Source organism: Cyclobacterium sp. SOCE241, assembly GCF_056867545.1.
This window is the reverse complement of record NZ_CP149779.1, coordinates 980,415-1,095,757: the sequence shown is the minus strand read 5'-3', so window position 1 is coordinate 1,095,757 and position 115,343 is coordinate 980,415. Positions and strand designations below refer to the sequence as shown.

The 115,343-nt window shown below is 37.7% G+C and carries 100 protein-coding genes and 12 pseudogenes (1 of these 112 only partly in view); 49 read left to right on the top strand and 63 right to left on the bottom strand.

The genetic code is table 11. The features are described from left to right. The 9 genes from WG932_RS05185 to WG932_RS05145 all read right to left on the bottom strand — a co-directional run. Positions 1-258 carry the start of a hypothetical protein gene (locus WG932_RS05185; protein WP_483087210.1) on the bottom strand. It extends 267 nt beyond the left edge of the window, so the window shows 258 of its 525 coding nt (coding positions 1-258); its start codon is at positions 256-258; its stop codon lies beyond the left edge, outside the window. A 5-nt stretch (positions 259-263) separates the two neighbouring features. Beyond that, positions 264-644, bottom strand: coding sequence for a hypothetical protein (locus tag WG932_RS05180; RefSeq protein WP_483087209.1), 381 nt, complete (start codon positions 642-644; stop codon positions 264-266). 7 nt (positions 645-651) lie between these two features. Beyond that, entirely contained in the window at positions 652-1,878 is a 1,227-nt protein-coding gene (locus WG932_RS05175) for a tyrosine-type recombinase/integrase (RefSeq protein WP_483087208.1), read from the bottom strand. A 26-nt stretch (positions 1,879-1,904) separates the two neighbouring features. Further along, positions 1,905-2,267: a helix-turn-helix transcriptional regulator gene (locus tag WG932_RS05170; protein WP_483087207.1), complete on the bottom strand. Its 363-nt coding sequence runs from the start codon at positions 2,265-2,267 to the stop codon at positions 1,905-1,907. A gap of 258 nt (positions 2,268-2,525) precedes the next feature. Further along, a complete protein-coding gene (gene mnmE / locus WG932_RS05165) occupies positions 2,526-3,908 on the bottom strand; it encodes a tRNA uridine-5-carboxymethylaminomethyl(34) synthesis GTPase MnmE (protein WP_483087206.1) in 1,383 nt (460 codons plus the stop codon). Continuing rightward, positions 3,908-4,054 (bottom strand): hypothetical protein, encoded by a 147-nt coding sequence (locus WG932_RS05160; protein ID WP_483087205.1) that lies wholly within the window; start codon positions 4,052-4,054, stop codon positions 3,908-3,910. Before WG932_RS05160 ends, mnmE begins: the two co-directional genes overlap by 1 nt. Then, complete coding sequence (locus tag WG932_RS05155; protein WP_483087204.1) at positions 4,039-4,359, bottom strand: thioredoxin family protein; 321 nt, start codon at positions 4,357-4,359, stop codon at positions 4,039-4,041. Before WG932_RS05155 ends, WG932_RS05160 begins: the two co-directional genes overlap by 16 nt. A 159-nt stretch (positions 4,360-4,518) precedes the next feature. After that, on the bottom strand, positions 4,519-5,190 hold the full coding sequence (locus WG932_RS05150) for a metal-dependent transcriptional regulator (protein ID WP_483087203.1): 672 nt from the start codon (positions 5,188-5,190) through the stop codon (positions 4,519-4,521). 251 nt (positions 5,191-5,441) lie between these two features. Further along, the gene (locus WG932_RS05145; protein WP_483087202.1) at positions 5,442-6,314 is read right to left on the bottom strand and encodes a glycosyltransferase; all 873 of its coding nucleotides are present in this window, start codon (positions 6,312-6,314) and stop codon (positions 5,442-5,444) included. 290 nt (positions 6,315-6,604) lie between these two features. Here WG932_RS05145 and WG932_RS05140 point away from each other — a divergent pair, with 290 nt between their 5' ends. Continuing rightward, on the top strand, positions 6,605-7,420 hold the full coding sequence (locus tag WG932_RS05140; RefSeq protein WP_483087201.1) for a 2,3,4,5-tetrahydropyridine-2,6-dicarboxylate N-succinyltransferase: 816 nt from the start codon (positions 6,605-6,607) through the stop codon (positions 7,418-7,420). Positions 7,421-7,434: 14 nt separating this feature from the next. Beyond that, positions 7,435-8,037: a tetratricopeptide repeat protein gene (locus WG932_RS05135; RefSeq protein WP_483087200.1), complete on the top strand. Its 603-nt coding sequence runs from the start codon at positions 7,435-7,437 to the stop codon at positions 8,035-8,037. 1,117 nt (positions 8,038-9,154) lie between these two features. Here WG932_RS05135 and WG932_RS05130 read toward each other — a convergent pair. Continuing rightward, positions 9,155-9,562 carry a hypothetical protein gene (locus tag WG932_RS05130; protein ID WP_483087199.1) on the bottom strand — a complete coding sequence of 136 codons (408 nt, stop codon included), beginning with the start codon at positions 9,560-9,562 and terminating at the stop codon, positions 9,155-9,157. Between the two features lie 44 nt (positions 9,563-9,606). After that, positions 9,607-9,852 (bottom strand): hypothetical protein, encoded by a 246-nt coding sequence (locus tag WG932_RS05125; protein WP_483087198.1) that lies wholly within the window; start codon positions 9,850-9,852, stop codon positions 9,607-9,609. 740 nt (positions 9,853-10,592) lie between these two features. Here WG932_RS05125 and WG932_RS05120 point away from each other — a divergent pair. The 5 genes and pseudogenes from WG932_RS05120 to WG932_RS05100 all read left to right on the top strand — a co-directional run bounded on the left by WG932_RS05120 (position 10,593) and on the right by WG932_RS05100 (position 14,974). Next, positions 10,593-11,045 (top strand): DUF937 domain-containing protein, encoded by a 453-nt coding sequence (locus tag WG932_RS05120; RefSeq protein ID WP_014022269.1) that lies wholly within the window; start codon positions 10,593-10,595, stop codon positions 11,043-11,045. Between the two features lie 32 nt (positions 11,046-11,077). Further along, on the top strand, positions 11,078-11,485 hold the full coding sequence (locus WG932_RS05115; RefSeq protein WP_014022268.1) for a DUF4332 domain-containing protein: 408 nt from the start codon (positions 11,078-11,080) through the stop codon (positions 11,483-11,485). A gap of 211 nt (positions 11,486-11,696) precedes the next feature. Continuing rightward, a pseudogene (locus WG932_RS05110) lies at positions 11,697-13,227 on the top strand (helicase HerA-like domain-containing protein). Then, positions 13,214-14,469: pseudogene (locus WG932_RS05105) on the top strand (BaiN/RdsA family NAD(P)/FAD-dependent oxidoreductase). Before WG932_RS05110 ends, WG932_RS05105 begins: the two co-directional pseudogenes overlap by 14 nt. Before the next feature lie 154 nt (positions 14,470-14,623). Further along, on the top strand, positions 14,624-14,974 hold the full coding sequence (locus WG932_RS05100; protein WP_483087197.1) for a hypothetical protein: 351 nt from the start codon (positions 14,624-14,626) through the stop codon (positions 14,972-14,974). A gap of 454 nt (positions 14,975-15,428) precedes the next feature. Here WG932_RS05100 and lhgO read toward each other — a convergent pair whose 3' ends face one another. Further along, complete coding sequence (lhgO, locus tag WG932_RS05095) at positions 15,429-16,628, bottom strand: L-2-hydroxyglutarate oxidase (RefSeq protein ID WP_149393291.1); 1,200 nt, start codon at positions 16,626-16,628, stop codon at positions 15,429-15,431. A gap of 230 nt (positions 16,629-16,858) precedes the next feature. Further along, a complete protein-coding gene (locus WG932_RS05090) occupies positions 16,859-17,422 on the bottom strand; it encodes a hypothetical protein (RefSeq protein ID WP_483087196.1) in 564 nt (187 codons plus the stop codon). A gap of 232 nt (positions 17,423-17,654) precedes the next feature. Here WG932_RS05090 and WG932_RS05085 point away from each other — a divergent pair. Both WG932_RS05085 and WG932_RS05080 read left to right on the top strand, forming a co-directional pair. After that, positions 17,655-18,846: pseudogene (locus WG932_RS05085) on the top strand (Gfo/Idh/MocA family protein). 196 nt (positions 18,847-19,042) lie between these two features. Next, a pseudogene (locus tag WG932_RS05080) lies at positions 19,043-21,198 on the top strand (DUF5916 domain-containing protein). A 12-nt stretch (positions 21,199-21,210) separates the two neighbouring features. Here WG932_RS05080 and WG932_RS05075 read toward each other — a convergent pair. Continuing rightward, a complete protein-coding gene (locus WG932_RS05075) occupies positions 21,211-22,155 on the bottom strand; it encodes a phytanoyl-CoA dioxygenase family protein (RefSeq protein ID WP_483087195.1) in 945 nt (314 codons plus the stop codon). A 267-nt stretch (positions 22,156-22,422) separates the two neighbouring features. On the opposite strand from WG932_RS05075, the gene WG932_RS05070 reads away from it, so the two are divergent. The 3 genes and pseudogenes from WG932_RS05070 (at position 22,423) to WG932_RS05060 (ending at position 26,738) form a co-directional block, all read left to right on the top strand. Continuing rightward, entirely contained in the window at positions 22,423-23,022 is a 600-nt protein-coding gene (locus WG932_RS05070; protein ID WP_483087194.1) for a PIG-L family deacetylase, read from the top strand. Positions 23,023-23,035: 13 nt separating this feature from the next. Further along, positions 23,036-24,913, top strand: a complete 1,878-nt coding sequence (locus WG932_RS05065; protein ID WP_483087193.1) for a PIG-L family deacetylase — start codon at positions 23,036-23,038, stop codon at positions 24,911-24,913. Positions 24,914-25,009: 96 nt separating this feature from the next. Further along, positions 25,010-26,738 (top strand): annotated as a pseudogene (locus WG932_RS05060) (sodium:solute symporter family protein). Positions 26,739-27,176: 438 nt separating this feature from the next. On the opposite strand, the pseudogene WG932_RS05055 reads toward WG932_RS05060, so the two are convergent. Further along, positions 27,177-27,946: pseudogene (locus WG932_RS05055) on the bottom strand (DUF2911 domain-containing protein). Between the two features lie 310 nt (positions 27,947-28,256). On the opposite strand from WG932_RS05055, the gene WG932_RS05050 reads away from it, so the two are divergent. Together WG932_RS05050 and WG932_RS05045 are read left to right on the top strand one after the other, a co-directional pair. Next, a complete protein-coding gene (locus tag WG932_RS05050; RefSeq protein WP_483087192.1) occupies positions 28,257-29,183 on the top strand; it encodes a 2-hydroxyacid dehydrogenase in 927 nt (308 codons plus the stop codon). A gap of 21 nt (positions 29,184-29,204) precedes the next feature. Beyond that, the gene (locus WG932_RS05045) at positions 29,205-30,041 is read left to right on the top strand and encodes a universal stress protein (protein WP_149393285.1); all 837 of its coding nucleotides are present in this window, start codon (positions 29,205-29,207) and stop codon (positions 30,039-30,041) included. A gap of 141 nt (positions 30,042-30,182) precedes the next feature. Here the strand turns inward: WG932_RS05045 and WG932_RS05040 are convergent, their stop codons facing one another. Then, the gene (locus WG932_RS05040) at positions 30,183-30,734 is read right to left on the bottom strand and encodes a tetratricopeptide repeat protein (RefSeq protein ID WP_483087191.1); all 552 of its coding nucleotides are present in this window, start codon (positions 30,732-30,734) and stop codon (positions 30,183-30,185) included. Between the two features lie 121 nt (positions 30,735-30,855). Between WG932_RS05040 and holA the strand changes: the two genes are divergently transcribed. From holA to trmB, 12 genes are all read left to right on the top strand, one after another. Then, positions 30,856-31,881, top strand: coding sequence for a DNA polymerase III subunit delta (gene holA, locus WG932_RS05035; protein WP_014022253.1), 1,026 nt, complete (start codon positions 30,856-30,858; stop codon positions 31,879-31,881). Positions 31,882-31,895: 14 nt separating this feature from the next. Then, positions 31,896-34,898 (top strand): tetratricopeptide repeat protein, encoded by a 3,003-nt coding sequence (locus WG932_RS05030; RefSeq protein ID WP_483087190.1) that lies wholly within the window; start codon positions 31,896-31,898, stop codon positions 34,896-34,898. Further along, positions 34,898-35,527, top strand: a complete 630-nt coding sequence (locus WG932_RS05025) for a hypothetical protein (protein ID WP_483087189.1) — start codon at positions 34,898-34,900, stop codon at positions 35,525-35,527. Before WG932_RS05030 ends, WG932_RS05025 begins: the two co-directional genes overlap by 1 nt. Position 35,528: 1 nt before the next feature. Beyond that, positions 35,529-36,575, top strand: a complete 1,047-nt coding sequence (locus WG932_RS05020) for a TonB-dependent receptor (RefSeq protein ID WP_483087188.1) — start codon at positions 35,529-35,531, stop codon at positions 36,573-36,575. 137 nt (positions 36,576-36,712) lie between these two features. Continuing rightward, the gene (locus tag WG932_RS05015; protein ID WP_483087187.1) at positions 36,713-37,369 is read left to right on the top strand and encodes an SPOR domain-containing protein; all 657 of its coding nucleotides are present in this window, start codon (positions 36,713-36,715) and stop codon (positions 37,367-37,369) included. 1 nt (position 37,370) lies between these two features. Further along, positions 37,371-38,072: a MotA/TolQ/ExbB proton channel family protein gene (locus WG932_RS05010; protein WP_149393280.1), complete on the top strand. Its 702-nt coding sequence runs from the start codon at positions 37,371-37,373 to the stop codon at positions 38,070-38,072. Position 38,073: 1 nt separating this feature from the next. Then, a complete protein-coding gene (locus tag WG932_RS05005; protein ID WP_014022247.1) occupies positions 38,074-38,466 on the top strand; it encodes an ExbD/TolR family protein in 393 nt (130 codons plus the stop codon). A gap of 3 nt (positions 38,467-38,469) precedes the next feature. Next, positions 38,470-38,868 carry a hypothetical protein gene (locus tag WG932_RS05000; protein WP_483087186.1) on the top strand — a complete coding sequence of 133 codons (399 nt, stop codon included), beginning with the start codon at positions 38,470-38,472 and terminating at the stop codon, positions 38,866-38,868. 86 nt (positions 38,869-38,954) lie between these two features. After that, a complete protein-coding gene (locus tag WG932_RS04995; RefSeq protein WP_483087185.1) occupies positions 38,955-39,422 on the top strand; it encodes a hypothetical protein in 468 nt (155 codons plus the stop codon). Between the two features lie 9 nt (positions 39,423-39,431). Next, entirely contained in the window at positions 39,432-40,157 is a 726-nt protein-coding gene (locus WG932_RS04990; protein ID WP_483087184.1) for a bifunctional folylpolyglutamate synthase/dihydrofolate synthase, read from the top strand. A gap of 91 nt (positions 40,158-40,248) precedes the next feature. Continuing rightward, complete coding sequence (locus tag WG932_RS04985; RefSeq protein WP_483087183.1) at positions 40,249-40,686, top strand: glutamate ligase domain-containing protein; 438 nt, start codon at positions 40,249-40,251, stop codon at positions 40,684-40,686. Positions 40,687-40,738: 52 nt separating this feature from the next. Beyond that, a complete protein-coding gene (gene trmB, locus WG932_RS04980; protein WP_014022244.1) occupies positions 40,739-41,404 on the top strand; it encodes a tRNA (guanosine(46)-N7)-methyltransferase TrmB in 666 nt (221 codons plus the stop codon). Here trmB and WG932_RS04975 read toward each other — a convergent pair. Beyond that, a complete protein-coding gene (locus WG932_RS04975) occupies positions 41,401-42,030 on the bottom strand; it encodes a beta/alpha barrel domain-containing protein (RefSeq protein WP_149393277.1) in 630 nt (209 codons plus the stop codon). The genes trmB and WG932_RS04975 overlap by 4 nt on opposite strands. Positions 42,031-42,082: 52 nt before the next feature. Between WG932_RS04975 and WG932_RS04970 the strand changes: the two genes are divergently transcribed. From WG932_RS04970 to WG932_RS04930, 9 genes and pseudogenes are all read left to right on the top strand, one after another. Beyond that, positions 42,083-42,772, top strand: coding sequence for a hypothetical protein (locus WG932_RS04970; RefSeq protein WP_483087182.1), 690 nt, complete (start codon positions 42,083-42,085; stop codon positions 42,770-42,772). After that, positions 42,759-43,277, top strand: coding sequence for a hypothetical protein (locus WG932_RS04965; RefSeq protein WP_483087181.1), 519 nt, complete (start codon positions 42,759-42,761; stop codon positions 43,275-43,277). The genes WG932_RS04970 and WG932_RS04965 overlap by 14 nt, the downstream gene beginning before the upstream one ends. Positions 43,278-43,293: 16 nt before the next feature. After that, positions 43,294-44,382: a S8 family peptidase gene (locus WG932_RS04960; protein ID WP_483087180.1), complete on the top strand. Its 1,089-nt coding sequence runs from the start codon at positions 43,294-43,296 to the stop codon at positions 44,380-44,382. Between the two features lie 69 nt (positions 44,383-44,451). Beyond that, entirely contained in the window at positions 44,452-45,105 is a 654-nt protein-coding gene (gene rpe, locus WG932_RS04955; RefSeq protein WP_014022240.1) for a ribulose-phosphate 3-epimerase, read from the top strand. Between the two features lie 119 nt (positions 45,106-45,224). Beyond that, positions 45,225-45,755, top strand: coding sequence for a hypothetical protein (locus WG932_RS04950; RefSeq protein WP_483087179.1), 531 nt, complete (start codon positions 45,225-45,227; stop codon positions 45,753-45,755). A 76-nt stretch (positions 45,756-45,831) separates the two neighbouring features. After that, a complete protein-coding gene (locus WG932_RS04945) occupies positions 45,832-46,059 on the top strand; it encodes a hypothetical protein (protein WP_483087178.1) in 228 nt (75 codons plus the stop codon). After that, a complete protein-coding gene (locus WG932_RS04940) occupies positions 46,056-46,679 on the top strand; it encodes a hypothetical protein (protein WP_483087177.1) in 624 nt (207 codons plus the stop codon). Before WG932_RS04945 ends, WG932_RS04940 begins: the two co-directional genes overlap by 4 nt. Before the next feature lie 314 nt (positions 46,680-46,993). Beyond that, positions 46,994-49,545 (top strand): annotated as a pseudogene (gyrA, locus tag WG932_RS04935) (DNA gyrase subunit A). A 33-nt stretch (positions 49,546-49,578) separates the two neighbouring features. After that, positions 49,579-50,789, top strand: a pseudogene (locus WG932_RS04930) (tetratricopeptide repeat protein). A gap of 448 nt (positions 50,790-51,237) precedes the next feature. On the opposite strand, the pseudogene WG932_RS04925 reads toward WG932_RS04930, so the two are convergent. Further along, positions 51,238-52,697: pseudogene (locus tag WG932_RS04925) on the bottom strand (SLC13 family permease). A 287-nt stretch (positions 52,698-52,984) separates the two neighbouring features. Between WG932_RS04925 and WG932_RS04920 the strand changes: the two are divergent. Continuing rightward, positions 52,985-56,176, top strand: a complete 3,192-nt coding sequence (locus WG932_RS04920) for a PVC-type heme-binding CxxCH protein (RefSeq protein WP_483087176.1) — start codon at positions 52,985-52,987, stop codon at positions 56,174-56,176. A 710-nt stretch (positions 56,177-56,886) separates the two neighbouring features. Here WG932_RS04920 and WG932_RS04915 read toward each other — a convergent pair. From WG932_RS04915 to WG932_RS04870, 10 genes and pseudogenes are all read right to left on the bottom strand, one after another. Further along, positions 56,887-57,546: a LytR/AlgR family response regulator transcription factor gene (locus WG932_RS04915; protein ID WP_483087175.1), complete on the bottom strand. Its 660-nt coding sequence runs from the start codon at positions 57,544-57,546 to the stop codon at positions 56,887-56,889. Positions 57,547-57,577: 31 nt separating this feature from the next. Beyond that, positions 57,578-58,993: a sensor histidine kinase gene (locus tag WG932_RS04910; protein ID WP_483087174.1), complete on the bottom strand. Its 1,416-nt coding sequence runs from the start codon at positions 58,991-58,993 to the stop codon at positions 57,578-57,580. A 1,128-nt stretch (positions 58,994-60,121) separates the two neighbouring features. Then, entirely contained in the window at positions 60,122-61,156 is a 1,035-nt protein-coding gene (locus WG932_RS04905) for a purple acid phosphatase family protein (RefSeq protein WP_483087173.1), read from the bottom strand. A 329-nt stretch (positions 61,157-61,485) separates the two neighbouring features. Further along, a pseudogene (locus WG932_RS04900) lies at positions 61,486-62,049 on the bottom strand (type I restriction endonuclease). Then, complete coding sequence (locus WG932_RS04895) at positions 62,030-62,920, bottom strand: DUF3800 domain-containing protein (protein WP_483087172.1); 891 nt, start codon at positions 62,918-62,920, stop codon at positions 62,030-62,032. The pseudogene WG932_RS04900 and the gene WG932_RS04895 overlap by 20 nt, the downstream one beginning before the upstream one ends. A gap of 1,024 nt (positions 62,921-63,944) precedes the next feature. Beyond that, positions 63,945-64,121, bottom strand: a complete 177-nt coding sequence (locus tag WG932_RS04890) for an SRPBCC family protein (protein ID WP_157466837.1) — start codon at positions 64,119-64,121, stop codon at positions 63,945-63,947. Between the two features lie 277 nt (positions 64,122-64,398). Further along, on the bottom strand, positions 64,399-64,617 hold the full coding sequence (locus WG932_RS04885; protein WP_483087171.1) for a hypothetical protein: 219 nt from the start codon (positions 64,615-64,617) through the stop codon (positions 64,399-64,401). A 69-nt stretch (positions 64,618-64,686) separates the two neighbouring features. Beyond that, positions 64,687-65,322 (bottom strand): hypothetical protein, encoded by a 636-nt coding sequence (locus WG932_RS04880; RefSeq protein WP_483087170.1) that lies wholly within the window; start codon positions 65,320-65,322, stop codon positions 64,687-64,689. Between the two features lie 168 nt (positions 65,323-65,490). Next, positions 65,491-66,204 carry a CPBP family intramembrane glutamic endopeptidase gene (locus WG932_RS04875; RefSeq protein ID WP_483087169.1) on the bottom strand — a complete coding sequence of 238 codons (714 nt, stop codon included), beginning with the start codon at positions 66,202-66,204 and terminating at the stop codon, positions 65,491-65,493. Between the two features lie 48 nt (positions 66,205-66,252). Continuing rightward, the gene (locus WG932_RS04870; protein WP_483087168.1) at positions 66,253-67,395 is read right to left on the bottom strand and encodes a serine hydrolase domain-containing protein; all 1,143 of its coding nucleotides are present in this window, start codon (positions 67,393-67,395) and stop codon (positions 66,253-66,255) included. Positions 67,396-67,669: 274 nt separating this feature from the next. On the opposite strand from WG932_RS04870, the gene WG932_RS04865 reads away from it, so the two are divergent. After that, positions 67,670-68,587: a serine hydrolase domain-containing protein gene (locus WG932_RS04865; RefSeq protein WP_483087167.1), complete on the top strand. Its 918-nt coding sequence runs from the start codon at positions 67,670-67,672 to the stop codon at positions 68,585-68,587. 412 nt (positions 68,588-68,999) lie between these two features. On the opposite strand, the gene WG932_RS04860 is transcribed toward WG932_RS04865, so the two are convergent. After that, positions 69,000-70,238, bottom strand: a complete 1,239-nt coding sequence (locus tag WG932_RS04860) for an alpha/beta hydrolase family protein (RefSeq protein ID WP_483087166.1) — start codon at positions 70,236-70,238, stop codon at positions 69,000-69,002. 44 nt (positions 70,239-70,282) lie between these two features. Further along, positions 70,283-71,602, bottom strand: coding sequence for a hypothetical protein (locus tag WG932_RS04855; RefSeq protein ID WP_483087165.1), 1,320 nt, complete (start codon positions 71,600-71,602; stop codon positions 70,283-70,285). Positions 71,603-72,343: 741 nt separating this feature from the next. On the opposite strand from WG932_RS04855, the gene WG932_RS04850 reads away from it, so the two are divergent. The 6 genes from WG932_RS04850 (at position 72,344) to WG932_RS04825 (ending at position 76,483) form a co-directional block, all read left to right on the top strand. Beyond that, positions 72,344-73,597, top strand: a complete 1,254-nt coding sequence (locus WG932_RS04850) for a lamin tail domain-containing protein (protein WP_483087164.1) — start codon at positions 72,344-72,346, stop codon at positions 73,595-73,597. Between the two features lie 11 nt (positions 73,598-73,608). Beyond that, positions 73,609-73,785: a hypothetical protein gene (locus tag WG932_RS04845; protein WP_483087163.1), complete on the top strand. Its 177-nt coding sequence runs from the start codon at positions 73,609-73,611 to the stop codon at positions 73,783-73,785. Then, positions 73,770-74,279 (top strand): DUF4956 domain-containing protein, encoded by a 510-nt coding sequence (locus WG932_RS04840; protein WP_483087162.1) that lies wholly within the window; start codon positions 73,770-73,772, stop codon positions 74,277-74,279. The genes WG932_RS04845 and WG932_RS04840 overlap by 16 nt, the downstream gene beginning before the upstream one ends. Then, entirely contained in the window at positions 74,276-75,262 is a 987-nt protein-coding gene (locus tag WG932_RS04835) for an HlyD family secretion protein (RefSeq protein WP_149393260.1), read from the top strand. Before WG932_RS04840 ends, WG932_RS04835 begins: the two co-directional genes overlap by 4 nt. Before the next feature lie 169 nt (positions 75,263-75,431). Further along, complete coding sequence (locus WG932_RS04830; protein ID WP_483087161.1) at positions 75,432-76,079, top strand: hypothetical protein; 648 nt, start codon at positions 75,432-75,434, stop codon at positions 76,077-76,079. Beyond that, on the top strand, positions 76,013-76,483 hold the full coding sequence (locus WG932_RS04825; RefSeq protein WP_483087160.1) for a hypothetical protein: 471 nt from the start codon (positions 76,013-76,015) through the stop codon (positions 76,481-76,483). Before WG932_RS04830 ends, WG932_RS04825 begins: the two co-directional genes overlap by 67 nt. Before the next feature lie 196 nt (positions 76,484-76,679). Here the strand turns inward: WG932_RS04825 and WG932_RS04820 are convergent, their stop codons facing one another. Together WG932_RS04820 and WG932_RS04815 are read right to left on the bottom strand one after the other, a co-directional pair. Next, the gene (locus tag WG932_RS04820) at positions 76,680-77,555 is read right to left on the bottom strand and encodes a 3'(2'),5'-bisphosphate nucleotidase CysQ family protein (RefSeq protein WP_483087159.1); all 876 of its coding nucleotides are present in this window, start codon (positions 77,553-77,555) and stop codon (positions 76,680-76,682) included. Further along, on the bottom strand, positions 77,556-78,527 hold the full coding sequence (locus WG932_RS04815) for a phosphotransferase (RefSeq protein ID WP_483087158.1): 972 nt from the start codon (positions 78,525-78,527) through the stop codon (positions 77,556-77,558). It abuts the gene before it with no gap. A gap of 543 nt (positions 78,528-79,070) precedes the next feature. Between WG932_RS04815 and WG932_RS04810 the strand changes: the two genes are divergently transcribed. Both WG932_RS04810 and WG932_RS04805 read left to right on the top strand, forming a co-directional pair. Next, on the top strand, positions 79,071-80,873 hold the full coding sequence (locus tag WG932_RS04810; RefSeq protein ID WP_483087157.1) for a PQQ-dependent sugar dehydrogenase: 1,803 nt from the start codon (positions 79,071-79,073) through the stop codon (positions 80,871-80,873). Positions 80,874-80,937: 64 nt separating this feature from the next. Further along, positions 80,938-83,136 (top strand): outer membrane protein assembly factor BamB family protein, encoded by a 2,199-nt coding sequence (locus tag WG932_RS04805; RefSeq protein ID WP_483087156.1) that lies wholly within the window; start codon positions 80,938-80,940, stop codon positions 83,134-83,136. A 390-nt stretch (positions 83,137-83,526) separates the two neighbouring features. Here WG932_RS04805 and WG932_RS04800 read toward each other — a convergent pair whose 3' ends face one another. The 10 genes and pseudogenes from WG932_RS04800 to WG932_RS04755 form a co-directional block, all read right to left on the bottom strand. Continuing rightward, positions 83,527-83,859: a DUF2149 domain-containing protein gene (locus WG932_RS04800; protein WP_483087155.1), complete on the bottom strand. Its 333-nt coding sequence runs from the start codon at positions 83,857-83,859 to the stop codon at positions 83,527-83,529. Beyond that, complete coding sequence (locus WG932_RS04795) at positions 83,840-84,439, bottom strand: MotA/TolQ/ExbB proton channel family protein (protein ID WP_339676877.1); 600 nt, start codon at positions 84,437-84,439, stop codon at positions 83,840-83,842. Before WG932_RS04795 ends, WG932_RS04800 begins: the two co-directional genes overlap by 20 nt. Continuing rightward, entirely contained in the window at positions 84,427-85,119 is a 693-nt protein-coding gene (locus WG932_RS04790; RefSeq protein WP_483087154.1) for a hypothetical protein, read from the bottom strand. The genes WG932_RS04795 and WG932_RS04790 overlap by 13 nt, the downstream gene beginning before the upstream one ends. Position 85,120: 1 nt before the next feature. Next, a complete protein-coding gene (locus WG932_RS04785) occupies positions 85,121-87,526 on the bottom strand; it encodes a cobaltochelatase subunit CobN (RefSeq protein WP_483087153.1) in 2,406 nt (801 codons plus the stop codon). After that, positions 87,523-89,832 carry a cobaltochelatase subunit CobN gene (locus WG932_RS04780; RefSeq protein WP_483087152.1) on the bottom strand — a complete coding sequence of 770 codons (2,310 nt, stop codon included), beginning with the start codon at positions 89,830-89,832 and terminating at the stop codon, positions 87,523-87,525. Before WG932_RS04780 ends, WG932_RS04785 begins: the two co-directional genes overlap by 4 nt. A gap of 62 nt (positions 89,833-89,894) precedes the next feature. Beyond that, complete coding sequence (locus tag WG932_RS04775; protein ID WP_483087151.1) at positions 89,895-90,968, bottom strand: HmuY family protein; 1,074 nt, start codon at positions 90,966-90,968, stop codon at positions 89,895-89,897. 4 nt (positions 90,969-90,972) lie between these two features. Continuing rightward, positions 90,973-91,200: a hypothetical protein gene (locus WG932_RS04770; protein ID WP_483087150.1), complete on the bottom strand. Its 228-nt coding sequence runs from the start codon at positions 91,198-91,200 to the stop codon at positions 90,973-90,975. Continuing rightward, positions 91,194-93,293 (bottom strand): TonB-dependent receptor, encoded by a 2,100-nt coding sequence (locus tag WG932_RS04765; protein WP_483087149.1) that lies wholly within the window; start codon positions 93,291-93,293, stop codon positions 91,194-91,196. The genes WG932_RS04770 and WG932_RS04765 overlap by 7 nt, the downstream gene beginning before the upstream one ends. Before the next feature lie 84 nt (positions 93,294-93,377). Beyond that, a pseudogene (locus WG932_RS04760) lies at positions 93,378-94,603 on the bottom strand (GTP-binding protein). Positions 94,604-95,101: 498 nt separating this feature from the next. Then, a complete protein-coding gene (locus WG932_RS04755; RefSeq protein ID WP_041934797.1) occupies positions 95,102-95,413 on the bottom strand; it encodes a hypothetical protein in 312 nt (103 codons plus the stop codon). Between the two features lie 196 nt (positions 95,414-95,609). Here WG932_RS04755 and WG932_RS04750 point away from each other — a divergent pair, with 196 nt between their 5' ends. Next, positions 95,610-96,161 (top strand): DUF2911 domain-containing protein, encoded by a 552-nt coding sequence (locus WG932_RS04750; RefSeq protein WP_014022202.1) that lies wholly within the window; start codon positions 95,610-95,612, stop codon positions 96,159-96,161. Between the two features lie 2 nt (positions 96,162-96,163). Then, positions 96,164-97,294, top strand: coding sequence for an amidohydrolase family protein (locus WG932_RS04745; protein ID WP_483087148.1), 1,131 nt, complete (start codon positions 96,164-96,166; stop codon positions 97,292-97,294). A gap of 722 nt (positions 97,295-98,016) precedes the next feature. Here the strand turns inward: WG932_RS04745 and WG932_RS04740 are convergent. The 8 genes from WG932_RS04740 to WG932_RS04705 are packed head-to-tail and all read right to left on the bottom strand — an operon-like array spanning position 98,017 to position 104,314. Further along, positions 98,017-98,754 (bottom strand): LytR/AlgR family response regulator transcription factor, encoded by a 738-nt coding sequence (locus WG932_RS04740; protein ID WP_014022200.1) that lies wholly within the window; start codon positions 98,752-98,754, stop codon positions 98,017-98,019. Between the two features lie 5 nt (positions 98,755-98,759). Continuing rightward, positions 98,760-99,254 (bottom strand): sensor histidine kinase, encoded by a 495-nt coding sequence (locus tag WG932_RS04735; protein WP_483087147.1) that lies wholly within the window; start codon positions 99,252-99,254, stop codon positions 98,760-98,762. 17 nt (positions 99,255-99,271) lie between these two features. After that, a complete protein-coding gene (locus WG932_RS04730; protein ID WP_483087146.1) occupies positions 99,272-99,796 on the bottom strand; it encodes a hypothetical protein in 525 nt (174 codons plus the stop codon). Between the two features lie 5 nt (positions 99,797-99,801). Further along, complete coding sequence (locus tag WG932_RS04725) at positions 99,802-100,635, bottom strand: ABC transporter permease (RefSeq protein WP_483088581.1); 834 nt, start codon at positions 100,633-100,635, stop codon at positions 99,802-99,804. Positions 100,636-100,688: 53 nt separating this feature from the next. Beyond that, a complete protein-coding gene (locus WG932_RS04720; protein WP_483087145.1) occupies positions 100,689-101,021 on the bottom strand; it encodes an ABC transporter permease in 333 nt (110 codons plus the stop codon). Between the two features lie 2 nt (positions 101,022-101,023). Continuing rightward, positions 101,024-101,767, bottom strand: coding sequence for an ABC transporter ATP-binding protein (locus WG932_RS04715; protein WP_339676896.1), 744 nt, complete (start codon positions 101,765-101,767; stop codon positions 101,024-101,026). Positions 101,768-101,774: 7 nt separating this feature from the next. Next, positions 101,775-102,977: an efflux RND transporter periplasmic adaptor subunit gene (locus WG932_RS04710; protein WP_483087144.1), complete on the bottom strand. Its 1,203-nt coding sequence runs from the start codon at positions 102,975-102,977 to the stop codon at positions 101,775-101,777. An 11-nt stretch (positions 102,978-102,988) separates the two neighbouring features. Continuing rightward, positions 102,989-104,314, bottom strand: a complete 1,326-nt coding sequence (locus WG932_RS04705; RefSeq protein ID WP_483087143.1) for a TolC family protein — start codon at positions 104,312-104,314, stop codon at positions 102,989-102,991. A gap of 195 nt (positions 104,315-104,509) precedes the next feature. Between WG932_RS04705 and WG932_RS04700 the strand changes: the two genes are divergently transcribed. After that, on the top strand, positions 104,510-104,755 hold the full coding sequence (locus WG932_RS04700; protein WP_483087142.1) for a MarC family protein: 246 nt from the start codon (positions 104,510-104,512) through the stop codon (positions 104,753-104,755). Beyond that, the gene (locus WG932_RS04695; RefSeq protein WP_483088580.1) at positions 104,755-105,183 is read left to right on the top strand and encodes a MarC family protein; all 429 of its coding nucleotides are present in this window, start codon (positions 104,755-104,757) and stop codon (positions 105,181-105,183) included. Before WG932_RS04700 ends, WG932_RS04695 begins: the two co-directional genes overlap by 1 nt. Positions 105,184-105,277: 94 nt before the next feature. Here the strand turns inward: WG932_RS04695 and WG932_RS04690 are convergent, their stop codons facing one another. The 13 genes and pseudogenes from WG932_RS04690 to WG932_RS04630 form a co-directional block, all read right to left on the bottom strand. Then, on the bottom strand, positions 105,278-105,403 hold the full coding sequence (locus WG932_RS04690; protein WP_483087141.1) for a hypothetical protein: 126 nt from the start codon (positions 105,401-105,403) through the stop codon (positions 105,278-105,280). 405 nt (positions 105,404-105,808) lie between these two features. Beyond that, positions 105,809-106,360, bottom strand: coding sequence for a CotH kinase family protein (locus tag WG932_RS04685; RefSeq protein WP_483087140.1), 552 nt, complete (start codon positions 106,358-106,360; stop codon positions 105,809-105,811). Then, complete coding sequence (locus WG932_RS04680) at positions 106,270-107,244, bottom strand: CotH kinase family protein (protein WP_483087139.1); 975 nt, start codon at positions 107,242-107,244, stop codon at positions 106,270-106,272. Before WG932_RS04680 ends, WG932_RS04685 begins: the two co-directional genes overlap by 91 nt. Before the next feature lie 101 nt (positions 107,245-107,345). Beyond that, positions 107,346-107,672: a hypothetical protein gene (locus WG932_RS04675; protein ID WP_483087138.1), complete on the bottom strand. Its 327-nt coding sequence runs from the start codon at positions 107,670-107,672 to the stop codon at positions 107,346-107,348. 537 nt (positions 107,673-108,209) lie between these two features. Then, a complete protein-coding gene (locus WG932_RS04670; RefSeq protein ID WP_483087137.1) occupies positions 108,210-109,262 on the bottom strand; it encodes an efflux RND transporter permease subunit in 1,053 nt (350 codons plus the stop codon). Positions 109,263-109,288: 26 nt separating this feature from the next. Then, the gene (locus tag WG932_RS04665) at positions 109,289-109,645 is read right to left on the bottom strand and encodes a hypothetical protein (RefSeq protein WP_483087136.1); all 357 of its coding nucleotides are present in this window, start codon (positions 109,643-109,645) and stop codon (positions 109,289-109,291) included. After that, a complete protein-coding gene (locus tag WG932_RS04660) occupies positions 109,630-111,318 on the bottom strand; it encodes an efflux RND transporter permease subunit (protein WP_483087135.1) in 1,689 nt (562 codons plus the stop codon). Before WG932_RS04660 ends, WG932_RS04665 begins: the two co-directional genes overlap by 16 nt. 10 nt (positions 111,319-111,328) lie before the next feature. Further along, a complete protein-coding gene (locus WG932_RS04655) occupies positions 111,329-111,529 on the bottom strand; it encodes a permuted SH3 domain-containing protein (RefSeq protein WP_483087134.1) in 201 nt (66 codons plus the stop codon). A 14-nt stretch (positions 111,530-111,543) separates the two neighbouring features. Then, a complete protein-coding gene (locus tag WG932_RS04650) occupies positions 111,544-112,491 on the bottom strand; it encodes an efflux RND transporter periplasmic adaptor subunit (protein ID WP_483087133.1) in 948 nt (315 codons plus the stop codon). Next, positions 112,403-113,539, bottom strand: a pseudogene (locus WG932_RS04645) (TolC family protein); the annotation flags it as partial. The gene WG932_RS04650 and the pseudogene WG932_RS04645, both read right to left, overlap by 89 nt. Positions 113,540-113,639: 100 nt before the next feature. Next, positions 113,640-113,954 carry a hypothetical protein gene (locus WG932_RS04640; protein ID WP_483087132.1) on the bottom strand — a complete coding sequence of 105 codons (315 nt, stop codon included), beginning with the start codon at positions 113,952-113,954 and terminating at the stop codon, positions 113,640-113,642. A gap of 262 nt (positions 113,955-114,216) precedes the next feature. Beyond that, the gene (locus tag WG932_RS04635; protein ID WP_483088579.1) at positions 114,217-114,603 is read right to left on the bottom strand and encodes a phospholipase A; all 387 of its coding nucleotides are present in this window, start codon (positions 114,601-114,603) and stop codon (positions 114,217-114,219) included. 5 nt (positions 114,604-114,608) lie between these two features. Continuing rightward, positions 114,609-115,004 carry a phospholipase A gene (locus WG932_RS04630; RefSeq protein WP_483087131.1) on the bottom strand — a complete coding sequence of 132 codons (396 nt, stop codon included), beginning with the start codon at positions 115,002-115,004 and terminating at the stop codon, positions 114,609-114,611. Positions 115,005-115,343 lie beyond the last annotated feature (339 nt).

The following is a 115,343-nucleotide window of genomic DNA, read 5'->3' as shown; positions in this document are numbered from 1 at the left end:
AAGGGCATAGTGTTCAGATTTATATTTTCGGGGTTTTTCAATATCAGTATTTTCATTAATACTTTGAAGTTTTATCTTGTACTGTTTTAGTAATTCAGGTATTTGCTTAATCAAATCAACCCTGTTTTTCAAATCGTAATAATCAAAACCTTCAGGAATAGGATCTTTTATAAGGTGCTTTTTTAAAGATTCAGGCAAGGTATTTTCAAAATTAATAAGGTTATTTTTTAATGAAATGGCACTTTTAATAATATCCAAGTTTCTTAATTGTTCATCAAAAAATCTCTATTCATACTTATTGGTACATTTTTTCCATCAATGATTATTTGAAATGGATAGTTTGTTTTCTCGATATCTATTTTTGTCTTATTCCCGTGTTCATCAACTCCAAATATTTGATTTATATCAACAAATTCAATTTTACCCTGTTCGTTTTTTAAGGGAACAATACCGCCATAAACCTTTGATTTATACAAATCAATCCATTGATTAATAACCTGCTCAAGTTTCTCAACTATGTCTCTATTGTAATTATAATTTAATTCAATAAGGTTCAAATAATAGTTATACCAATCGCTTATTGGTAAGACAAAGGATCTAACTACAATTTCTTGATAATCGGTTGATAAAAGTCTTTTTCCCATTTGTTCTTTATGCTTTATCGGTTGGTAAACTTGTAAGTTGGATCTTGTTCGCTGCTTCCTGTTTCAGCTTGCTTGCAATCTTTGCATACACTTGCGTAGTTTTCAAATCTTTGTGCCCCAGCATCTTTGAAACGGTGTAAATATCAGTTCCATAAAACAGTTGCAGGGTGGCGTATGTATGCCTGAAGCAATGGAAAGTAATTTTCTTTGTAATGCCTGCTGAACCAATCCATTGGGCAAGGTGTGTATTTTGATAGGCTGAATAAGTAAGCCCCTCAAATACCCTGCTGCTGAATTCACCCCTTTCACCTAACAAGTTGTAAGCCTGTTCAGAAATTGGGTGGTTTTCAACCCCTTCAGTTTTTTGCTGCTGGAAGTTCAGAAAGTACCCTTGCCCTGAAACTTCCTGTACTTCACACCAAGTAAGTTTCTGAATATCCGAAAACCGTAAACCTGTAAGGGCTGAAAATAAGGCTGCACGCTTAAGCATCGGATCATTACAAGGTTTCTTTACAAGTTCGTTCAGTTCTTCAATTGAAAGGAATTCACGCCTTGTTTCTGCTGCTTTGATAGGTTCAATCTTTGCATTCAAATCAGTTTGCAGTATTTTATCCTTGTACGCTTGTTTCAAGGCTGCTTTAACCTTGTTGAAGTATGAAACCGCTGAATTGGTTGATATTTTGGTTTTCCTTTTGTTGTCAGTTGTGGTCTGTAAATAATCCTTGAAATCTTCAAGAACAGATTCATTTAAATCTGCGAACAGCAAAGTTCCTTTGGCAAACTTTTCAAGATAATTCAGGGCTGAAATCCAATTGTCATGGTTTGAAGCTTTACGCTTTTTTGCAAGCTTCCTGAAGTATTCAACAAAGTTCTGCTTTCCTGCTTCCTGAATTCTTAAGCGTTCCTTTTCGAACTCTGTATAAATTTCAGGCTTGTTCAGCTGGTTTTCTCGCTTCAAACGGATCTGTTCAGCCGTTGCAAAAGTTTTGCTGTTTTCCTGTTCAATGGTTTGGTTCAGTATTGGGTTATCAGAATAAACAGGTATCTGCTTTACCGTGCCATTAGGCATGGTTCTTTTCTTGTACTTGATAGGTTCGTGAACATACATTTTAAGGAATTCACGCCTTGTAAGTTCACCTGTTTCAGAATTGAATACAGCAGGGTAAAAATCAAGATACAGGCTTGATCTTCCTTTTGAAATCGCTTTTTGTCTAAGTTTTACTTTGATAGCCATTTGTTCTTTATGCTTCAGGTTTCACGTCAATTTTTCTGTTCCATTATTTTATTGAGTTCTGATCGCTTAACCCTTGTAAGCCTTTCAGATAGGTTTACAGCGTTGATCTTTCCCTTATCAATCAGCCTGTAAGCTGTACGGGTTGAACAGCCAAGCAGCAGGGCAATATCTTTCACGCTTAAAAATTCCTTTGCTTTAAGTTCTTCAATAGGCTTGTTCTTCACCTTCAAGGTTGCTGTATTTGATTCTTTAATCTTTTCTGCTCTTTTCCTTGCTTTGTATGCACGCTTTGCGCAAGCATCAGAACAGAACTTGGTTACTGTTGTGCGTGCCGTGAATTCCTTGCTGCAATGCTCGCAAATACGCTGAATAAAAATGTTTGAACTCATTTCAAGAATATTAAGAGTACTTAAGGGTATTTAAGGGTACTTAAGGGGAAATAAGTGTAATTAAGTGCCATAATTTCGCCCTAAATAGGGTTGAAGTTTGTACCTCAACCCTTCAGGTACAATAAAGGTACAAAAAGGTACAAGAAAAACAATAAACAAATAGAAATAAACCATAAACAAGAAAGCATAAAAATAAGCCCTTAAATAGGGCTTATTCAATGTTTTATGTATGTTTTTATATTGCTTTGTTTGTGGTGGTTACTTTCCAATACAAAACTTACTAAAAATATTTGCAAGTAAATCGTCGGTGGTGATCTCGCCGGTGATCTCCCCAAGGAAATGTAGGGAACGACGGATGTCCATGGCCAGAAAATCGTTTGTAACTTCTTCGTCCAGACCGGTCAATACATCCAGCAAGGATTGCCGGGTTCTTGTCAACGAATCGTAGTGGCGGATATTGGTAACGATGGTGTTTCCGGTTCTGAATTTGTCCAGGTTTACCAATTCAAGTATCCGGCTCGTTAAAGTTTCCAGGTTTTCTTTCTTACCTGCAGAAATAAAAATTGTGTCGGGATAGGACTTGGTTAATTCATTGATAAATAATGGATTGGCCTTGTCTACCTTATTGGCTACTTTAAGGAAAGGGATTCCTAGATTTTCTAATTTATTAATGTCTTTGCTGATTTCCACCATGTCCGTATCTCCCAAATCAAATAGATAGAGGATCAGTGATGCGGCCTTCATTTTCTCATGGGTTCTACTAACACCCATGGCTTCGAGCACATCAGTGGTTTCTCTAATCCCTGCAGTATCGGTAAACCTAAAAATTACACCTCCAATATTGATTTCATCCTCTATAAAGTCACGGGTGGTTCCGGCAATATCTGAAACGATGGCTTTTTCCTCTTTGAGTAAAGCGTTGAGTAGGGTGGACTTGCCCGCATTTGGTTTTCCGGCAATTACGGTTGGTACCCCATTTTTAATCACATTGCCCAAGTCAAAGCTACTGATCAATTGCTCCACAACACGGAGTAATTTTTCTACAAGAATTCTCAAATCATCTCTGCTGGCAAACTCTACATCCTCCTCTGTGAAGTCCAGTTCCAATTCTATCATGGAAGCAAAATGAATCAACTCCGTACGAAGGCTGGCAATTTCACCAGAAAATCCACCACGCATTTGATTCATGGCAGCTTGGTGAGAAGCTTCGGAATCACTGTGAATTAAATCTGCCACCGCTTCTGCCTGGGCCAGGTCAAACTGTCCATTTAAAAAAGCCCTTTGCGTAAATTCACCGGGTAGGGCAGGGCGGGCTCCTTTGCTTACCAGTAATTTAATTACTTGATTGATAATATAAGAAGAGCCATGGGTGGATATTTCCACTACATTTTCCTTGGTAAAAGATTTTGGCGCAATAAATAAAGATACGAGCACTTCATCGATTACCCGCTTTTCATCGCGAATCGTTCCAAAATGAATCGTGTGACTTTCCTGCTTCTCCAGGTCCTTGCCATAAAAAACCTGATTGGCCAGTTTTATGGCATTGTTTCCGGAGAGCCGGATTACGGCGATTGCACCTACACCTTGAGGTGTGGCCAAAGCGATGATGGTATCTTCTTTTTGACTGAAATGTAAAGCCATTAATGGTCGAAATTTTCAAGTAAAGATTTTAAAGCACTGACAAAATTTTCCGGTTCCCTGTAGCCGGGAAGTTGGGTGATGTTTTCCATGGATGCATCCATGATAATAAAATTGGGAAAAGACCTTACCCTCATATTTCGAGCCATCGATTGTTCGGAATACTCCTTGCCTTTAAATTCAAACTTCTTTTTTTGTTTTCGGCATTTAGTTTGACAGCGTAAAAATTATTATTAACATATTCAATTACCTTGGGATCGGTAAAAGTATTTCTATCCATTTTTTTACACCACCCACACCAGTCGGTATACACATCTACAAGAATCATTTTTGGGTTGGCAGCTGTTTTTTCTATTACCTCCTCAAAACTATGCCAGTTAATCGACTCTTTTTGAGCGAAGGAAAATTGTTGAATAAAAACCAGCATCACTATAAGTCCAACTACTTTTTTCATGGCTTTTAAGTTTCTTTTTTATTACCCTTACAAATTCGGTATTCAAATTATATTTCTCATGGCCTATGAAATTTCAATAAGTCATAGATATTATATTAACGTACATTTTTTATGCTAAGGTTTTATGAAACCCAATATTGGTCGAAACGGTTCCCTTTATTAATTGGGGTGAAGCATCACTTGAATATTAGTGGCCACTTCTTTGGAAACAAAAACCTTTTTTTGGTTGTCAATAAATAATTCTTGTGAACCATCATATTCTATTTTTTCAAGCACCAGTACCTTGGCACCTATATAAATGCCTACCTTATCCAAATACTTTAAAAAATTAGCACTTGTATCACTGACGGAAACAATTTTCCCACTTTGGCCCACAGGGACTTCTTGTAGTGTGATTCTGGGTTTGTCACTGAGTTCACCAAATTCATCCGGGATGGGATCTCCATGGGGATCAAATTTGGGAAAACCCAAATATTCATCCAAGCGACGGACGAGTAGGGGAGCCTTTACATGTTCCAATTCTTCTGCAATTGCATTCACTTCATCCCAACTGAATTTTAATTTATCCACCAAAAACACCTCCCAGAGACGGTACCTTCTGATGATGAATAGTGCAGTTTTTCTACCTTCTTCTGTAAGACTAACTCCATAATATTTTTTATAGTCAATCAATTCTTTTTCTGCCAACTTTTTAAGCATGTCACTAACAGATGCTGCTTTGGTATTGACAGAAGCAGCGATCTCATTCGTTGAAACTTTTTCTATGCCTTCAGTAACCAACTTATAAATGGTCCTTAAATAATTCTCCTCTGCAGCGCTTAAACTTTTCATGACTTTAATTTTCACAAATATATATTTTAGTCTTGTCTAAAAAAATATTTAATTTTTACCTAAATCACCTGTGGATAACTGTGTTCTTATCTTTTCTTCAATTTTAGATATCTATATAAAATAATTTAGACACGTCTAAAAATAACATAACACATTGATTTACAATGGTTAATACGGTTCAATTTTTTAAATCAGAAGATAGTTAGCCTTAAATGTGGAACTTGGAAAAGTACAATTTGAGTCTTTTTCCCTTAGTTAGGGGAAGTAATATTTATCAGTAGCTGTTGAAATTTTCTTTTCTCAGCCTCCCAAAACAGGTCTTCATCAGGTTGTAGTTGGTAATAATCAAGGTTTAACAGACTTTTCCACACTGAACTCACCTCCTCGGTTGCTAAAAAATCAATGCATATTCCTGCCGGATACTTATCCACAATGGTTTTCCACAATGGATTTTGACTCATAAGGATAACCTTTTGAAGGGCTATTCCCTCATAGAGTTTAGTGGGTATTTTATCTTTGATGCTTGGTAGTAAAAGGTAAGGTAACATCAATATATCTGCCTCCAATACTTTATTTCTAATATGTCCTATTGGTAGGGGGTGATCGGAAAGTTCAAGATGTATACCTTCTTCTAAACCATAATTTTTTGTCAGTTCCTGATAAAAACTAGTAAGTGGACAATGACCGACAAGGGTTAGTTTAGCATTTGGAAGCGCTTCTTTAAGCTTTAAAAACCACTCAATAGCAGGAATAACACCATAAACCGGGGTGATGGTGCCACAAATAATGAAATGGGGAGAAATAGGGTTAGGTAGTCGAAATGAGGGCTTAAATGGACTCGAAATAGCCGCTTTATTCTCTATGACTGTATAACTATTGATGCTCGGCATTTCCGTAACATAACATTGCTCGGCAAATATATAGTGATCAATGGCGGTTTTGCCAAGCCTTTCTGATAATCTAACGAGCGATTTGGCCACAACCCGAAGAAAAGCGGGCATGGTTTGGTTGTAGGTTATGTTTTTGCCGTAGTTTTCCTGAACATCATAGATGAGTTTATAAGAAAGAAAAGGTTTTGCTAAGGTGGCTATAGGAAGCAGTTCAAAAGTGGTAACAATTACCACAGCGGGCCTTATTTTAATTAGTTGACGAAGGAATTTAAAATGGACAAATATCCTTGAAAGGTTTGTTCTAGGGCCGGAAAAAATTTCTATCAGTCGAATATTTTCAACCTTTGGCGTTTTTTTGATGAAAACCCTATGATGTTAAGGTCGTATTTATTTGTTTCACGAATTGAAAATCCCAGCTTGTATAACATCCTGGAATCATCTACCGGTTTAAGGACTGAAGCAACTATTATAGGGGGTTTTTGAGGCATAAAATTGAAAAATCAAACTAAGCTAATATTAAATTTATGGAATTACAGCATATTATTGAAAAAGCCTGGGACAACAGGGATCTATTGAATGAAAAAGATGTTCAAATCGCCATCAAAACGGTGATAGCAGACTTGGACAATGGTAAAATTAGGGTGGCAGAACCTACATCAGACGGTTCTTGGAAGGTAAACGACTGGGTAAAGAAAGCTGTAATTCTGTATTTCCCTATCCAAAAGATGAGAACCATAGAGGTTGGTCCTTTTGAATTTCATGATAAAATGGCCCTTAAAACCAATTATGCAAAGCAAGGAATTAGAGTAGTTCCTCATGCAGTTGCAAGATATGGCGCGTTTCTTGCTAGCGGAGTGGTGATGATGCCTTCTTATGTAAATATTGGTGCTTATGTGGATAGTGGAACCATGGTGGATACCTGGGCTACTGTTGGATCATGTGCACAAATAGGAAAAAACGTCCACCTAAGTGGTGGAGTTGGTATAGGAGGTGTTTTGGAACCTATTCAAGCTGCACCTGTCATTATTGAGGATGGTGCTTTTATAGGGTCCAGAGCCATTATTGTAGAAGGGGTAAGAATCGGTAAAGAAGCTGTTATTGGTGCAGGGGTAACCCTCACAGCAAGTTCTAAGATCATTGATGTAACAGGTGTTGAACCTGTAGAGCACAAAGGATATGTCCCTGAAAGATCGGTTGTTATACCCGGAACATTAAATAAAAAGTTTAATGCCGGTGAGTTTCAGGTTCCTTGTGCCCTAATCATCGGGAAAAGAAAGGCCTCCACTGATTTAAAAACTTCTCTCAATGATGCACTCAGAGATAACAGTGTAGCCGTATAATTTTATTTTAATTTATGATTTCGATTAAAAACCTATTAAGCATTATATTATTGACCGGGGTTTTGGTGGCCTGTGGTAATAGCGCATCAAATAAAGGTGATGCCTTTTATAATGATGGCCAATACCAGGAAGCCATTGCCGCTTATACCAGTTATTTAGAGACTAAACCAAACAATGTACAGGTGTTGTACAACAAAGGTAGGGCTCATGAAGAGCTGGATGATTTCAAAAAAGCTGAAGATAGTTTCAAGCGCGCGTTGAAACAAGAGCCTAAAAACACACAAATACTGCTAAGTCTTTCCAACTTGTATCATAACAATGATAAACCGGAATTGGCATTAATGTATGCAGACCATGCTGTATCTGTTTCAGGTGCTCCTTCAATGGCTTATTTTCTAAAGGCCAGATCCATGCACAAATTGGGTAATGTAAAGGAGGCAATTAGAGAATACAATACTGCCATAAAAATGAGCCCTAAAAATGGTCAGGCTTATTATTACAGAGGCTTGCTATATGTGGCCACTGATCAAACAGCTAATGCTTGTAAGGATTTTAAAGCAGCAGTAACCAATAACTATGTTCCTGCAAAGGAATCTGTAAAAAAGTATTGTAGATAATTTATCCCCTTATTAATAATTCCAAAGGCCTGATTTTTCAGGCCTTTTTTTGGATAGTTTCAATTATGACTTTTTTTGAATAGTATTTAACATAATTGAACAAACGTAAATTACTGATTATAAGGAGTATATATAGATTTACATTATCAAAAGTTTAGTAAAAATTATTAGCTAAATTGAAAATAGATTTTCTATTTATTGTTTTGAGAAGTGCTTTTATTGAATTGTATTTAAATCAATTAAACGGTGTTTAAATTTTATAATCATGTATTATTCAATATGTTATGTTTAAATGCATTGGTTCGCTCTGTGGTTTTTTGATCATATGGATTATAAAGTTGAGAGCTTGTGTGCAGTGACTCTACCAAAATAGCGATTAAATAAGGTTCAATTAAATTGACCTTTAATTAAAATAGTTTAAAGAATTGGTAATCAAATGATTAAGCTGGTGAGATAAATCCAAATGATAAATACCGAAGTAGGGGATTCTATATTTGCTTTAACAAATAACAATTGGTTTTATTTACCAGCGTTTCTAAAAGGGATTAACGTTTGGTGCTTTATGATTTAGAAATGGCTTAGGAGTCATGTACCTTTATGCTTTTAGACGTATATAAGATAATATGGAATAGATGGTTTCCCATTCCATAATTAATTTTATAAGGGTTTTAATTCAATTAGGTGAAATGCGTTATGTTAAAGGTTAAAACTACTTTAAACCGACATTTGCCCTTGACAACAATCTTTTGTAGCATAATACCATTAGGTCTCTGGGGTTTACATCTCAATTTGAATGCTGTTGTGGTATTGATTGAAGTTTTCTCAGCGAGCTAATTGGGTGGATGGTGCTTGTTCAAAAGTTTCGGATGGTCCTGCTTTATTTAAATCTTATTTAAGGAAATTGAACTTTAATCAAAATGGATTATAATGTTGTAAAACAGCTGTTTACAATTAAGTATTCAAGGTTATTTTTATTAGCAAAGGTTATGACATTGATGTAATTGTAACAAATAAAAAAATACGATCGATACTCTCGTGCCTTTTAAAAATTTTATTTTAATATGATCTTTCAATCCAGTTATCTCCCACTATGTCAAAGAGTAAAAGTTAAAATGAATTATTTTTCCGGAGCAGTGTGGTCGCAAAGTTCTTCAGTAAGTAGGTGACCGGTACCTTCACAAACCGGGCAAGTATCAATTTCCACCAGACTACCATGACAGGAAGTACATGTTAATCTTCCTTTTCCTGAGCAACGTTCGCATTCAAAATACTCAAGGATATTGAAAACATTTCTTTTGGTCACCATTCCGTCTCCAGCACAGCGGCTACAACCAATCACTCCTCTTCCTTTGCAAAGAGAGCAAGCTTGTTCTGATTTTCCTTCTCCATGACATGTTTCACAAGTTCCATATCTATAGCCACGTGCATCACAGTACTGACATGAAGCAATTTCAGCTAAGGGACTCTCCAATTGTTTTTGAAGGTCTTTTGCTTGTCTGTAAAAACTTCCTTTAAATCCATTCAAGTCCAAGTATTTGTTTACAAAACTTTGACTGTTATGGTATTGCCCTAAGGCAAATAAAGTTTTAGAAAAAGGTATGGCATTTCAGCAGGAATAGGCTGATTGCTTTCTATAATTTCTCTAAATATTGTATTGGCTGTTGTATAATCACCATTCTCCATGGCTGTATTTGCCTTGCTCATCATTGCTGATGTAGTTCCCAAGTTGGGGCTTTGGGCGTAAGTACTAAATGGCCGGGAAAATCCAATAGCAACAAGTAGGAATAAAATTATCAGGAAAGGGTGTTTTTTCATTTTTATGAATCTTCTAGACAGCAAAGTAAATACCTTTAAGGTAAATTTCAATTTTAGAAATAAACTTTAATGTTTTTTAACCAATTAGCATTACTAAATATGAACTTGGGTAAAGGCAAATAAGCATCCATAGAATTATTCATACAATCCGTTGATTTTTTAATCTGATTTGCGGGAGTTTTGAAGGAATAATCAATATTTTTAAGTGTTGGCATGTTCTCATTTAATGCTTAACGCCAAATAATTCTCTCATTTGTTTAACCAATTAGTGCAGGATTATAAATAAAAAGGATTTTCAACAACGGAATTTAAGTTGAATATTTACATGAGAGTTTATGGTAATATTTTGTGATTTAATTTATGCCTAGTGGATTAAATAAATTAAATGTTTTCATATAATATAAGCATTAATTGTATTTATTTAAGATTTTATTTAGTTCATAAATTGAAAGCCCTAGTTAAGCGATTTAAAGAAAAAATACAGTAAAATTAATTTAATATGAGAATAAAATGCTCCATTTCAATGTATTTTCAGTAAATAGGCATCATCCTTTCTTAAAAAATGGAACGGTTATTGATAATTGAAAAAATCGAAATGAATTTGTTTTATTTAAGGAAACAGAAAATTATACTTTATTATCACCTAATGATTTTTGACAAAAAATAGGAATATTTTTAAAGTACAAAATAAACTTATAAATTACAGATTCAATTATTAAATTCTATTAAACAAAATTCATATGATTTCTTCACTTTTAGAGAATCTGTCACCTGAATTAATTTCAGGTTTGACACAAAAATTCGGGCTTGACCAAAGTAAAGCTTCGGAAGCAGTTAGCACTACCAAAAGTAGTTTATTTGAAAGTATTTCTAAAGAAGCAGCCGGTGGTAATTTAGATGGAATACTAGGAATGCTAAACCAAGGGAGTGGATTGACTCAGAATCCCATGTTCAAAAGTATTTTAGGCAATTTGACAGGAAGCTACGCTTCAAAATTAGGTGTTTCACCAGAAATGGCCATGTCCATCGCTTCCTTTGTATTACCTAAAATCATATCTGCAATTTCAAGTACAAAAAGCGGAGATTTAGAAAAAACAGATTTGGTAAAGATGTTAGGAGAATCATCCGGTAAAGCCATAGCAGATAAGGCTTCTGATTTACTCAAAGGTGGTTTGGGAGGCTTATTTAAATAATACTTTTATTCAATAAACTTAATTATATTATTATGTCACATTCTATTACAAAAATTGAAGGTATAGGTCCGGTAAATAAAGAGAAACTTTCTGCTGCCGGAATAGTAACTGTAGAGAAACTGCTAGAAAAAGGTGCTTCAAAAAGTGGTCGTAAAGAAATTTCAGCTGCAAGTGGGATTGATGAAAAAATAATTCTAAACTGGGTGAATATGGCTGACTTATTTAGAATTAAGGGCATCGCAAGTCAATTTGCTGAATTATTAAAGGCCGCAGGCGTAGATACTGTTAAAGAATTAAGAAACAGGAATGCTGAAAATTTACATCAAGCACTCGTGGCCACCAATGAAGCCAAAAATTTAACCAATGCTGTTCCGGCACTTTCCAGAGTGACAGATTTTATAGAACAAGCAAAAAATTTGGATCCCGTAGTGACCCATTAATTCAATAAAATTATTTATTTTTAAAGAGTAGTGCGGTTTTGAAATAAAGTTTGACCTTAACGAATAAACCTTTGAATTTGGTGGTCAATAATTATAAACCTTTTGGTTGGTCTTTTGTAATAAAACCAATTTTGCACCTATTTCTTTAGCTTGAGACCTTAATGCAAATTAATTGATTGCATTAAGGTTTTTTTATATTAATGACATATTGATGGAACAAACAGACAAATTTAAGGAACATATCAATCTGGGCTATACCTTTAAAAAGATTCTTTTATTATTGGTACAGGAATGTTTGATCAACAGGCCCTTAACGGGGCCCAAGTAAAAATCCCATTAAAGACCTTAAACAGACACGGTTTAATTGCCGGAGCTACAGGTACGGGTAAAACAAAAACCCTTCAAGTCATTGCTGAACAATTATCTTTAAAAGGGATACCATCAGTCCTAATGGATTTAAAAGGTGACTTAACTGGTTTGGCTTGTCCCGGAACCAACAATGAGCATATAGAAAAAAGATGTGCGAGTATTGGTGTGCCCTATGAAGCCACCGGCCTACCCGTAGAATTGATGTCTATTAGTAATGAAAAAGGAGTTAAGTTAAAAGCTACTGTATCGGAATTTGGACCTGTATTGATGTCTCAAATCCTAGATTTAAATGATACTCAATCCGGAATTCTCTCATTGGTGTTTAGGTATTGTGACATGAAGCATCTTCCATTGCTTGACCTTATGGACCTAAGATCTATACTTAAATATGTCATCAATGAAGGCAAGGCAGAAATTACCAAGGAGTTTGGGGCTGTCTCTTCCAATTCTGTCAATACAATTCTGAGAAAAATTATAGAGCTTGAGCAGCAAGGAGCTGAAAATTTCTATGGAGAGCGCTCTTTTGATGTGGAAGATTTTGTAAGACAAGAATCAGGTCGTGGAGTGGTATCCATCATTCGATTGACAGATATTCAAAACCGGCCCAAATTGTTCTCAACATTTATGTTAAGTTTACTTTCAGAAATCTACGAGACCTTCCCTGAGCAAGGTGATCAGGAAGCACCAAAGCTCTGTCTTTTTATTGATGAGGCACATTTGGTTTTTTCCAATGCAAGTAAGGACTTGCTAGAGAAAATTGAGGCAATAGTCAAATTGATTCGTTCAAAAGGAGTAGGAATCTTTTTCTGTACCCAAACACCCACTGACGTGCCTGATGAAATTTTAGGGCAATTGGGGCTTAAAGTACAACATGCTTTAAGGGCTTTTACTGCCAAAGACCGAAAAGCAATAAATAAAACTGCTGAAAATTATCCAATTTCACCTTTTTATGAAACCTCTGAGGTTTTGACTTCCATGGGAATTGGTGAAGCACTGATTACAGCATTGAATGAAAAAGGTATCCCAACACCCTTGGTACATACTTTGTTAAGAGCTCCGGTGTCAAGAATGGGTATTTTAAGTGCAGATGAAATAGATAATCAGGTTAAAAAATCAAAGTTGGTCAGTAAATACAATGAACCAATCAACCGGGAGAGTGCATTTGAAATTCTAGAGGAAAAGCTGAACAATGCGGCACCTGAGAATCGGGAGAAAGAAGCCCCTTCCAGCAGCAAAAGGAAAGCATCAGCTAAGGAAAAGGAAAGTTTTTTGAAGCCTTGAGCAAAAACACCATGGTAAGGCAGTTGGGTAGAACTTTCTTTAGGGAATTAACGCGTGGTATTATGGGTTCATTGACAAATAAAAAAAGATAAAAGTAAGCTAAATCATCAAATTGGAGAAATTAAAGGTTGGAATAATTGGAGGAGGAGCCTCAGGTTTTTTGCAGCGATTGAAGCTGCTAAAAATGGTGCAGAGGTTTTATTATTTGAAAAAACCAATAAAGTATTGTCTAAGGTTTTGGTGTCCGGAGGTGGAAGGTGCAATGTCACGAATGGAACCGAGTCACCTTCTGAGTTCCTGAAAGGTTACCCAAGGGGTAAGAATTTCATGAAAAAGTTTTTAAGGCCTTTAATTCCAAGGATACAATTCAATGGTTTGAAAGCAGAGGGGTACCACTAAAAACAGAAGAGGATGGTAGGGTTTTTCCGGTTAGTAACAGCTCATCCAGTATTGTTGAGGTGTTAAAAAAAGAAGCGAAAAATTATGGAGTTAAGGTTTTATATAAAACTGGTATACAAGAAGTAAAACGGTATGATGACAAGTTTATATTGAACAGTGAAAAAGAGAAATTTTTGGTAGATAAATTGGTGATTTGTACTGGAGGGAAACCCAAGAAAGAAGGGTATTCCTTAGTCGAACAGTTGGGGCATACAGTTCATGCTCCAATCCCATCGTTATTTACTTTCAATTCACCAACCTCTAAAATTATTCAACTTAAAGGATTAAGTGTCCCCAATGGACACGTACGATTTGAAGGAAGTCAGTTACAATATTCCGGTCCCATATTAATTACCCACTGGGGAATAAGTGGGCCTGCCGTATTAAAACTTTCAGCTTTCGGTGCGGAGTGGCTACATGAAAAAGAGTATAAAGCTATTGCACTTATCAAATGGCGAGATGAATTTACTGAAGAAGGCCTAAGGACTGAATTATTAGCTTTTAAACAAAATCACCCTTTAAAAGTGGTTCACAAAAATCCACTATTCGCTTTACCGGGTAGGTTGTGGGAATATTTAATTGAGAAAGCGGAAATCAATCCTGAATTAAAGTGGGGAGAAACTAACAAGAAAAAAATAAATAAATTAATAGAAAATTTAATGAGATTTTCTTTAAAAGTCTCAGGAAAAACTACCTTTAAGGAGGAGTTTGTAACAGCTGGCGGGGTATCCTTAAATGAGATTGATGCCAGAAACATGGAGAGTAAATTGGTAAAAGGACTATTCTTTGCAGGGGAGGTAATAGATGTTGATGGAATTACAGGAGGATATAATTTTCAAGCTGCCTGGAGTACAGGTTTTTTGGCAGGCAGCATGTCTAGCGGTAATGAAAATTAATCGGGCTAGATTGTAGTAGCGTAAATATGTGGCACTAGATTTATTTCATAATTTTTCTAAAACCTTGAAATATCTTGGCATATTCGTTTTTTTAATTCAGTCGTTTGATTAATTTAATGACTAGGCAATTTTAGTTTTCTACTAATTGACAACTATGGAAAAAAATTACACCAATATTGATTTCACAAAAATTGAAGAGATGGTTGAGGATGATGTAGACTTCCGAAATCAACTGCTAGATGCCATAGAGATCGCTGTTGAAGAACTTGAAACTACTTATCTGAAAGGAATAGAAAACAAGGACTCCAATAGTATCAAGCTGGCTCGGCATAAAATTAAACCTACTTTAGGGCTTTTTGGACTCCAACGTTTGTCTAATATATTGTCTGAAGGTAAAAAAATAATGGAAGAGGGTAATTTTAATTCCTGCTTAGAAGGTCATATGAAAGATTTTAAAAAAGCCACAAATGCTGTTTTAAAAGATGTGAGGGAGTACCGGGAATAAAAATTTTATTTCCTCCAATTTTGGCAGAAATGCATAAAGCTTTTAGGTAACCTAAGGGTAATTAAATACTCTCATTAGTAGAAACCTAGTTTCGACCTAAAATTATGAGAAAATCGTTGTTCCGAGAATTAACCTTTTATAATCGCAGCCATCCAGAAGACAGAATCCAATGTAGGACTCCAGAGGAGTGCAATTTTTGTAGTATCGAGTAAGCCTAAGCAGGAAGTACCTCAAATCAGTCAGGCTTACCATTGCGGCACTAGGTTAAAAGTTTCTCAAATCCTGATTTTTTCAGATTGTAGCATTACTTACGAATCTAAATCCATAATCCGGTTGAATTTTAGTAATTATCGAAATTGCAACCCTTTATTTTTTACCAGAGAATTTAAGGGTTGCAAATAAATACTTTTTACCCGTATCAATTTGGATGGAGAAGGTCTTTGTATCATTCCTATTAAACTTTTTGTAGGGCTAGTTCACTGATTTTATCAGCTATAGACAAGGCACTAGTTGCTGCAGGGGAAGGGGCATTGATAACGTGCACTGCTTTGGCAGTTTCTTGAATGGCAAAGTCATCCAATAATCCTCCTTCTCTGTCACAAGCCTGTGCCCTGACACCTGCACCTCCCGAAACCAAATCAGCTGAGGTTATGTCAGGTATCAATTCCTGTAAGGCTTTAGTAAATTCAGATTTAATAAATGAGCGCTTGTATTCTCCCAATCCTGTCCTCCAATATTTACCGGCTACTTTTTGTAAGCCCGGCCAGGTCACTGCTTCCAAAAATTCATTTAAATTAAAGTCAGTTTTTTTATACCCCTCTTTTCTAAAGGCTAATACAGCATTGGGTCCTGCTTCCACACCTCCTTTTTTCATTCTGGTAAAATGAACGCCCAAGAATGGGAAATTTGGATCCGGTACTGGGTAGATCAAGTTTTTTACCAAGTATTCTCTCTCTTTTTTTATCTTGAAATACTCCCCTCTAAAAGGTATAATCCTTATGGGTAAAGGGTCTTTTTCAAGCATGGCAGCAACCTTATCAACATATAACCCTGCACAGTTAATTACGATTTTTGTGTTGATGTCTCCTGCTGAAGTATTAATTGTAATAGAATTATTTAAATCATTAATATCCAGAACTTTATGATTGAACAATACTACTCCTCCTAAGGCTGTAAATTTCTTTTCATAGACCATGGCCACCCGCTTATAATCTACGATTCCTGTTTGAGGAACATGCAAAGCACCCACTCCCTGACAATACGGTTCAAATTCCTTTAGTTCCTCCATAGTTATGGAGCGCACTCCTTTTAAACCATTTTGTATCCCTCTCTCCATTAAAAAATTGAGTTGAGGTAATTGCTCTTTTTTAGTGGCTACAACCACCTTTCCCGTAATTTCAAAAGGGATTTCATTTTCTTCACAAAATTGTACCAATTGATGGTAACCATTGATACAATTTTTAGCTTTCATACTTCCGGGCTTGTAATACAATCCGGAATGAATAACCCCACTATTGTTACCCGTTTGATGGCAAGCTACTTCTGATTCTTTTTCCAGAACCGCCACTTTTAATTCCGGTCTTTGTGTTTTTATTTTTAAACCGGTGGCCAATCCAACGATTCCACCTCCAATGATTGTAATATCGTAAAGCATATTTCTTTTTTCTATTGCAACAAATATACACAGTAGATTGATAAATTATTTATGGCCTACTTATTTTACTTTTTGGAACGAATTCTTAAAATAAGAAAGGTTTTGTAGGGCTAACTACCAATCGTCCTCTTCTTCAGGGGCTTGGGACGCTTTATCTTTATAATCGGAAAAATAATTAAGAAAATTTTCTTCAGGAATTAGATTAACACTTTGAAGTAATTCATTGACTTTCAATAGTATTTCATAGCCGGGTTCCTGAATATGCAAGGGTACTTTAAATAACCTGGGGTCGTCTTTTTTAAGCTGCCTTCTTCTGAAAAGAGAAAGGGCCATAAAGTTTTTGAACAGGAGTAAGCCATATAATCTACCGGATACTTGTCTAAGTATTCAGAAAGCTTTTCATTAATATCTGCAAAGAATTTTTCTGAAGCTCCAAGTCTCACCCTTGAACCGGCCCGAGATTTTCCTTTGGTTTTCAAATATTTTATTTGGCTTTTACCTTGTTTTTTCCTCACCATGTAGGCTCGGAAAACCTTGTGCTCTGTGTTTATTCCTTCCTCAAAATAACCTACGGCAGCTGTTCCGGCACGGACTAAAAAAATGACCCAATTTTTTTCTACTTTATAGACTTCATTTTTCTTTGGGTCAAAAGACAACGAAAAGGGTAGCCATAAATCTCCTATTATTATATGCTTTGCATAAATTCTAATTTTATGCCTATCTGCATCATAGGTTAATTCAAGCTCCCTTTCGGTAACCCATGCTAAGAATTTTTCAATATCATTTATTATCATCAATAAGTTTTTGCAAAGAAAATGGTTGATTGAGCTCAAATTGATCCGTTTACATTTGATTGCAATTGGAATTGATTTGAAAATCAAAAATAAGAATAAAGATTGCCTTATGAGTTTATTTTCTTAACGGATTTTGCTACATTAATTTTTATAAGGTCAGCGTAAGTTCGTGCCTCAATGGTCTGCCGATTAGACCAATGCCAATTAATAATTTAATCCAAAATAAAAATTTATGAATATCGCAATGCTTGGTTCGGGGTTTATCGCTCGATTTTATGCAGATACCCTTCATGCCCAAAGAAGAGTGGATCGGATTATTAGCGTTTATTCTAGAAATGCGGACAATGCAAAGAGGTACGCAGAAGACTATGGACTAGAAAGTTACAGTACCTCTATGGAAGAGATTATCATGGATGAATCTGTAGATGTAGTAATTATCTCATTACCTAATCATTTGCATGAAGAGGCAGTAATGTCCTGTGTAAAAGCTGGGAAAGCGGTATTGTGCACCAAACCTTTGGGGCGAACGGCCAAAGAAGCGAAAAGAATGCTTGAAGCAGTTGAAAAAGCCGAACTTTTTGCCGGTTATTTAGAGGACTTGTGTTATACCCCTAAATTTTTAAAGTCTGTAGAAAGTGTCAATAATGGGAGTTTGGGTAAAATATTATGGACCAAATCCAGGGAAGCACACCCGGGTCCACATAGCGATTGGTTTTGGGATAAAGATCAATCAGGGGGTGGGGCCATTATAGATTTAGGTTGTCATTGTGTGGAAATTGGACGTAACTTTATTGGAAAAAATGTACGCCCAGTAGAAGTAATGTGCTGGGCAGATACTCAGGTACATCCCATTGAGGCCGAAGATCATGCCATAGGATTGGTAAAATATGAGAATGGAGCCATTGGTCAATTTGAAGTAAGTTGGACTTTTAGGGGGGGTGGATTTAAGAGATGAAGTGATGGGAACAGAAGGGACCATTTGGTTAAATAGTTTTCTCCGTACCGGATTTGATCTTTTTACCACCGGAAAAGGCGCCAATTATATTGCAGAAAAGGCCGAGTCAGATTCCGGCTGGTTATTCCCGGTGGGTGACGAAGCCCATGAATTGGGCTACCCACATATGTTCACAGATATGTTTGATGCAATAGATAAAGGAAGGGCACCTAGAGAAACTTTTTATGATGGCTATATTGTCAATGCTATTTTGGATGCTGCTTTCTTATCTGCCAAGAGTAAAAATTGGGAGCAGATTATAATAGAAGATTGGCGTGGAAGCGAGGGGAGAACCGGGGAGAAGGAATATAATAGCTATGATGCTGATCATTTTTTAATTAAAAAGGAAATTTTGCCCAATGGAGATGAAAAATTGATCTTGAAACACAAAGTTAGCAGTAAGATGATCCAAAAGACCTTAAAAAAATAACCATTTATACCCTCATTTTACTGTAAGTCATATTATCCTGCTTTTCTAATAAAAAATCCAATGTGCTGAACTAAGTTTTTGCAATAATTAGGTTATTATTGCGCAGAAAATTAAATATTTTATTAAATACTTGTCAAATGCTCAATTTTTAGTTTTGGCGGTAAGTGGATTGAATCATGCGGAAGAGTTTTACTTTATTATTAATGCTATTGTTGGCCATACCCGGGATGGCTCAAAAATCAATGATGCCTATAGGTTAAACATAAAACGGGCCAGTTCTCCGATAATCATAGATGGAGTAATGGATGAACAGGCTTGGGCTGATGCCGATGTAGCGAAAGACTTTTACATGATTCTTCCCATAGATACCAGTTATGCGGAAGTAAAAACTGAGGTAATGATGACCTATGATGATGATAAAATCTATCTTTTGGTTATCAATCATCATGGAGAAGAAGGGCCATATTATGTCGAGTCGCTGCGAAGGGATTTTACATTTGGTAAAAATGATAACTTTTTGCTATTCATGGATACATTTGATGACCAAACCAATGGATTTTCCTTCGGAGCCAATGCCGCCGGAGCGCAGTGGGATGGTATCATGTATGGAGGCGGAAGTGTGGATTTAAGCTGGGATAATAAATGGTTTTCTAAGGTTCAGAATTACCCTGACAAATGGGTTTTTGAAGCGGCCATACCATTTAAATCCATTCGTTATAAAAAGGGAATCAAAGAATGGGGTATAAATTTTAGTCGTAAAGACCTTAAGTCTACAGAAAAATCATCTTGGGCTCCTGTTCCTCGTCAATTCCCTTCTGCCTCATTGGCTTACACCGGAATTTTGGTATGGGATGAAGCTCCTCCGGAGCCGGGAATGAATGTTTCTGTAATTCCTTATGTAATGGGAGGGATGGTGAAAGACAATGTCAGGGATTTACCTTCAGATTACCAAAACAGGGTTGGGGTAGATGCCAAGATTGCTGTTAGTTCCTCTCTTAATTTAGATTTGACGGTTAATCCGGATTTTTCACAGGTTGAAGTGGATAGACAAATCACTAACTTGGATCGTTTTGAATTGTTTTATCCTGAGCGGAGACAATTTTTCCTGGAAAACGGAGATTTATTTGCGAGTTTCGGATATGAAACCATCAGGCCATTTTTCTCTAGAAGAATTGGTTTGAATGCGCCCATTCAATTTGGAGCAAGGCTAAGTGGAAAAATCAATAAGGATTGGCGTATAGGGGCCATGAACATGCAAACTGGGAAGGTAAGTGAAACCAATACCCCTTCACAAAATTATACCGTTCTTGCCGGACAAAGAAGGGTTGGACAACGGTCAAATATCGGAGTGATATTCGTTAACCGCACCAATATTGGGAGTATCCCAACCGGTGGAGAAGGTGTAGAAAACCCGATTACCAGTTATAATAGGAATGCAGGTTTAGAATATAATTTGGCTTCTTCTAATGGTAAATGGACAGGTAAAGCCTTCTATGTCAAGTCTTTCAGTCCCTTAGCCTCCAATGAGAGCGCAGTACATGCTGCCAATATTAAATATTTGGGGGAAACTTGATTTGGGAATGGAAACATGAATATGTAGCTCCTAACTATCTGGCAGAAGTAGGTTATGTACCGCGAAATGGCTATTACCGAATCAATCCGAATGCATCCTATTTGTTTTTCCCAAAAAGTAAATTAATTCTAAACCATGGCCCTACAGTTAATACCTCCTTGTTTTATGACATGGACATGAACCAAACGGATAATATTACCTCACTTTCATATGGAGTTAATTTTAGGAGCCAAAGTGTATTGACAGCAAAATATGCTTACAATCATATTATCTTGCAACAAGCCTTTGACCCTACCAATTACAGTCAATTTACTCTTGACGCTTATACCGAACATCAGTGGAATTCCTTTGGGTTGGAGTATGTTTCTAAACCGCAAAGCTTATTTACCTATACCCTTTCTTCTCAATATGGAGGTTATTTTGCAGATGGAGAAAGACTAAACCTCGCAGGGGAACTAGGCTATCGTTTTCAACCATATGTAGGTCTATCGATAACAGGGAATTACAACCAAATAGATTTGCCGGAACCATGGGGAAATACCAAATTTTGGCTCGTTGGGCCTAGGGTAGATGTAACTTTCACCAATACCCTTTTCTTTACAGCTTTCGGGCAATACAATGAGCAAATAAACAATATCAATCTTAATACCAGGTTCCAGTGGAGATTTAAACCTGCATCAGATCTTTACTTGGTTTATACTGACAATTATGTACCTGCGCCGTTTTATGTAAAAAATAGAACCTTGGCATTAAAATTCACTTATTGGTGGACCCTATAAAACTTTTGGGAGTTACCATAAAGTAACTCCCAAAAGTTTTTCTCCCAAGGGGCTTAACTTAGCCCTAGGATACAATTTCTTTTCCCATTCTCTAGGATCGCCCGGAAAGGCATAACCTTTGGGTGCTATTTTGTTTTTCCATGAGGAGATTCTCCAATTTCGTTTTTCCTCATTGTCTTCCTCAGCAGGCATCATGGATATGTATTGTGCCATACGAACCTGATCTTCACTAATATTAGGCCGAATACCATGTGGAAGCTTACTATTAAAGATCAACAAATCCCCTTCCATCAATTTCACTTTTTCAAGTTCAAAACCGGTTATGTCCGGCTTAAACCGGTCCCTATCTATAGGCTGTCCTTGTTTCCATGTTTCATAGCTTCGGTAAAGCTCGGGAATACATTGAAAACCGCCCACATCTTCATCAACTTGGTCATTAAGTGCAACCAATCCTTGGACATTTTGAGGATTTGTTTCCGGGTCGTAATCCCAATGAATAAAACCCTTAAACTCAAAGCCAGGCTTGGATGGAAGGTTTAGATTGGCCCTATCTATACTTACCCAAAGCTTATCCATGCCCCAAATATCTGTAAAAGCTTCATAGACTTTTGGGTATTGCCTGATGTCCCATAGGTATTGATGGTTGTAAATTTCAACCATGCCACTATTGGTAAGCTCTACCATCTCCATGTCTTTAGATGCGGTAGCATACCAGGTAGCCATATCATCCGGGTCTTTTTCCTCAAATTCCCATAAGAGTTTTGCCAACCTTGAAGTATAGGATTTTGGTATAGCTTGAGGAATAATCACATAGCCATTTTTGACCCAAAAATCCCAATCGGACTCAGTCAATATTTGTAATTTTTTCCCATTGGATCTGTCATTCAAGTGGAATTTACTTGAATAGGCTGTTGACGGGTTGCCGGGAATATCTTTGTGGTCTTTATTGCTGTCCATATTAAAAGTTTTTATTAAGACAAATAACCCTAATCAAATTTAAAAACAACAAGAATCAGTTTATTGATACCGAATTAATCTTTCTCACTTGAAACTATTTTTGTGAAATTCAGTAAGAATATTGGTACAATGCTGAGTAAAAGTTAACAATTTTATTCAGTTTCTCCAATGAGATCAACCGTGATTCAAATACTTAACTTGATCTGCCTATATTTCCATTAATATAATTTAGTTTTAGCTTACATTTCACAATGCTTACTTTTAATTATGATACCAAATCAGTTCAAGGAACTCTATAAAAAGCCCATAAGTTTATGCCTACTTTTAATAGGCTGTTTATTTTTTAATAGTTACCTACTAGCCCAAAGTAGTGCTTCAATTTATCATGGCTTATTAAAGCTAAAGGAAACCAAAAAGATATTGTATGTAGCTGCCCACCCGGATGATGAAAATACTAGGCTTATTGCTTACCTGGCCAATGAAGAAATGGCTGATGTAGCTTATCTTTCCTTAACTAGGGGTGATGGGGGGCAAAATTTAATTGGTAAAGAGCTAGGGATGGAGTTAGGGATGATTCGAACTCAAGAGCTTCTTAAAGCAAGAGAAACGGATGGGGGAAAACAATTTTTCTCTCGAGCCATAGATTTTGGTTACAGTAGAAATCCCAATGAAACATTGAATAATTGGGATCGAAAAAGCTGTTGTCTGATGTGGTTTGGGTTATACGTAATTTTCAACCTGACATTATTATTACCAGATTTAATACAACTCCGGGTATTACCCATGGTCACCATACCACTTCTGCGATTATTGCTGGAGAGGCATTTAAGGTTTCAGGCGACCCCAATGCTTTTCCCGAGCAGTTGACTTATGTGGAGCCTTGGTCTGCAAAACGAATTTTTGGAATGCCTACAATTGGGGAGGAGTATATGATCAAAAACCAGGTAAGCAATATTATCAATTCCCTGTAGGTAATTTTAACCCTATACTTGGGCTTAGTTATTCTCAAATTGCCGCCAACAGTAGGACCATGCATAAATCACAAGGGTTTGGTGCAACTGCAAGCATTGGTCATGAAATGGATCTTATAGAATTGGTGGATGGCAAATCCTTTGATGTTTCTCCATTTGAAGACCTTGAACCACGTTGGCTTCAGCTTTCCAATGGAAGTTTGATTGTCAACAAAATTAGCCATTTGATTGATACCTTCGATTTTGTGGAACCTTCCAATAATATTGAACAATTGATCGAAATAAAAAAAGAACTGAACAAAATTCAAAAGGGCTTACCCTGGGTCAAGGAAAAGCAAAGCCTTGTTGATCAACTGATAAGGGAAACTTTGGGATGGAGAGGACTTTTTCTTTCAGATAAAGAATTGAATTTTCCTGAGGCAGTGGTGCATAGCAAACTGATTTTAAATCAAGTCACTGATAAAAAAGTTAAAATAAAAACATTTGAGGTTCTTGACCGGGTGGTCAAACTAGATACGGATCTATCCAATAATAATTCCATAGAAAAAGAACTTGATTTTACCATTCCTAAAGACCATTTAAATTCCCAGCCTTATTGGCTTAGGTTACAACCAGATAATAATTTATACACAGTAAAAGATCAGGAAATGATAGGTAAAGCCTACAATTCACCGACCATTTCGGGAAAATTGACTTTTACCTTATTGGGAGAAGAGTTTGAGGTGAACTTACCCTTGCAATTCCGCTATAATGACAGGGTGAGCGGGGAGGTAATACAACCCTTTAAAATTGTACCTGAAGTGGCTATAGCAGTGAAACAAGACAATGTTTTCCTACTTAATGAGGCTTCCGGAATAGTTGATGTAATCGTTAATTTTGGCAAAGAATTAAAAGAGGGAGTTATAAGAGTTGATGGTTTAAATAACAATGAATATAGGGTTAAAGAAATTTTTCGAGACATTAAAAACAAAGCCATTCATTTTCAAATCGAATTGAATAAGGTAAAAGGAGAAGGAAAAACCAACCATCAAATTTCCTTTGTGACCAACAATGCGGAAGAATTTGATAAAGGGATCACAAGGATTATATACCCTCATATTCCTAATTTAACTTACTTCCCAAAGGTATCCTTTAATTTGATTAGGCTAAATCTAAATCTTAGTCCTCAAACCATAGGTTACATACCTGGAGCAGGGGACAAGGTACCTGAGATCTTACAGAATATTGGGTACAGGGTCGAAATGATTGATGCATCCCAGCTAGGATCTGACCTCCAAAAATACACAACCATAATAACAGGGATCAGGGCTTTCAATGTGAATCAGGACATGGTTTCAAATAAAGACGCATTAATGGAGTATGTCAAAGCAGGAGGTAACCTTATTGTTCAATACAATACTACCGCCTCATTACTAAGTAATGAATTTGGGCCTTACCCATTAACCTTATCTAGAGATAGAGTGACGGTAGAAAATTCACCTGTGGAGCTACTTCTAAAAAACCATCCTGTTCTCAATCTTCCCAATAAAATTGTGCCTGCAGACTTTGACGGCTGGGTTCAGGAAAGGGGCTTATATTTTCCGGGTTCTTGGGATAAAAGATACCAAAGTCCATTGCTGATGCAGGATCCCGGTGAAAATGCTTCAAAAGGAAGTCTTTTGCATGCTAAGTATGGCAAAGGAACGTATACTTATTCAGGCATTTCATGGTTCCGTTTACTTCCTGCAGGTGTTCCGGGTGCCATCAAGCTTTTTGTTAATCTTATCGAGCAAGGTCATGAAAAATAACAAAGCATTTAACCAATGGACCAAGCTATATTGGTTCCAAATGGTAGTTTTAGGGCTCTTGATATTTTTATTTTATTGGTTAACTGAACATTATTCATGAGTTATCTCGACTGGACAGTCTTATTTGGGACTTTGTTTACCATAGCGGTTTATGGCATATATAAGACCTATGGTCCTAAGGATATGGACAAGTATATTCGTGGTGGAAATGACATGAATTGGTTGACCATTGGACTTTCTATTATGGCCACTCAGGCTTCAGCAATTACTTTTTAAGTACTCCAGGACAAGCTTATTCTGATGGTATGCGGTTTATCCAATTTTATTTTGGCTTGCCTGTAGCCATGATTGTGATTTGCATGTTCTTTTTACCCCTGTACTATAAATTAAAAGTATATACAGCATATGAGTTTCTAGAGCAACGTTTTGACTTAAAGACAAGGACTTTGACCGCAGGTCTATTTTTGATACAGAGAGGTTTGGCTGCAGGAATCACCATATATGCACCGGCCATTATTTTGTCTACCCTACTAGGGTGGAACCTTACTTTTACCAATGTATTTATTGGAATCATAGTGATTATATATACCGTATCCGGTGGTACCAAAGCGGTATCTGTAACCCAAAAACAGCAAATGACGGTAATGATGGGAGGCATGGTATTGGCTGGTATAATAGTCATTCAGATGATCCCTGTAAGCTTTACAGAAGCCTTGCATGTGGCCGGGAAAATGGAAAAGCTTAATATTGTCAATTTTGAATTTGATTTATCAGACAGGTATAATTTTTGGTCAGGCTTCACAGGGGCGCTTTTCCTATTTCTTTCCTATTTTGGCACAGATCAATCTCAAGTACAGCGGTATCTAAGTGGAAGAACACTTACGCAAAGCAGAATGGGGTTAATGATGAATGGGTTTCTCAAAGTGCCCATGCAATTCATTATACTTTTTATAGGGGTAATGGTTTTTGTATTTTATCAATTTTATCAGCCTCCTGTTTTCTTCAATACGATTCAAACTGATAAGTTGAAAGCAAGTGAATATGTAGAAGATTTCGAAGCACTGGAAAATGAATACGCCAGTATATTTGAAAACAAAGAAAAAGTATTCACAGCTTATTAGGTGCGATTGAATCCGAAGACGAGAAGGCTGTGGAGAAGTACAAAGGGGCAATCAGTAATCAATCCATAGCTCAAGAAGAGGTGAGGGATAAAGTAAAAGAATTGATTATTCAAAATGACCCTTTGGCTGAAACCCGAGATACAGATTATGTGTTCATGCGCTTTGTGATGGATTATTTACCCAGAGGGGTGATTGGGTTGCTCTTCGCTGTAATTTTTAGTGCTGCCATGTCGTCTACGGCTTCTGAACTCAATGCCTTGTCTTCCACCACCACCATTGATATCTACCGAAGATCGATTAAGAAAGAAGAAAGCTCTAAACATTATATGAAGTCTTCAAGGTGGTTTACAGTGCTTTGGGGAGTTTTTGCCATTCTTTTTGCCACTTATGCTACACTATTTGAAAACCTTATTCAGGCTGTAAATCTATTAGGTTCCTTATTTTATGGAAGTATTTTGGGGATATTTATGGTAGCATTTTTTATGAAATGGGTAGGCGGACGCGCTGTATTTACGGCAGCTATAATCTCCGAAATTTTGATTCTAACCCTTCACTATTACAATGGCAAAACCGTAGGAGACTTTAGTATTGATATTGGATTTTTGTGGTACAATGCCATTGGTTGCCTATTGGTGATGTTTATAGCAGCTATTTTAAACTTATTTATCTCCAAGCCCAAGGACCCAATCCTTAAGAAGGATTAATTAAGGATTGCGTAAGTGGTAGCTCATTACTTTTCCACTTAATCCTTGGGAAAAGATTGATTTTGGAATGAATTTCTCCACCTTAGGGATGAAATATTTGAAAAAGAAAACCAGCTCTGTAGACTTCTTCAGAGCTGGTTTAAGAGAAAATGTATAGGTTTTAATTGACTAGAAATCATCACCTTAGATTAGTAATTGGATTTCCGTAGTCTACTCAGGGAGTTTTTCAAACACAAGGGATTAGGCTTCTTGCGTATTATAGTAACGCTTCGTTTTGGAGTAATCCTCTGTTGAAAAGAAGGGTTGAAAACTAGCCACGCGGCGGCTGATATTAAAGTGGTTTGAGCTCGGATATGGTTGTCTATTTCATGATTCGGCTTATCAGTGGTGGTAGATTTCCCAAATCAGTTTAATGTTTTAGGAAGTTTCCAAAGTCATTTATAAAGTATCGATCAATCGTTGATTTAGAGCTACATAATCTAGGTTACCTGCTTCTTCTGCTAATTTCATTGAAACCTGGGCAGTTGAGATTGCCTCTTGCTTTTTCCCTAATGCAGCCAAAATTTTTGCCTTCAAATGGACGGTATAATATTTTGGATCTTTTTCTACCGATTTTGTCACCCACTCAAGGGCCTTATTGAGATCCTTCTGTTGGTTGTAATAATAATTGGACGCTTGAAAAAGTAAACCGGCATCATCGCTTTCTCGATCTATCAATAGTTTTTTAATTTGATCCATAACCACACGGTCTACTTCCATTTCAATTGTAAAACCTACTGAAGTTTTGTCCCATGCAATATTGAGTTGTGCACCAGAATCTGTGAGTTCTGTAAAACTTATTTGCATAGACTCTACTGGGCTTTTTAGTTTGGTTACAGGCACATTGATTCTAAGGGCATCGTCTGAAGGATCATAACCCATAGCCCCCAAAGCTCTGTATTATTTGAAAAAATGATGGTCCATGATTTCTTTTCAGGAATGGTATACATGGCATATTTTCCTGCCTTCAATGGTAGACCATTTACCTTTATATCAATATCAAATTCGAGGGTAGTGGGATTATTGGCACCGGTTCTCCATACTTTTCCAAATGGTACCAATTCTCCAAATATTTTTCTTCCCTTTTTTCCGGGTCTTGAATAATCTAAATGGATGGTGGTTAAACCTACCTGCTGAGATACTTTGCTACTAGGACTCGCCTGAGGCATTTTTATTTGTGAAAATGCATTCATATTAACAATTGTAAACAGCACCATTAGGCAAACAATATTCTTTGTTTTCATTGATTTTATAATTAGATTGTCTTAAAGCTCTATAAAGAAAAGGATAACCTTACAGTATGGGTTATTATTTTGTTTAAACGGTAATATCACCCTTTTGTAAAGATAGTTAATTTGTAATTAATTATTTATCTGTTCAATTTTCGCTGTTTAAATTATCCTATGACTGTATATTTTTACAGATTCTTTTGACGAGTTTTTAATTAATTAGTTTATCCAAAACCAACCAATTCTTTTCATGGCATTAGCAATTGTTGCGCCTAATAAAACTGACAATGAACTCAATTCTTGGAGAAATATTTTCCAAGAATTGGCCCCGGAAATTGACCTTCAAGTGTACCCCGAAATTAAAGATAAAGCCCTTGTAGAGGTAGTGGTATTATGGCAGCATCCCAAAAACATACTTAAAGCGTTTCCTAACTTAAAGCTTATTTGCTCGATGGGTTCCGGTGTAGACCACATTATGGCGGATTACATTCCTAAAGGAGTTCCCATCACCCGGATTGTTGATCCTCGGCTTACTTTTTCCATGACCAATTATGTTGTCATGGGGATCCTCAATTTTCATCGCCAAATCAATAGATATATCGTCAATAAAAGACTTAAAAAATGGGACATGACCCAGCCCGAAATCCCCATATCCGTGGGAGTCATGGGTGTGGGAGAGCTTGGTGGTGATGTTTTGGATAAGGTTCACGGGTTGGGTATCCCGTGCTTTGGATATGGAAATTCACCCAAAACTTCTTTTCGACATCCATACTATTATGGTCCTCAACTTCAAGAATTTCTTGACAAGATAAATGTAGTGGTTTGTCTACTACCTTTAACACCCAAAACCGAGGGTTTCTTGAATGATGACTTATTTAAAAAATTCAAACCCGGAACTTATCTTATCAATGTTGCCAGAGGTAAACATCTTGTTGAGGAAGATCTTATTCCTGCCATAGAATCAGGTCAGGTATCCGGGGCCTTATTGGATGTTTTTAGTAAAGAACCCTTGCCTGAAACACATCCTTTTTGGAGTAAGGATGAGATCATGGTCACTCCGCACATCGCAAGTATTACCAATTATAAAGCAGCAGCACCCCAAATCATTGCGAATTATAAAAATGCAATGGATAATAGACCTTTGATTAATGAGGTCAGCACTGTTCAAGGATATTAAAATTTACTGATAAAATTTATTATGAAAAAATATACCATTCTTTGTCCTACTGACTTTTCAGAATGTGCGTTGAATGCCATAGAATATGCCGCAAGGTTGGGTGAAAAATTAAATGCAGAATTGACTTTATTTCATGTTCCTGACTCAGGAGATTATAAAAAATTATTCCCGAATAAAGAATTGGAAGAAAGCCTAAATGCTGCTGTAAATAAACTTAATAGCCTGGTCAAAACGGTGGAAGAAGAAAGCCTTGGCAAAGGCTTGCATGCTTGTAAATCGTTGGTGAAAGAAGGTAAAGCAGTTAATACTATCCTTGAATATGCAGAGGAAAATAAAGTTGACCTTATAATAATGGGGACAGAAGGTGTCAATGAATTCAAAAAGAATTATATAGGTACCAAAGCTTCTAAAGTGGTTCAGCATGCAAACTGTGATGTATTTATCATTCCAAGAAAAGTATTTTTCAAACCACCCCGAAAAATGGTATATGCTACGGATTACATGGAAGAAGACAAGTTGGCCATACAAAAGGTGGTAAAAATTGCAGGTTTATTTGAATCAGAAATTGATGTTGTTCATGTAAGTTCAAAATCCAATATTATAGACAAGGCCATGCATCGGGCTTTAAAAGAAGAATTGGCACCTTTTGCTCACTATGACAAAATGAATTTTGTATTGAAATCCTACAGAGATGATGCAGCTTTGGGCTTAGAAAACTATCTGATTACCTCCAAGGGAAATATATTGTTTACCTTAAGTATGAAAAAGACTTGGTTTGAAAACCTCTTTACAAAAAACCTATCAAAGAAAATGTCTTATTTTATTAATAAACCGCTTTATGTGATCAAGAACCTTTAAATTTCTCCTTTAAAAATGACTTAAACTCCCCTCTAGTTTTTTTATCAGTAAAAATACTAGCCAAAGTTTTGAAATAGATCTTCACATTAAGCGACTTTTTTTCTGAAATAGGAGGGTTGTTTTCATTGTTTGAACTCTCCTTTATTTCCGGCATTGGAGAGGTTTTTCTTCTGTTCTTTCAGGCGCTTTATACCCGGTTAGCTTGTCCGCTTTGGAAAAACTTTGTTGAGATTTTTCTTTGTAACCAAGTTTCTCCTCAACTATTCCTTTGTTATTGTGCGCCACCGCATCTTCCGGATCGAGTTCAATGGCTTTTTCGTAATCCTCTATAGCACCTTTTAAATCACCTATCCGATCTCTAAAATAGGCTCTGCTAGAGTAGCGATAGGGATTATTTGGGTCTAGGTTTAAGGCCCGGTCAAAGGCTTCCATCGCCTCTCTATTCCTGTTAAGCAAATGAAGCACCACTGCCTTGTCTGATATATAAGTGGTGTTGAAAGCGTCTGCTTTTAATAACAAGTCAAAATCGATTAATGCCTCTTCCATGGCTCCCAATCTGGATTGAACCCTAGCCCTATAATGCAAGTAAGCAGGTTGAGATCCTTCTTTTTTGATTAACCTATTGAATACCGCTAAAGCATCTTCAAATTTTCCTTCCTTATAATAAGAGATACCAGTTTCTATTGTTTCCACCTTTAATTCGATTTGTGATATTATACATACAAAAGTAATGAAGGTATTGTTTCATTCAACAGTTAATAATGCTTTATTCTTTTTATATTTGAACTGTTTTTGTTTCATTTTTAAATCAGGTATGGCCAGTAAACCGGAAAGTATTTTAAAAGAACTGGAAGCAAATAAATTTGCCCCTATTTATTTTCTTCAGGGTGAAGAACCTTATTTCATTGATAAAATTACAGATTTCATTGAAAACAATGCCCTTGCACCTCAGGATCGAAGCTTTAACCAAACGATTATGTATGGAAAAGAATCGACCATAGCCTCGATTCTTACCAATGCAAAACGTTTTCCTATGATGGCTGACAGGCAAGTGGTGATAGTAAAGGAGGCTCAAAATGTTTTTGAAATTGGAAAGGAAAATGGAGACCAACAATTGATCGCCTATATCAACAATCCGCTTCCAAGTACCATTTTGGTTTTTGCCTATAAATACAAAACCTTGGATGGACGGAAAGCCCTGGCCAAAGAGTTGGATAAAAAAGCCATTCTGGTAAAATCCGACAAAGTTCCTGAATACAAACTTTCCCCATATATTGAACAATATGTGAAATCAAAGGGACATTCTATCGAAACAAAAGCTTGCCAGATTTTGGCTGAATCTATAGGCAATAATATGGAAGTGCTGACCAATGAAATAGATAAAATGATTATCAATTTTAATGAACCTGTTAAAATAAACCCCGGGCATATCCAACAGTACATTGGAATCAGTAAGGATTTTAACAATTTTGAATTGACCAAAGCCTTGAGTTATAAAGATGTCAATAAGGCAAATACCATCATTAATTACTTTGGTCAGAATATTAAATCTCATCCTTTAATCCCCATTTTAACACTTTTATACATTCATTTCTCTCGACTATTATTGGTCAAAGCCAATAAAAACCTTGGGGAAAGAGAACTTGCCGGGCTAATCAAGGTAAACCCTTATTTTGTAAAAGAATATACCATAGCAGCAAAGAATTATTCTTTAGGCAAGATTATTGATGTGGTGGGATACCTTAAAGAGGCGGATTTACGTTCCAAAGGTGTAACCACTTCAAATGCTGTAGACGATAGTCAAATATTAAAAGAGCTAATTTTTAAAATTCTTCATTGACCACTAATTTGAGAATGAGAAAAACATTTCTATTGTATGGTTTATCCTTGCTAATTTACAGTCAGGCTTATACCCAATCCAGTTTACATGACACAAGCCTGGAAGCTAAATTTCAGGACGCCCTTGAACTGTTTCAAAAAGATCAATTTTCTTCCTCTCGCGAAGCTTTTGATAGGTTGTCTTTACATCCTGATGTAAAAAACAATAGTCGAGAAGTTGCCATTGCTTTTTATAGAGCATTGTCCGCCTTGCATGGTGATTTCCCTGAAGGAACTTCCTTGATGGATGCTTTTATCTTGGATTATCCCAATGAATCTTTAAGAAATGAAGCGGCATGGATATTGGGTAATGATTATTTCCAGAGTAAAAATTACAAAAAAGCCATAAGCAATTTTGATTTACTAAGGAATGTCCCCCTAAGTACCGAAAGACATCCGGAGTTGTTTTTTAAAATGGGATACAGTTATTTTCAATTAAAGAATTTTAGCCAAGCAAAAGCTTATTTTGAAAGAGCAAAAACCTATCGAAGTCCCTATTTGGCTAGTGCCTATTTTTATGCAGGTTATTGTTCTTTTGAAGAAGGAAATTTTGAAGCTGCGGCCAAAGATTTCAAGGAAGCCGAAAAATCTTCTGAATACAGCTTAAAGGTGCCTTATATGTTGGCCGGAATTTATTACCGGCAAAATAAATTGGACACCTTGATTGCCTATGCAGCTCCTATAGTAAATAAAACCAACTTAGAGAGTAGTGAACAAATTCATTTGTTACTGGCAGAGGCCTATTACGAAAAACAAAATTATGCGCAAGCGGCTTTTCATTACATGGGCTTTGTATCCGCTAACAAAGGAAAGCTTTCTAGAGATCAGCAATACAAGGCTGGGGTAGCTCATTACGAAAATAAACAGTTTGCGGAAGCAAGTCAGTTTTTTAAAGAGGTAGCTTTGGTAAACGATGAGCTGGGGCATTTGGCTAGTTATTTCCTGGGATATGCCTATGTGCAACAGAAAAATTTACCTTTTGCTGCCAATAGCTTTAATGCTGCCTATAAAATGGATTTTAGGCCGGAAATTAAAGAAGAAGCCCTTTTCAATTATGCGAAGGTAAGTCTGGAATTAGGCAAATTTCAAGAAGCCATTACGGCACTTGACAATTACCTGAATGATTATCCTCAAGGCAGTCAAAAAACAGCTGCTGAAAATTTGCTAAGTGATGCCTTGGTAAATACCAATAATTACCTCCGTGCCATTGGGCATATGGAAAAGATGAACAATAAATCCAGAAGGATCCAGGAAGCTTACCAAAAAGTAACTTTCTATCAAGCCATGACTTATTATAGGGACAACAATTTGAAAGGTACCCAACAAATGCTGACAAAATCTTTGCAGTTTCCAGTAAATAAGTCCCTTCAATTTCAAGCACAATTTTGGAAAGGAGAGGCCAATGCGGCCAATAATAACACTATTGCAGCAATCCAAGCATATGAGAAATTGATTGGTATGAATCCTCCTTCTATGGATCCAAGTTTGATTAAAGCACATTATGGCTTGGGCTATGCTTACTTTAATGAGGAGCAGTATGGAAAAGCTGAAACACAATTTAAAACGTATACCGATAAACTAAAAAACAGTAGTGATAAGCAGCATTATGAAGATGCTTTTGTAAGGTTGGGCGATACGTATTATATCCAAAAGAAATTCACGGACGCTGCCAATGTTTTTAGAAGAGCTGTAGCAGAGAACAATCAATACAGTGATTACGCTTATTTTAGAGGCGGAGTAGTAGCCAATTTCCAAAATAATAATAGAGAGGCTATCAGACAATTGGACATGGTGATTAAAAACTATCCGAATAGTCTATACATGGAAGACGCACTGTATCAGAAGGCGCAAATTCACATGGAAGAACTTAATTACAGCCAAGCCAGAGATGTTTTTACTCAATTAATTCGAACCAAACCTAACAGTCCATTTATTCCATTTGCTCTTGAAGGAAGAGCTGTCGCCAATTATTCTTTAAAAGATTATGATCAAGCCATAGAAGATTATAAAATGATCTTAGATAATTATCCAAATTCAGAAAATGGCGAAACGGCATTGGTAGGGCTGCAAGAAAGCTTGTCCTTACAAGGAAGATCGCAAGAATTTTCCACTTATTTGTCCGGTTATAGAAAATCCAACCCTAGTAATAATAACCTCCAAAATGTGGAATTTTCAGCTGCTAAAAGCTTGGTGTTCAACCAGTCTTACAGGGATGCAATAGCCGCATTGGAAAATTATATTAGAAATTACCCAAATTCCGCGCAAGTTCCGGAAGCGAAATATTATTTAGGAGATGCCAATTTTAGATTGGGAGATAAGGCAAAAGCTTTGGCTATTTTCTATCAAATAGAGAATACAAGTGACAATAACCTTAAGAGCCGTGTTTATCAAAAAATTGGTCAGATTGAGTTTGAAAATGGTAATTTCCCAAAATCAATACCTTACTATCAGTTTATTGCTAAAAATGCAAGAAGCAAAGCAGAAGAATACGAAGCCACCTATGCTTTGATGCAGGCTTATTTTGAAACGCGAAAATACAATGAAGCCATTGTTAATGCTGATAAGATTCTTGAACTAGGCAGCATTACTATTGATTCGGAACCCAATGCATTGTTGGTAAAAGCCAAGTCACTAGAAAATACAAATTCCCAGGCTCAAGCAATAGAAGTGTACAGGCAATTAATGGAAAGCCATAAAACAATACAAGGTGCTGAAGCTTTGTATAAAATGGCCTTGAATCTACATCAAAAGGGTGAATATGCTCGTTCCAATGAGTTGATTTTTGACAATTCTCAACCTTTTACACAATATGCCTATTGGTATGGAAAGCAATTTATAGTTCTTGCCCAAAACTATATTGCTATGGAAGAGAAATTTCAAGCCAAAGCAACTTTAGAGTCTATCATTGAAAATGCCACAGACGATTTGGTCAAAAAAGAGGCAGAAACTTTATTGCAAACCATCAACATAGCCAATTAATGAAAAATTTTAGAAATTTAATCACCGGGCTGTTGGTATTGGCAGGTGTTGCCCACGGATATTCTCAAGAGACAACAACAGATCCGCAAAGAGGTGAAATCAGGGATACGGAATTTATCATCCGTAAAGACAGGGTCTTAAGTTTACCTAGGCAATCAAGGGTTTTTGAAAAAAGTCCTTCTTTACCTCAGGTATCTACTTCCATAGATTATACTTATCAGGTTAAGAATTTTGCGGCAACACTTGCTCCGGTTGATGTAAGCTTTAAACCTTACCAAAAACCTTTTCCACGAGCTGATAATGACCAGACCCAAGCCATTGTAAAATTGGGTTTTGGGAATTATTCTTCACCTCTCATTCAAGCAGATTACCACAGTCTGGACAATGACGACTATACCTATGGGGCGCACATTAAGCATCAAGGTTTCTACACAGGTCCTGTAGATGGAGAAAACTCTGCAGAAGACCACACAGATATTTTGCTGAATGGCAGTCTATACAGGGATGATTTTGAAATATTTGGAAGGTTGGGCTATGAAAGGGATATGCATCATTTTTATGGATATACGCCGGATCCAGAAACCGACGTAATGCAAGACTCTATTCGTCAAAGTTTTTGGAACCTTTAAAATGATGGCAGGATTAAGGCGTGTGGATAAAGCAGAGCCGTTTGATTATGAGGCCAACCTTGCCTTGAGACTTTTCAATGATCGATTTGAAGCCAAGGAAAGTGAGGTTTTAATTCGAGCCAACGCAGGGTTTAGGGCCAATGATTTTCTAAAAGGTGGAATCAATAGCCTTCTAGCCTTTACATCACCTCAAGATATTTATTATGAGGATATCAAAAGGAACTATTTTAAGTTACAACCTTATGTACAATACACCAAGGAGTCTTTTAAGATCAAAGTAGGGGCAAATGTGATACAGGAAAATGATATTGTTCCCAATAAAACAGAAGACTTTCATATTTTTCCTATTTTAAAAATGTCTTACCATGTGCTTCCTGAACTTGGAATATATGGAGCTTATGAAGGAGATGTCATTAGGAATACTTACTATGATTTTATTCAGGAAAATCCTTTTTTAGGACCTTCAGAAAACCTAAAAAATACCATTCAGAATTTTCAAATAGATGCTGGAATATCTGGAAAAGCAAATGACCAGGTTAATTATAAAATTGGTTTTAAATATGGGGATTTCACCAATATGCATTTTTACGGAAACAATGAAATGGACAGTACCCGCTTCCAATTGATTTATGACAATAACTCCAAGGTATTGGAATATCATGCATCGATAGATTATATATTCGATGAATGGTATCAATTGGATGCTTCAGCCCATTATTACCATTACACATTGGATGAAATTAGCTTTTCTTGGCAAAGACCGGAATGGGAGTTGAAGATAAATAACACTTTTACACCTGATGATAAATGGTTAGTACATGCCAATGTTAATGCAATGGGAGGGATTAATGCTATAAATTTGATGTCTGACAATGAAAGGATACTTGGAACGCTTGTGGATCTTCATTTAGGTGCAGACTATGCTTTTACAAATAGGTTTTCTGCTTTCGCTTATGGCAACAACCTACTAAATCAAAAATACCAACGGTTTAGCAATTATCCTGTTCGCGGAATTCAATTGATAGGTGGAGTAAGCTTTAAATTTTGACAAATACGAACAATTCAATCCCGAGAGTTTAGCAGGACCATAAAATATAATTTGAGGAAGAGGGGATTTATTGGTGTCAATATTGGCGATTTGCATGTTTTGCTTTAGCTTAGTGGATTAAAATAACAATTTTTAAGATGTCTGACAAAAATTCCAAGGATCAAAAAAGCCAATCCGATAATGATGAGGACTTTGGCTTGCCTCCTGTCAATGTAACACCATTGGAAGGAGCTAAAGCAGCCGGGTCAATTTCAAGCTCAGGAAAGAAAGAATCTGGGAAACCATCCAAAAATATTCCTCCTGTTGAAGAAGAAAAGAAAGACAATACGGTTGGTATCTTTTTAATCATTTTATTGTTGATATTAGGCTTAGGTTTTGGGCTTTATTATTTCGGCATTTTTGATAAACTAGATCAGCAGCAACCCAAAAATTCAGTGACAACAAATCAAGTTGAAAAGCCGGCACCTGCTAGCAAAGAACAGATTCCTGAAACAGTAGTAGAGGAAGCTGAACCTGCAGAAAAAACCAGTCCACAATTGGTAGAAATTGATGGCAGAGAGACTTCACCACGTTATTTTTTAGTGGTGGGGAGCTTTATAGATGATGATCTTGCTAGAGATTATTCGGATAAACTCAATAAAGCCGGAAGGAATACGTTTTTGATACATCCTTACGGAAAGATTCATTATTACAGACTTGCCATTGGGCAGTTTGAAAATGTAGATCTGGCCTTGGAAGCTAGGGAAAGCTTTCAAGACAATTTTGAAGAAAACTTATGGGTTTTGAAATATTAATATGACTTTACTACAAACTTTGTCAACCAGTGATGGCCTTCAGGCTGTTGATTCACTTGCCCTTATGGAAGGCACAGGCTCCAATGATATTGGTCTACTAGATTTAATGATCAAAGGGGGCTATATGATGATTCCACTCTATCTACTTTTTATCTTGGCCATTTTTATTTTCGTAGAACGTATCATTACCTTAAAAAAGGCTTCTAAGACTCCTAAAGGGATGATAGATCAAGTGAAAATGATGGTTCAAAGCGGAAATATAGAACAAGCTAAAATGGTCTGTCAAGGAGAAGAAACGCCGGTAGCCCATATGATCTCCAAGGGATTGGAGAGAATAGGTAGCCCTCTTAAAAACATTGAAGTGGCCATAGAAAATGTAGGTAAAATAGAAATTTATAAGCTGGAGAAAAACCTTGGCCTATTAGCTACAGTATCCGGTGCTGCCCCCATGATTGGTTTTCTAGGTACTGTTGCTGGCATGATTCGTGCTTTTATTGGTGTAGCCCAAGAGGAAGGAATGGTATCTCCTAAATTGTTGTCTACCGGAATATATGAAGCGATGATTACAACTGCCACAGGCTTGGTAGTGGGGATTGTTGCTTATTTGGGCTACAATTATTTGGTAACCAGGGTTTCCAAATTGATCCACAATATGGAGTATACCACGATTGAATTTATCGATCTTTTACAGGATAAAAAGTAATATGGCACTTCAGTCAAAAAATAAGATAGAAACCAGTTTTAGTATGTCGTCCATGACGGATATTATATTTCTATTGCTAATATTTTTTATGCTTACCTCTTCGTTTATAACTCCTTCAGGACTTCCTGTGAATTTGCCTTCCAGCGAAAGTTCAGACATCGTTATGCAAGAGGTTACCGTTAGTATTACCAAGGATCTTCGATTCGCTGTCAATGATAAGCAGGTAAGTAGGGATCAGGTGAAAGGAGAACTTACCAATTTATTAAATGAGAACAAAGGGTATGTGGTATTGCATATAGATAAGGAAGTCCCCGTAGAATACCTGGTAGAAATTGGGGGAATTGCTGCAAGTCTGGATGCCAATGTAACCATCGCAACACAACCGTTTAAGTAAACAATGGAAATTTGGGAGGACCATAAGGCTACAGTTGAGAACAATAGAAAAGCAATCATCATTACTTTATTAATTAATGTACTGTTATTGATTGGTTTTTATTTTATTATGGTGTGGAAACAACCTGATCCACCTATGTCTCAATTTGGGCTTGAGTTAAACCTTGGCTTTTCAGATGTAGGGGCTGACGCGAAACCTTCAGAAACGCCGCCTTCTACAAGTCAGGAAACAGCTGAAGTTGCTCCGGCACCGGGTGAACCTGCCCCGCAACCCACAGAAAACATTACACCCGTTAGCCCTCCTAAATCCAATCCTTCTCCGGCAGAAGTTAAAAAAGCGAACCAAAAATTGAAGCTGTATCTAAAGCACCCAGTCCGGTCAAAGCTGAACCTAAGCCTGTAGAAAAAAAGGAAAGTACCAAAGAAACAACAAAGCAGGCAGAAGTCCCTGTAAAGACCGAACCTGAGCAAAAACCACAGCCGGAAAAAGTGGAAAAACCACAACCTAAAGTAGACCCAAGGGCAATTTTTGGTGCTGGTGGAACCACAGGTAGTGGCAATCAAGCGACCACTGGAAGCAGTCAAGGAAATAGTTCTCAAGCAGGAGATGAAGGTAAACCTAATGGAACAATAGACGGCCGGTCAATTTTACAATCCGGCAAAGGAAATACAGGAGACGGTGCAGGTTATGACCTGGACTTGGCAGGATGGGATTTTGCTTCCAAACCAAATATCCAAGACAGGGTTTCCAATAGAAATGGTAAAATTGTTTTTAACATTACCATCAATGATAGTGGAAGGATTGTGCAGGCAATACCTGATACTTATAATGTAAGTAATGAAGTTTTAAATTACTACCGTAAAGTAGTTAACAGCCTCACATTTAAACCACAAAGTGGAAATACAATTGCTGAATACTCCAAAGGAAAAATCACCTTTATTATCCGCGTAGATTAATCGATCCCCATGAATTATCAATCCTCCCTGGACTTTTTGTTTCAGGCCTTGCCCATGTTTCAGCGGGTTGGAGGTGCTGCTTTTAAAAAAGACCTAACCAATACCCTAAAACTTTGTGCCCATCTGGGAAACCCTCAAAATAAATTTAAGAGCATTCATATCGCCGGTACCAATGGAAAGGGCAGTACAGCTCATGCATTGGCATCTGTATTGCAGGCAGCAGGATATAACACAGGACTATATACTTCTCCTCACCTAAAATCATTTAGAGAGCGTATAAAGATAAATGGAATAGAAATTTCTGAAAATGAGGTGGTAGCTTTTGTTGAAGCCAATAAAACCTTTTTATCGGAAATAAAGCCTAGTTTTTTTGAAATGACTGTGGCGCTTTCTTTTGCTTATTTTGCTAAGAAAGGCATTGATTATGCAGTAATTGAAACAGGTATGGGAGGAAGGTTTGACAGTACCAATGTTATCCAACCTCTGCTTAGTATCATTACCAATATAGGCTTTGACCATGAACAGTTTCTGGGCGATACCTTGGATAAAATAGCTTTTGAGAAAGCAGGGATTATCAAGGACAATGTACCGGTAGTAATTGGGCAAACTCATGATAGGACGGCAAGTGTTTTCCGTTCTATAGCTGCAGACCGAAAAGCAGCAATTACCTTTGCTGACCAATCTTTGGATGTGAAATTTAACGGATACAATAGGCAATCTAAAGAAAAAACCTAGCTCAATATACACTTTCAGGTGGCACTGCCTCAATAGAAAATATTGAATTGGATCTTCTAGGAAGTTATCAAGCAAAAACCTCCCTGCCATCATGGTGGCCTTGGATCATTTGAAAACATTGGGTTTGCAGCTTCATACTGATCATATTAAAAAAGGCTTGTCCAATATTACTACCAATACAGGGCTGAAAGGACGTTGGCAAATTCTTTCATCAGATCCACTAACTATTTGTGATACAGGACATAATGAAGACGGGATTCAAGAAATAATAGAACAGCTTTTGGTATTAAAAGGCAAGCAAAAACTTTATATGATATTGGGTATGGTAAAAGACAAGGCCCACTATAAAGTACTAGCGAAATTGCCGAAAGATGCTTACTATTTCTTTTGTCAGGCAGATCAACCACGTTCGATGCCTGCAAATGCACTTAAAAATTTAGCCGCTGAGTTAGGTTTGCAAGGAGAAGTAATTGAGAATGTAAATGAAGCCTTACAGGCCGCAGAAAAAAGGCAACGAAAGAGGATTTAATTTTTATTGGAGGAAGTACTTTTGTAGTTGCAGAAATAAATGATTTATAATAATGGGAAGAAATAAACTAGAGCGGTTTAGGCAAAATGAAGCAAATGCCAATGTGGTGCAACCGGGTAAAGAAAATTTTGAAAAGATCAAAGGAAATTGGAAATCAGTACAATTTAAAAGCAATGCTCCTTTGGTGGTAGAATTGGCATGTGGAAGGGGAGAGTTTACAGTTGGCCAAGCCAGGGTGGATGCCTCAAAAAATTTTGTAGGTGTAGATATCAAAGGCTCTAGAATTTGGAAAGGTAGCACCATTGCCATAGCAGAAGGTTTAGAGAATGTTGCTTTTTTAAGAACTCAAATTGAGTTGCTTGAAGATTCCTTTGAGGAAAAGGAGATTGATGAACTTTGGATTACCTTTCCTGATCCACGTCCTAAAGACAGGGACGAAAGGAAAAGGCTAACTTCGCCTAAGTTTTTGGAAATGTATAAAAAAATCATGGGCCGGGAGGGGCATGTACATTTCAAAACAGATAATACCGGACTTTATGAATACACTTTCGACTTGTTTGAAAGTAGAGAAGACATTGTCATTTATAAAAATACGCGAGACTTCTACCAATCGGAATGGAAAGACATCCATCATGGTATTATGACGCGGTACGAGAAAATGTTTATGGACAAAGGAGAAACGATTAAATACATTGAATTTGGCTTTAAAGAAGCCTAGTCTTCAATTTCCAAGGTTTCTAATATATCAGCCAATTCATCAAAATCCTTTATTCCCGGTCTGATTTCATGACCGGCTTTCATGCTGATACCTTTGATCCTGGTTTGATCCAACAGCCGTTCAATGTTCTTTTCATCAAAACCAAAACCAAGTAATAAATCACATTTCTCTGCGATATTTTTAAGTTTTTCATGGATTTCAGGAGTAATTTCCAATGCTTTGTCAGCTTCCAGGTTTAGCATTACCTTGTTTTCTTTTAAGGTGATGGCATAATCCAAGAGGTCATCCAAGTCTGCTTCTTTACTTATAGTACTTTTAAAAATTAAGCCGTAACTGGAATTTTTAAGCATGGGAAGGTGCAGTTTTTCTTCTATTTGAATAAAAGAAAATCCCTCATATTGGGTCAAAGTTTCTAATATTTGTGCAGGATGACTGTTTGAAAATTCCGCAACGTATTCCAAGCCTGATAACCAATCGGTTATTTCTTTGAATGCCGTAGGGCTAACAAAGTATTCGTTGTCATTTTCCAGAGAAAAACCCATTAGGTCTACATACATTCCTGAGCAATAACGTGCATCACTTAAGTTGTTTACATTACTTATCTTTACAAAAGTTTTTAAAGCCATTTTATTTTAGTGGATTATTTGCGTAATTTTCAATTGAATTCAAAGATAGAAAATGAAAATTTTTAATAAAAGGTATTGGTTGCTGCCCCTCCTTATTTTTATGGTTAGCTGTGCCGAGGAGACTGAAGATCCTGACTTGATTACTTCCACTTATTTTCCTTTGGAAATTGGTACTTATTGTGAATACAGTGTTGCAGAGACAGTTTATTATGGGGAAAATGACTTTGAAACGTCAAATTATTATTATAGAGATGAACTTAAAGATTTCTATTTGAATGAGATGAATGAAATGGTGTATTTGTTTCATCGGAGTAAGTCAACGGATAGAAGCGAATGGGCCAATGAAGTAGTTTATACAGCTAGCTTTAAACAAAATAGAATCATCAGAAATTATAATAATTTACAAGAAGTCATTCTCGTGTATCCTGTAAGTCTGGATTTTAGTTGGAATGGAAACAGTTACAATAATAATGGAGAAGAAAATTATTTTGTTGAAAGTATAGGTAGCTATATTTTAAATGAATTTGCTTTTTCGGATGCAGTAAAGGTTAGGAAAAGTGAAGAGGATGATTTGATCACCATTCGAGACAATAGGTACGAAGTCTTTGTAAGAAATATTGGAATGGTGGAAAATTACTATGAAGTATTTCAATACTGCTCTAGAAATGACTGTTTGGGTGAACAAATCATTCAAGAAGGCCGTTCTACCCATATGAGGCTTATCGACTATGGTAAAATTTAGTACAGCAATAGTTTTATTATTTTGGTTGACTGTAGTCAATGGGCTGGCACAAGATAGGTATGCTGTACACTATAAATACAAACCTAATGGCGTTTTTAGTGAAAGTTTGCTTAGCGAAAAAAGTATCACAAGAAGGAGCCGAGACAATGTATTATTGGACAGCACAGACTTACCTGTTGCTACAAAATACATAGAAGCTATCCGTCCCTATGTGAATCGCTTTATTTATCATTCCAAATGGCTGAATGCATCGATCATACAGGCTTCTGAAGAAGCCATAAAAGACATTTCCTCCTTGGATTTTGTAAATGAAGTTAATCTTGTAGCTAAGGGGGAAGGGGGAACTTTGGAAAGAAGCACCAAAAATTATAAAGCTAAAAAGAAAAAAAGGGCAATAGCAGTGCTACAGCTCCATCAGATTTTGAATTTCAAAACAGCATACTGGGTATTTCAGCCATGCATGAGGCAGGATTCACAGAGAGGGGGTTTTGGTGGCCATTTTTGATGCGGGATTCTTAAATGTGGACAAGATACCTGCGTTTGACCACCTGTTTGCTGAACAAAAAATTTATGCCACAAAGGACTTTGTCGTGCCTGATTCAGACAATGTATATAGAGCAGATACGCATGGCACAGGTACGCTTTCTTTAATGGCTGCTTACGATCCCGAAAATCTAATTGCCGGTGCCTATGGAGCCAGTTATATTTTGTGTATAACAGAGGATGTAGATTCAGAATATAGAATTGAAGAATACAATTGGGTTAAAGCCGCTGAATATGCCGATAGTCTGGGAGTGGATTTGATCAATAGCTCATTGGGCTACAATTATTTTGATGATGAAGGGATGGATTACTCCAAGGAAGACCTCGATGGGCAGACAGCCATCATTACCAAAGGAGCCAATATGGCTGCAGAAAAAGGAATTTTAGTGGTCAGCAGTGCCGGAAATGAAGGAAACATCAGTTGGAAAACCATTACGGTACCTTCTGATGCGAAGAATATTCTCTCCGTAGGAGCCATTAATAGTAATCTTAATAAGGCAGGCTTTAGCTCAATTGGTCCGAGCGCTGATAACCGAATCAAGCCGGAGTTGGTGGCATATGGATCTGGAGTTACCCTCTGGCGACAAGAAGAGGGGACAAGTAGTTCTAGTGGTACTTCATTTTCTGCACCTCAGGTAGCAGCTTTAGCGGCAGGATTGAGAGAAGCAAATCCCAATTGGACCAATGATAAATTGAGAGAACAAATTTTATTGAGTGGATCACAGTTTTCTCAACCTGACAACGAGCTAGGATATGGAGTCCCGGATTTTACTAGGGCAATGTTTGGTAAACTCATTGAAGATGGAGAGCCGGAAGGTGAATCCACTACAAGGGTGTACCCAAATCCCCTAACCAAAGATGAGTTGCTAATTGAATTTGGGACTTCTATCAATTGTACCATGAAATTGTTTGCCAGCGATGGAAAGCTGGTAAGTGAGCTTGAACTAGAAAGGAGCAAAAGTAATTTTCCTTATAGTGCCAGTATGGAAGTTTTAAATCCCGGAATCTATCTGGTTGAATTACAAGACGATTCCTCTGTCTCAACGGTGAAGTTGTGGAAGAAATAAGGAATTGAACTTAAAAATGCCTTTTTTTGTATCCTAAACAACTATTGTATCATCCTAAATACTATCCATATGAATCCATTAATAGCCCCCTCAATATTGGCTGCAGACTTTGCTAATCTCCAGCAGGAGGTTGAAATGATTAATGATTCTGTAGCAGATTACATCCATGTAGACATTATGGATGGTGTATTTGTTCCAAATATTTCTTTTGGCTTACCTGTAGTGGAAGCCATTAATCGTCATGCCAAAAAACCTTTGGATGTCCACCTGATGATTGTGGAACCTGACAAGTACCTAGAAGCTTTTCATAAAGCCGGCGCTGCTCAAATTACAGTTCACCTAGAGGCTTGTCCTCATTTGCACCGGACAGTGCAAGCCATTAAAGCATTGGATTGTAAAGTTGGGGTAGCGATAAATCCCCATACCCCTATTAGACTATTACAGGACATTGTGAAAGAGGTTGATACCGTTTTAATAATGTCGGTCAATCCAGGATTTGGTGGGCAGGAATTTATCGAAAACACTTACAAAAAAATCCATGCTTTAGGAGAACTAATCGTGGAAACCGGTTCTCATGCAAAAATTGAAATTGATGGTGGGGTTAGTTTAGCCAATGCTAAGAAACTGTTTGAAGCAGGAGCCAATGTATTGGTAGCAGGTAATTTTGTGTTTTCGTCAGAAAATCCAACTGAGACTATAAATAAGCTAAAAAGTATTGTTTAAATTCAAAAATTGTCCCTAATAAATAATTTTTAGCGCATTTTTTTGTTCATTGTTTGTTATATTGGTTGATTCTGATTTAATTCGAGGGTATAAAGCATTTTATAAATTGAGATAAAATTATGAAGAAATTATTTGGATTGGCCTTTTTATTTGTAGGTCTAATAGGTTTTAATGCACAAGCACAGGACGAAGCTGCCGAAGAAATTACCGATGAGGAAATTGCAAAATTTGCTGCAATGGAGGATTCTGTAATGGCTTTTTATGAGCAAAAGAATGCAGAGTTGGTATCTATGATCAAGGACAATGAGGTGATAGATGGAGCTGGTCGCTACAATGAAATAAAAGGTGCATGGGATGATGAAGCCAAACTTGCAGAAATTGAAATTACAGATGAGGAGAAAGTTGCTTATGAAGCCATTTTAGAATTTATGGGTTCTTTGAGTACCGAGGTTAGGGAGATGAAAATTGGCTTGATCAAAAATGATGAAGTGTTGGGAATTTCTACCTTTAATAAGGTGAATAAAGCCATGAAGGCTAATCCTGAAATTAAGGAAAAAGTGGACAGTGAAATTGCTGAATTGAAAGAAAAAGAAGTACTGAAGAGGAAGAAAGCCCTTCTGATGCAGGATGATATTATTTATTTTCTATAGAGATAATAAAAAAACCCTCAATAATTGAGGGTTTTTTGGTTTTGATGCGTTAGTAAATAAAATATTGTTTATTGTTATGGAAACTAGAGAACGTTTGTTTTGTTTTTGTGGCTTATTGCTTACCCTTCTGTTATTCAATACCTATGAAAGTAGGGCGCAGGAAGATATTTTTGGGATTGAAAGAAAGATTAAGAGCAGAAAAAGCGACAATGAAGTTGGGAATGCATTTAGGAATGCAGTCAGCAATTTTTCTTTTGAATTATCTTCCGGAGCAGGTTTCCATGAATACCAACTTGATTTTTGAGTGAGGAGCCTGAAAACTACCCCATCACTGATTTGCAAACCATGGAGGCTCCAGAATTTTCAGGCCCGGATACCACCTTGTATAGCAGCACAGGCTATGCTTATCCGGTTAATTTAGGCGTTCGCTTAAATTTATTTGACCTCATTAGTATTGGAGGTGGCTATGGAAGAGAATGGGGTAGCTTAGATAAGCTGACCGGGAATGGCAATACTTTTACTTTAGCCCAGGAAAAATACACCTATGATAAATTATACGGTACCGTAGGGTTGGTGCTTTGGGATTCCAGAAAGCGAATTTCTTTTCTAAGGTGGAAGTACCGAAAATATTCTGATAACAACCTTTCTGTTCAAGCCCAACTCAGACAAAGGGCCAATTTACATTATCCTTGGAGGTTAACGTTGGAAGGTGAATTTGGTTCAATGACCTTTAAAAAATCTTTAGACCCTCAACTTGCTGTGAACAAAGGGTATTATGGGGTAGGTCTTAGAATCGAGCGAGATTTGGGGGAATATTCCAAGGTTTTTATAAAACCCGCGGCAGAGTTTAGGCCATATGATTATAATATGGTGGACCCCGTAGAAATTCAGGAGTCAAACAATCTCTTTATACCGTACAGCTAGGGGTAGCCATAAGTTTGCCTGGTACCAAACGCTGTAAAATCGCGGGTTGCAAGGTGGTAATGAAACATTTGCACAATGGAGTGGAATACCGGGGAAGCTCTATTTTCAAAAGGCAGAATAGAAAAGTGGGAGAGTGGTATGGCAACTGATTTTAGGCGATAGAAAGCTACTTTTCCAAATTATTTGCTGCAATTAGGAAAATTAACTCTATGAATATAAAAAGGATACCTAATTATTCAATTGTATCAAATATATTATTTTTCTAAACCTGTACTTTTTGCTATCTTGCAGGTTATTAGCGAGAAAATTTAAATATGGCTCAAGGAGAGAACGAGAACATCATCCCGATTAATATTGAGGACGAAATGCGTGGTGCTTACATCGATTATTCGATGTCAGTAATTGTTTCCAGGGCTTTGCCGGACGTAAGGGACGGTTTAAAGCCTGTACACCGCAGAATCCTTTATGGAATGCAGGAGTTGGGGGTTTCCCACAACAAGCCTTATAAAAAATCTGCAAGAATAGTTGGTGAGGTATTAGGTAAATACCATCCACATGGAGATTCGGCTGTTTATGAAACTTTGGTTAGAATGGCCCAAACATGGTCGTTGCGATACCCATTGGTAGATCCACAAGGAAACTTTGGATCAATTGATGGCGATAATCCTGCAGCCATGAGGTATACCGAAGCAAGGTTGAGGAGAATTGCTGAAGAATTGTTGACAGATATTAACAAAGAAACAGTAGATTTTCAGTTAAACTTTGACGATACCTTAAAGGAACCAATTGTACTTCCGGCTAAAATCCCTGCTTTATTATTGAATGGAGCATCCGGGATTGCTGTAGGAATGGCAACCAATATGGCTCCTCATAATTTGGGAGAAGTCATAGACGGAATTCATGCCTATATCGATAACAATGACATCACGATTCCTGAATTGATGGAGCACATAATTGCTCCGGATTTTCCTACGGGAGGAATTATTTATGGCTATAATGGAGTGAAGGCTGCCTTTGAAACCGGTAGAGGCCGGGTAATTCTTAGAGGTAAAGCTACCGTTGAGACCAAGGCCTCAGGAAAGGAAATGATCATTATCAATGAAATTCCTTACCAGGTGAATAAGGCGTCAATGGTTGAGAAAACCGCTCAACTCATCAATGAAAAGAAAATTGATGGGATTTCTGCCATAAGAGACGAATCGGATAGGCAAGGAATGCGGATTGTTTATGAGCTCAAAAAAGACGCTGTACCCAATGTGGTACTCAACAATCTTTACAAGCACACCCAACTGCAAACTTCTTTTAGTGTAAACAATGTGGCTTTGGTCAATGGAAGACCATTCACATTAAATCTTAAAGAACTTATTCTTCATTATGTAGAACACAGGCATGATGTAGTTGTAAGACGTACGCAATATGAACTAAGAGAAGCTGAAAAAGAGCACATATATTGGAAGGTTACTTGGTAGCCCTAGACAATATTGATGAAGTAATTCAGTTGATCAGAGATTCAAAAGATCCGGAAACAGCCAGAAATGGTTTGATGGAAAAATTTGATCTTACAGAGATACAGGCACGAGCCATTTTGGACATGAGGTTGCAACGCCTTACCGGAATGGAAAGGGCCAAAATTCAGCAAGAATACGATGAATTGATGAAACTTATTGAAGAATTGAAAGATATTCTGGCCAATAAGGATCGAAGAATGCAAATCATTAAGGACGAGCTGGAGGAGATTAAAAACCGCTACAATGACGAGAGAAGGACCACCATTGAACACAATGCTGAGGACTTCAATTATGAGGACATGATTCCTAATGAAGAAGTAGTAATTACTGTATCCAACCAGGGCTATATCAAAAGGACCGTTCTCACAGAATATAAATCTCAGAGTAGAGGTGGTGTAGGGTCCAGAGGTGTCAGTACCAAAGAGGACGATTATACCGTTTATCTATTTACTGCCTTAACACATAACTATTTACTGATCTTTACGGATCAAGGTAAATTATTCTGGCTTAAAACCTACGCCATTCCTGAAGGTAGTAAAACATCTAAAGGCAGACCTATACAAAACCTTATCAATATTGAAAGTACCGATAGAATTAGATCTATTATTCAAGTTAAAGATCTTGGAGATGTAGACTATATCAATAATAACAATATTGTGATGATTACCAAAAAAGGGATCATCAAGAAAACTACTTTGGAGCAATATTCCAGACCAAGGACCAATGGTATTATCGCCTTGAATATCAGGGAAGATGATCAGTTGCTAAACGTTGAACTGACCAATGGAGACGCGAATATTGTGATTGCTTCAAGTTCGGGAAGAGCAGTTCATTTTCATGAATCCAATGTGAGGCCAATGGGTCGAACTGCAACCGGGGTAAAAGCCATTAACCTAGATGGGGAAGAAAACCATGTAATTGGCATGGTTTGTGTTCAAAGAGAAGATGCAACGCTTTTAGTTGTAACTGAAAAAGGATATGGAAAGCGTTCCTTTTTGTCTGAATACAGGATAACCAATAGGGGTGGAAAAGGGGTGAAAGCCATGAACATCACAGAAAAAACTGGGGGGTTGGTAGCAATTAAAGAAGTAGTGGATACCGATGACCTGATGATTATCAATCGTTCAGGGATTACCATTAGGACTCCAGCTGAAGGAATCAGAGTGATGGGAAGAGCTACCCAAGGTGTTAGATTAATTCGATTGAATGAAAATGATGAAATTTCATCTGTAGAAAAAATCGAAAACATTGAAACCGAAGAACCCGACAGTACTGTGGAAGATGAAGGAACTGATAACACCAACGATTCCGAAAATTCTCAGACAGGGGAAAACGAAGAAAATCCTAATAAAGAATAATAATTGAAACCAATAAAGAACCGCACTAGTAACATGAAAAAATTAATTTTATCGTTGGCTGTGGTGGGCATCGCCTCGACAGTTGCCTTTGGCCAGAAAAAGGTAGTTAAATCTGCTGAAAAAACCTTAACAGGGGAAATCTTGAAGAGGCATATACGGAAATAAAAACAGCAACTGCTGATGAGGAAACCGGCGCTCAGTCTGAAACCTATTTTATTAAAGGTAAAATAGAGACAAAGATGTTTGAAGCAGATTCATCTAATACACAGAGCACAGTGGATTTGGGTAGAGTTGCACAAGAAAGTTTTGTTAAGACTTTTGAAATGGAGAACAATGACTCTACAAGTAAAGTAAGTAAAGATTTATTCAAAGAGGTATTACCCGATATGCCCCCTAATTTTCAAGGAGAAGGTATCTACCGTTTGAAAAATGCATCTTTTAATAAGGCCATAGCCAAATATGAAGAAGAAGACATGGAACTTTCTCATGAATTCTTCGCTTTAGCTGCAGACTTAGATCCAAATGATACTTCCATCGTATTTAATGCAGGTTATACTGCTAATATGATTGGCAATACCGAAGCTGCAAAAAAATATTTTACTGAATTATTGGATGTACCGGAATACAATAAGCTCAATGCCTATTACTTTCTAATCCAAATTGCAAGTGCTGAAGACAATGATCCTGAAGAAGCTTACCGTGTAGTAACAGAAGCAAGGGAAGAATATCCTGACGATAAAGGCTTAGCTGAGTTTGAAATTCAATTGTTATTGCAGTTGGACAAAATGGATGAAGCGATGACTTCTATTGAGAAAGCTTTGGTAAATGACCCTAACAATCCGGCCATTAGGTTGAGATACGGTTACTTGAAAGAAAAATCAGGTGACATGGAAGGTGCATTGGAAGAATACAAGAAAACAGTTGAAGCTGATCCTGAATTCTTTGAAGGAAATTATTATGCCGGAGCAATCTATCTAGACAAAGCCAGAAATATAATTACAGAAGTAAACAACCTTTCTGATGATGAGTGGGAAGCTAAATCTGAAACGATGCTTAAAGAAGCGGACGGATTATATTTAGAAGCATTGCCTTATTTTACCAAAGCTTCTGAATTGAAACCTGATAATACTGATATTATGGAAATTTTATTCCAAATTCATACGAGGTTGAAAAACGAAGCGAAAGCTGAAGAATACAATCAAATACTCTCTGACAAATTGGGAGATAACTGGATAGAAAGATAAAATTCAAAAATATATAATAAAAAAGGCCCGAGTGTATAGCTCGGGCCTTTTTTATTTGTATTACTCTAGTAAAATTTATGAAGGTAATCAGAAATTTAATTTTGGGTAGGTAGATAAGAAATAGCTTATTCTGGATAATACTGTTTCTGCAGAAATTTCATTTTTTGCCTGGGTTTAATTGTAAATGAGTTCTATATACAGAAGCTAATCACTTTTGAAGAACATCTGTAATCCCTTGCGATCAAATCAAATTGTATTTTTTGTAATGCCTTTCTTAATCGTGGGGTAGATTTTAACGCGATGAGTGTAATGATATGTTTTAAAATATTCCCCTTCAATTAAAATATTTTGACTTAAATTTAAATATCTTGACTAAGATTTATTTTTTATGTTTGGTTAACTTAAATTATTGATTTTCAAGTTTTTGCGGATCCAATAGATTTGACCTTTACTTCCAGGCTGATGGATATTTATTTAAATCAAGGTCCCAAATCCACGGCAGGTAAAATAAAGCCACGATTAATATCAAAATTATTGAAAGTAGATTTAGAAATAATCCGGTTCGCATCATCACCGGTATGGTTAAATAACCGGAACCAAAAACAACTGCATTGGGAGGAGTGGCTACAGGTAACATAAAAGCACATGAAGCGGCCATTGTGGCCCCTACCATTAAAGCATAAGGATGTACCCCCATGGCCAAAGCAACTGCAGATAGGATGGGTAGAAGCATGGATGCAGTGGCTACATTGGAAGTTATTTCTGTCAGGAAATTTACAGCTGCAATAATAATGAATAAAAACAGCCAAAAGGGAACATTATTGAGCAGTACAAATTGTTCTCCAATCCAATTGGCTAAACCGGTTTCTTGAAAAGCTTTGGCCAGAGATAATCCACCCCCAAATAAGATTAAAATCCCCCAAGGAATTTTCTCAGCTACCTTCCAATCCAATAAGCGCTCATTTTTTTCATTGGAGGCAGGGATTACGAAGAGTAACAATACGCCAAAAATGGCAATAATGGTATCATTCAATACCGGAATATAGGTTTGCAAGATAAAACTTCTAAACATCCAGCAGAAACTCACCATTAAAAATACATAAAGCACCCTACGTTCTTGCAAACTAATTGGACCCAACGCTTCCAACTGACGGTTAATTTCATCTTTACCACCTTCCAATTGTAAGCTTTTAGGAAATTTAAAAGCATAATTCACCAAATAATACCAGCATACAAATAAAAGTGAACTAGCTAAAGGCAAACCGATTAACATCCATTGCGCAAAACTAATCTCCACCCCGTAAGTGCTTTTTACCACCCCTGTTAATATAATATTTGTTGGAGTTCCTATGATGGTAGCAATGCCGCCAATTGAGGCACTGTAGGCAATTCCTAACATTAAGGATTGCCCAAAAGCGTTTTCGGTTCCTTTATTGGACTGAGACATTTGAACCACCACAGCTATGGCAATGGGAAGCATCATTAAGGAAGTGGCAGTATTGGAAATCCACATGGAAAGAAAAGCTGTGGCCACCATAAATCCCAGGACAATTCTTTTTAAATCTGTACCTAAGTAAGAGATAATTTTCAGGGCTATCCTTTTGTGAAGGTTCCATTTCTCAATACTTACGGCAATCATAAAGCCCCCATATACAGTAGTACCATCGGATCAGAATAGGGTATAGAGGTAGGTTTTAAGGCCATAATTCCAGTTAACGGAAAGATTACTAAAGGAAGTAGGGCGGTGGCTGCAATTGGAATGGCTTCTGTTATCCACCAAATGGCTATCCAAAATGTAACAGCAAGTAACGAAATACCTTCAGGAGACAATCCATCAGGCGCAATGCCAAAATATATACCTAGAAATACAATGGGGCCTAGGAACAACCCGATTTTTTGAGTTTGCATACAATTAATTAAAACTTAAGATTACCGAAAATTGATCAAAATCGAAAGCATTCTTTATAGTATTGGTTGGTAGATTTAATAAGAGACCAAATTTTCTAGCTATGTGGTTCCTTTTATAATTGATCTCAATTGATTTACACCAGATTTAGGAGGTTTATGTACTATTGTTAAAAATAAATGAAAAAATTTACTAATATTGAGGTCAGTCTAAAAGTAAAATCGGTAAAATTCTTTTGCTTGCGCTTAGTAAGAGGAAAAAAATTATGGTCAGATACAAGCCCAAATTTATGAAGCGAATTACAAGTTTAATTTTAATAGGCATTCTATCATTTTTTGCCTTTCAATGTGGTCAGGATGGTCCTAAACTTACTTTAAATAAGGGAGATCATATTATCTTGATTGGTAATAACTTGGGATCAAGAATGATGAACTATGGTCATTTTGAAACTGAAATGCATGTTCGCTACCCGGATTCCTTATTATATATAAGGAATATGAGTGATGGAGGAGATACACCGGGTTTTAGACCACATGCAGGAAGAGTTTCGCCATGGGCTTTCCCGGGTGCTGAAGAATTTCAAGACGAATTGGCTACCAATTCAGGTAGTGAAGGACATTTTGAGACCCCTGATGAATGGATCAAAAGACATGAAGCAGACATCATCATTGCCTTCTTTGGCTACAATGAGTCTTTTGAAGGTGAAGAGGGTTTGGAAATGTATAAAAATGAATTGGAAGCATTTATCAAGCATACAAAAAACACCATTTATAATGGTGAAGCCCCGCCTCAACTTGCTTTGGTATCTCCAATCGCTTTTGAAGACCTAAGTGATGATTTTGATTTGCCAAACGGAGAAAAAGAAAACAAGAACCTTAAAATGTATACGGATGCAATGAAGGAAATTGCAGACAGGAACCAGGTCTTGTTTGTGGATGCTTTTTCACCCTCTTCATCTTGGTTCTCTTCGGCAGATGAATACCTCACCATAGATGGCTTTCAGTTGACAGAGGAAGGATATAAGAAGTTTTCAACTTTTTTGACCGATAAAGTATTCGGTACAGATAAGGCTGTAGCAGAAGACAATAGAGCTGCCATACATGCCGCTGTAAAGGAAAAGAACTGGATGTGGCACAATGATTACAAAATACCAAATGGTGTGCATGTTTTTGGTAGAAGGTATAACCCTTTTGGCCCGGACAATTATCCCTATGAATTGAAAAAAATCCGTCAAATGACGGAAAATAGGGATCAGGCCATTTGGAAAGCCAATAAAGGTGAGCAATTTGACTTGGCCAAAGCTGATGAAAGCACCATAGAGTTGCCACCGGTGGAAACCAACTATAATCCTGAAAAAAATGGAAGCCTTGAATACCTTTATGGTCAAGATGCTTTGGATAAATTTGAAGTTGCTGAAGGTTATAAGGTAGAATTATTCGCATCTGAAAAAGAATTTCCGGAATTAGCCAACCCTGTTCAAATGACCTTTGATACCAAAGGTAGATTGTGGGTGTCCGTAATGCCAAGTTATCCGCATTACAAACCGGGAGATCCAAAACCGAATGACAAAATCTTAATTTTAGAAGATACCGATAAGGATGGCAAGGCGGACAAGCAAACAGTTTTTGCTGACAGTTTGCATTTACCTATAGGTATGGAGATCGCACCGGAAGGAGTTTACCTGTCTCAAGGCACCAATTTTATCATTTTAAAAGATGAAGATGGGGATGATTATGCCGAGAAAAGGGAAATTTTATTAAGTGGATTTGATGATCATGATACGCACCACAATATTTCTGCCTTTGTAGCAGATCCTTCAGGGGCCATTTATATGGGTGAAGGGGTATTCCTTCATACAGACGTAGAAACACCATATGGCCCTGTAAGGGCTACCAATGGTGGGTTTTACAGGTACAATCCTGCTAGAAAAAGATTGGAGAGAACTGCTCAACTTCCCATACCTAATCCTTGGGGAATCGCATTTGATGATTGGGGGCAAAATTTCTTTGCAGAAACTTCCGGACCTGATGTTCGTTGGATGATGCCGGGATCCGTAAAATCCCGCTATGGTGAAGGAAATCATAAAGGACCAAACTTAATAGAAGACGCCCACAGGGTAAGACCAACCTCAGGCTTGGAATTTGTATCCAGTAGACATTTTCCCGAAGAAGTTCAAGGAGACTTGTTGATCAACAATACCATCGGATTTTTGGGCATGAAAATGCACCGAATGGTGGAAGATGGAACAGGCTATGATAGTGAACACAGGTTGGATCTTATCAAAAGTAGCGATGGGAATTTCAGACCTGTTGACATGGAATTTGCTCCTGATGGATCCCTGTACTTCGTAGACTGGCACAATATTTTGGTAGGTCACATGCAGCACAATGCAAGAGACCCATTGAGAGACCATGTTCATGGAAGAATTTATAGAATTACTTATCCTTCAAGACCTTTGGTTACACCTCCAAGCATTGATGGAGCAACTATTGAAACTTTGTTGGACAATTTGAAATTGCCTGAGTTTAGAGCCAGGTATGCGACAAGAATAGAGCTAAGAGGTAGAGATACTGAAGAAGTTTTGTCTAAAATGAAAACATGGATAGCCGATTTGGATGAAAATGATCCGAGGTATGAACACCATTTACTAGAAGGACTATGGGTTAGCTGGGGGCTGAATGCCGTGGACCAGGACCTGCTGAAAAAATTGATGGATTCTGAAGACCATAGAGTAAGAGCAGCGGTCGCAAGAATTTTACGTTATACCGGACATCAAGTAGCCGACCAGGTAGATTTACTTAAAAAAGCCGCTGCTGATCCCCATGGACGCGTAAGGCTGGAAGCCATAGTAGCTGCTTCTTGGTTGGATAAAGAAGATGGATTGGCCATTTTGGAAATTGCCAATGAAAATCCAATGGATGATTGGATGCAAAAACCTTTCGAAACCTCTTTGGCGCACTTGAATGATATGTCGGTCAAAAATATGGTAATCAACCCTGATGGTAGTGTGGTATTTCAGAAAGCGTCTGAGGAAGCCAAGGCATCCAATTCAAGGTTGAAAGGTGAAGAACTTACGCTATTCCAAATGGGTAAGGCTATTTATAGCAAAGAAGGCTTTTGCATTACCTGCCATCAGCCGGACGGTAAAGGATTGAGCGCTTCAGGCTTTCCACCATTGGCAGGAACCAAGTGGGTAAATGGAGACGAAGAAAGATTTATTAAGATTGTGTTGAATGGGCTTATGGGACCAATTGAAGTATTGGGCAAGGAATATCCGGGTCAGGTACCTATGACCCCATATGCCGGTATGCTTAACGACAAGGAGGTTGCTGCTGTAATCACCTACGTTAGAAATAGCTTTGGCAATGAGTCCTCAGCAGTTAGTCCGGATAAGGTGAAAGCTGTAAGGGCCGCCATCAAAGACAAAACAGGCTTCTATTCTCCCACCGAGTTGTTGCAAGAACATCCGATGGAAGAATAATTTGATAATGGTAAAGGCTGTTAAATTGAATTTCAAAGGCCTTTCACCAGTTATACAATAATTCAGAAGGCCATCCCTAATATTAGGGATGGCCTTTTTTGTTAGGGCTTTTCGGGACTAGAACCTGTCTTCGTAATACTTAGTAGGTTTTCCGGACCCTGAGCTTGTCAAAAGGCAATTAATATTCCTAAAACTAAGACTCATTTGTTAGGCGATTTTATTTTGGATTACTGCGCTTGGTGAATTACAAAAAAATAGTCAGTTGGATGGCTCATCCATTTCACTATAGGGATGCGATCAAAGAGAATTTCCTAAAGAAAATAATGCTTACCTACTTTCCAAACATTAATTGATTGTAATACTTAAATCTGTATAAGGTGTCCCATTTCCACATCTATTTAAAATCCTTTTCACTTATTTTACCCAAAGCTCTAAGTCGGTAATAATCAATAATAGGATGATAAATGAAAGAATAAATAAAAGCAGCGATAACAAATTGACCGGTAGATAGATATCCTTCTAACCAGGGGTACAGTATCAATATGAACGTAGCATTAGGCACTAGATGGTATATTAAATTGTTTTTCATAACTTTTTCACAATCTTGCTCAACCAAATACAAGTGTTCTTTTATTTAATATGGTGTCTATTATTAATATAATGAATTTATTCTGTAAATAAAATGTAAAATTTCGGTACCCTTATGTTTGCTAAATAAAATCAGCGTAAGATATACTTACCGGAATAAAATGCTCATCTATTTGAACTTGGTGCCGTTCTATTTTATTAATCTTATTTTTATTGACCATAAAGGACCTATGGGTACGGATAAAATAGGAGGGGAGTAGCTTTTCCAATTCTTTAAAAGTCATCCTGCTTATTAGCTTTTCATTTTTCAATTGCAGACTAACATAATTTCCTGCGGCTTCACAGTACAATAGCTCGCCAAAATTTATTCTTTGTTGGCTATCCGTTGTTTTGACAAAAATATATTCGGGTTCACCCGAAGGTTGCAATGCCTTCCAGTCTCGGGCTTTTTGGCAAGCTTGTAAAAACCGACTCAAGGAAAATGGTTTCAACAAGTAATCCAAGGCATTGAGTTCAAAGCCTTTCACGGCGAATTCAGAATAGGCAGTAGTAAAGATGACCATGGTAGCTTCCGGAAGCATGGCCATCAGGTCAATTCCTGAAATATCAGGCATATTGATGTCCAAAAATATAAGGTCTACCGGAATGTTGCTATGGTATTCAAGTCCTTGGATGCCATCAGAAAAAGCAGCTTCTAAAGTAATAAAAGGAACCTTGGAGGCATGAGATTTGATTACCTCCAAAGCCATTCTTTCATCATCTATTGCAATTGCTTTTAGCATACTAATCGTATTTGATAATTTAATCTTTCTCTCAATCCAACTGAAGTGAGAAATGTACGAAAAATTCACTTTCATTGGAAATGATGGAAAGACTAAACTTGCCGGAATAATAGTGCTCTAGTCGCTTTCTTACATTTTCCAAGCCTATCCCGGATTCGTCTTTAGGGTCATCCGTAATTTTTTTGGGATGAATGCTATTGACCAAATCCAGGTGCACCGTTCCCTCCATGCAACGTAAGTTGATCCTTATCCAAGACTTGTTTTTGGTGCTAATGCCATGCTTAAAGGCATTCTCTACAAAAGGAATCAAAAGCATGGGAGCAATTTGTCCCTCACATTCATCCTTTGGCAATTTAAAGTCAACGGACAGGTTTTCCTCATTTTCAAAGCGCAACATTTGAAGGTCCAGGTAGTTTTTTACATAGGCAATTTCTCTTTTCAAAGGAATTTTATCCTGTTGGTTTTCATGGATCATAAAGCGCATCATGTCGCCAAGTTTTTGAACGCCATCGGCCGTTTTTTCAGCATTTTCCATCAATGCAGTACCGTAAAGGGTATTCAGGGCATTGAATAAGAAATGCGGATTAATTTGAGATTTTAGAAAGCTTAAATTGGCCGTGCCTACCTCTACCTTATGACTTAGGGTTTTAATTTGACCTACCATACCGAGGTATTTTTCGAAGGAAAGATTGGAAATTGGAATAATTACCAATTGTATCATTAATCCGATGCCTAGACCTATCAAAAGTGGAATTCCTTCATTTTCAACTAAGCCAATAAAAATAAATGTACCAGGGAAGAAGAGTATTAAAGTAATATTGAACCAGTTGGCAGCCTTTCTATTGCCCGCCTGTCGATTTTTATAAATAAGGTAATAATTATAAACCAATACCAAAAGGATGGAAGGCAATGCAAACGCCAAAATAAAGGCAATACTCCTGTGGACAAGTTGGTCAATTTGAAGTAGAAATAAAGTCAGGAAAAAGAAAATGCTACCCAAACGGATTGAGTTGTAGGATTGATAATCCTTCATTTTGGGTGGTGTCAACACCTGTTTTAAAAAAATCACCCAAACCAAATAGCCTAAATAAATGGCCATTATTTTAAAATAATATGCCGTAAAAGGAGCTTTGGTAATATTTGCTCCATCAGAAAATAAAGTAATGATGATGTATGAGAAAATGGCAATAAGAACGCTTAGAATAATCAAGCGGGCCATTTTTTTATTTTTTAAGTAATTTGGTATCAGTACTTTATGAAACAGGTAGAAGACTAGAAATAATAGGAGCGGAATTATAATTTTGGCGAAATAGCCAATTAAACCATCATTAAATGAATGGTAGCCCCCATTCCCTGCACTGAGTATATTGACCAAAACAATAATCAGAAAGACTAGGGTAACGATCCACCATTCGATTTGCCGAAATGCCAAAGGTTTATTTTTCATAGTTGTTCAATTTATAAATTAAAATTTAAACCGAATATTTTGCATTCGGTTCTGAGTGGGTTTAATTGATTGGAATATTGAATGGCAGCATAAGCCAGGTAGCAATTGTATAGTAATCCTACGATGGTCAATAGGATATAGCAACGTTTGTTGGTTTTTGTCATGGTTATTCTATTGAAAGCATTCGGTTGTGGTACATGCCCATTTTGATACCTATGAATATTTACACAAGAATATCCTCTTCAGTAGATCCAATCAAAAAATGTGACGAAATGGTGGAATTCAGGGATGGAAATGCTCCTGATCGCTATTGAAAATCCACCGATAGCCTCAACTGCTTCCCGACGGTTGAGCCTGCCTAAGCCTAGGGCAAATGATCGCTATACCGGCGGCTGAGCTTGTCGAAGCCATAGGTAAATGTAAATAGCTATCACATAATATTGGGATTTGCTGGAGAAAGCTCAAAAGAATCACCTAATCAGAAGGTTAAATAACTAAAAAATAAACACTACCCTATAGGTCGATCAAAATCTAAATTCATGGGACTCCCCTTAGCGAAAGGGGCAAAGCCTGTCCCAACTTTAATCGGGAGGGGATTTGTCAGGAACCGAGATCTGTGGCTATTATAGTTTCAGCCCTTCAGGCTTCTTCATTTTCGGTTTGGGAATACCAAAATCAATCCCCGGTAATAAATTAGAAGGAAGGGATGCCTTAAAAAATAACCTAATCAGTAAAAGAATGCAATACCGGCGGCTGAGCTTGTCGAAGCCATCGGTAAATGTAAAATAAAAAAATAGCTAATTTACTTAATTCGTTATGTAATTTATCTATTTCTTTAGTTTTCAAAATCTGAGTTTACGGCTTGATTTTTAATGTTTCCGGATATTCATCGATGATCTTTCCGTTTTCATTGATCATCAGGAAATGTTGGTGACTCCCTTGTAGGGTAGCGATAATGGCTGAATTTTCTTCAGCAGATTTCCTGAGGTACCAAACTTCCTCCGGACTTTTGGGCTTCTTTTTCTACACCCCAGGAACCATCTCCCAGGTAAATGATGCCGTTGGGGTCTATATTATCCCGGAGAAGGGGATAGCTGCGTTTATAAGTATGGTCATCATTTTCCAGGGCTACACGTACACCATATTCTTCAAATAGTGGAACCCAATGTGTGTGGACCTCCTGAGACCAAAACTGGTTGCGGTTTCCCCGGGCTGCACACGGCCGGAAGGGTAAGCAGGCTTGTGGTAAACCGGGATGATATTGGCCATGTCTTTTCTTTCTTCCAATCGTTCATGAAGCCAATTGGTTTGACTTCCACTAATAAGGTTGCTATGAGAGCTATCCAGTATAAATAAGCTCAGGTAATTGCCAAAGTCAATCACTCCATAACCGGGCTGTCCTGGGAAAGCAAATAGTCTGTAGAAAAATGGTGCTTTTTCCAGTCGTATTTCATCCGTAGGTTCCTCCATTTCTCCACGTTTTACCTTGGCAATAAATGCAGGCATGCCTATGCCTTTGTTGATATTGCTTTCTGAAGCGGGGTAATGGTGATTGATTACATCGTGGTTGCCAATGCCAACAACAAGAGGAACCACTCTGCCATCCTCAGTAACCAGGTCACGCAAAACTCCTTCAAACCACTGGTACCAAGCGGCTATATTTTCCTTTTGGCCATTGGCATAGGCCAAATCGCCACCCCAAACTATAAAATCCGGGTTATACTGCATGGCTGCCCGGTTCATTTTTTTAAACATTTCTCCCTGAGAAGTATCTCCACCTGCAGCAAAACGGATAGGTCGGTCATTGGTCTTGGGCATGGTACGGAAATAGAAAATTCGGCTAAATTCCCCTACACGAAACTCATAGTTTACATCAGGTTTTAAACCTGTCAGTTCTAAACGGTGTATTTTACGATCTGAAAAAGGAAAGTCAAAAGCAAGGGAGCTAAGAGATGTCCAGGTATCTGTTCCTTTTTCCCTGAAATGTAACAAATCAATCGCCTGATCTTCAGCCTTTGTATGCCAGTCGATGGTCATGGTGCTGGTAGGGTCATTTTGCCAGGTGAGGAATAAACCGGCCGGAGAAGTCTGGGCCAGAGTCTGCATGACAAAAAGAAAGAATAGAATCGAAGTAAGGAGCTGGAGCCTTAAATATTTGTTCATAGTTTTGGTCATTATCAATATATTTATCAAATATACCGTAAAAACTTAAAATGGTCTATTGGCCATAATTAAGGGATTGTTAAGGCTGATGAATTAATCAAGTAGCAAATAGAAAGGATCCCATATTTTATTGGCAAGCCTGGCTTATCTTGAAGCGGGGAGATGGTTGGGTAGGTCTAAATTCATTCTATTTAACATAATATAAATTATATAACATTTAAAGTTATTTACAATTAAAAGTGAGTGTGGAATGGTTTTATTTGACTAGTAAGGAAATTGTTCCGGTCTGTTTTTAAATACTTCATTCTTAAGGGTTACATTTTTATTTTTTATACCTGTGCTCCGTAAAAAGCCTGTTTGATGGGCTCTTTCATATCCGGTTGCTTACACTCTATGATTGTCACCGGAATACCATTGATGAACAACACAATATCCGGACGGTAATGATCCTTGCTTGTACTGCGCATCGTGCTTTATTCTTCACAAACATGAAATACGTTTTGCTCCGGATGTTGCCAATCTATGTATTGAAGGGTAAAACTCTTTTTGTCTCCGTCTATGTTTTGTTCAAGGGATTTACCTAATGTCAATAGGTTATAGACTGATTCACTTGCTGTGATATAACCCTCCTGCATTGGTGGGTTTTTCAATGCTTGAATACCTGCTTTTAAATTGTTATCACTGAAAACTAATGTTTCCGTAGAACTAACTCGAATTGAATTGATTTCTTTCAACTGCTTTCGCAAACCATTCTCTAAGATGAAATTGGTGGTTTTGTTGCCACGATAGGCCAAAGCTTCATCGGGAGTCAAATAGGTGTAGCCTAGGGTTTGCAAAACCTGCAATGCTAGTATTTGACTAATATGATCTTCTTTAAATGATGGTATTTCCATAGCCTATAGTTCTATAATAAGATCCAACCCAAATTTGTATATCTCGTATATATTCGTGATATTTGTTTAACAAAAAATATTGGACCGGGGTGTCCCCGATCGGCAAAAAGCTGGAATTAATTTCAGCTTTTTGTTTTTTAGGGAATATCTTAAGTCCATATAATTTACCCCCTCTTCTATAAATTTTAGGTTGAATCAGGTCATAGGCCGGATTGGCCCTATTCGGATCCAAAACAAATCTGGCCACCGGGTATGCGATCAAATCTGCAAGTTGTAATTCATTGATATTTTCTCTTTTTGATTTGAAACTGATGGCCATTCCGTAGTTTTTCAATCGTGTGGCATCTACATAACCCGTTCCCCTTGCCAACAATTTCTGAAAATGCTCAGCTAGCTGCCTGTCCTCCTTTTTACCTCGTTTCTCAATGAGGACTTCCAGTTTAATATCATCTCTATTGAGGGAATCCAAACAAAAAATACTGCGCTCAATGATAAATGAAAGTGATATTTCATAGACATCATTGGAAAGCCTTCCGTATTTCTTAATGAACTGGTCTTTTCTAATCGCCGCATTGATTACGGAATAGTCACTCTTAGCGATGCATAGGTTCAACTGCTCATAAAAGGAGCGCTTTAGAGCAGAGTCGAATAATACAACAAACTCCTTTTCGCATTTTCGGATGTCACGAGAATGAAATATTGCAGTCTTATTGTTCCAAAATTGCTTTTTAATATGATTGAAGTTTTCCTTCAACTGCTCGTAGGCCTGCTCCGACATAAGTACTCCACAGAGCAGGAATACCGGAAAATCAGGATTGACATGCGTCAATCCATGATCTCCACTTTCGTCTATAAACAGGTAGTATTTCATCTTTTACTATTTAACTTCTTCTTCCTCATCAATAACTGCTGCATCAAACCCTTTTTCTCATCCTTGAAAGCATTTAGTTTTTGATTTAGAATATCTATTTTTTTAGTGAAAGAAAACATATGTTTTGATTATACTGACAGGAATATAATTAATTTCATTTTTCTAGTGTAGCAGAATATCATCAAAGATGACATTCGTGGTTATATTCCCAAGATAAGCCAAAGATTCGTATGGAGTCAAACAGGTATAGTCTAAAGTATGCAATACCTGCAATTCTTGCATTTGGCTGTTATGACTTTTATTAGATGCCGGTGTTTCCATTCCGTATGTTAGTCTAAGGTCTGTTTTCGATTAAATCAATGTTCTCACAAACCCTGCTTATATTGCTAAGCTGGCATCAAGGCCAGCGAGTTTGAACGTGTAGTACTTCAAAATTAGACGTTATATTAAGTATCCAATAAGGACAGCGCCTCAACAAACCCTGTGCCGTGCCCTGATCCTGGCGCCTTATAATTTTTCTTTTGTCCAACCCACAAGAGAGTTTTTCTTCAACCGCACACACAAAAGATTTCCTCATACTTTACTCTGTACAATTCTCTAGCCTGTCAAATCGCGCTAGCGAGATTCACGAGGAGTTTGTGCGGTATGCCTGTAGCGTATGAGTAAAGAACTTGTGTTTTCCTAACCCTCCGGATCGAAGACCGATCAGCTCGCAAATTCGTTGATTAGTTTTCGTTCCGATTTTTGAACGGATGTATCAGTAAATAATTAATCGGATTCTTTCCAAACTGTTGAAGGAAACAAATACTTGGTTGGTTTCTCGCCATCTAAGAACAGCACCAACTTAATCCAAAGATCATCTCTTAATCCTCTTTCAAGGTTAGATTTTGAGACAAAGGCATAATTCGTCTTCTCGATATTGATCTAGCGGCATAGAATATCATGCTCTGACTCCCCTACTCGATTTATGACCTTGAAATGTGCTCCTTTATGATATAGATAACTCGGAATAACATGATGATTTTCAGAAAGTAAGAAAGCTGTTTTCTTGATGGTCTCTGCTAGCTGATCTAGCAACACCATCAATAGCTTCCTCATCTGTATGCCCGGTTGAAATCTTATGAAGATCAATCCTTTTCGATAAATTAAAGCACCTTTCGCTTGGTGCATTTATTTGTGTTTCCGGTATAATTCTTGGCATTACAATTTGTTCTTTTAACATTTGAAACTTTACTCTTTTCCGTAACAAGGTAAGAATTTTAAGAAAGCCAAAATGATGTTCGTGCTTGCTGAGATTTGATAGATTGTTGTTAAAGGTTAAAACCTTAACTATTAAAAGGGAGTTTTTCAAACTATTGTACCTCAATCGCGATCTTGAAGTTTCAGAACTCGTACATAATCCCAAAAATAAAACAGCCACGCAAGGATTATTATTGCTAAAATCCCTACGCAGCTTTCAAAAGTCTTTTAGGCGATTATCAAGTATGGTCTGCTCTTTTCAAAACATACTGTACCAAGCTAATTCCACCGCCTACAGCCATTCCTGTGCTGATCCAGAATGTAAGTTGGCTATTCATGTCTACTTTTAGGATGCCAAGCATGGTAATGCCTATGCCTAAACCTATGGCTATACCTATAGCGGTTCCTATGGCTACTTCGATTGTTGTTCCGATTTGAATGTTTTTGTTAGTTGTCATTGGATTATTATTTTATTGATAAATGAGTTGTACTTAATTGGTAAAGATCGATTGCTTAAAATTTCATACCTATGTAAATATTGGGCTCAAAGAGGAAATAATTTCTCCATTTGTCATCCAGGGCCTTAAAATCTTCCGGTGTATTGGTGTCCAATACCCAAAATTGGGAATGTACCTGAGGTTCAATAAAAAGCGTTTGCTTTTACCAAAGCCAATATGATAACCTAAGTGAAAGGAATTGTACAGCTTAAAGCCACTGTCAATTTTTTCATTGTTCTCATCCAGATAGGTTTTGAATTGTGGCAATACTTCTACCGTGGCAAACAATCCTTTCCATAACATGCGCTGATAGCTAAAGCCTATGCCGGTTTCTCGAACGTGTCCGGGATAAAATTCGCTTCCGGAATCTACCTTGTCCAAAAGCCCATCCCACCACAATATGCCCATAGGTTGAAACAATCTCCAGCTGGCTAGCTTTAGGCCAATGATGTTTTTATTGTCTAAGTTGCGTTTTACATGAAGTTCAATATGCTGTGTATGGGTTTGATCGGTCCAGGAATCTTGTACCAATTGAGGTAAAATAATTCCCGGAAGGCTTACCCTATATTTGTACTTTACAGCGGAACCGATGGCTTTCTCATTGTTGGTTTGAGCAAAGCCGGAAAAAATTTGAAAACAGAAAACGAGAATAAGTAACTTTTTCATGATTAAAATTTTTAATTTTTTGAATAATATTTTTGTGATTATCAGTGGACATTTGTGCCTATTGACAGTTCAAAATTGGGAAAGAAAACAAGGTCAATCGTCCTGATATGAAATTCTGGACCCTTTGGTGTATTTCAGTACTTTTCAAATTTTGCTTTGATCCTGACCTTATCCAATGGCAAACAATGCCGTGATTATGATGATATCCTGTAAAAAGTGAATCAGCCAGGCCCAAAAGATGCCTTTGGTCTCTAGTATGGACTTGGCCAAAAACCAACCTAGAAATCCCGAGACAATGGCTCCTGTAAAACTTCCAGGGGTTCCAAAATAGTGCACCGAACCAAACAGCAATCCAGAGACAATGGCAATTTTTCCATCATCATGAACTCCTTTTAGGGCCACAATTACTCCTATTCTACAGATGATTTCTTCCACTAATGAATTCACCAAGGCTACCAATACGGCCAAAGGAAACACTGCTGCTAATTTTGCTAATGAAGGGTTTGACTCCTCCCTGAAAAGCTGCAAATAGATCACTATTACAGTTACCAAGGAAATAACCAGTGCCCATTCAATGCCGGCTTTTTTCCAGGTTTCATTTGGTTTTGGCTTGATTCCAAAATATAGGGCCGGTAGGAATATTTTATTCGAATCTCCCTTTTGGAAATAAGTATTGAATACTTTTTTCCTTGAGTAGCTAAAGACCATCAGCATCACCAAAGCGAGCAGGAATGTCACCATTTGATAGCCCAATTGTTGGTTGATAACTAGGGAAAATTTTTCCGATAATTCAATCCCTCGAAGATGAAAGGCAATGGTTGGTAAGGACAAAGTGGCCAGGATGGTTTGAAGCAATAACCAATAGTTTTTCGCGTGTTTCATAAATTTTAGCTGTTAATGTCCACGAATAAGCTTTTGCTATTTAGCGGATTAACGCTTTCTACATTCCATTAAAACTTTTACCATCAACATTACCGCATCTTTTGAAGCCTCCAATTGATTGAGGGTACCCACCAAATACATATCCAGATCCGGACAATAATACATCGATGTACCATTCATTCCTGAGTGTCCGATGACCTCCCAATTTGGTAAGATGGGAAAGAGTTGCTTGAAGGAGATTTTCCGTAAACCATAGCCATAGAACATGCCTTTGGTTTCTTTGACCCACTTTTGCATCTTTTTAAAAGTTTCGGCAGAGAGCAAATCTCCTTCCTTTAGGGCGATTTGAAAACGGATCAAATCTTTGCCTGTAGAAACGATGGCGCCACCGGCCCAATCTGCACTTAAACTTTTAATAGTGCTAATTTCGTGTGTGCCGGCAAACATTTCAGCCATCTGAGCGGTCGGTTGAATAGAATTAGACCTTAAGTTGAGGTAGGTATGTTCCATCTGAAGGGGTGTAAAAATATGCTTAAGGAAAAAATCGTGAAGCTCCATTTCACCAATGTTTTCAATGATCAAACCCAATAAAACGTACTCTGTATCAGTGTAATAATAGTCAGTGCCTGGAGTAAAAGTAGGTTTAAAATGGTCCTTTGAAAAGTCAACTAATTCTTGCGGTTTCCAGAATCGGTCCGGCTGAGATAAAATCAAATCAAGCATGCTCGGTGAACCGTCTATGGGTTCCTCAAGATAATCGGGAATTCCGGAGGTATGTTGCAGTAAATGCGAAATCCTGATCGAATCCCCATAATCCACTCCGTCCATATCATGCAATCCTTCCATTAATTCAGGAGATAAATATTTCGCAATTGGATCTTCAAAGCTAATTTTTCCTTGATCTACCAGTATCCCGATGGCAGTTGCCGTAAAGGTCTTGCCTATGCTGGCCGTATAAAAAGGATTTTGAATGCTCACTTCCCTCCCATCCTTAAATGTTCCTTTGGCCATATGCCATTCAAAATCATCTGTAGGAGAATAAAGGGACAGGAATACATTGTGTACATTTTCCTTCTTCAGTTCTTTCTCCAATAATCGATCAATCTTTTGAATTACTTTGTCCTGATTTTCTTTTGCCAGCAAGGCAATGGTACTTGTCATGCAAATTAATAATGTAGCTAACTTTTTCATTTTCTTTTGATTTTGTACGCTACAAAGGTCTCTTCAAGAGGAGGAAATATCGTCCTGAATATCTCTTCCGGTGAAATCTCGGACTTCTTCAACCTTAATAATTGAGGATAATTAATAAAATGCTTGTTAAGGGCATTCAAAACCTTTTTGTCTTCTTAAAAAGCCATGAAGTAGTCCTAAATTTCATAATCCCGTCCCAAAATACAATCTGAAACGATCCCCTTAGCAATGCCTACTACTTTTGGATCATCTTAAAATTAAAAAGTAAAATAAAATGACAACGCTAATGGGAAAATTAAAAGTAATGCTGGCGATGGCCTTCTTGATAAGTTTAGCTTCTTGTATTGAGGAGGATGCCAACCCTCCTACGGATGCTAATTCTGAATATGATTCTGCGGAAGCCTATTTGGAAGAATTAGGATTTACGGGAAGTGTATTGATCAGCAAAGGAGATGAATATTTATTGAAAAGGGGATTTGGCATGGCTGATCAAGCCAATAATATCCCTAATGATCCCGGGCTAATCTATCGGATTGGCTCAATTACTAAATCCTTTACCGCCGCTGCGGTGGTCAAGCTCAAAAGAGAGGGGTATATCAATAGTTTGGATCAAACTTTAAGCGAATTTTCACCGGATTTCCCTTATGGAGACCAAATTACCATCCAACATCTGATGAATCACCAGTCCGGTATTCCAGATTATGTAGGGCCGGTTGAAAACTATGCTGAAGAAAACAATTACCACTTTGATACAGAGGAAATTTTTGATATTATCATTGAATCCATTGAAGAGGATGGTTTGGACTTTATCCCCGGTGAATTCTTCGCTTACTCTAACTCCAACTATTTGATTCTGGGTCTTCTTATAGAAGCGCTTACGGACCTTTCTTACCAAGAGTATTTAAGCCAAAACATTTATGCACCGTTAAACTTAAACCATACGGGCAAAGGCCCTGATACCATAAGTGGAGAAGAAAGGGCCAAAGGCTATAACAATGGGCAGGAAGTAGGTCCTTATCAAATGGAGATTGCCTACAGTGCAGGTGAGATAGAAAGCAATATTGAGGACCTTGAAAAATGGGGAAAAGCACTGCTTTCCGATTTTTTTACCGAAGGTGAAAAGGAATTAATATTTGCTCCGCCACTGGAGCAAAACAATATCAATGTACCCGGAGCGGATTTTTTACCCTAAAAATCAATGAACAGGTTATCTACCATCATGGAGGAGATATCGACGGTTTTACCAGTCTTTTGGTACTGTTACCGGAGTCAGAGGGTTTGATTATTCTGCTTAGCAATGAACAAGATAAAAGCGAAGAACGCTACCAAATCATGGAGACCATTGTCAAAAATGAATTTTAACCTGCAGGATGTTTTAGGATTTCTTGAAAATTAAAGAGGTTATATAGTGTAACCTCTTTAATTTTCTCCAAAAATAATTCTCGTTTATCTCTTTATGGTTTTTTTAAGTTAACCCGATGAAAATCAAAAAAGCCATTGTTTCCTCCAAACCTCTCTAAAACTTCGGTATTATCCAATTTCGTATTCTTCTCCATTTCGCAATATGCATGGTAAGAAGCATATGGATATTTTTCAACTAAAATCTACTCCCATCCCTTTACCTCACTGCTCCGGCGATTGCCTGAATCATCAACCCAATAGATGTACCAAAGTTTGGCATCTGACGGGATGCTTACTGTTCCTTTTGCTTTATCGAGTGGGATCAATTTCCATTCCCTATCCGGACTTCGTTTCTTATCCCCAGTGTAGGCCAAGTAAACTTCTTTTGAAGCATGAGAAATGGAATACTTTGCCTGATCCCCTTTTTCCTTCAATTTAATTGAACTAATAAATTTGGATTTATTTTCCAGCTTGGTACTTATAAAGTGGTTAATTTCCTCGGGTGCTGCTCCGTGAAGGTGACTGTGTTTCATTTCCGGTATAAGCGTAAACTGTGCATTCTTAGCCAGATTGGCTGTTTTTTGCCAATTCTCAACGAAATAGGCAAAGTCATTGGTGCCATTTACAAAAAGCATATCTGCGCTTGCATTTCCCACATAACTGGAAGGATCCCAAAGTTTTACCCAACGATTTGTTTTAGTTACTCCAAGGGAATCAAATTGTTTGTCCCAGGCACTGCCTATCTGTAAAAAGCCACAGCCATACACAGGTACAGCCGCAACAAAGCGCTGGTCTACTCCTGCTACCAGATTGGTTAGGTACCCGCCCCAGCTTATGCCTGTAATGGCTGTTTGTTCCGGATTCACCTCATCAAATGACCTTATCAGGGAATGTGCTCGGATAATACTTGATACAGAATGATATTGCCATTGTTCATTAAAACCCTCGCTTAAACGGTAAAATTTGTGCACATCGTCCTGATTAGGGCCTCCAGCCTCCATTCTTGTGCGTTTGGATCCCCAAGGGTTGTCTTGCTGTTCACTAGGTAAAGGCTGGTCTCCACCAAGATCCATGGCGATAGCAGCATATCCTCTTATTGCCCATTCCTTAACCCATATTTGAAAAGCCGTTCCTCCCCCACCATGAACCAGCACAATTCCAGGAAAGTCCCCAGATCCTACATTCTCCGCCCCAAAAGTAGCCGGACTGGCGTAGTAGGCGAATACTTTGGTTATCTTTCCTTCATATTCCTCACCGGTATAGGTCAAGGACCATACAGAATCAGATTGGTTCAGCCATTCAAAGTCAGGGGCTTGAGATAAGGTTTTTAAATCCCAGGGAATTTCTTCCTCAAGGTCTGCAGGAAGTGCCAAGCCACTTTGAGCCAGGACGATGCCTTGCAAAAGGAATAGTGATAAGCCGATTATAATGGTTTTTTTCATATCAGGAGATTTTGTAGATAAGCTCAATTCTAACTTTAAAATTGCTATGGTAAATGGGAAATATTCTTGTAATCTGAAGGTACCAACTCAGTAATATAGTCTTTTGGCAAATTAAGGTATGGTTTACACTTTAGGTATCCAAATCCATTGCAAGTTGTACATTGCCTTGTATTACTTCTATATGTTGGTGTATTGCCAGAACCATTACAAGTAGTACAGGTTGTTTTTCCTTCTTTATTACAAGACCAAGCATAAATGTATTCAGCATATGCTTTTTCTAATTTAAGGCAATCTTCCGAATTGGCCATATTAGATATTTTACATAAGCTATAATACAAATAATAAAAAGCATTATAATCTTTATCATATACAGATGTCCGTTCAAAACCTATTTTAGCTAATTGATAAGCTTTTGTTACATCTTTTTCCCTATTGTTCCCAGTTGCCAAAGCTAAAATTGTTGCAATATCTGAATTTGAATCTTCATAAAGTTCTTCTTTAAGTTCCCAAAAACTAGCCTTTTTTGAATCTCTAATATGTTGGTACGCAGAATTTCTATAAATATTGGACAATTCTCTCGCAAACTGATTATCATTTGTTGCAGCAGTCTCCATAACTTGAACCCCGGTTGTAGCTAAATTAGGATCTCCTCTTAAATAATTTATATGATAAAGATTATATCCATAGAACCAATCATCTTCATTTATTGAATGGCTGACAGTATCTTTATAAATCAAATAAGTATCAATCGCTTTTTGGGTTTGTTCCCAAGTTCTATTTATGAAAGGGCTTCTGAAAATAATATTAGAATAATCATAAAATACCTCTGAACTCATTTTTGAGGAATTACGCTCAATAGATCTACTATATATATAGCTTAAAGCACTAGAAGAGTTACCCGCTAATTCAATAAGTTTTTTCTTAACACTTACCCTGGATTTGGAATACAATAAACTTAAAAGGATATCTTGACTTATATGAAACCTGATTTTTTCATGGAATTTTTCTACTGCCTTTAAAGTATCTTTCTTAATATTATTTCCTTCAAGGTATATTTTACCTAGAGCTACTTTAGCTAGGGGTTGTATCAAACTATCTCTTAGTGATAAAATATGGTATGATCCCAAATCAATATCCTTTTCCACACCATATCCTTCATAATAACAATATCCTAGCATCTCTCTTGCTGGGTCATATCCCTTTTCCGTCAATTCCTTAAAAGCTGTAAATGCAGCTTTATAGTCCTTTGTTACGCCATGTCCAAATAAATAAAATAATCCTATATTATATTTTGATTCAAAATCCCCAAGGTTTGATGCTGCCAAAAACCAAGGAAAAGAGTCCTCTTTATTTATTTTATACATTTTTTTATTACCAAAGAAAAATCTTGATACTTGAATGAGGCTACTTTTTTTAAAAAATCAATATTTCCCTTTTTCACAAGCTTATCTAGCCTTTTTTGTTTATATCCTCTTACGTATTTGAATTTATGATCAAAAATCTTATATTCCTTTTCGGTCACTATAGGGCCTAAAATCTCAAAGGTGTAATTCTGTGCATTTGAGAGAAAGGATATAAATATAAATAGTATAGTTAAATATAATTTAATGTTCATGTTATAAATCATTAGTTGTATTTAGATTAATTTTAAATCAAATAAACTTTAAAATACATTTAGTTTGAAACTCCAATTAACTCCTAATATTTGAACATAGCGTACTCTACTCCATGATTAAGAAAGTTTGAGAAGTAAAAAACAAAGATTTGAAAATCTACTAGAGAATGCTTTCCATGAAGATACCTAGTAAAAACTACTAATTCTAAAAATTTTTAATTTCCTTTTTTCTCTCTACTTAAGAGTGCTATCGAGCTATCCATGGAAATTGAAATGAAGCAGTGGATGGGACCTATTCTTTCCAAAACATTATCTCTTAACTAAAAGAATTTTTGAATTGTACCTTATTTGGCTGTGAACCTGAATATTATAGCACTATTTGGGTTCCAATTCTTTAAAAAATTTATGTTTTTTTTATTTCCAGCGAGGGGTAATTTTGATTTTGTCGTCTAATAATTCAAATGAAAACGACAAACTAAATCTGAACTCCATGGTAACGATTAAAAGCCTTAATCGCATTAAATTTTTCCTTGCTATTCCTCTACTCTCTTTTGCTTGTACTGAAGACGAAGAAATATTGCCCGACACTGTGGCTGATGAGATTTATATCAATGAAATATATGCATCCGGTGAAGACTGGATTGAACTGTATAATCCACAGGAAACAAGTGTGGACTTGGGAGGATACACTTTATCAGATGAGGGCAATGAATATGCCATTCCTTCTGGAACAAGCATTGCCTCTAAGAGTTATTTGGTTTTTTTATGTAATGATTTAGGAACAGGGCTAAACACCAATTTTAAGCTCTCCTCCTCCGGCGAATTGGTTGTATTGGAAAATGGAGTAGGAACAGTCCTTGACCAAGTGGAGTTTCCTGATTTAGATGAGGGCCAATCTTATGCGAGATTTCCGGATGGATCTGGGGACTGGGCGATAACCGGTACGGTAACTCAAGGTACTTCAAATGGTGATGGTAGTTCACCTGCCATAAATTCTATCGATCGTAACCCTTTAGTACCAGGACTTGATGAAAGTGTAGAAATTTGGGCAGAATTAATTTCAACAGCTGCTGTGGCAGAAATGAATCTGTACTACCAGCTGGATGATGGCGCTTTTACAGTGGTAGAAATGACCTATGAGAGTGGTACTTCATATGTAGGAACAATTCCTGCAATTTCAACAGAGGCTGTTGTTTCCTATTATGTTGAAGTCATAGGTACTGATGGAAGCTCGTCCTACAAACCTTCAAGTGCGCCCGAAAATACAGAATCGTATGAAATCAATACAGACGTATTGCCCCAACTTTTTATAAATGAGTTTATGGCCAGTAATGAGAATTGCTGTCCGGATACAGATAGCGGTGAAGAAGAGTTTGATGATTGGATAGAAATATACAATGCCGGAACCTCAGCCATAAATATTGGAGGAATGTACGTGTCAGATGATGTGGAAGATCCATTTATGTACCAAATACCTTCAGATGACCCTGAGGCCACTACAATACCAGCGGGAGGTTATTTACTACTTTGGGCCGACGGTTCCACAGATCAGGGAACGCTACATCTTGATTTTAGCTTGAGCTCAGATGGAGAAGCTATAGGTTTGTTTTATGTTGACGGAAGGACCATAGATTCTTATTCTTTTGAGGAACAAAGTGAAGATATATCTTTTGGAAGGACTTCAGATGGTGGGGAATCCTGGAGTGCTTTAACATCACCTTCACCGGGACAATCTAACGACTAAAAAAGGTAAATATGTTTGAATTATTTCCGGACCAGCCTGTATATGAATATCCTCAGTTGGTAAATATAACTTATGGCTTTATATGGGCCTTTATTCTATCTTCAGTGATAGCCATAACCCATAGGTTAACCTTTATAGGAACATATTATCCCAATAATTTTTTCAATCGCTGGTGCTTGGAGCCGTAGTCACTTCATTGGTAATGATGGCCATAGGCGACAGCCTGGCTCGTGGTTTGGGAGTTTTTGGTGCCATGGCCATCATCCGGTTTCGAACCAGGGTTGATGATCCAAGAGACGTTTTGTTTTTGTTTGCAGCATTAAGTACAGGATTGGCCATCGGAGTTTATGGATATACCATATCTTTTGTCGGAACAATTATCTTTTGTTTGATTGCTTTTATGCTTCATTTTTCACCTTTTCGAAGTTTTACGCATAATAGCCAGCTGACCTTTTTAATGGTGGATGCTAAGGGTATCAGGCAAATTACATCACTTCTTGCTACCTATTGCATAGAATTTAGAGAGTTGTCCATTTCTCAAAATGCAGACAAACAATATAGGTATCAATATGCAGTAACCTTAAAAAAAGATACAAATACAGCTGACCTTGCAAAAGCCCTTGAAAATATCGAAGGGGTTATTCAATTGAAATTAGCTTCCAATGAAACATTAAATAGATGATGAAAAAGACAAATTGGTTTTATGTATTTATTGGGTGCATGCTTGTAAGCATGTTGTATATCAGTGCCAAATACTTCAAAGGAAGTGGTGAAGCTTCCATTGGTATTGCAGAAACTACTGAATACAAAGTAAAAACAGAAAAAACAGCGTTGGTAAGATCAGTCAATGTGGTACCTGGAATGGAAGTAGAAGCCGGGCAATTATTAGTTGAACTTAGCAGTGAGGAACTAGAAGTAGACATTGCCCGCCTTTCCAACCGTATTTCCATGGCGAAAGCCGAATTGCGAGAAAAAGCCAAACTTACCAATGCAAAAATTGCTTACATAAAGGCTGAAAATGGCATTGAAATAGAAGAGCTGGACGAAAAGGTAATGGAACTGGAAAGTGAAATGCGTATGAATGAAGCCCTTACCAAACAATTTATTACGGAAAAAGCAGTTGAAGTCAGTGCTCCTATGGCCAGAAAATTAAATTCGTTAAAGGTACAAAAAGAAAGACATTTGGAAGCCCAAGCCATTAAAATTGAAGATTTACTTCAGGAAAGTGAAGCCGATCAACATATCCTGCAAAATCAAATCCAACTATTGGAGAGTGAACTTAAGATTCTTCAAACAGAAAAAGGTAAATTAAATAAATATGCAACGGCTTCCGGTGTAGTAGAAAAAGTGTATGTAAAACCTGGTGAACAGGTAGATGCTTATGCCCCATTGCTAGAAATTAATCCACTTCATCCTACCACAGTAGTAGCTTATTTGGTTGGAAAAAAAGCAAGCACTTTTGGCGTTGGCAAGGAAGTTAATGTAGCCTCCTATGACCAACAAAGAAACCTAGTAGCAGGTAGAGTCATTGGATATGGATCAGTAAGCGAATTGCCTGAAATTTTACAAAAATCCACAGCTATAAAGGCATTTGGTCAACAGGTATTTATAGAGATTCCCGGAGAAAATGCCTTCTTCAATGGAGAAAAGGTTTTGATCAGGTAATTATGAGGTGTCTTTTAATATTATGCTTAATCTTGCCCATGTTTTCACATGCTCAGGTGTCAATGGAATCATTTTTAACAGCTGTATTGGAAGATCCTTTGATACGGTCTTTTGATGAACAAGACAGTTATCTAAATGCTTCCCCTATAACCTGGCACCAGTCAAAGAATTGGAACTACGTACAGAAAGTAACCAGCTTGATGGTGGGCGTCAAGAATATGCCCTTCGAGTTAAGCCTTCTAACCCTTGGGAAGTAAAAAGAAATAATGAATATTTTAATACCTATCAAGAATTGCTCAGTCTGGATCGTCAGCGTGAACTAAAGAACATGTTAAAGATTCGGTATGAAACCATTATTGAGTGGACCTATTTACAAGAGCAGAAAACTTTGAAAGAAGATGACCAAAAACTTTCTGATGCATTAGTTAGTATGCTAGAAGCCCAACAGTTTTCAAGTTTCTTTGACGCCAATGAGTATGCAGAGTTAAAAATAGAGCAGATTGAAAAAACCGCCTCTTTGGAAGATTTATACTTTGAAGAAGATAAGTTAATCAATACAATTGCTAAATTGTATCCCTACGCCCAAAATCAGACCATTTCCTGGTCAATGGATGATCTAATTTCAATAGATAAGCTACAAATGATCACTGCTTTGGGAGAAATCAATACCGGAGAAGGAGAAATTGCTTATCGAGAAAAGAAAATTGCATTGGCAAAATCCGAAATGGCATTGGAAAAACCAATATTGATATGGGCTATTTACAAGCCAAATATGAGCAATACCGAATTGAACAAGACCGAAGCCCATGGAGCATAGGATTGGGTGTAACTATCCCTATTTTCAATCCTAATAAAAACAAAATCACGCAAAGAAAATTAGAAATGATCGAAGCTGAGGGTGAGTTGAATGAGGCAAATATCCTTCAAGAGTCTGGATTTAATATGGCTTCACAAAAAATCAAGCAATTTATTATACGTTACAGAAAGTTGGAGAAACAACTGGAAAGTATGGACGTGGATGCTTTAGCAAAAAGGCTACAAGAGATGAAAAGCAGCAATCCGGTTGTAATGATCCAGTTGAAAAGGAGCATGATAAAGTCTAAAACAATTGCTGCAAGGCTAAAAAAAGAAATTTACCTAGCTTATATTGATTACCTGTCATATGCCGAAATGCTTCAGCAAAGTCCTTTTAAAAACTACCTGAGTCAAGAAATGAATTAGTTAAAGTACCCATTAATCATTTCCTTATAGGTAGAATGACCCTTTGCTATGCTTCAGCATCAAAAGCCAAATAAAAGTGAATACTTGGCAATAATAGTTTCTGCGCCTTTTAACACTTCTAATGACATTGGCGGATTAGTAGAATTTGGTTACAATATTAACCTAATTCAATTTTATAATGTTAATTTTTTTATTATTAGGAAAATTTGAAATGTTTTAAATGGTTGGCAAGTGCCCGGTTACTGGCATACACAACCCCCTGCTGGTTCATAAAGGTGGTGTCAGGAGAATTTAGGTGTAAATTATCTCCTTTACTATTGGTTACAGGCAAAGCCAATTCTTCAAAAATTAAGCGAGTGGCAGCAAAATCCCAAATGCTCCCTCCTCCTTTTTCCTTTCTGGGGAATTTAAAATAGCAAGCATTTCTATGAGACAAAACGGACAATGCGTTCCGAACTGCGCCAAAACCAATATGATAGTACACATTGGTAAGATTCTGACCTTCTGCCCATTGCCTTGTCTTGGCTTTTAGTTCTTGAAAATAACTTGCATCCTGCATACTTCTGTCTATGTAAATATTTAATGAATCATCATCGGCAGATTTTGCCAGACTAAAAGATTGACCATTTCGTACAATCCCTTCTCCTTTAATCGCACTGAAACACAAATCCTCATCAGGTATATAGGCCACTCCGACCATAGGATCTCCAGATCGAGAAATAAGAGCAATGGAAACCGCATATCCAGGACGCTGCTCGGTAAAAGGCAGTGTCCCATCTAGAGGATCAATGCACCAAAAATAATCTTTAATTAAGCGGGATTCATTATCTGCAGCTTCCTCTGTGAGTAAACCCAGATCATGCTTGGCTATATTGGGAGCCAAATGTTTTAGTATAATGGCCTGGGCCTTGAAATCAACTTCGGTCACTACCTGAGATGCCTTGGAATATCCTCCTTGCTTTTCTTGTTGCCTATAAGATTGATCTACCTGTGATTGTATCAATTTCCCAGCTTCTACGCTTGCTTCAACGGCTTCCTTGCAAAGTTTTTCTAAATCGTTTTTTTCGAGCATTTATTCACTATTTAGTTCTTCTATTACAGCTTGTGTAAGTTGTTTACTGTAACCATGCATCTTCCAATGACCTGTACTCCAGCCATCAAGGAAGCGGTATAGGTCTGCCCAAGCATATTTATAAAGCACTGACCATTCTTGTTTAACCATTTGAAAATCAATATGTTTATCCATCGCTGATTCAAGTACATTAAAATAATGGTTTAACAGTTCCTCTTCAAAGTGTTGGCAGTCTTCCTCTGCAAAACAACTGCTAATAAAGTAAGCCACATCCTTTATGCCACATCCTTTGCCCACATATTGAAAATCCACAGCTGCCACCTGGTTTTCGGGACCAAAACAGAAATTTGCTACCTTGGCATCTCCATGTATTAAGGTCTGAAACTTGGCTTCATTAAGCCTCTGATCAATGGCTGAAGCCATCTGCTTTAGAGATTTATTTTTCATTTTTGCCAACTCATCTGGCCTTGTATCCAGGTACCAATAGCTGCCTATTTCCCAAAGTCCTTTAGGTTGAACTTGCATGAATTTCCCATGGAAATTTGCCAGCCAAGTCAAGCAATTTTTGGCAGCCGAAATTGAAACGGTTTCAGGCTTCAGTCGGATAGGAAAACCTGAAGCATTGAGGTCTTCCATTATAAGCAATCTCATATTTCCTTCAGCTTCCGCATGTAGCAATTGTGGCACACGGCAATTCGGATTGGTTAAAGGGGCATAATGTTGGTACCAGTAACTTTCCACTGCATAGGATTGGACTTTTCTTTGATGAGACAAATCCGTGTTCCAACCTCTGGGATGCTTACCGGTCTCGGGAAGTAAAATATGCTTCACAATTATCGACCTGTGCTTCCCTCCTTCTAATGTATAGCGTTTTATAGTGCCATAACCACTCCATAAGGTTTGCACCTGTGCAGTCTTAAGAATGGCTGTCGCTTCTGTACATTGTAGGATTTGGGATTCGATTGAGGGCATGGACTGTATAGGATTTTAAATATATGGAGGTGTATGGTTACTAAATAAAAGGGCTGTCTTATTTACTAACTGACGCTAACTTAAAACCAAATTACCGAAATTTTCTTCTTATAGGCGAATTCTGTGTGGAATTATACATATCTGGTGATTTCTCTTCATATGGACACAAATCCCTCCTTTAAGGAGGAAAAAGGGAGATTTTAGTAAATGGCTATCTGATGTTTATTTCCTATAATTCATCGGGCTGATAAAGTTAGCAAGTGAACCGCATCCGCTAAATATAAAATGCACAAATCCCTCCTTTAAGGGGGAAACAGGGGGATTTTTTCAATTAAATCACTTTTGAAATAGATGGGTATTTACCCAACAAATTCAGATTTACAATGCATTTTAACTCTTTGAAACCAAGCGGTGTAAGGACGAAAAACTCCGCCTTTTGTAAAAGTTTCTACAAAAATGGCAAGACTGATGCGAATTTTTAGGCTCAGTAAGGTTAAATTACCCCTTCAAAATGCTAACAACCTTTAAAACACTAGACAGATTATGCCCCGCTTATTTAGATTACCCAAATTTGTTTATACGAATTTTTCCGCTTGCCATAGGTTTTGGAATTACATCTTATTCACCGTTTTACTAATCAGCTTTTCTTGTGAAAATAAGCAAGGAGTATTACCTACTGCTGATGAAGATAACGGTGGTTTAATTCTTCCGGGTGGATTTGAAGCCTTAGTGGTGATCGACAGTGCAGGCCCAACCCGACATATTGCCGTTAACGATAATGGAGACATTTATGCCAAACTGCGCTTTTCCAGAGATAAACAAGGAGGTACCATAGGCCTTCGAGATCTTAATGGAGATGGAAAAGCCGACTCCGTAGTCCGTTTTGGAGACTATGAAGATGTTGGCGGTTCTGCTGTGGGAGTTACCATTTACAATGGATACTTGTATACAAGCACTGTTAATCAAGTTTTGAGAAATAAATTAAATCCTGGAGAGTTGGTGCCTAGTAGCAGAACGGAAGTTATCCTTACAGATACCCATCCCAATGTAGCCCGGAATTGGCATACGACGAAACCTGCTGCTTTTGACGGGAAAGGAAACATGTACATTCCGTTTGGTTCCCCTTCAGATGCAGGGCAAGATATTGAGATATTTGGACCAACAGGTACTCCGGAAGGAAAAGGTTTAGATCCCAGTCCTGAACGTGAGATGAATGCAGGGGTCTGGAAGTTTGATGCCAACAGAGAAGGGCAAGTTCAATCAGATGGCGTTAAATTTGCAACCGGACTACGTAGCATTGTCGGCATGACTTGGAGTCCACTCGATGACCAACTTTATGGAGTAGTCAACGGAATAGATAATTTTCATACCCTATACCCAAAATTATATTCATCTTGGCAAGCTGCAGTATTACCATCAGAAAAATTAGTAAAAATAACTGAAGGAGCTGATTTTGGCTGGCCTTATGCCTATTATGACCATTTACAAGGTAAAAATGTTTTGTCCCCAGGTTATGGTGGTGATGGTAAGATAGTAGGCAGGGCTTCAGAATTTGATAATCCTGTAGTTGGATTCCCTGGGCATTGGGCTCCTATGGAACTATTATTTTACCAGGGAAACCAATTTCCGGAACGCTACAAACAAGGCGTTTTCATTGCATTTCATGGGTCCACCGATCGCTCCCCATACCCACAATCAGGATTTATTGTCTGCTTCGTTCCATTAGCTGATGGTATAGCAAGTGACTGGGAGGTATTTGCAGATGGTTTTGCCGGGGTAGGTACGGTAGAAAATACGGGAGATGCCAAATATCGACCCATGGGTTTGGCTGAAGGTCCTGATGGATCCCTTTATATATCTGATTCCAATAAAGGTAAAATTTGGCGGGTCATGTTCAAAGGGAGTAAAGATGAGTTTGGAGATGAACAACTTAAAGAAATGGAGCGGCAAACCGCTCATAAAACATATATCAAAACCCCTATTGAAGGCGTGGATAATTTGGACAAAGGTTCATTGCTTGAAGGAGGCATTCTTTACAACACTTATTGTGCTACCTGCCATCAGCGAAATGGGCAAGGGGACAATAATAGGTTCCCTCCCCTAGCCCAATCCGAGCGCGTTGTTGGGGATCCTGAAATACTTGTTGAATCAATTCTGAACGGCATACAAGGTGAGATCACAGTACGTGGAAAAACTTTCAATGGCTATATGCCTCCTCATGCTAACATTTTGGACGACCATGCTGTGGCTTCCATAACTTCTTATATTCGTAACAGATGGGGAAACAAAGCTACTGCCATAAGCCCGAGTGAAGTTTCCAAGATCAGGGCCAAGGTAGTCAAGTAAACGCACAGGTGCTCCTGAACCAAAATTTTATTAATTTACAGGTTATTAATGCTTAAACTATCAGATGAAAGTGATTTTCTCAGCGAAGCCCCAACAATATGCAAGCCCATTTAACTACGGATGGTTTTTCTTTATTCTCTTTTTGTTTTGGAGCGGAAGTTGTAGCCAAAAGAAGCGGGACAGCTATTCCAATTGGGGAGTTTATAAAGCCGACAATGAAAGTACCAGTTACTCTCATCTTGATCAGATCAACAAGGAAAACGTATCTAAACTTGCTCTGGCGTGGATTTTTGAACCCAATGACAGCATTACAGGAGACAGGCCACAAAATAGTGAAAGCAATCCAATTATCATTGATGATGTTTTGTATACCACCTCTGCTCGGGGTCGGTTATTTGCAGTTGATGCCGCCACAGGAGAATTAAAATGGAGTTTTGATCCTTTTAATGGGGAAAGAGGAGGTGGAGTCAAACGGGGTGTAACGTACTGGGAAGACGGTTCGGACCAACGCATCCTGTTTACCGGGGGTGATAAACTTTTTGCCATTGATGCATCTACCGGAATGCCGGTCCCCTCTTTTGGAAACGAAGGTAAGGTGGACCTAAACGAAGGCATGCGTGGCGATCCGGATAAAATCTCGGTAATTCCCACTTCCCCGGGCATTATTTTCGAGGATTTATTGATTTTGGGCACAGAGGTTTCAGAACTTTATGGTGCAGAACCAGGCCATGTAAGGGCTTACAATGTACGCTCAGGGGAATTGGTCTGGACCTTCCATACCATTCCTATGCCTGGACAAGTAGGGTATGATTCATGGCCCAAAGATGCCTGGAAATACAGTGGTGGTGCCAATAGTTGGGGAGGTTTTAGTTTGGATGCTTCCCGTGGCATGGTCTTTTTTGCTACCGGATCACCTGCTTACGATTATTATGGTGCAGACCGCAAAGGCAAGAATTTGTTTGGCAACTCCGTAGTAGCTGTGAATGCTCGAACCGGAGCTTACATCTGGCACTTTCAAACTGTACATCACGACTTGTGGGATTATGATTTGCCTGCACCACCGAACTTGGTAACTGTAGAACACGAAGGCAAAAAAATTGATGCAGTTGCCCAAACTTCAAAAGTAGGTTTTCTTTATGTATTGAACAGAGAAACGGGAAAATCTTTGTTTCCCATCGAAGAAAGGCCGGTTCCATCTTCCGATATTCCCGGCGAAGAAACTTGGCCTACTCAGCCCTTTCCCACAAAACCTGATCCCTATACCCGACAATTCTTGGACGAAAAAGATCTGGCCAACTACTCCCCTTCCTCTCGAGATTCTTTGGTGAGGTTATTTCGTTCTCTTCGGTACGAAGGAATTTTCACTCCTCCTTCCATACAAGGGACATTACAGTTTCCAGGTTCACGTGGTGGATCAAGCTGGGGTGGTGGGGCCTTCGATCCATCCACCGGTCTCTTTTATGTCAGATCAAATGATTCACCGGAAATCATGCGAATGAAAAAGGTGGAGCCTGAGAATACCATTACTAACCTCTCGGTTTACAAGCAGGGAGAATCGATCTATTCCACCTATTGTATCAGCTGCCATGGTAGAGACAAAAATGGAGATGAACAAGGTAACCCTTCATTAGTAGGGTTAAAAGGAAGAATCAGCGAAGAAGATGTGCTTGCTAAAATTAAACAAGGAGGAGGAAAAATGCCCAGCTTCTCTAGTGTAATAACAGACAAGGCCAAGGAAGAGGCAATATTAGCCTTTCTATTTGAAAACGAAAGCAGTGGCAGTCCCCAAGAAGAACAATCCTTATTGGAAGAGATCAATACTAACCAAGGAGCATCAACGGAAATCCAAAACACAGACAGCCTCAACCGTTACCTGAACCTTACAGCCTATGGATATTTCAGAGATCCGGAAGGAAGGCCGGGAATAAAACCTCCATGGGGTAAACTACATGCAATCGATCTAAATACTGGAGATTTTGCTTGGAGTGTGCCATTGGGCAATAATCGGGACCTCCAGACCGGTTCTGAGGAAACCGGCGAAAGGGGATCTGCCGGACCTATGGTTACCGCAGGAGGATTGGTTTTCATTGCAGGAACACGTGACAACCAACTTAGAGCTTTTGATAAGGTTACCGGTGAAAAACGTTGGGAAATCAAACTACCCGGATTTGCCAATGCCAACCCCAGCACCTATGAGGTAAATGGCAAGCAATATATTGTCCTTTCTGTAGGGGAAATTCGAAAAATACTGCCGGATCGGTAATGGCATTTTCATTGCCGGATTGATCCATTAAAAAATAAGGTGGGCCTTTTCCTTTATTATTAATTTTACCCTGATTATGTAATCGGATTTCTCCGTCTTGACGGAAGTCTGGGCTAATACCTATCCTGAGCTTTAGCACCTTATAGATTTTCTATTGCATGTTTCAGGCTTAAAATAAGGCTAATTAACTGATTCAAGGCTTAAAGGAAATGTTTCCAAGTTGAATGGTACACTGTATGAAGCGGGTATCATTCTACATAATATGAGAAGTATTTCCATTATTTCTAGAGCAAATTATATCCAAGCACCAATTTTATTTACGTTCCAATTATAGAAGGTAATGGATTGTAAGCTTAAAAAAGTGAATTGGCTTTCTTGTATGCCCCCTTACTATTCAGGCACATAAATAATTTCTCCATCGTCCAATTCATAGGCAATTCCTACCCTTTTGCCTTTATTTCCTTCCGCCTTAGCTGCTTGGTTGGACTTATAGCGGGTGATCTCCTCTCCTTTCTTTGTAATGATTTCCATGTTTTCCTTGCCTGGGTTTTTAACCATGGTAAAGTCTTCTTGGGTTAACATTTCTGCCATATTAAACCGAGAAACCAGGGCAACCATTAATGCTACAGCAAATACCATGGCCACATCAAAAAGATTGGCCACAGTGGAAATGGGATCATCAGTTTCTTGTTGGTCGAGAAATCTATTTTTTCTTCGTCTCATTTTCTTCTGTTATAAGGTCTGAAATATACATTAACTGAGAAAGATCTTTTGCGTACCAACGCTGGCGAACTTCAGTGAGACTGTATCCTATGGCACCTACGATTAAACCTACTACTGTAGTGGAAAAGGCTACTTGCATATTTTCTGCCATTGAGGCAATATTCCCCGAAGCTAAGCCTACCAAAGCAGGTCCCATTGGAATAAGTGTTCCCATAAGTCCTAAAACGGGTCCAAGTCTGGACATACTTTTTGTAGATCCGAGTTTTCTGTTCATTTCCAATTCAAAATCTGTAAGAATTTTTTCCCGATTTACCGGTGAATACCTAAACGTAAACAATTGTTGCAGGTATGAAAATAATAAACCTTTACCAGTAGGTATTGCTTTGGTTCCGAGGTCCTTTTCCACCGCTTCATTGAAAAAAGGATGAAGCTTTTTCTGGTCTTTCAGGCGGCTGATATAATCTCCATAGAAAGCCCCTAAAGAAGCCAAGGCCTTAAGAAACAGAAAAATTAGAACCACAATCACCGGTAACATTAAACCGGTAGCTATCCAATAGAGTATTTTATTTAAAATTTCCATTTTAATTTGATGTGTTTGGCAATCCTGGACCATAAAAAACCTAAGAGAAATAGGGTAATTACAGTACCTAGAAAGATCAATAAAGTATTTAATTCAAAACTATTATAACTGGGATGATAAGGGATTCCCTGACAAAGGACAGTAATCACTATAGCACCAATGATTTGTCCAAAGCTTAAGATATACCTTATTTCCATTCGTAGGTAAGGTTCTGGGAGCAATGCCCGTAGACCAAGTGGAAGTAGGCTAAAGACCAATAAAATTATAAGAGAATATAGAATGGCTAAGGTTTCAAATTCTATCCCTGAAAACGAATAAAACCAGTTCATTTGGAAATAAAGCAAGGCAACTAGCCAAAATAGCCCTGGATATAAAGCCATTGTCTTCAAATATCTAGCGACTGGCAGATTAAAAAATCTTTTAATCAATGCAAGATCAAGACTTATGAAAATAAGGGCTTCGATGACCAATATAACTGCCAACTGTTGCATTAATTCATGTTCAGCCATCCAAACTTCAAATTGCTCTCTGCTTTGTTCTAATGTCCAAGGATAAAACAGATAGGCTACCAGAGCCATAGTCACGGCACTGATTAACCTAACAGCCAATCCATGTTGGCTCCAATGTAATACAGCATTAAAAATGCCAATTCCAAATAGAAACTGTAAAACAAGTTCCATATTACTCTTGCTTCTTTCTTTTAATAATCAACAAAACAATCAGAATAAAAAGTAAACCTACAAGACTCAAAACAATTATATTGCTGTTTATCTCGTCATTTTCTTTAGTATTACTTTCTGAAAGTGTTTCCTTTTCCAAAACCATGCTTTCTTCATTGGTAGGAATTTCCTGAACAGCTTTTAAAGCTGCTTCATATTCAAGTCGAGATTCAGGACTTAAGTTTTCAGTAATGAATGCTTGCAATTTATCATTGTCACAAACAAAGCCACTACAACCTGCTTGATGTTTGCTGATTAGCTCTGTATGCATTTCCGTAAGAGAATGAATTTGGTCTGCAGATGCTTCCCAATACCCTTTTCTGATTGTTTCAAGCATTACTGCTGTCATTTCTTGCAAAGCATATGGGTTTTCTCTCTCGAAAAAAGCTTTCACATTGAGGTCTAACTTATCATTGATATACACCTCGTGCAAGTTATTCCAAAGGGCATCATCAATTGCGTTTGGTTTCATCACATTCCAACCATAGGTATTTCTGAATGTTTCAGCAAAGGTTTCGGCAGAAGTAGCACCACCTTTCATGTACTCCTCAATGTATTTGGGATTAAGTAATGTAGATCGTGCTTCTACCCACAGGGCCTCCTCCAACCCCTGAACATTGGCCTTTACAGGATTTCTGAAATCATTGAAGTAAGCATCAGGATCATTTCCTGTAACTGACCTTACTGCCAGGCTTAGGCCACCCATAAACTCATAAACATGATCCAAACTAAGTCCTCCCCAAGTATTACTTTCTCTCGGTTGAACAACGACCTCCGTATTCTGTAAAGCAGCTTCGAAAACCCCTTCTTGAAAGGCACCCCAGTTGTTTCCCTCATCGTAAATAGCTCCCATATTGTTGAGGTAGGTATCGGCCACTTCCTGCTCATCTTCCCAACCATTACCTTTTTCTACCATCCCCATGATATTGGTGCCATAAATGCCATTTACTCCGCCAAATACCCGTTGGGTAGACCATTCTCTAGCCTGTTTAGGCGAAAGTCCTTTATCCTTCATGTAAAGTTCAGCTGCTTGAACACCTTCCTTTACATAGTTACTATCTGTATCCACAGCCTCAGTAGCCAATTTTACAGCTTTGTTAATCAAAAACATCCGGCTAGCGGCCAAGTCCCTAAATTGTCCTGCAGTTTGGACCACCACATCTATCCGTGGTCTACCCAATTCTGCTTCAGGGATCAAACGTATATCTACTACACGCTTAAAAGGATCTCTTACTGGTTCCACACCTAACAAATAAAATATCTGAGCTACCATGGCCCCTTCTGTTGCTATAAAATCTCCTGGCCAAAGGGTAAAGCTAACTTTACGAGGAAATGTTTTATGTTTTTCCCTGTGGTTGTCTAGTAAAGATTTGGCCAAGTCTACCCCTACTTTCCATGCTTCCGGTGAAGGGGTTTTCTCAGCATCGATAGAAAATAGGTTTCTACCGGTGGGAACAGTGGCAGGGTTTGTTATGGGGTCTCCTCCGGATGAAGGGGCAATGTATCCTCCTTCAAGACCGGTCATTATGGCTGTCATTTCTTTAGCTGTACTTGAGGCAAGATCCTTTTCATATTTTTTTACAGAACGGACAGCTGTGACCAGGCTCATCACAGCTTTGGAATGGGCTTCTGCTTTTCTTTCCTCGCTAAGCAATTTCAACTCAACTTCTTCAACCTTCATTTGCAATTTGCTGACAAATTCCTCTTGAGACCAATAAGGTTTCAATACCTCAGGCTTGAGTTTTTCCACCAAGCTCCAATTAATCAAATTGATTTTTAATTGACTCAATTGTTGCGCTAGACTATAAGCTGGTTTAATCCCTTCCTTTTTACCATTGAATATATAGGCGAGTAAATTGAGGTTTTCAGGTTTACTTAACTTGTCAATAGCCTCTTCTTCCGCACGCTTTTTCTCCAAAGCCATTTGTTCTGCCAAATTATCATCCTCCAACAATTCAAAGGTTAACTGCCGTAGCGGTTCCTTTTGCATAAGTCTAAGGAGGGCAAAAACATCAGCCTGTTGGCCGATTTCAAGTGCTTCGGCCATTGCAGGAATGGCTTTAGCAATTGTTTTTGCTTTTTCAAGGGTTTGTGGATCCAATATTCCTGATTGTTGCTTAAATTTCTTATCAGATTTTAGGTTCATGATAAAATTCACCCTTTCAGGAAAGGGTGAGATGGCCAATACAAGTTCTTTTACCTTGTCTTTTTCCTGAATAGAAGGTCCATTATTAGGCTTTCCTGCAGAACTTTCATCAGGTTTAGCATCTCCCATACCAATAAATCCTTTTACAATATCTGCATCAGACATTCCACGGTTTTGATTTTGCCATTGCTTTGCAATTTCAATGTCTTGTTTGCTAATCAAAGATTGCAAAACAATTTCTTCAGCCTGTCCATTGTGAATGGACTGGATGGGATGGCTCTTTTTGCCCTCTGGCGGTAATTTTTATCAAAATAACGGGCATTATCCAATTGTTTTTGACTTACAGTTCCTTTCAGTTTATCTAAAGCGGCCATATTGTATGCAATTGGATCTAAGGCCATCAGTTGAGTAGTATTATCTAATTGAGTGCGGTTATAGGGTATTCCCATTTTATATAGACCTCCGGAAACTTTTTCATATTTGATTTCTTCAATATGGTTGGACAATTGAAAAATTGTTTCATCATCAAAAATCCCGGTACTATCTAAACCAAGATCCTGATCCAGATCCAAACCCAACGCCAAATCCGTAATATTTTTTCTATACTGTTCCCTTAATACACCTGTGGCGCCTACAAAAGCCGACAATTTATCTCCTAATTCTTTTAAATCCCCAGTGACCTCAGACTCCATAAAAGGAGGAGTAAGGTAACTTAAGGTGGTTGCATAACTTCTTCTTTTGGCGATGATTCCTTCCCCCACATTGCTGATGGTATAAACATAAAAATGAGGGGTAGTCCCTATTAATGCGTCTGTCCAATCTGCACCTGAAAGTGCTACCTGTTTTCCCGGAGTGAACTCTAAACTTCCATGTGTACCCCAATGGATTACTGCATCGGCTTGAAAAGCATTTTTAACCCAAAGGTAAGAAGCGATATATGGGTGCGGGGGCGCACTATTGGTCCCATGAACAATTTTAAATGTGTCTTCCCCCAAACCTGACAGTGGCTGAGGCAGTAAAACGATATTACCAAATTCAAGTCTGGCCACAGCAAGGTGGTCCTGCCCTTCAATTCGGGTAGATAAATAATCACCCGGAGCAGCTCCGTATTTGGTCTCTACTTCCAGGTAGCTTTCTTGGGTTAGGTCTTTTTCGACCCAATTTTTATAAGTAGAAGTAGGTATAAGAGCCGGACTTCCTTCTTTAAGAAAATGATCGAAAGCACCTTTGGCATAGGGGCCCAGAACAGCTCCTTGAGTCTTGATCATTTCCCAAAGTTTATCAGGAGAATCAGGTAGGTTTTCAACCGTATACCCTTCCTCTTTTAATTTAACCAAGGTATTGTACAAGGAAGGGACAACTTCCATATTGGCAGCAACCATGGCATTTAATCCAGGGCCTTTGAAATAGTAAATGGCAACTTTTTTATCCTTATTGGCTTTTGTTTTTAAAGTAAGCCATTGTTCCACCATATCACCAAACTTTTGAAGCCTGTCAGGTATGGTTCTAAAAGATAAAAAGCCTTGCTCATCCTCATATTGCGCAATGATAGCATAAGGATTGATACCACCATCAAGTTCAGGCAATACCACGCTCATAGAAAGCAATGGGCCGGCAAATCCTTGAGGGTCAGTTACCCAATCATCGTAAGCTTGAAAAACACTTAATGGCGTTAGTAACGGGATATTTTTCTCTTTTAACCAGTCTATTGCTTCTTTCTCTTTTCCCAAGGTCAATCTACCATGAGGCATTAATATGACCAAGTCAGGGTTCACCTGTTTTAAAAAATCCAAACGTTTGGTGGCAGCACTTATGGTATAAACGTTTAAATTTCGTTCCTCAAGCATTTGTATCAATTCATCTATATGCTCTCTGTTTGCATTAAATGGTCCGGGAACGCTTGTTAGCAAAGCTACAGAGGCCTGGTTTGGAAGATGAGCACCTTTCTTTGTTAAATATTCTTGATAGGTTTCGAAATTTTCAAAAATGGCATCCTCATCCAAATGAATAAAAACATCCCTAGGTATGGGTTTGGGAGCTTCGGCTATGTCTACAAACCATTTTTTGCCATCCATTTCCTTTCGGACATAGGACAAAAGATTGGAATAATTTCTGCTTCCTCCATATTTTAAATAATCTGAAACATTATCCAGAATTTTTCCTTTAAGATTACTTACATCCATATTTGGATTGGTAGCAGCGTTAACAAAAAGATTCACTCCAGCATATCCCGCAGCTTTAAGTGTTTCCATTTGTTCATCAGACATTTGAAATCCTCGTCCAAAAATAAATACAGCGGTATAATCTCTGATCTTATCCAATTCATCTAAATCAAGGGCATCAATTTTTATCCAAGAATTAGTATTGGATTTACTGATTCTTGAAAGTTGAAACTCTTGATAATTAATAAAGGCGATTTTGGTAGGGCTTAGGTATTTTTTATAACTATAAAATCCTCCCAAAATAAAGACAATCCCTAAGACTATAAAGCCCACTTTTAAAAGCAGGTTTTTCTTAAATGGTTTCATAAATTATTATCATAAAGCCCTGACCTAATTGCTCTTAGGTCAGGGCCAATTTACAAATGATACTATTCCTCTATTAGCTCATATTCAAAAGTTGGATTGCCATTTTCAGCATTTTCACCTCCCTTATATGCGAGAAAACGAACTTTATAAAAATGGCCATCTTGATCTTTGACCAGATAAGTGATAAAATCATATATTTTGTATACTCCGGAACTGTGGGGAGTTAGGATATGCAGCCATGATCTTCCAATAGCATCTCCGGAAGTGCTACTTCCAATGCTGTAAAAGTCACTCATTCCGAGTGAGTTAAAATTGCTATCTTCAATGGTTTTTAAGTTTTTCTCTGATTCCGGATCATCATTTAACTCCAAAGAAGCAAACGGGTCATCTACAGCTACTTCTACCCCATCATAATGATTGATTAAGGCTGCTGCAGACAAACGGTAAACATCACAATTAATGCCGGGCATGGCACCGCCTCCTAAGGCAATACAAGGAGCTCCAGTTCTAACTGAAACACCAGTTAGCACAAAGTCCCAATTTTCCGGCTCCACCTCTACTGTTTCTTGAGAGATAAGAGAATAAAACGTGAAATCACCTTCGCCAAAAGTAAGGTCGGTGTTACCAAATTCAGAACCGTCCAGGTTGGCAAACTGTAATGTGGCACCTGTAGCGGTATGGGATGTAATCATGACTTTCTTTTTACCCAAAGTATTGCCATTTTGGTCTATACCCATGTCTAGAATGAACGGTACATTTACTTCCCAACCGGCCAATGCAGTATTGGACAGGTCTCCGTCCTCTGCATCATAGGTATAAACCAACCCGGCATCAGAACTTATTTCATCAAATGATTGTCCTTCAACATAAGTAACAGCCACCTTCTTGGCTGTATTGGTTTTAATGGCGTTACCATTGTTTTCAAAGGCAATTTCCCAAGTATTGACTGGAACAGAGGTTAAAATACCTTCAGATAAGTTAACATATACTTGCGTAGAAAGATCTGAGCCCATAGAGGCTGTTAATGTAGCTCCGAGTTCGATTTCATCTACCTGAGGAGTTGGATCATCTTCTGTGCAATTGGTCAATAAAAAGATGGCAAAACATGCCAAAACTAGTAATTGTAAGGATTTCATTTTTTTAATTGATTAAATAGTTCATTTTAATGAATATTGTTCTTCCCCAACTGATAGGGTAAAATGCTTCTCTTCCTGTTTGCAATACCAAACCTTTAGAGCCCTCTCCTTGCAAGCTGATATCTGTTACATTGAATAGGTTTTTTGCACCTAAAGTGGTGAAAATTTTTCCATTCATTAATGGTTTGGATAAGCTCAAGTCTAAGGTTTGATAAGGATCTAAAGTCAGCACTCCAATTTCTCCATCTTGGTTTCGCGAAAACTCAGATATGGGACCATTGTATTTGTAAAAAGATTGATTTTGGTATCCCAATTTTTTAAATAATGACTGGCATTGATATTGGCTTCAAGGCTATTGTAAAACCGGTCATCTGCTTCACTTCCTGAACGAGCAAGTAAACCCAAACCAGGGTTCAAACGGAAACCACTGGGCCAAGCAATTTCTGCAGTAAAGTTTATTCCATAAGATTTGAAATTGGGTATGTTCTCATAAACCCTGGCAACAGGCACTGTTTTAGGAACTTCATCAGGTAAATTATCCCTGTCAACAATTTGTATAAGATCAATTTTATTGTCTATTCGAGAAAAGAACAGCGATGAAGTAAGTGCTGCCTTTGCACCGTAAATCTCTGTCCTGAAAGTTCCGGAAGCGTTGAGATTGCTTCCTACCTCAGGCCTTAGGTTTTTGTTCCCAACGATATAATGATTGGCATCAATAAACTCATAGTACAATTCACGAACAGATGGTGTTCGGTAACCTTGACCATAAGATAACCTAAAATCAAAATTCTCATCCCTTGTATACATGACATTTAAAGATGGAAGTAATGGCAGGTTTGCATTTAAAAAGTTTATTTCACGGGTATCATAGCTATTGCTATAAGTGTAACGTACTGAAGGTTGTACCTTAAACTTTTTACTTAAAGGAATTTCTAAAGCAGAAAACAATCCATATTCGTTGACGTTGCCCTTGGCCTCAGCACTTATTCTTCCTCCTTCCGCATAATTAAGGGAAGCTTCATAGCCGGTTGTCAGATATAGTCCTTCTTTTTTATCCGTATTTCCATAGACATAGGTACCTCTGAATGTAAAAGTCTCAAAGCGGGTGGTATCATGATCTTCAGCATCCGAACTTAACCATTTGATATCATCGATGATGTCTTGAAGGTATTTCCTACTGGATTGTTCAAATGAAGAATAGCCATTGACTAAATTTAAATATCCTTTCTCTGAAATCTTTCCCTCTATTACAAAGGAGGCATTTAAGCGATCAGTATTATTGTAATTGTCGTTGGCTATGTCAGATATTTTATTGGTCCTATTATTAAAGGCTCTGGTAGCATTTCCAGGACTAGTGGAATTTTGCCATAACTTATCCACAGCTGCTACCAAATTTAAATCTTGAATTTTCGTTCTTAATTTCCCATTTGCTAGATACTGTGTTCTTGGAACCCAATTTTTTTTCCTTTCGCCAGTTGATGAAAACCCATTGAATTGATTTCTAGAGCCACCTATACTTATGGAAGTGTTGTCCCAACCTTTTGCAACGGTAAAGTCAGTGTTGTATTGACCTACACTTTCATAATAAACACTGCTATTGACACTCCAATCTTCTCCGGAATGTGCTTTGGTAATAATATTAATGGTTCCGGCTAAAGCATTTGTACCGTATTGAACAGAGAGTGGCCCTTCCACAATTTCGACCCGTTCCACATTATTCATATTGATCTGACTTAGATCAAATTCACCACCGGTACCATTCACCAGTGGAATTCCATCAATTAATATTTTTACATTGGGACCGGAAATCCCCTGCATTACAATCCTGGTTCCCAAAACATCATCTTGAATGGTTTTAAGATTTAACTGTGTTTGTAACAGGTCACTTAAGTTAACTGCTCCCCTTGCCTCGATCAGTGCGGCATCAAATTTCTTTACCTTATATAGGGAGTTTTGCATGGTGGTGGGTGCAAATGCACCTGTTACCACCACCTCATTTAAACCGAGTAAATCTTCCTCTAAAACTACAGTTATTGTTTCACCCGGATTAACAATTTTTTTAGTTCCTATAAAGCCTAAAAAACTGATGGAAATTTCAGAGGGTTTTTCTAATGGCAATACTGCAGTTCCTGAGGCGTCAGTTAACCAACCTCCGGAAAAATCCCGGTTGGACAGTTGAATGGTTGCTCCTATAATAGGTAGTTGGTCATTGGCAGCTACCACTTTTAAAGTTGTACTTTTGCCCTGACCCAAAAGGTCCAAAGGAACCATAAATAGGATAAATAAAAAGCCAGCTAAAGCCCAATGGGTAAATGGTTTATTCATTGAATGTGAAGTTGTGAGGTGGTTAAGTTCTTGGTATAAGTCATCAGGCGTTTAGAAAATGTCAGGTAAATCATTTGAATCCCTTTAAATTGGCCAGGTATCATTATATTGTTTTCCCGAATTCAAGGCCATTACTTCATCGTCAGTTAGCAAACAATTCCTTAAATCTGATGTAATTTGTCCCTTATCCATGTCTTGCCCTATAAACACAAGCTCAATCATCCGATCTCCCCATCGTTGGTCCCATTTTTCCATGATAAAAGCTTTGTTCTCTATAAACAATGGATTGGTTTCTCTTTCTAGTGTAGAAAGTCCTGCCCACCATCTACCATAAATCTCAGCTTTAAGCGAACCTCCTGCCTGGCTCCATAATATGGCCTTATCAGGTCGGGAAGCCATCCAGAATATTCCTTTGCTTCTGATAATACTGGTGGGAAAATCCTGACCGATGTATTGAAGAAACCTATCCGGATGAAATGGCCTGGGATCTCTAAATACAAAAGAGCCTATTCCATATTCTTCTGTTTCCGCTTGATGGGTTACCCCTTCCTTAGCTCGCTCAAGCTCAACCTGCCAACCGGCTGCCTCTTCTGCAGAATCATAATCGAAAAGGCCGGTATTGAGTATTTCTTTGGGGTCTATCTTTCCATTTGAAGTACATATAATTTTAGCAGTGGGATTAAGTTTATGCAGGGTGTTTTTCAATAATCCCAACTGACTCTCGTCAATCAAGTCTAATTTATTTATCACCAATACATTGGCAAATTCTACTTGGTCGGTGAGTAGATTGACCAGAGATCTTTGATCCTCCGGATCGTCGGTCATTTTTCGTTGAAAAATGTTTTCTGCACTGCCAAAATCTTTAAAAAATTACAAGCGTCTACCATAGTTACCATGGTGTCTAGGTGACTGTATTTTGTAAGATCCAAAAGCTCCTCTCCACTGGCAAAAGTAAATGTTTGCGCTACCGGAATAGGCTCAGAGATACCTGTGCTTTCAATTAGTAAGTAATCAAATTTATTCATCTTGGCGAGCTTTTCTACCTCCAGCATAAGGTCTTCTCTGAGCGTACAGCAAATACAGCCATTACTCATTTCTACCAATTTTTCTTCGGTTCTGGAAAGCATTCCTGCATTTCTTATTAACTTTTCGTCAATATTTACCTCACTCATGTCATTTACTATGACAGCTACTTTTAGTCCTTCTCTATTATTAAGAACATGGTTGAGTAGCGTTGTCTTTCCTGCACCAAGAAAGCCACTAAGTACGGTGACGGGTAATTTTTTAAGTTGACTAAATCGGTTGGTCATGATTCCTTGTATGCTTGATAAAAAGGGCTTCAATAAATATTTAAGGCCATTTTACAATGTTGAGACAATTTGATATACAATGGTGATTATTATCTCTTTCCGTATTCCAAACCCAATCACAGGTGATCACAATAAGCCATAATTTGAAAATTGAATTATAGGCGACAAGTATCAAGTCCTTAGCTCTTCACTATTCTACATTCCTTATTATGCTGAGATACAAATGCATAAAGAATTCTGTATTTTCTATTGAAAAGATATGATGAATAGCTTTCTTAATTGAAAAGCCCTTTGCAATTGAAGAAACTAAATAACACTTGAGCATGGAAACCAAATCATTCAATAAAGGAATGACTTACTCTTCTAGGGAATAATTATCCATTTTGGAAATGGTTTAGTAAGTATCCATTTTCCATTAAGAATGGAGTTCAGGAATTTGTAATTTTAAGCTGGGTTAGGCCTAAAATCAAATTTGGATGATTGGAAAGAAGTATTTTTCTAAGAAATAATCGGAGGTCCTCTTTGAAAATGGTACAAACCAGTTTCACCAATCAAATTATTGATCGTAACTGAATAGAAAAGTGAATTTGGGAGATACGTTTCCGGAAAAAATGCCGTATAAATATACGCCGTCTGACTATCATATAAATCACAAAGCGAACAATCAACTGTGGAATCTATGGTTATCGCCTCTTTCCTATCCGAAGTTTTATAATGCGAATGGCCATTGGTATAAATGCCAAACAGCAAGGGCAAAACCATAAAATAGGCTGCTAGGTATAGTGCTGCAATATGTTTGTTGATTTTCACTTTTGTAAAAGTAGGATAAATTTATTTTTAACGCAACATTATTGCATTAATAAAGTTTAGCTTTCTTTTATTAAATTTATTGTTTAACCCCACTTAAAAGTTTGTCTGGTAAAAAAGTTGTAGCTAGTATTATAGTGGCTTAACCAACGCTAAAGCAATAAAAATTGTGTAAATTCAAATTCTAAACAACTCAATCATGAAAAAGAATATTTTAATTGGAGCAGGTGTAATTGTTTTAATTTTTATTATTTGGGTAATCTATGGTTTATTTATCGCCACACCAGTAAGCCCGCCCTCTACTACAACATACAATGAAGGAGGACTGGAAATCACAGTGGATTACAGCCAGCCTTCAAAGAAAGGACGACTAATTTTTGGAAAAGAGGAAGATGATGCCTTACAGCCTTATGGCCAATATTGGAGGTTAGGTGCGAATGCTGCCACAGAAATTAGTTTTAACAAAGATGTCGTATTTGGAGGAAAACCGGTAAAAGCGGGTACTTATAGAATGTATGCAGTTCCTGGACCGGATGTGTTTAAGGTTACTTTAAATAGTGAAGTTGATGTCTTCTTTGGTGTAGCAGAACCTGACCATGAACGAGATGTATTGACAGTAAATGCACCCGTAGAACAGAATTCTACCATTGTTGAGACCTTTACTATCGCTATAGAATCTTCCGGACCAGGAGCAGTGATAAACTTCAAATGGGACGATGTTACCTTTACCATCCCTGTAGCTCTTCAATAAAAATGGCTTTCTCTAAAAAGAAATGGCTGTGGTTATTCCTTTTTACACTGCTTTTTCTGGGATTCAGCTATTGGCTGATTGGAAAAATTCAATACCGGTTGCAGGTAATGGATGTGGAAAATTATGAACCAGTTTCAACTTTAAAAGTTCCGGAACATTTATTAACTCGAGCTAAGTTTCCTTTTATTGATGTTCATAACCATCAATTTACTATGCCAATTCAAAATTTGGATAAATTGGTGGCCGAAATGGATGAACTCAATATGGCAGTAATGGTTAATTTAAGTGGTTTTAGAGGAAAGTACTTGGAATGGTCTCTAGAAAATGTCAACAAAAAGTACGGCAATCGATTTGTACTTTTTATGAATATTGACTTTGAAAAACTGGATGATGAAGGATGGCCTGAAAAAACCCTTAAGATAATGGAAGAAGCTGTAAGCATGGGTGCCAAAGGACTAAAGGTCTACAAAAGCTTGGGTTTGACAGATAAGGACAATGAAGGAAACCGAATTCATGTGGATGATCCCCGCTTAGACCCCATCTGGACCAAATGCGGAGAATTGGGAATACCCGTATTGATTCATACCGGTGAGCCACCAGCTTTCTGGTTGCCAAAAGACAAAAACAATGAACGATGGCTGGAATTGAAACAATACCCCAGCAGGTACAAAGATCCCAATAGCAATCCTTCTTTTGAAGATGTAATGGCCGAACAACATAGCATTTTCAGAAGACATCCGAATACTAAATTTATTGCTGCTCATTTAGGTTGGTTTGGGAATGACTTGAATCGCTTAGGTAAAATACTGGATGAAATGCCCAATGTATACACGGAACTAGGGGCTGTTCTAGCGGAATTGGGCAGACAACCTATTTCAGCCAGGAAATGGTTAATTAAATATCAGGACAGGGTATTGATGGGTAAAGACAGCTATAAACAAGAGGAGTACCATACTTATTTTAGGGTTTTGGAAACTTATGATGAGTATTTTGATTATTACAGAAAACGACACGCCCATTGGAAAATGTATGGTCTGGGTCTACCCGATTCTGTCCTTCAAAAAATCTACTATAAAAATGCCTTACATTTGATTCCGGGAATTGATGAATCCTTGTTTGAGGTCGTCGATTAATATACCGTTTGAATCACGGATTTTTAAGAGATTAAAGGATTTCACGGATTTAAAGAACGGTGATTTTTTTCTCTTGATTTGGGGTTTATTTTTTATTCAATTTTAAAAAGTCAAGGTATAAGATCCAGTAATAATATAACCCAAGCCCTGAAAGGGCATAATATCAAAACACAGGGTGAAGCCCTGTTTTAAGATTCCTCCCTTTCAGGGGTACTAACCCTCAACTTATTTTACGATGGGTGCCCCCATCCCTGGGATATACCGCCCTTCTAGGACTTAAGATATGGCTATTAGACTCTAACCTAATAACCATTGAAAAAAGGATAAAATTCAGAAGCTTGATGAGACGATATATAAAATATTAAAACAATATCAATAATAGAAATCCTAGGCCTGAAAGAGTTTAATACATTTCTAACTACAATTAATCCTCTAAAGTACAGATTACAAATGATTTATTTGATAAACTTTAAGCACTCATATAAAGGAACACCAACTGGTAATGGTTCCGGATTTTAACTTCAATAGCTACCTATAACTAAAACTTTTGCAGGTTGATTGTTAGTCAGTAAATTTAAATGGGATTTAATTCACATGGTGTTAACCTATAATTTCCAGAAAGAATTTTCTCTACTAATGAATTAATTTCAATTCAAAATAAAGTTTCTGATATATCAGGACTTTTTGGATTTTGGTTATTATAAAATGACTCCAAGAAATTATCAATGAAGAGAATTCCCATTGATAAATTCCAAAAACTTGGGTTTGTATTGGTCAGAAACTGTGATGCGTTGGTCGTTGATTAGGATTTGACTTCGCTCAATAACTTCAATATTATTTAAGGAAACAATAAATGATCGGTGTACGCGCATAAATTGATTCTCAGGTAATTCATCTTCCAAAGATTTAAGGCTCATGAGTGTTAATATGGGTTTGGGATGGTCCTTCAGCCAAATCTTTATATAATCCTTTAATCCTTCGAAGTACAACACTTCAGAAAGTTTGATTCGAACCTGCTTGTATTCAGATTTTACAAATAAAAACTCATTATTTTCAACTTTTTCCGGTGAAGTTTGTTGTTTCCCTCTTATCAAATTAAACCATGTACTCGCTTTATTTGCTGCCGCCAAAAATTCTGCATAATCAAAAGGTTTCAACAAATAGTCTAAAGCTTCTACTTTAAACCCTTCTAAGGCATACTCATCAAAAGCAGTAGTAAAAATTACCCTGGTGTCTTTGGGAAGCATTTTAGAAAATTCTATACCTGTAAGATCCGGCATCTGAATGTCCAAAAACAGTAAATCCACAGGAGTGGTTTTTAAAAATTCCATGGCTTCAATAGCACTACTGCATTTACCTCTTAAATCAAGAAATGGAGTTTTCTTCGCATAACTTTCCACAAGGTTTAGCGCCATTGGTTCATCATCTACTATCAGACATGAAATTTTAAAATTCTTCATTAAAATTATCCGGTTTCTATAATTAAAGTAACCAAAAACCGATCATCAATAAGTTCATGCTTAAATTGATATTTATTAGGGTATAGCAATTGCAATCGTTTTTCGAGATTTTGAAGTCCAATTCCTGAACCACTTTTATCAGCTACTTTTTTCGGAAAGTTATCATTTTCAATTTTAAAAACCACAATATCATTGTCCAATTTCATTTCAATGTCAATCAAATTTTCACTCCTTGCTGAAATGCCGTGTTTGAATGCATTTTCTATTAAAGATATAAATAATAAAGGTGCTACTGTGATGCCCGTGTTTATGGTGGGAAAATGATAATTTACCTTGGTTTTTTCAGAAACCCTAAGCTTCATCAACTCAATGTATTTCTTCATAAATTCAATTTCTTTGGATATGGGCACTTTTTCCAAATTTGTTTCATAAAGCATATACCGCATTAACTTACTAAGGCTATGGATAGATTTTTTTGCTTCCTCCGGGGAAATATCCACAAGGGAGTAAATATTGTTTAATGAGTTAAAGAAAAATGAGGTTGCAACTGGTAATGCAGATGCTGCAACTCAGTTTTTAATTTATAGTTGGCTGCTTCTTTACTTTCTGCCTCTGTTTTCACCCATTGTTGAGTGGTCTTTATGGCAATGGCAAATATCAAGGGTGCCATATAAGATAGCAACTGAACATAAATAAACATCTTAAAAGATGGACCATTATTGTCTCCTTCTTTATGGGGTTTTCTTGCAAGATCTGCAAAGAAGGTTGTGTCTATCCCTTCTCTTAACCACAATAAAAGCACCAACAAGATAATATTGACCCCAATAAATTCAAGCATTTTCTTTTCAAACAAGAATCGATCGATAAAAAGAAAATAATTGACATAAAAGATAATGGCATAAAATACCAAGGGGATCCAGAAATGAGCAATTACCCTAGTTAATTCCTGTTCCTGCCCATAGGACAAGACATAGGGCATGCTGAATAAAACAAACCACACCAAGAGGTGAGAAAAGGCCGTTATTTTCTTGTTATACTCCATATTTATTATTCGTATCGTAAAGCTGTGATTGGATCCAATGCTGCAGCCTTTCTAGCCGGATACCATCCGAAAAAGATTCCGGTTATCGCACATACAGCAAAAGACACAACAATTGAATACAAAGCCACACTTGTGGGCCAATGTAAGAACTTTTCAATAAAAACTGTAGCTCCTAGTCCCAATACCACACCGAGCAATCCCCCGGTAATACTAATAAGTATGGCTTCAATAAGAAATTGCATCAAAATATCTGATCCCCTTCCCCCAATAGCCATGCGGAGGCCGATTTCCTTTGTCCGTTCTTTAACAGAAACATACATAATGTTCATGATACCGATCCCTCCTATTAACAGTGAAATACTTGCCACTGCTACTAAAAGTATGGTCAACATTTCTGTTGTAGAACTAAAGGTTGAAATCAATTCTTCCATAGATCGGACACTGAAATTATCTTCCTCTGCGTCGGATAATTTATGTTGGGTTCGCATGATATCAATCACCTGATTTACTGCTTCAGGAGCATCTTCTTCACTTACCGCAGATGCCATTACCTGATTTAAATAGTCTATGGCAAGAATTCGTTTTTGTACAGTGGTGTAGGGCGCAATGACCACATCATCTTGGTCTTGTCCAAATGTATTTTCACCTTTTTCCTCAAGCACACCAATTACTTTAAAAGGAATGTTGTTGAATCGAATCATTTGTCCCACCGGCTCAGCTCCATCAGGGAATACATTATCAACCACGGTTTGCCCGATTAATGCTACCTTAGCTGCCGATTGAACTTCAGCTTGGGTAAACATACTTCCACTCTGAAGGTCCAATACTTTGATGGCCAGGTATTCGGGATTTACACCATAGATTGTTGAGGGCCAGTTATTAGACCCGTTGATTACTTGCCCCCTCCATTAACCATGGGGGTAATATGACTCAATAAGGTAGCCTCATCCCGGATGGCTTCATAATCCTCGAAGGTTAATGTTTGCATGTCACTTGCGCTACCTCTTACACCACCTCTTACTTCAGCTCCCGGCCTAATGGTAATGATGTTGGATCCCATGCTGGAAATACTTTCCCGAATGCTTGCTTTCGACCCTTCCCCTATGGCTAACATAGCAATTACGGATGCCACACCAATGATTATCCCTAGCATGGTTAGCAAACTTCTCATTTTATTGAGAACAATGGCTTTAAAAGCAACTTTTAATAAGTTAAATACTCTCATGATTAATGATCTTCAATGGGTAATGCTGCCAATTCTTTCTCAGCAGATAAAATATTAGTATTGAAATAATCCTTGATAATATTTCCATCCTTAAGTACAATGGTCCTGTTACTGAAAGTTGCAATATCAGGCTCATGGGTAACAAAGGTGATGGTTATACCTTTACGGTTTAATTCTTGAAACAAGGACATGATTTCATAGGAAGTTCGGGTATCAAGATTACCTGTCGCTTCATCTGCAAGAATCATAACCGGGTTGTTAACCAATGATCTTGCAATGGCTACGCGTTGCTGTTGCCCACCGGAAAGCTGGGATGGTGTATGGTGTAACCTATCTCCTAACCCTACCATTTCCAATGCTTTAATGGCCCTGGTTTTTCTTTCCTCTGAATTTACTTTCCTATTGTACAATAGGGGCAATTCTACATTCTCAATGGCAGTGGTTCTTGGGAGCAAATTGTAGGATTGAAAAATAAATCCTATTTTTTCATTCCTAATATTAGCCAGCTGGTTTTTAGATAAATCCTTAATACTCACTCCATCAATCTCATAACTACCCGAACTTGGTTGATCCAAGCAACCTAATATATTCAATAATGTACTCTTTCCGGAGCCACTTGAGCCCATTATGGTAACAAACTCACCTCGCTTTATGGTAAAGGAAATTCCTTTTAGGGCGTGAACCGTTTCAGTACCCATGGTGAAGGAGCGTTTTAGCTCATTAATTTTAATGATTTCTTTGCTCATGACTTTTTTATTTTTTTCGGTCTCCACCTGGTCTTTGAGGCATAAAAGGACTTTCGCTATCTGCTACTTTAGATATTTCTTGGCTTGTTTGTTTTAAACTGTAAACCAATTTATCACCCTCCTGAATACCTGATAAGATTTGTACATTTACTCCATCACTAGCCCCTATTTCTATTGCTTTAGAAGATAATGATGAGTCTTTATCTAACACCCAAACCTTGGTTTTTTCACCTTGCTGAATTGATTTAATAGGTGGTAAATTGTTTTGCATATTGTAATCATTCAGACTTTCTACATCCGGTGTAAAGTTTATGGCTTTGGCTTCAGCAGTCAGTACATCATTTAATTCCAAAGTATAAATTGAAATTGTGGCTGTGAGACCAGGTTTTAATTTTAGATCCGGATTATCTGCTCTGATTACAACAGTGTATGTCACAACATTTGAAGTAATAGTCGGGTCAAGTCTTACCTGTGTTACTTCACCTTCAAATGTTTCTCCAACGTAAGCATCAACAGTGAAGGTTACTCTTTGACCTTCTTTAACATTTCCGATATCAGCTTCATCCACATCAGCTTCCACCTGCATTTCTTTTAAATCCTGTGCAATGGTAAATAATGTGGGTGTGCTATAGCTGGCAGCAACTGTTTGTCCTTCGTCAATGTCTCGAGAAAGAACAACCCCATCAATAGGAGAATATATATTGGCATAGCCCAAATTTGTTTTAGCTGCCTGAAGATCAGATAAGCGCTGTGTTACTGTTCCTTTGGCAGTTTCGTAACTATAAAGCGCTTCATCATAATCTGACTTACTTATCACCTGATTCTCATAAAGCTTCTTTTGTCTTTCAAATATGGTTTCAGTATATCTTTTTTGACTTAAAGCATTGTCATAAGCTGCCTGGCTTTGAGTAAGGGCTGCTTTGAGATTCGTCTTGTCCAACTCGGCAATAAGTTGTCCTTCTTTAACCTCACTATTGTAATCAACATATATTTTTTCTACTACCCCTGAAACCTGGGTTCCTACTTCTACCTGTGTGATGGGTTCCATGGTGCCGGTGGCGGTAACCAAAGTGGTAACATTTGCCTTTTTGGCTTTAACCGTTTTCACCTCCATTACCACAACATCCTCTCCTTTGATAAATTTGTAAGCCACTAGGGCAAGTATTACCAATAGGATACTGCCAATGATGACATTTTTTTTAGTTTTCATGTTAAAATTAATTATAGTTTAATGTCGTTTCCTTGATAAAATTGTAACAATTGGTTGTACAGGATATTTAAATACTTGGCCTGCAAGTAATTTTGCTGAGCGTTGGTGTAGGTGTTCTGACTGATTACCAAATCCGTAGTGCTCAAATCTTCAAGCTCATATTTCTTCTGTGCTAGCCTATAGGATTGTTCCGCTGCTTCCTGAGAAGATTTTGCAGCAAGCAATTGTTCTTGGGCTGAAACGGCATTTTGATAAGCAGTTTCAACATTTTTGTAGATGACTTTTTCTGTATTTTGCTTTTGTATTTGCGCTTTTTCTATATTCAAAGCGGCAGTTTTTACTGCAGATTTGGTTTGATTTCTGTTAAAAATCGGAATGGTTAAAGTTAAACCGAGTCTTTGGTTAAAGTTGGAATTGTATTGATCTGAGAAAGAAAGATAATTGATACTGGTATAGCCGGTACCTACACTTCCGTTCAATGATAACGTTGGCTTGTAGGCACCTTTGGCGATGTCAAGTTCCTTTTCATTAATAGCAATGCTTAAATCACTTACTTCTACTTCCGGTAAAATTTGAAGAGCCTTGTAATAAATAGCAGTTTTGTTGAGTTCAAGATTTATTAAATCCAAATCCTTGTTAAGGGTTTGGATTTCAATTTCCTGCGTTGGAGAAAGTTCTAACAATTGTTTTAAGTCAATGATATATTGCTCATAAGTGTTTTTGGCTGTGATTACGTTGAACTTATTTGTGGCTGCCTGGCTTTGCGCTTCTGTATAATCAGATAAGGCTATAGTTCCTGCATCCAACCTTGCTTTGGCACGTAAAACTTCCTTTTCAGAAGCCTCCAGATTATTTTCTGCTATGGTAATGCTTTCTTTGCTGTACAGGGCACGTAAATAGGTCTCCAAAATATTTAGGGCAATGTTATTTTTCTCCACCTCTTCCTGAAAAATACTTTGCTCCATCAGCAATTTATTTTGCTCAATTTGGTTATTCAGTTGATTACCTTGGTAAAGTGTAATGGAACTGTTGATGCCTAAATTGTTACTATTGATTTTTTCAGAGACGAAATCACTTGTGATGGGATCTATACTATTTCCGCTAGTAAAAGTTTGTGAAGCGCTGCCAAATAAATTAGGTAATCTGGCGGACTTGGCCCTATCATAATCTACTTCTGCCAAGTCTGTATTCAGAAAAGCATCCTTAACCGTGATATTATTTTCAAGGGCATAATTAATACAATCCTCCAGTGACCAAATTTCCGAGCTGGGTGCAACTTCCTGTGCATTGATTGGCTGCACAAAAAATAAGCTAAATATTAGAAGGTACCGTTTCATTTTTTAAAGTGTTTTAGATTAACACTTTAAAGGTGAGATTATATGCTATTTTATTAAAGTGCAATAGACGTTTGCCACTATTGCCTATACAAAAGCCCTGAATTTATCGATGGGGAAAATTGATGACTAACTGTTCTAATCCAAATTGGCATACATTCTGTTGAATGTTTCTATTGTAGAACAATACTATTCATTATGGATTGGAATCTGAACCTAAACTTTTTAGCAGCAATGTTGGCCATGGTAAATCCAATTGGTCTTATTCCTATATGGTATGAAATGACAGGGGATGCATCACCAAAAGTAAGAAGGAAAATTGCCCTAATGGTTACGGGTACTTCCTTCTTGACATTACTTTTATTTTTAATTTTAGGGGAGTATATTTTGGTTTTTTTAATATTGATATTGAAGTTTTTAAGATTGCAGGAGGGTTTCTTTTGATGTTCACAGCATTGTCTATGATAAATGGATCTGCTACCAAACTAGAAGAATTAAAAGAAGAGGCAGATACCAATTTTGGGTTGGCCAAGCTGAGGTTTGAAAAAGTAATGGTTCCGCTTGTCATTCCGATGTTGGCCGGTCCCGGATCAATAACCACCGTGTTATTGTATAGCTTCCGCGCCACCGGTCCAACTACTTATGTGGGATTATCCGGTATTTTATTGCTCAGTTATTTTTTACTGTTTCTGGTTTTCAGTTTTTCCTATAAAGTGGAAAATAAGGTGGATGACATTCTGTTTGTAGGATTCACCCGATTATTTGGTTTAATAGTTGCTGCAATTGCCGTTCAATTTATGGTCGAAGGATTGGGAGAAGTTTTCCCAAATTGGATGGAAGGTGGGTCTGCTGTCGAACTAGAAGATGAATAAAACTGCTTATGGCACACTAAACTATTGGCCGATTCAATGGATAAAATGGTAAGAATTGGAGTTTTATTTGGCCGAAGATTAATTTTTAGATTCGTCACCTTTCATCATAAACCTCTCCGCTATAGTTATCTGTATCAAATACGAAGGTGCTTTCCGGAAGTCCCTGATTTATTTTGATGTTAGTATATGCGTAAGTAGTAATGGTTTGCTTTCTGTTCACAAGGACAACTTTCTCCTGGATTTTTGAAGTTTCATTGATCCAGAGCCTTGCCTAATGGTAGTTCAGTTCCTTTTCCGCAGCTACAGGTAACCAATGATTTAATATTACATATCCTATTTTAACTTGGGATTTTTCAAGAAGGTTGTTTTTAGGGTTTAAAATTAGCTTAATTTAACCAAATACGGGTTGAATTATTTTGTTTAAATAATTTAAATATAATGCAAAATAAGTTTCCCTTTAGTCAAGAAAATAATGATAAACTTAAATTTTACCATAATAGCAAAACACCAGCACCTGAAGAAGTTTTTTCTAAGAAATCACTTTTCCCGGCACTGGTGAACATAAACAACCTAAACTTACTTATAACTATAATCGGGTATTAAATATTTAAACTTTCTATTTTTTCTAATTATTTAGGTAACTACTTACTGCATTAGCTCTTGATGTTGCATGGGACATTAATGTGCTAACTGCATTTTGAAAGTCCCCACTGCTATTCAAAAAGGTATAACCATTGTTTTCACTGGTGGCATATTGTTCTATCAAAGCTGCATAGGTGGTGTATTTTGCTTGGACAGTACTAGTGTTAAATGCACCATTGATAACTTCCTCTACATAAGCATCATATTTTGCCTTGTAAACCTCATCAGCATATAAGTAACCAATCAATGGCCAGCTGGAGGCATTCAATCCGGAGAAATTTAATGGTAAACTTCCCTGTTGGTTTCCATTTTGAAGGGCTTCATTATGGTCCCAAGGAATCCAATTCAATTTATCAGTATCAGGATCATTGTACAGAAAATAATTATGTGTCATCCTCCCGTAAGTATCCCAATTTTGAATGATTGTATTTACGGCCAAGTACTTTAAGAAAACATCTGTGTCAAAAACTTGCTCAAGATTGGCTCTCCAAAGGGCCGGATCTGATGTTCTTGTAGCATCATGTAATACCGACAATAAACTTTCAACATCGGAGAAATCTCCTCATCCTCATTGGTCTTCTTCACATATTCATCTTCGTCAAAAGTTCCATAGGCAAAGCTGGCAGCATCTCCATCAGGCTTGTACAAATTTCCATCGTTGTCATTGTACTGGGTATCAATAACCGTATCATCAACTTCTTCGACCAAGGTGTACAATCCAAAATAAATCGGGCCATCTCCATAGTCAACATAGACAGTATAAAAGGCAGTATGTGAAGCTACTAATCCGGCATCTCGAAACACTTCAGTCGCAACCTTTTCTCTTAGCATGGATTTGTCATTGTAGTTATTCTTCAAGCTTAACTTCTTGAAACCATAAAAGCGTTGGTTTTTTATTTGTGGATAATCATCCTCAAATTCATCAAAATCAAGTTTAAATGATAACTTTAAAATCCCTGACTGCCAACTACTTTGTAAGCTGGAATTGCCTTTGAATCGAACCCCCACTTTGTACCATTCTTTATCTTCATAAAATATTTCAGCAGGTACAAAAACGGGATCTTCATCTGAAAAATTACCGGCTCCACCCGGGCCACCACCACCCCGAGAACCAAAAGTACCGTATATATTGGTCATATCACTGATCATGGTCTGCCAGCGATCTTCTGTAATGACTATATCCAACCTTTTAACCTCCTGATCATTGAACACTTCATCAAAATCAGGATCAACATCATTGCTATGCGTTGCTGTGGTCCAATCGGTAGCTTCAAAATCAGTATCATCTATGATTACCTCAACCTCATCATCTTCCTCATCAACAACTTCTTCAACATCTTCCACACAAGAAGCTAAAGCGAAAACAAAAGGCAATAGATACAAGAATTTTGTATACCTCAATAATGATGTATTTTTCATTTTTTCATTTTCGTCAAATTTGGGCCTTTAACCAACACCATTAATTACCAGTTGCTGATTGAAATTAGAAATTAAGACCTTTCATTAAAGATTACTTAAGGTTAATTATTCTCTGGGTCCCCTAGCAGGTCGGCTACCTCGTTCTTTTTTTTTTCTAAATAAGTTTCCAACTGGTTTTCAGTTAAAGTAGCCTGTAACTCGGTATCCATTTTTTCCCTTGCCTCTTTGGCAGTTTTTCTAGATTTTAAGTCATCTGCATACTTTTCGTGTATGGATTTCCATTCTGTTGCCTGTTCTTCTGATAGGCCCAATTCTTTAGTGGCCATTTCAATCATTTCATCCGTTGTAGGAGGTTCGGGTCTTTTACCTTGTGCGTAAGCCATCGACGTAAAAGCAACCATTGCGAGCATTATTAATATCTTTTTCATTTTTATTTTTTATTTTCCTCTTTAGACGCAGGTGTTTTAAAAATCCCTCTCTGTCAATTAAAAAAAAATCAATTTCAGCGAAATTTATTATTGAATAGATTAGGAAATAGAGTGAAATAAACCTGTAACTAACTTATGTTATGGGAGTTGTAAAATTTGTTCAGATTAAAAAAAATTAAAAAGAATTGTAAAATAGATTAATATTCAAAATAAAAATGAATCCTTTTAAGGATAATTTAGGAGCTTTTTTCCTTAAAAAATAAGGAGCAAAATATTTGAAGGCCAAGCTGGAGCCTTAGATTGAATGCCCTGATGCCTCTATGCCATCTCATAAGTTTTTTGTGGTAAAAAATTCTCTCTTACTGGTCGCAAAAGGAAGAATTAGCTAGGCTACTTAATATAAAACTATATTTGCCTTAATATTCATCCAAAAAATAAGCTTCCACATTTTAACCTTCTTTGCTCAACTTTTTCATCTAACAACAGAAAAGTTGGGTTAAGGTCTTAGGTCATTATTTATTTTTAGGCCTCATGGTACTAGGTATTTACCTTTTCTTTGGATTTAACTGCAGCTACTAAATCTTCAAAAATCATATAAAGACATGGAACAATTACTAAAATAATGGCTGTAGCGAATATGATCCCAAAACCTAAAGAAATGGCCATAGGAATAAGCTGGAATGCTTGACTTGAAGTCTCTAGAATTATGGGGGTCAAACCTCCAAAAGTGGTCAAAGTGGTCAAAATAATAGGCCTGAAGCGCCTTACACCTGCTTCATGAATGGCTTCGTAAGCCGAAAACGCTTTCCGATTTTTATTGGCATAATCAATCATAATTAGCGAATCATTCACCACCACTCCTGATAAAGCGATTACACCCATAAGGCTAACCAAAGATAAATCATATCCCAAGAGAATATGACCTATGACAGCACCAACAATTCCAAATGGTATGGCCAACATGATAATGATAGGCTGGGAATAGCTATTCAATGCAATGGCTAAAAGACAGAAAATCAAAAGCATAGCAATTATAAAACCTGACCATAGGGCTTCGGTAGATTCCCGCATTTGGGCTTGGCTTCCTTCATAGGTCCAAGCAATTCCGGGGAAATCAGCCCGGAGTTGAGGCAAAACTTGTTGGTTTAATGCTTTAAGCACTCTGGTTTGGGCCGCAGGAGGTTCTACGTCCATTCCTACATTCACCACTCTTTTTCCATCTCTTCTGTTAATATTGGTAAAAGTCTCTCCTTCCTTGACCCGAACCACATCCAATAATGGAACAGATACACCATTGGGAGCCTGAATGATAAAATCTTCTAGATAATGGATGTCTTTTCGCTCTTCAAGGGGTAGTTTTACCCTAACCTCAAATTCATTGATTCCTCTTAATTGTCTCATGGCCAAAGCACCAAAAAAGGCATCCCTAACTTGCTGTCCGACCATATTGGGAGTTAAGCCTAAATTTCGGCCTTCCGGTAACAGCTCAAAGCCCAATTGGCGTTTTCCTTTGTTATAATTATCACTTACATCACGGGTTTCAGTAAAAGATTCCACACGCTCCAAAAATGCCTGACTGGCTCTTTCCAAAACTTCTATGTCTGGATGACTTAAATCTACACTAATATCTTGTCTGGCACCGCCGGACCTCTTTCAGCCTCAAAATTAATTTGATCAACTCCTTTTATGTCACCAATATTGTCTCTCCATATTGCTATCAATTCTTTGGGGCCCATGTCTCGTTGATCCGGTGGCTTCATTACAATTTCCACATCAATAAAGTCCTTACCTCGAACATTGGTTTTGACACCATAGGCTACTTCATATAGGTCATAATCCTCAAACATCTTGTGGGTATTGTTTGTAATTTCAGTAGCTACTTTAGCTGCTTGGTCGTTTGTCGTTCCTACAGGCAGTCGAACTGCAGCTTCAATTTCATCTGCTGCAACTTCCGGCATCAAGACCGTTCCCATATGATCACTGTACGCAAACCACCCACCAGCACCAATAGTGATATGGCAGCTGAAAAAGTAAGGTATCTGTTTCTCAGGCAGAGATCCAAAAAGGGCTTGTAATACTTGTTTATTACCCGGTTAAAACCGGTAGCGATAGAGTTTTGCCAAACCTCCAATTTTTTCACCCAAGCATGCTTCTTTTCTCTCGGTGATTTGGTTACATGTGAAGGTAAAATAAATAAGGCTTCAAATAAGGAGACGAATAAAACTACGATTACTACCACAGGAAGAGGCCACCAGTATTTACCGGTTTCTCCGGGAATAAATAATAAAGGAACAAAGGCAATAACTGTAGTAAGAATACTAATGATTACTGGTTTGGAAACATCTTTTGCTCCATGGATGGCAGCGTCAATATAAGAATAGCCCTTTTGTCGAAATTCATAAATATTTTCTCCTACCACTATGGCATCGTCAACCACAATTCCCAAAACAATCAAAAACCCAAACATGGAGATCATATTGATACTTAATCCAACAATGGGAAGAAAAAGCATGGCCCCAACAAAGGATACCGTCATTCCCATCATCACCCAAAATGCTAGCCTGTATTCTAGAAATAGACCCAATATAACCAATACAATCACGATGGCCATTAATCCATTTTCTGTTAACAAAGACAGTCTTTCTCGAAAATCTTCAGCCCGATTGCTTTCAATTCTAACTTTCACCCCGGGTGGCAAACTTGGCTCAAACTCCGTCAAAATACTTTTGACCTTTTCTTCGATTTCAAGGGGAGACTGATCTCCTATTCGGAAAACTTCCAGATCCACAGTGTTTTGTTGTTCAAATTGTCCATTGAAGCCAACCTCTTCAAAACCATCTCGAATGCTAGCAATGTCTCCCAATTTAATGGTTGCTCCGGAAGCTGAGGAAATAATATCTATATTAGCAAATTCTTCAGCGATAAGCTTCCTTTCTTCCATCCGAAGAAGGATTTCTCCAGACAAAGTTTCTATAGACCCGGCAGGAATATCCCTGCTGGAAGCTTCAATTAAATCCGCTATCTCCCCTAAAGTAAGGTTGTATTGTAATAGTGTATTTCTGGGAATTTCCACATGGGTCACAAAGTCCGGTACATTACCGATTTCAACCTGAGTAATTTGCTCATCACCTAGTAATCTTGTTCTTAGCCGTTCGGCCAAAATCCTAAGTGTCCATACATCTACATTGCCATAAATCCCAACTTGCATCACATCCATTTGCTGGTTCTGTAAAACAATTTGAGGCCTTTCAATGTCATCAGGAAAAGTTTGGATCCGACTTACTGCTTGGTTGATATCTTGTAAGGCTTTCATTCGGTCTGTGCCGGGAATCAACCAAATCTCTACGGTGCCTGAACCCTCATTTGCTGATGATATCAGTTCCATGATCCCTTGGACTTCACGTACTTTTTCCTCAACAGGTAGCACAATACCTTGCTCTACTTCCTCAGGAGCAGCTCCGGGATATACGACAGAAACCTCAACGATGTCCAATTGAAACTGAGGAAATACTTCTTTTTGGATAGTATACATGGTATAAATACCACCAACCAAGAAAATCACCATCAAAAGATTAGTAATGATGGGGTTCCTGGCCATAAAAGCAATAGGGCCTCTCTCTGATACCTGGTTTGATTGTTCATTCATGGTATTTCCTTTAATCTTCCTCTAATCGAAGTGGAGAACCTTCCACCACTGTGGCTAAATCAGTGGCAACAATTCGGTCGCTGGAGGTTAAGCCCTCTCTAACGTAAGCATATTCTCCGTCTTCAAAGAGAATATCAACTTTCCTAATTTCTAATTTCCCCTCCTTTAATACCCAAACTGTATTTCCTGGTCTAATGTATTGTTTTGCCAATCTGACTACATCCTTCAGCTTTCGAGCTTCAATTTGGACTTCCACAAAGATACCAATGATAAGGGAGGTTTCTCAGGGTTTGGTCTTTCCCGCAAAAGTGGATCAGGAACACTTACAATAACCCTTGCGAGTCTTGATTGGTTGTCTAATGCTCCAACCAGCCTTGAAACTTTTCCTTCCCTAAATTGCCCATCTTCCCACGCTGAAGGATGAACAATTTTGACAGGGGCTCCTGAGCCTTCTTTGCCTTCCCCAATATCCAACCAATTAATTTTTGAAAGCGGAACATTGGCAATGATCCAATATTCACTGATCCCCACCAAACGACCAAGATCCGACGCCGGAGCAACCTGTGAACCAAGATTTACATTTCTTGTCAATATATGTGCATCAAATGGAGCCCGGATAGCCGTTCTTTGTAAATTCAAATTGGCCTGGTTTACAGCAGCTTCTGCAGCTTTAACATTCGCTTTTGCTGCTTCAAGTTGAGGCTTTCTCAAAACAAGATTTTGGTTTTTTGAGGATAACTCATCACCTATAAGCTCATAATCTTTAACTGCAACATCCTGACGCCCCAATTCCACTTCATAATCCGATTGGGCCAAAGCCAAGTCACTCTTTCGAAGCATTAAAGTGTTTTCATAATCTGCCGGGTTTATTTGCAAAAGCATCTCTCCTTTTTTCACATAAGCTCCAGGAAGAAATTGGGGGGCGATATGGGTCACTTCCCCTCCAACTTGGTTACTCAATGAGATATCTGTAGCAGGTTGTACAAGTCCTGTAGCAATTATCGAAGGATTAAAATCCCCTTGTTCTGCCTGTACAACATCTACCAACATTGCAGTGGTTTTTGAAGCGCCTTCCATTTCGGCTTCAGGAGCTGTCCAGAAAAAGATTAGGGCTATCAGTATGCTGCAAACCAATAATCCCAAACTTATCCCTATGGTTTTTTTTCGCGTCATTTTGTCGAGATTGTGTTTTCTTGAATGCTAAAATCTTCTTCATTTTCAATTGGGCTTTCAAATCCCCCGCAAGTGCCCGATATAAGCTGAGTCGATATAGCAATAAATTTAATTTTTCATTTACCAACTCTCTTTTCAATTGTTGCATTTGATCTAGGGTTACTAGAACATCCAAATAGGCAATCGATCCATTCAAGTATTCAATGCGCAATTGATTAAAAGCCCGTTCCGCCAAATCCAATTGGTTTTCAAGTTTAATGATGATCTCTTTTTGAAGGCTTTCTCGAACCAATGCATCTTCTACCTCTTGAACGGCTAACAAAACTGTTTGCCCATAGGCATTGAGCTGTTGCTCACGGAAAGCTTTGGCACGATGAGTTTCCGCTTTTAACCTTCCGCCATAAAACAATGGCATCAACAAACTACCGGTAAGTGATGCAGCCTGAGATTCAACAAGATTTGTTAGGGTATTGGATCTTAAGGCGCCTGTTAAATTAAAGGTCAAACGAGGATAAGTATTACTAATGGCCACAGCCACTTCCCTATCGGCTGCTTCCAATTGATTGAAACTGCTTTGTATGTCCGGTCGTCGATTAATCAACTCCATGGGTAGTCCGGCGTTAGGTATTGGACTCAAAGTAGGAAGTTTCATCTTTTCACTGATGTTTAGCATCCCCGGAGCTTTTCCCAAAAGCACTGCAAGCCTATTTTTCAAGATTTTTATTTCCATTTGTAAGGCCAAAGCCTCTTCTTTGGTATTTTCTATCAACTGTTCTTGTCGCAAAATATCCACTCCCCTAACTTGTCCGCTGGCAAATCGGGTCCGGATAAGCGCTAATATTTGCTGATTGTATTCGGTTTGCTCTTTTATCAAGTTCATTTGTTCTCGGGAAGCTTGCAATGTAAACCAGGTCAATGCGACCTCTCCTGCGATGCTTATTCCCATGGTTTGGTAATCCAAGAATGTAGCTATCATCCTGTTTTCAGCTGCTAGCTTACTTTGTTTGACTCTTCCCCACAGGTCAACTTCATAACTTGTTCTTAAGGATAGTTGGGTATTTCTCCCCCTACAAAATCAGGCGCAGGCCTACTGGCCCCACCTTGTAATTCCAAAAATACCTGAGGGACCTTTTGGGAAGCAATTATAGCTACATTACCGGCTTCTTGAGCGACCTGAAACCAAGAGCTTTTAATTCTAAATTGTGAGTGATGGCACTGTCTACCAATCTATTAAGTAGGGTGTCTTGAAATTTAGCCCACCAATTGGAATCCATAGGGCTGGACCCGGTAGGCAAAGAATATGCTTCTGGAAGGTCTACAGGTACATCTCGGGTGGCCACCTTATTTCCACACCCATTAGTCAAACAAATTAACGTGAGACTGAAAGTAATCGGCAGGAATAATTTTCGGATGACTTGGAGGGCTTCTAAAAGCCTAAATTTAGGGTCTATAAATTGAAACAAAGGATAGCATTTTTTTTTAAGATAAGAAAAATCAATTGGGATGCAAAGACAACTTTTTACTTTATAATTTATAACCTAACTATATCAATATTGTTTTAAATACAAAAGTTATGTTTTTCGTTCTATTTAGCAGATAATAACAAGATACGTTTAGCCCCTGTAAGGGGCCAACAAACTGAGGCAAGACCATTCCTATAAACATTTGTTTTCCTTATAATGTGTTTATTTTTAAATGAGAAAAGGAAAGATGGAATTGCTAAAATCAATAAAAATTCCTCATGGCCGGTTTGATACATAAACCAAACCTTAGCATTGAGGTGTATTGGTTGTAATCAAAGAGATTTTCGCCATAACCATTGTACCATTGCAAAAAAATGTATTGATTGGCAGATGAAATAGGTTTAAAATTCAATTCAAGAATGGTGTTTACTCTGCTAATATTATTATTGGGGTTAAGTACAAGGCTTCCCCAGAAATTATCATTAAAACTTCGATAATTTAAGGCCAACAATCCATATCCCCTGAATTTATAAAGGTCTTTGTTTTCATCGCCCAATAATCCGGCCCATACTTTGCTTTGAATAGAAATATTGGCATTGTAAAAATACACCGCTGATAAAGAAGCATAATTCCAGCTTCGGGAATAAATCGAGTCTAGACCGTTAGATTCATGCTCAAATGAAAGGGCAATTCCCCTTTTAATTGCTGCTTGCTCAGCACAGGTCTAATCAGTGTTATTCCCGGATTGTAATTGTTATCTGCAAACGGGGAAGAGTTTTCATAAATGTCCCAAAATGATTTTTGGGTATATGTAAGCAATAAAGAAGTTTTAAATGGCAATCTGGATTTCGTTAGTCGTTGGCTAATACTTATTTGGTATTTGGCATCGGCGGTGCGCTTGTTGATTTCCTTATTGGTTGGAACCCCTGTTATAAAATAATTGTCTTTGTACATTCCAAAACTAGGTTGGGCATCATACAAACTAAAAAAATCTTCTTCTGATATTTGAAGGTATTTTATGGTACGAAAATCATATTTACTAGTATCCATTTGTTGCTTCCACAAAGATTCCAATTCCCTGATTTGAGCATGGGAAATGAGCGAAAAAGTACATAAAATAAATAGAACAAGCCACTTGTTTATAAGAGGTGTTATATTTTTTTGAATGGGTTCAAATTTACACTGGAAATTTCGATGAGGAGGGGTTTTAAAGGGAAGGCCTAACATATCCCTGATGTCTATGGTCAAAAATAAAAAAAAGCATCTGAATTAATACCATGCAAAAGGTATTAAAAGAGCTACCTTTCCCTCAAATTCCAAATAAATAGAATCTAACCCAAAATATCCAATCCATAAAGTGCTAAAAAGGCTACAAACAGCCTGATTTTC

Excerpts from the sequence above, each read along its gene's own strand:
- WG932_RS04680 (WP_483087139.1), bottom strand. The coding sequence starts at position 107,244 with ATGAAAAATACATCATTATTGAGGTATACAAAATTCTTGTATCTATTG.
- WG932_RS05050 (WP_483087192.1), top strand. The coding sequence starts at position 28,257 with ATGGCATTAGCAATTGTTGCGCCTAATAAAACTGACAATGAACTCAAT.
- WG932_RS04710 (WP_483087144.1), bottom strand. The coding sequence starts at position 102,977 with ATGAAAACTAAAAAAAATGTCATCATTGGCAGTATCCTATTGGTAATA.
- WG932_RS04845 (WP_483087163.1), top strand. The coding sequence starts at position 73,609 with ATGTTTGAATTATTTCCGGACCAGCCTGTATATGAATATCCTCAGTTG.
- WG932_RS05075 (WP_483087195.1), bottom strand. The coding sequence starts at position 22,155 with ATGGACAGCAATAAAGACCACAAAGATATTCCCGGCAACCCGTCAACA.
- WG932_RS04730 (WP_483087146.1), bottom strand. The coding sequence starts at position 99,796 with ATGGAGTATAACAAGAAAATAACGGCCTTTTCTCACCTCTTGGTGTGG.
- WG932_RS04890 (WP_157466837.1), bottom strand. The coding sequence starts at position 64,121 with ATGCCAAGAATTATACCGGAAACACAAATAAATGCACCAAGCGAAAGG.
- WG932_RS05045 (WP_149393285.1), top strand. The coding sequence starts at position 29,205 with ATGAAAAAATATACCATTCTTTGTCCTACTGACTTTTCAGAATGTGCG.
- WG932_RS04630 (WP_483087131.1), bottom strand. The coding sequence starts at position 115,004 with ATGGATACTAGTAAATATGATTTTCGTACCATAAAATACCTTCAAATA.
- WG932_RS05155 (WP_483087204.1), bottom strand. The coding sequence starts at position 4,359 with ATGAAAAAAGTAGTTGGACTTATAGTGATGCTGGTTTTTATTCAACAA.
- holA (WP_014022253.1), top strand. The coding sequence starts at position 30,856 with ATGGCCAGTAAACCGGAAAGTATTTTAAAAGAACTGGAAGCAAATAAA.
- WG932_RS05025 (WP_483087189.1), top strand. The coding sequence starts at position 34,898 with ATGAAAAATTTTAGAAATTTAATCACCGGGCTGTTGGTATTGGCAGGT.
- WG932_RS05005 (WP_014022247.1), top strand. The coding sequence starts at position 38,074 with ATGGCACTTCAGTCAAAAAATAAGATAGAAACCAGTTTTAGTATGTCG.
- WG932_RS04920 (WP_483087176.1), top strand. The coding sequence starts at position 52,985 with ATGAAGCGAATTACAAGTTTAATTTTAATAGGCATTCTATCATTTTTT.
- WG932_RS04975 (WP_149393277.1), bottom strand. The coding sequence starts at position 42,030 with ATGGCTTTAAAAACTTTTGTAAAGATAAGTAATGTAAACAACTTAAGT.
- WG932_RS04660 (WP_483087135.1), bottom strand. The coding sequence starts at position 111,318 with ATGAATGAACAATCAAACCAGGTATCAGAGAGAGGCCCTATTGCTTTT.
- WG932_RS05170 (WP_483087207.1), bottom strand. The coding sequence starts at position 2,267 with ATGAGTTCAAACATTTTTATTCAGCGTATTTGCGAGCATTGCAGCAAG.
- WG932_RS04720 (WP_483087145.1), bottom strand. The coding sequence starts at position 101,021 with ATGAGAGTATTTAACTTATTAAAAGTTGCTTTTAAAGCCATTGTTCTC.
- lhgO (WP_149393291.1), bottom strand. The coding sequence starts at position 16,628 with ATGCTTTACGATATTACAATCATTGGAGGTGGAATCGTTGGATTGGCC.
- WG932_RS04885 (WP_483087171.1), bottom strand. The coding sequence starts at position 64,617 with ATGACAACTAACAAAAACATTCAAATCGGAACAACAATCGAAGTAGCC.
- WG932_RS05020 (WP_483087188.1), top strand. The coding sequence starts at position 35,529 with ATGATGGCAGGATTAAGGCGTGTGGATAAAGCAGAGCCGTTTGATTAT.
- WG932_RS04965 (WP_483087181.1), top strand. The coding sequence starts at position 42,759 with ATGGTAAAATTTAGTACAGCAATAGTTTTATTATTTTGGTTGACTGTA.
- WG932_RS04875 (WP_483087169.1), bottom strand. The coding sequence starts at position 66,204 with ATGAAACACGCGAAAAACTATTGGTTATTGCTTCAAACCATCCTGGCC.
- WG932_RS04800 (WP_483087155.1), bottom strand. The coding sequence starts at position 83,859 with ATGAGACGAAGAAAAAATAGATTTCTCGACCAACAAGAAACTGATGAT.
- WG932_RS04740 (WP_014022200.1), bottom strand. The coding sequence starts at position 98,754 with ATGAAGAATTTTAAAATTTCATGTCTGATAGTAGATGATGAACCAATG.
- WG932_RS04815 (WP_483087158.1), bottom strand. The coding sequence starts at position 78,527 with ATGCCCTCAATCGAATCCCAAATCCTACAATGTACAGAAGCGACAGCC.
- WG932_RS04715 (WP_339676896.1), bottom strand. The coding sequence starts at position 101,767 with ATGAGCAAAGAAATCATTAAAATTAATGAGCTAAAACGCTCCTTCACC.
- WG932_RS04910 (WP_483087174.1), bottom strand. The coding sequence starts at position 58,993 with ATGAAAAATAAACCTTTGGCATTTCGGCAAATCGAATGGTGGATCGTT.
- WG932_RS04650 (WP_483087133.1), bottom strand. The coding sequence starts at position 112,491 with ATGACGCGAAAAAAAACCATAGGGATAAGTTTGGGATTATTGGTTTGC.
- WG932_RS05070 (WP_483087194.1), top strand. The coding sequence starts at position 22,423 with ATGATACCAAATCAGTTCAAGGAACTCTATAAAAAGCCCATAAGTTTA.
- WG932_RS04905 (WP_483087173.1), bottom strand. The coding sequence starts at position 61,156 with ATGAACAAATATTTAAGGCTCCAGCTCCTTACTTCGATTCTATTCTTT.
- WG932_RS04705 (WP_483087143.1), bottom strand. The coding sequence starts at position 104,314 with ATGAAACGGTACCTTCTAATATTTAGCTTATTTTTTGTGCAGCCAATC.
- WG932_RS04775 (WP_483087151.1), bottom strand. The coding sequence starts at position 90,968 with ATGAAATCCTTACAATTACTAGTTTTGGCATGTTTTGCCATCTTTTTA.
- WG932_RS04750 (WP_014022202.1), top strand. The coding sequence starts at position 95,610 with ATGAAAAAGAATATTTTAATTGGAGCAGGTGTAATTGTTTTAATTTTT.
- WG932_RS04970 (WP_483087182.1), top strand. The coding sequence starts at position 42,083 with ATGAAAATTTTTAATAAAAGGTATTGGTTGCTGCCCCTCCTTATTTTT.
- WG932_RS05100 (WP_483087197.1), top strand. The coding sequence starts at position 14,624 with ATGGAAAAAAATTACACCAATATTGATTTCACAAAAATTGAAGAGATG.
- WG932_RS04765 (WP_483087149.1), bottom strand. The coding sequence starts at position 93,293 with ATGAATAAACCATTTACCCATTGGGCTTTAGCTGGCTTTTTATTTATC.
- WG932_RS04835 (WP_149393260.1), top strand. The coding sequence starts at position 74,276 with ATGATGAAAAAGACAAATTGGTTTTATGTATTTATTGGGTGCATGCTT.
- WG932_RS05010 (WP_149393280.1), top strand. The coding sequence starts at position 37,371 with ATGACTTTACTACAAACTTTGTCAACCAGTGATGGCCTTCAGGCTGTT.
- WG932_RS04945 (WP_483087178.1), top strand. The coding sequence starts at position 45,832 with ATGGAAACTAGAGAACGTTTGTTTTGTTTTTGTGGCTTATTGCTTACC.
- trmB (WP_014022244.1), top strand. The coding sequence starts at position 40,739 with ATGGGAAGAAATAAACTAGAGCGGTTTAGGCAAAATGAAGCAAATGCC.
- WG932_RS04855 (WP_483087165.1), bottom strand. The coding sequence starts at position 71,602 with ATGTATAAAATAAATAAAGAGGACTCTTTTCCTTGGTTTTTGGCAGCA.
- rpe (WP_014022240.1), top strand. The coding sequence starts at position 44,452 with ATGAATCCATTAATAGCCCCCTCAATATTGGCTGCAGACTTTGCTAAT.
- WG932_RS04880 (WP_483087170.1), bottom strand. The coding sequence starts at position 65,322 with ATGAAAAAGTTACTTATTCTCGTTTTCTGTTTTCAAATTTTTTCCGGC.
- WG932_RS05115 (WP_014022268.1), top strand. The coding sequence starts at position 11,078 with ATGTCACATTCTATTACAAAAATTGAAGGTATAGGTCCGGTAAATAAA.
- WG932_RS04990 (WP_483087184.1), top strand. The coding sequence starts at position 39,432 with ATGAATTATCAATCCTCCCTGGACTTTTTGTTTCAGGCCTTGCCCATG.
- WG932_RS05175 (WP_483087208.1), bottom strand. The coding sequence starts at position 1,878 with ATGGCTATCAAAGTAAAACTTAGACAAAAAGCGATTTCAAAAGGAAGA.
- WG932_RS05030 (WP_483087190.1), top strand. The coding sequence starts at position 31,896 with ATGAGAAAAACATTTCTATTGTATGGTTTATCCTTGCTAATTTACAGT.
- WG932_RS04860 (WP_483087166.1), bottom strand. The coding sequence starts at position 70,238 with ATGAAAAAAACCATTATAATCGGCTTATCACTATTCCTTTTGCAAGGC.
- WG932_RS04820 (WP_483087159.1), bottom strand. The coding sequence starts at position 77,555 with ATGCTCGAAAAAAACGATTTAGAAAAACTTTGCAAGGAAGCCGTTGAA.
- WG932_RS05180 (WP_483087209.1), bottom strand. The coding sequence starts at position 644 with ATGGGAAAAAGACTTTTATCAACCGATTATCAAGAAATTGTAGTTAGA.
- WG932_RS05125 (WP_483087198.1), bottom strand. The coding sequence starts at position 9,852 with ATGAAAAAACACCCTTTCCTGATAATTTTATTCCTACTTGTTGCTATT.
- WG932_RS04915 (WP_483087175.1), bottom strand. The coding sequence starts at position 57,546 with ATGCTAAAAGCAATTGCAATAGATGATGAAAGAATGGCTTTGGAGGTA.
- WG932_RS04695 (WP_483088580.1), top strand. The coding sequence starts at position 104,755 with ATGTTCACAGCATTGTCTATGATAAATGGATCTGCTACCAAACTAGAA.
- WG932_RS04745 (WP_483087148.1), top strand. The coding sequence starts at position 96,164 with ATGGCTTTCTCTAAAAAGAAATGGCTGTGGTTATTCCTTTTTACACTG.
- WG932_RS04795 (WP_339676877.1), bottom strand. The coding sequence starts at position 84,439 with ATGGAAATTTTAAATAAAATACTCTATTGGATAGCTACCGGTTTAATG.
- WG932_RS04810 (WP_483087157.1), top strand. The coding sequence starts at position 79,071 with ATGCCCCGCTTATTTAGATTACCCAAATTTGTTTATACGAATTTTTCC.
- WG932_RS04850 (WP_483087164.1), top strand. The coding sequence starts at position 72,344 with ATGGTAACGATTAAAAGCCTTAATCGCATTAAATTTTTCCTTGCTATT.
- WG932_RS04665 (WP_483087136.1), bottom strand. The coding sequence starts at position 109,645 with ATGGGAACGGTCTTGATGCCGGAAGTTGCAGCAGATGAAATTGAAGCT.
- WG932_RS04870 (WP_483087168.1), bottom strand. The coding sequence starts at position 67,395 with ATGAAAAAGTTAGCTACATTATTAATTTGCATGACAAGTACCATTGCC.
- WG932_RS05000 (WP_483087186.1), top strand. The coding sequence starts at position 38,470 with ATGGAAATTTGGGAGGACCATAAGGCTACAGTTGAGAACAATAGAAAA.
- WG932_RS05150 (WP_483087203.1), bottom strand. The coding sequence starts at position 5,190 with ATGAAAAGTTTAAGCGCTGCAGAGGAGAATTATTTAAGGACCATTTAT.
- WG932_RS04700 (WP_483087142.1), top strand. The coding sequence starts at position 104,510 with ATGGATTGGAATCTGAACCTAAACTTTTTAGCAGCAATGTTGGCCATG.
- WG932_RS04950 (WP_483087179.1), top strand. The coding sequence starts at position 45,225 with ATGAAGAAATTATTTGGATTGGCCTTTTTATTTGTAGGTCTAATAGGT.
- WG932_RS04675 (WP_483087138.1), bottom strand. The coding sequence starts at position 107,672 with ATGAAAAAGATATTAATAATGCTCGCAATGGTTGCTTTTACGTCGATG.
- WG932_RS04825 (WP_483087160.1), top strand. The coding sequence starts at position 76,013 with ATGGGCTATTTACAAGCCAAATATGAGCAATACCGAATTGAACAAGAC.
- WG932_RS05090 (WP_483087196.1), bottom strand. The coding sequence starts at position 17,422 with ATGATAATAAATGATATTGAAAAATTCTTAGCATGGGTTACCGAAAGG.
- WG932_RS04805 (WP_483087156.1), top strand. The coding sequence starts at position 80,938 with ATGAAAGTGATTTTCTCAGCGAAGCCCCAACAATATGCAAGCCCATTT.
- WG932_RS04865 (WP_483087167.1), top strand. The coding sequence starts at position 67,670 with ATGACAACGCTAATGGGAAAATTAAAAGTAATGCTGGCGATGGCCTTC.
- WG932_RS05015 (WP_483087187.1), top strand. The coding sequence starts at position 36,713 with ATGTCTGACAAAAATTCCAAGGATCAAAAAAGCCAATCCGATAATGAT.
- WG932_RS04985 (WP_483087183.1), top strand. The coding sequence starts at position 40,249 with ATGGTGGCCTTGGATCATTTGAAAACATTGGGTTTGCAGCTTCATACT.
- WG932_RS04790 (WP_483087154.1), bottom strand. The coding sequence starts at position 85,119 with ATGGAACTTGTTTTACAGTTTCTATTTGGAATTGGCATTTTTAATGCT.
- WG932_RS04895 (WP_483087172.1), bottom strand. The coding sequence starts at position 62,920 with ATGAAATACTACCTGTTTATAGACGAAAGTGGAGATCATGGATTGACG.
- WG932_RS05140 (WP_483087201.1), top strand. The coding sequence starts at position 6,605 with ATGGAATTACAGCATATTATTGAAAAAGCCTGGGACAACAGGGATCTA.
- WG932_RS04780 (WP_483087152.1), bottom strand. The coding sequence starts at position 89,832 with ATGAAACCATTTAAGAAAAACCTGCTTTTAAAAGTGGGCTTTATAGTC.
- WG932_RS05160 (WP_483087205.1), bottom strand. The coding sequence starts at position 4,054 with ATGGCTCGAAATATGAGGGTAAGGTCTTTTCCCAATTTTATTATCATG.
- WG932_RS05135 (WP_483087200.1), top strand. The coding sequence starts at position 7,435 with ATGATTTCGATTAAAAACCTATTAAGCATTATATTATTGACCGGGGTT.
- WG932_RS05120 (WP_014022269.1), top strand. The coding sequence starts at position 10,593 with ATGATTTCTTCACTTTTAGAGAATCTGTCACCTGAATTAATTTCAGGT.
- mnmE (WP_483087206.1), bottom strand. The coding sequence starts at position 3,908 with ATGGCTTTACATTTCAGTCAAAAAGAAGATACCATCATCGCTTTGGCC.